General features: G+C 70.9%; 102 protein-coding genes, 1 tRNA gene and 1 pseudogene (2 of these 104 running past the window's edge). 69 read left to right on the top strand and 35 right to left on the bottom strand.

The annotated features are described in order from the left end of the window. Both ACIG36_RS04105 and ACIG36_RS04110 read right to left on the bottom strand, forming a co-directional pair. Positions 1-443, bottom strand: partial view of a hypothetical protein gene (locus ACIG36_RS04105; protein ID WP_399921482.1) — the 5' portion only. Its footprint begins 190 nt before the window's first position; the window shows 443 of its 633 coding nt (coding positions 1-443); the start codon lies at positions 441-443; its stop codon lies beyond the left edge, outside the window. Between the two features lie 59 nt (positions 444-502). Next, the gene (locus tag ACIG36_RS04110; RefSeq protein ID WP_399921485.1) at positions 503-1828 is read right to left on the bottom strand and encodes a DUF2252 domain-containing protein; all 1326 of its coding nucleotides are present in this window, start codon (positions 1826-1828) and stop codon (positions 503-505) included. A gap of 181 nt (positions 1829-2009) precedes the next feature. On the opposite strand from ACIG36_RS04110, the gene dnaE reads away from it, so the two are divergent. Then, positions 2010-5552 carry a DNA polymerase III subunit alpha gene (gene dnaE / locus ACIG36_RS04115; protein WP_399921488.1) on the top strand — a complete coding sequence of 1181 codons (3543 nt, stop codon included), beginning with the start codon at positions 2010-2012 and terminating at the stop codon, positions 5550-5552. 81 nt (positions 5553-5633) lie between these two features. Here dnaE and ACIG36_RS04120 read toward each other — a convergent pair whose 3' ends face one another. Beyond that, positions 5634-5801, bottom strand: a complete 168-nt coding sequence (locus tag ACIG36_RS04120; RefSeq protein WP_399921491.1) for a hypothetical protein — start codon at positions 5799-5801, stop codon at positions 5634-5636. A gap of 264 nt (positions 5802-6065) precedes the next feature. Here ACIG36_RS04120 and ACIG36_RS04125 point away from each other — a divergent pair, with 264 nt between their 5' ends. From ACIG36_RS04125 to ACIG36_RS04140, 4 genes are all read left to right on the top strand, one after another. Continuing rightward, positions 6066-7352, top strand: a complete 1287-nt coding sequence (locus ACIG36_RS04125; protein WP_399921494.1) for an NYN domain-containing protein — start codon at positions 6066-6068, stop codon at positions 7350-7352. A 114-nt stretch (positions 7353-7466) separates the two neighbouring features. After that, the gene (locus ACIG36_RS04130; protein ID WP_399921497.1) at positions 7467-8438 is read left to right on the top strand and encodes an ABC transporter ATP-binding protein; all 972 of its coding nucleotides are present in this window, start codon (positions 7467-7469) and stop codon (positions 8436-8438) included. A 35-nt stretch (positions 8439-8473) separates the two neighbouring features. Next, positions 8474-9292 (top strand): ABC transporter permease, encoded by an 819-nt coding sequence (locus tag ACIG36_RS04135; RefSeq protein WP_399922194.1) that lies wholly within the window; start codon positions 8474-8476, stop codon positions 9290-9292. 59 nt (positions 9293-9351) lie between these two features. Continuing rightward, positions 9352-10029 carry an ABC transporter permease gene (locus ACIG36_RS04140; RefSeq protein ID WP_399921500.1) on the top strand — a complete coding sequence of 226 codons (678 nt, stop codon included), beginning with the start codon at positions 9352-9354 and terminating at the stop codon, positions 10027-10029. Positions 10030-10307: 278 nt separating this feature from the next. Here ACIG36_RS04140 and ybaK read toward each other — a convergent pair whose 3' ends face one another. The 3 genes from ybaK to ACIG36_RS04155 all read right to left on the bottom strand — a co-directional run bounded on the left by ybaK (position 10308) and on the right by ACIG36_RS04155 (position 13273). Beyond that, the gene (gene ybaK / locus ACIG36_RS04145; protein ID WP_399921503.1) at positions 10308-10811 is read right to left on the bottom strand and encodes a Cys-tRNA(Pro) deacylase; all 504 of its coding nucleotides are present in this window, start codon (positions 10809-10811) and stop codon (positions 10308-10310) included. Positions 10812-10830: 19 nt separating this feature from the next. Further along, a complete protein-coding gene (locus ACIG36_RS04150) occupies positions 10831-11568 on the bottom strand; it encodes an LON peptidase substrate-binding domain-containing protein (RefSeq protein WP_399921506.1) in 738 nt (245 codons plus the stop codon). A 97-nt stretch (positions 11569-11665) separates the two neighbouring features. Next, positions 11666-13273 (bottom strand): oxidoreductase, encoded by a 1608-nt coding sequence (locus ACIG36_RS04155; protein WP_399921509.1) that lies wholly within the window; start codon positions 13271-13273, stop codon positions 11666-11668. 169 nt (positions 13274-13442) lie between these two features. Here ACIG36_RS04155 and hisD point away from each other — a divergent pair, with 169 nt between their 5' ends. Genes hisD through hisF form a run of 8 tightly spaced genes read left to right on the top strand, consistent with a single transcriptional unit; the run spans position 13443 to position 19144 of the window. Next, entirely contained in the window at positions 13443-14768 is a 1326-nt protein-coding gene (gene hisD, locus ACIG36_RS04160; protein WP_399921512.1) for a histidinol dehydrogenase, read from the top strand. After that, complete coding sequence (locus tag ACIG36_RS04165; RefSeq protein ID WP_399921515.1) at positions 14765-15871, top strand: histidinol-phosphate transaminase; 1107 nt, start codon at positions 14765-14767, stop codon at positions 15869-15871. Before hisD ends, ACIG36_RS04165 begins: the two co-directional genes overlap by 4 nt. After that, positions 15868-16461 (top strand): imidazoleglycerol-phosphate dehydratase HisB, encoded by a 594-nt coding sequence (gene hisB, locus ACIG36_RS04170; RefSeq protein WP_399921518.1) that lies wholly within the window; start codon positions 15868-15870, stop codon positions 16459-16461. The genes ACIG36_RS04165 and hisB overlap by 4 nt, the downstream gene beginning before the upstream one ends. Further along, positions 16458-16625 carry a hypothetical protein gene (locus tag ACIG36_RS04175; RefSeq protein WP_399921520.1) on the top strand — a complete coding sequence of 56 codons (168 nt, stop codon included), beginning with the start codon at positions 16458-16460 and terminating at the stop codon, positions 16623-16625. Before hisB ends, ACIG36_RS04175 begins: the two co-directional genes overlap by 4 nt. Further along, on the top strand, positions 16622-17266 hold the full coding sequence (hisH, locus tag ACIG36_RS04180) for an imidazole glycerol phosphate synthase subunit HisH (protein WP_399921523.1): 645 nt from the start codon (positions 16622-16624) through the stop codon (positions 17264-17266). The genes ACIG36_RS04175 and hisH overlap by 4 nt, the downstream gene beginning before the upstream one ends. Then, positions 17266-17991, top strand: coding sequence for a bifunctional 1-(5-phosphoribosyl)-5-((5-phosphoribosylamino)methylideneamino)imidazole-4-carboxamide isomerase/phosphoribosylanthranilate isomerase PriA (gene priA / locus ACIG36_RS04185; RefSeq protein WP_399921526.1), 726 nt, complete (start codon positions 17266-17268; stop codon positions 17989-17991). The genes hisH and priA overlap by 1 nt, the downstream gene beginning before the upstream one ends. Next, a complete protein-coding gene (locus tag ACIG36_RS04190; protein ID WP_399921529.1) occupies positions 17988-18392 on the top strand; it encodes a RidA family protein in 405 nt (134 codons plus the stop codon). Before priA ends, ACIG36_RS04190 begins: the two co-directional genes overlap by 4 nt. Beyond that, on the top strand, positions 18389-19144 hold the full coding sequence (hisF, locus tag ACIG36_RS04195; protein WP_399921532.1) for an imidazole glycerol phosphate synthase subunit HisF: 756 nt from the start codon (positions 18389-18391) through the stop codon (positions 19142-19144). Before ACIG36_RS04190 ends, hisF begins: the two co-directional genes overlap by 4 nt. A gap of 69 nt (positions 19145-19213) precedes the next feature. On the opposite strand, the gene ACIG36_RS04200 is transcribed toward hisF, so the two are convergent. Further along, on the bottom strand, positions 19214-19750 hold the full coding sequence (locus tag ACIG36_RS04200) for a DoxX family protein (protein ID WP_399921535.1): 537 nt from the start codon (positions 19748-19750) through the stop codon (positions 19214-19216). Between the two features lie 73 nt (positions 19751-19823). After that, positions 19824-20456 (bottom strand): TIGR03085 family metal-binding protein, encoded by a 633-nt coding sequence (locus ACIG36_RS04205; protein ID WP_399921538.1) that lies wholly within the window; start codon positions 20454-20456, stop codon positions 19824-19826. A gap of 88 nt (positions 20457-20544) precedes the next feature. On the opposite strand from ACIG36_RS04205, the gene hisI reads away from it, so the two are divergent. The 13 genes from hisI to ACIG36_RS04270 all read left to right on the top strand — a co-directional run bounded on the left by hisI (position 20545) and on the right by ACIG36_RS04270 (position 34040). Beyond that, positions 20545-20910 (top strand): phosphoribosyl-AMP cyclohydrolase, encoded by a 366-nt coding sequence (gene hisI / locus ACIG36_RS04210; protein ID WP_399921540.1) that lies wholly within the window; start codon positions 20545-20547, stop codon positions 20908-20910. Between the two features lie 11 nt (positions 20911-20921). Next, entirely contained in the window at positions 20922-22433 is a 1512-nt protein-coding gene (locus tag ACIG36_RS04215) for an anthranilate synthase component I (RefSeq protein ID WP_399921543.1), read from the top strand. Positions 22434-22642: 209 nt separating this feature from the next. Beyond that, positions 22643-23227 (top strand): TIGR02234 family membrane protein, encoded by a 585-nt coding sequence (locus ACIG36_RS04220; RefSeq protein ID WP_399921547.1) that lies wholly within the window; start codon positions 22643-22645, stop codon positions 23225-23227. A gap of 102 nt (positions 23228-23329) precedes the next feature. Beyond that, the gene (locus tag ACIG36_RS04225; RefSeq protein ID WP_399921550.1) at positions 23330-23557 is read left to right on the top strand and encodes an HGxxPAAW family protein; all 228 of its coding nucleotides are present in this window, start codon (positions 23330-23332) and stop codon (positions 23555-23557) included. 106 nt (positions 23558-23663) lie between these two features. Beyond that, positions 23664-24107: a DUF2752 domain-containing protein gene (locus ACIG36_RS04230; RefSeq protein ID WP_399921553.1), complete on the top strand. Its 444-nt coding sequence runs from the start codon at positions 23664-23666 to the stop codon at positions 24105-24107. Positions 24108-24343: 236 nt separating this feature from the next. Next, a complete protein-coding gene (gene trpC, locus ACIG36_RS04235) occupies positions 24344-25153 on the top strand; it encodes an indole-3-glycerol phosphate synthase TrpC (RefSeq protein ID WP_399921556.1) in 810 nt (269 codons plus the stop codon). An 8-nt stretch (positions 25154-25161) separates the two neighbouring features. Next, on the top strand, positions 25162-25395 hold the full coding sequence (gene trpM / locus ACIG36_RS04240; RefSeq protein WP_399921559.1) for a tryptophan biosynthesis modulator TrpM: 234 nt from the start codon (positions 25162-25164) through the stop codon (positions 25393-25395). 45 nt (positions 25396-25440) lie between these two features. Next, on the top strand, positions 25441-26688 hold the full coding sequence (trpB, locus tag ACIG36_RS04245) for a tryptophan synthase subunit beta (RefSeq protein ID WP_399921562.1): 1248 nt from the start codon (positions 25441-25443) through the stop codon (positions 26686-26688). Beyond that, a complete protein-coding gene (trpA, locus tag ACIG36_RS04250; RefSeq protein WP_399921565.1) occupies positions 26688-27503 on the top strand; it encodes a tryptophan synthase subunit alpha in 816 nt (271 codons plus the stop codon). Before trpB ends, trpA begins: the two co-directional genes overlap by 1 nt. A 97-nt stretch (positions 27504-27600) precedes the next feature. After that, positions 27601-28383 carry a DsbA family protein gene (locus ACIG36_RS04255; RefSeq protein WP_399921568.1) on the top strand — a complete coding sequence of 261 codons (783 nt, stop codon included), beginning with the start codon at positions 27601-27603 and terminating at the stop codon, positions 28381-28383. Positions 28384-28628: 245 nt separating this feature from the next. Further along, a complete protein-coding gene (locus ACIG36_RS04260) occupies positions 28629-32891 on the top strand; it encodes a LamG domain-containing protein (RefSeq protein WP_399921571.1) in 4263 nt (1420 codons plus the stop codon). A 102-nt stretch (positions 32892-32993) separates the two neighbouring features. After that, complete coding sequence (locus ACIG36_RS04265) at positions 32994-33593, top strand: hypothetical protein (RefSeq protein WP_399921574.1); 600 nt, start codon at positions 32994-32996, stop codon at positions 33591-33593. Between the two features lie 27 nt (positions 33594-33620). Further along, positions 33621-34040 carry a hypothetical protein gene (locus tag ACIG36_RS04270; protein WP_399921577.1) on the top strand — a complete coding sequence of 140 codons (420 nt, stop codon included), beginning with the start codon at positions 33621-33623 and terminating at the stop codon, positions 34038-34040. A 588-nt stretch (positions 34041-34628) separates the two neighbouring features. Here the strand turns inward: ACIG36_RS04270 and ACIG36_RS04275 are convergent. Then, positions 34629-34892 (bottom strand): annotated as a pseudogene (locus tag ACIG36_RS04275) (tyrosine-type recombinase/integrase); the annotation flags it as partial. On the opposite strand from ACIG36_RS04275, the gene ACIG36_RS04280 reads away from it, so the two are divergent. The 3 genes from ACIG36_RS04280 to ACIG36_RS04290 are packed head-to-tail and all read left to right on the top strand — an operon-like array spanning position 34879 to position 36179. Further along, entirely contained in the window at positions 34879-35268 is a 390-nt protein-coding gene (locus ACIG36_RS04280) for a DUF5958 family protein (protein ID WP_399921580.1), read from the top strand. The pseudogene ACIG36_RS04275 and the gene ACIG36_RS04280 sit on opposite strands and share 14 nt — an antisense overlap. Before the next feature lie 49 nt (positions 35269-35317). Beyond that, positions 35318-35623 (top strand): polymorphic toxin-type HINT domain-containing protein, encoded by a 306-nt coding sequence (locus tag ACIG36_RS04285; RefSeq protein WP_399922196.1) that lies wholly within the window; start codon positions 35318-35320, stop codon positions 35621-35623. Continuing rightward, positions 35568-36179: an SMI1/KNR4 family protein gene (locus ACIG36_RS04290; protein WP_399921583.1), complete on the top strand. Its 612-nt coding sequence runs from the start codon at positions 35568-35570 to the stop codon at positions 36177-36179. Before ACIG36_RS04285 ends, ACIG36_RS04290 begins: the two co-directional genes overlap by 56 nt. Before the next feature lie 307 nt (positions 36180-36486). On the opposite strand, the gene ACIG36_RS04295 is transcribed toward ACIG36_RS04290, so the two are convergent. Together ACIG36_RS04295 and ACIG36_RS04300 are read right to left on the bottom strand one after the other, a co-directional pair. Further along, positions 36487-36714, bottom strand: coding sequence for a hypothetical protein (locus ACIG36_RS04295; protein WP_399921586.1), 228 nt, complete (start codon positions 36712-36714; stop codon positions 36487-36489). Beyond that, entirely contained in the window at positions 36711-36908 is a 198-nt protein-coding gene (locus tag ACIG36_RS04300) for a hypothetical protein (RefSeq protein ID WP_399921588.1), read from the bottom strand. The genes ACIG36_RS04295 and ACIG36_RS04300 overlap by 4 nt, the downstream gene beginning before the upstream one ends. Before the next feature lie 156 nt (positions 36909-37064). On the opposite strand from ACIG36_RS04300, the gene ACIG36_RS04305 reads away from it, so the two are divergent. The 6 genes from ACIG36_RS04305 to ACIG36_RS04330 all read left to right on the top strand — a co-directional run bounded on the left by ACIG36_RS04305 (position 37065) and on the right by ACIG36_RS04330 (position 47599). Beyond that, positions 37065-38033, top strand: coding sequence for a helix-turn-helix domain-containing protein (locus ACIG36_RS04305; RefSeq protein WP_399921591.1), 969 nt, complete (start codon positions 37065-37067; stop codon positions 38031-38033). Positions 38034-38151: 118 nt separating this feature from the next. Further along, entirely contained in the window at positions 38152-39321 is a 1170-nt protein-coding gene (locus ACIG36_RS04310; protein ID WP_399921594.1) for a hypothetical protein, read from the top strand. A gap of 82 nt (positions 39322-39403) precedes the next feature. After that, on the top strand, positions 39404-40297 hold the full coding sequence (gene lgt, locus ACIG36_RS04315; RefSeq protein ID WP_399921597.1) for a prolipoprotein diacylglyceryl transferase: 894 nt from the start codon (positions 39404-39406) through the stop codon (positions 40295-40297). A gap of 190 nt (positions 40298-40487) precedes the next feature. Continuing rightward, positions 40488-41219, top strand: coding sequence for a VIT1/CCC1 transporter family protein (locus ACIG36_RS04320; protein ID WP_399921600.1), 732 nt, complete (start codon positions 40488-40490; stop codon positions 41217-41219). Positions 41220-41550: 331 nt separating this feature from the next. Then, complete coding sequence (gene gltB, locus ACIG36_RS04325) at positions 41551-46146, top strand: glutamate synthase large subunit (RefSeq protein WP_399921603.1); 4596 nt, start codon at positions 41551-41553, stop codon at positions 46144-46146. Beyond that, a complete protein-coding gene (locus tag ACIG36_RS04330) occupies positions 46139-47599 on the top strand; it encodes a glutamate synthase subunit beta (protein WP_399921606.1) in 1461 nt (486 codons plus the stop codon). The genes gltB and ACIG36_RS04330 overlap by 8 nt, the downstream gene beginning before the upstream one ends. A gap of 87 nt (positions 47600-47686) precedes the next feature. Here ACIG36_RS04330 and ACIG36_RS04335 read toward each other — a convergent pair whose 3' ends face one another. The 3 genes from ACIG36_RS04335 to ACIG36_RS04345 all read right to left on the bottom strand — a co-directional run bounded on the left by ACIG36_RS04335 (position 47687) and on the right by ACIG36_RS04345 (position 50977). After that, the gene (locus tag ACIG36_RS04335) at positions 47687-48352 is read right to left on the bottom strand and encodes a calcium-binding protein (RefSeq protein ID WP_399921609.1); all 666 of its coding nucleotides are present in this window, start codon (positions 48350-48352) and stop codon (positions 47687-47689) included. Further along, on the bottom strand, positions 48349-49542 hold the full coding sequence (wecB, locus tag ACIG36_RS04340) for a non-hydrolyzing UDP-N-acetylglucosamine 2-epimerase (protein ID WP_399921612.1): 1194 nt from the start codon (positions 49540-49542) through the stop codon (positions 48349-48351). The genes ACIG36_RS04335 and wecB overlap by 4 nt, the downstream gene beginning before the upstream one ends. 172 nt (positions 49543-49714) lie before the next feature. Beyond that, a complete protein-coding gene (locus ACIG36_RS04345) occupies positions 49715-50977 on the bottom strand; it encodes a glycosyltransferase family 2 protein (protein ID WP_399921615.1) in 1263 nt (420 codons plus the stop codon). 571 nt (positions 50978-51548) lie between these two features. On the opposite strand from ACIG36_RS04345, the gene ACIG36_RS04350 reads away from it, so the two are divergent. Further along, complete coding sequence (locus tag ACIG36_RS04350) at positions 51549-53333, top strand: DUF2334 domain-containing protein (RefSeq protein WP_399921618.1); 1785 nt, start codon at positions 51549-51551, stop codon at positions 53331-53333. Between the two features lie 5 nt (positions 53334-53338). Next, complete coding sequence (locus ACIG36_RS04355; protein WP_399922199.1) at positions 53339-54391, top strand: glycoside hydrolase family 113; 1053 nt, start codon at positions 53339-53341, stop codon at positions 54389-54391. A 66-nt stretch (positions 54392-54457) separates the two neighbouring features. Here the strand turns inward: ACIG36_RS04355 and ACIG36_RS04360 are convergent, their stop codons facing one another. Then, on the bottom strand, positions 54458-55339 hold the full coding sequence (locus ACIG36_RS04360; protein WP_399921621.1) for a hypothetical protein: 882 nt from the start codon (positions 55337-55339) through the stop codon (positions 54458-54460). 227 nt (positions 55340-55566) lie between these two features. Here ACIG36_RS04360 and ACIG36_RS04365 point away from each other — a divergent pair, with 227 nt between their 5' ends. From ACIG36_RS04365 to ACIG36_RS04385, 5 genes are all read left to right on the top strand, one after another. Next, the gene (locus ACIG36_RS04365) at positions 55567-56373 is read left to right on the top strand and encodes a serine protease (RefSeq protein WP_399921624.1); all 807 of its coding nucleotides are present in this window, start codon (positions 55567-55569) and stop codon (positions 56371-56373) included. A gap of 303 nt (positions 56374-56676) precedes the next feature. After that, entirely contained in the window at positions 56677-57384 is a 708-nt protein-coding gene (locus ACIG36_RS04370) for a hypothetical protein (protein WP_399921627.1), read from the top strand. Between the two features lie 114 nt (positions 57385-57498). After that, positions 57499-58182, top strand: coding sequence for a response regulator (locus tag ACIG36_RS04375; RefSeq protein WP_399921629.1), 684 nt, complete (start codon positions 57499-57501; stop codon positions 58180-58182). Between the two features lie 13 nt (positions 58183-58195). Continuing rightward, entirely contained in the window at positions 58196-59353 is a 1158-nt protein-coding gene (locus tag ACIG36_RS04380; protein WP_399921632.1) for a sensor histidine kinase, read from the top strand. A gap of 128 nt (positions 59354-59481) precedes the next feature. Next, positions 59482-60201 carry an MBL fold metallo-hydrolase gene (locus ACIG36_RS04385; RefSeq protein ID WP_399921635.1) on the top strand — a complete coding sequence of 240 codons (720 nt, stop codon included), beginning with the start codon at positions 59482-59484 and terminating at the stop codon, positions 60199-60201. Positions 60202-60299: 98 nt separating this feature from the next. Here the strand turns inward: ACIG36_RS04385 and ACIG36_RS04390 are convergent, their stop codons facing one another. Then, entirely contained in the window at positions 60300-60683 is a 384-nt protein-coding gene (locus tag ACIG36_RS04390) for a VOC family protein (RefSeq protein WP_399921638.1), read from the bottom strand. A gap of 306 nt (positions 60684-60989) precedes the next feature. On the opposite strand from ACIG36_RS04390, the gene ACIG36_RS04395 reads away from it, so the two are divergent. Next, the gene (locus tag ACIG36_RS04395; protein WP_399921641.1) at positions 60990-61403 is read left to right on the top strand and encodes a hypothetical protein; all 414 of its coding nucleotides are present in this window, start codon (positions 60990-60992) and stop codon (positions 61401-61403) included. Between the two features lie 97 nt (positions 61404-61500). Further along, positions 61501-64590 (top strand): endo-alpha-N-acetylgalactosaminidase family protein, encoded by a 3090-nt coding sequence (locus ACIG36_RS04400; RefSeq protein ID WP_399921644.1) that lies wholly within the window; start codon positions 61501-61503, stop codon positions 64588-64590. A gap of 4 nt (positions 64591-64594) precedes the next feature. On the opposite strand, the gene ACIG36_RS04405 is transcribed toward ACIG36_RS04400, so the two are convergent. After that, positions 64595-66415 carry a beta-galactosidase family protein gene (locus ACIG36_RS04405; RefSeq protein WP_399921647.1) on the bottom strand — a complete coding sequence of 607 codons (1821 nt, stop codon included), beginning with the start codon at positions 66413-66415 and terminating at the stop codon, positions 64595-64597. 134 nt (positions 66416-66549) lie between these two features. On the opposite strand from ACIG36_RS04405, the gene ACIG36_RS04410 reads away from it, so the two are divergent. From ACIG36_RS04410 to pepN, 3 genes are all read left to right on the top strand, one after another. Next, positions 66550-67440, top strand: a complete 891-nt coding sequence (locus tag ACIG36_RS04410; protein WP_399922202.1) for a helix-turn-helix domain-containing protein — start codon at positions 66550-66552, stop codon at positions 67438-67440. A gap of 15 nt (positions 67441-67455) precedes the next feature. Further along, complete coding sequence (locus ACIG36_RS04415; protein ID WP_071964734.1) at positions 67456-67761, top strand: chorismate mutase; 306 nt, start codon at positions 67456-67458, stop codon at positions 67759-67761. A gap of 247 nt (positions 67762-68008) precedes the next feature. Beyond that, positions 68009-70537: an aminopeptidase N gene (gene pepN / locus ACIG36_RS04420; protein WP_399921650.1), complete on the top strand. Its 2529-nt coding sequence runs from the start codon at positions 68009-68011 to the stop codon at positions 70535-70537. 74 nt (positions 70538-70611) lie between these two features. Here pepN and ACIG36_RS04425 read toward each other — a convergent pair whose 3' ends face one another. After that, complete coding sequence (locus tag ACIG36_RS04425; RefSeq protein WP_399921653.1) at positions 70612-71151, bottom strand: F0F1 ATP synthase subunit B; 540 nt, start codon at positions 71149-71151, stop codon at positions 70612-70614. 287 nt (positions 71152-71438) lie between these two features. Between ACIG36_RS04425 and ACIG36_RS04430 the strand changes: the two genes are divergently transcribed. Both ACIG36_RS04430 and ACIG36_RS04435 read left to right on the top strand, forming a co-directional pair. After that, positions 71439-72887, top strand: a complete 1449-nt coding sequence (locus tag ACIG36_RS04430; RefSeq protein ID WP_399921656.1) for a pyridoxal phosphate-dependent decarboxylase family protein — start codon at positions 71439-71441, stop codon at positions 72885-72887. Further along, the gene (locus ACIG36_RS04435) at positions 72884-74314 is read left to right on the top strand and encodes a lysine N(6)-hydroxylase/L-ornithine N(5)-oxygenase family protein (RefSeq protein WP_399921659.1); all 1431 of its coding nucleotides are present in this window, start codon (positions 72884-72886) and stop codon (positions 74312-74314) included. Before ACIG36_RS04430 ends, ACIG36_RS04435 begins: the two co-directional genes overlap by 4 nt. Here ACIG36_RS04435 and ACIG36_RS04440 read toward each other — a convergent pair. After that, positions 74270-76081, bottom strand: a complete 1812-nt coding sequence (locus ACIG36_RS04440) for a bifunctional metallophosphatase/5'-nucleotidase (protein WP_399921662.1) — start codon at positions 76079-76081, stop codon at positions 74270-74272. The two genes, ACIG36_RS04435 and ACIG36_RS04440, sit on opposite strands and share 45 nt — an antisense overlap. A 170-nt stretch (positions 76082-76251) precedes the next feature. Here ACIG36_RS04440 and ACIG36_RS04445 point away from each other — a divergent pair, with 170 nt between their 5' ends. Continuing rightward, positions 76252-76974, top strand: coding sequence for an SIMPL domain-containing protein (locus ACIG36_RS04445; protein WP_399921665.1), 723 nt, complete (start codon positions 76252-76254; stop codon positions 76972-76974). A 146-nt stretch (positions 76975-77120) separates the two neighbouring features. Continuing rightward, on the top strand, positions 77121-78560 hold the full coding sequence (pyk, locus tag ACIG36_RS04450) for a pyruvate kinase (protein WP_399921668.1): 1440 nt from the start codon (positions 77121-77123) through the stop codon (positions 78558-78560). A gap of 122 nt (positions 78561-78682) precedes the next feature. Here the strand turns inward: pyk and ACIG36_RS04455 are convergent. Beyond that, positions 78683-78765: transfer RNA gene (locus ACIG36_RS04455), tRNA-Leu, on the bottom strand. 90 nt (positions 78766-78855) lie between these two features. Here ACIG36_RS04455 and ACIG36_RS04460 point away from each other — a divergent pair. After that, entirely contained in the window at positions 78856-79506 is a 651-nt protein-coding gene (locus ACIG36_RS04460) for an ANTAR domain-containing response regulator (protein ID WP_399921671.1), read from the top strand. 59 nt (positions 79507-79565) lie between these two features. On the opposite strand, the gene ACIG36_RS04465 is transcribed toward ACIG36_RS04460, so the two are convergent. The 7 genes from ACIG36_RS04465 to ACIG36_RS04495 all read right to left on the bottom strand — a co-directional run bounded on the left by ACIG36_RS04465 (position 79566) and on the right by ACIG36_RS04495 (position 88377). Further along, on the bottom strand, positions 79566-80282 hold the full coding sequence (locus ACIG36_RS04465; RefSeq protein WP_399921675.1) for an ABC transporter ATP-binding protein: 717 nt from the start codon (positions 80280-80282) through the stop codon (positions 79566-79568). Then, positions 80279-81082 (bottom strand): ABC transporter ATP-binding protein, encoded by an 804-nt coding sequence (locus ACIG36_RS04470; RefSeq protein WP_399921677.1) that lies wholly within the window; start codon positions 81080-81082, stop codon positions 80279-80281. Before ACIG36_RS04470 ends, ACIG36_RS04465 begins: the two co-directional genes overlap by 4 nt. A 5-nt stretch (positions 81083-81087) precedes the next feature. Beyond that, positions 81088-82890 (bottom strand): branched-chain amino acid ABC transporter permease, encoded by a 1803-nt coding sequence (locus ACIG36_RS04475; RefSeq protein ID WP_399921680.1) that lies wholly within the window; start codon positions 82888-82890, stop codon positions 81088-81090. 5 nt (positions 82891-82895) lie between these two features. Beyond that, the gene (locus ACIG36_RS04480) at positions 82896-83828 is read right to left on the bottom strand and encodes a branched-chain amino acid ABC transporter permease (protein WP_399921683.1); all 933 of its coding nucleotides are present in this window, start codon (positions 83826-83828) and stop codon (positions 82896-82898) included. 137 nt (positions 83829-83965) lie between these two features. Next, positions 83966-85198: a branched-chain amino acid ABC transporter substrate-binding protein gene (locus ACIG36_RS04485; protein WP_399921686.1), complete on the bottom strand. Its 1233-nt coding sequence runs from the start codon at positions 85196-85198 to the stop codon at positions 83966-83968. A gap of 298 nt (positions 85199-85496) precedes the next feature. Continuing rightward, positions 85497-85985, bottom strand: a complete 489-nt coding sequence (locus ACIG36_RS04490) for a PaaI family thioesterase (RefSeq protein ID WP_399921689.1) — start codon at positions 85983-85985, stop codon at positions 85497-85499. A 67-nt stretch (positions 85986-86052) separates the two neighbouring features. Continuing rightward, positions 86053-88377: an FdhF/YdeP family oxidoreductase gene (locus ACIG36_RS04495; RefSeq protein WP_399921692.1), complete on the bottom strand. Its 2325-nt coding sequence runs from the start codon at positions 88375-88377 to the stop codon at positions 86053-86055. A 213-nt stretch (positions 88378-88590) separates the two neighbouring features. Between ACIG36_RS04495 and polA the strand changes: the two genes are divergently transcribed. From polA to ACIG36_RS04515, 4 genes are all read left to right on the top strand, one after another. Further along, positions 88591-91248: a DNA polymerase I gene (gene polA / locus ACIG36_RS04500; RefSeq protein ID WP_399922205.1), complete on the top strand. Its 2658-nt coding sequence runs from the start codon at positions 88591-88593 to the stop codon at positions 91246-91248. 168 nt (positions 91249-91416) lie between these two features. Beyond that, entirely contained in the window at positions 91417-91551 is a 135-nt protein-coding gene (locus ACIG36_RS04505; RefSeq protein WP_399921694.1) for an SPW_0924 family protein, read from the top strand. Positions 91552-91567: 16 nt separating this feature from the next. Beyond that, a complete protein-coding gene (locus ACIG36_RS04510) occupies positions 91568-92560 on the top strand; it encodes a DUF3068 domain-containing protein (protein WP_399921697.1) in 993 nt (330 codons plus the stop codon). A gap of 27 nt (positions 92561-92587) precedes the next feature. Then, positions 92588-92779, top strand: a complete 192-nt coding sequence (locus ACIG36_RS04515) for a hypothetical protein (protein WP_399921700.1) — start codon at positions 92588-92590, stop codon at positions 92777-92779. A gap of 64 nt (positions 92780-92843) precedes the next feature. Here ACIG36_RS04515 and hrpB read toward each other — a convergent pair whose 3' ends face one another. Together hrpB and ACIG36_RS04525 are read right to left on the bottom strand one after the other, a co-directional pair. Next, entirely contained in the window at positions 92844-95396 is a 2553-nt protein-coding gene (gene hrpB, locus ACIG36_RS04520; RefSeq protein ID WP_399921703.1) for an ATP-dependent helicase HrpB, read from the bottom strand. 64 nt (positions 95397-95460) lie between these two features. Further along, complete coding sequence (locus ACIG36_RS04525; RefSeq protein WP_399921706.1) at positions 95461-96264, bottom strand: class I SAM-dependent methyltransferase; 804 nt, start codon at positions 96262-96264, stop codon at positions 95461-95463. A gap of 441 nt (positions 96265-96705) precedes the next feature. On the opposite strand from ACIG36_RS04525, the gene rpsA reads away from it, so the two are divergent. The 7 genes from rpsA (at position 96706) to ACIG36_RS04560 (ending at position 102199) form a co-directional block, all read left to right on the top strand. After that, positions 96706-98211 (top strand): 30S ribosomal protein S1, encoded by a 1506-nt coding sequence (gene rpsA / locus ACIG36_RS04530; protein WP_399921709.1) that lies wholly within the window; start codon positions 96706-96708, stop codon positions 98209-98211. A gap of 171 nt (positions 98212-98382) precedes the next feature. Continuing rightward, positions 98383-99327 carry a PAC2 family protein gene (locus ACIG36_RS04535; protein ID WP_399921712.1) on the top strand — a complete coding sequence of 315 codons (945 nt, stop codon included), beginning with the start codon at positions 98383-98385 and terminating at the stop codon, positions 99325-99327. Between the two features lie 25 nt (positions 99328-99352). Continuing rightward, on the top strand, positions 99353-99964 hold the full coding sequence (gene coaE / locus ACIG36_RS04540; protein WP_399921715.1) for a dephospho-CoA kinase: 612 nt from the start codon (positions 99353-99355) through the stop codon (positions 99962-99964). A 202-nt stretch (positions 99965-100166) separates the two neighbouring features. Then, positions 100167-100748: a hypothetical protein gene (locus tag ACIG36_RS04545; RefSeq protein WP_399921717.1), complete on the top strand. Its 582-nt coding sequence runs from the start codon at positions 100167-100169 to the stop codon at positions 100746-100748. A 62-nt stretch (positions 100749-100810) separates the two neighbouring features. Further along, positions 100811-101125, top strand: a complete 315-nt coding sequence (locus ACIG36_RS04550) for a hypothetical protein (protein WP_399921720.1) — start codon at positions 100811-100813, stop codon at positions 101123-101125. A 7-nt stretch (positions 101126-101132) separates the two neighbouring features. Further along, positions 101133-101900, top strand: a complete 768-nt coding sequence (locus ACIG36_RS04555; RefSeq protein WP_399921723.1) for a WXG100 family type VII secretion target — start codon at positions 101133-101135, stop codon at positions 101898-101900. Further along, entirely contained in the window at positions 101897-102199 is a 303-nt protein-coding gene (locus ACIG36_RS04560) for a hypothetical protein (RefSeq protein WP_399921726.1), read from the top strand. The genes ACIG36_RS04555 and ACIG36_RS04560 overlap by 4 nt, the downstream gene beginning before the upstream one ends. A gap of 5 nt (positions 102200-102204) precedes the next feature. On the opposite strand, the gene ACIG36_RS04565 is transcribed toward ACIG36_RS04560, so the two are convergent. The 4 genes from ACIG36_RS04565 to ACIG36_RS04580 all read right to left on the bottom strand — a co-directional run bounded on the left by ACIG36_RS04565 (position 102205) and on the right by ACIG36_RS04580 (position 105641). Next, positions 102205-102465 (bottom strand): DUF6343 family protein, encoded by a 261-nt coding sequence (locus tag ACIG36_RS04565; RefSeq protein WP_399921729.1) that lies wholly within the window; start codon positions 102463-102465, stop codon positions 102205-102207. A 57-nt stretch (positions 102466-102522) separates the two neighbouring features. Further along, a complete protein-coding gene (locus tag ACIG36_RS04570; protein WP_399921732.1) occupies positions 102523-103953 on the bottom strand; it encodes a WGR domain-containing protein in 1431 nt (476 codons plus the stop codon). Between the two features lie 79 nt (positions 103954-104032). After that, positions 104033-104626, bottom strand: a complete 594-nt coding sequence (locus tag ACIG36_RS04575) for a methylated-DNA--[protein]-cysteine S-methyltransferase (RefSeq protein WP_399921735.1) — start codon at positions 104624-104626, stop codon at positions 104033-104035. Between the two features lie 43 nt (positions 104627-104669). Next, positions 104670-105641 (bottom strand): glycerophosphodiester phosphodiesterase, encoded by a 972-nt coding sequence (locus tag ACIG36_RS04580; RefSeq protein ID WP_399921738.1) that lies wholly within the window; start codon positions 105639-105641, stop codon positions 104670-104672. Between the two features lie 242 nt (positions 105642-105883). Here ACIG36_RS04580 and uvrB point away from each other — a divergent pair, with 242 nt between their 5' ends. The 4 genes from uvrB to ACIG36_RS04600 all read left to right on the top strand — a co-directional run bounded on the left by uvrB (position 105884) and on the right by ACIG36_RS04600 (position 112024). Continuing rightward, entirely contained in the window at positions 105884-108025 is a 2142-nt protein-coding gene (gene uvrB, locus ACIG36_RS04585) for an excinuclease ABC subunit UvrB (RefSeq protein WP_399921741.1), read from the top strand. 181 nt (positions 108026-108206) lie between these two features. After that, the gene (locus ACIG36_RS04590; RefSeq protein ID WP_399921744.1) at positions 108207-108785 is read left to right on the top strand and encodes a TerD family protein; all 579 of its coding nucleotides are present in this window, start codon (positions 108207-108209) and stop codon (positions 108783-108785) included. A 115-nt stretch (positions 108786-108900) separates the two neighbouring features. Further along, positions 108901-110877, top strand: a complete 1977-nt coding sequence (locus ACIG36_RS04595) for a TerD family protein (protein ID WP_399921747.1) — start codon at positions 108901-108903, stop codon at positions 110875-110877. A gap of 121 nt (positions 110878-110998) precedes the next feature. Beyond that, a complete protein-coding gene (locus tag ACIG36_RS04600; protein ID WP_399921750.1) occupies positions 110999-112024 on the top strand; it encodes a TerC family protein in 1026 nt (341 codons plus the stop codon). A 25-nt stretch (positions 112025-112049) separates the two neighbouring features. Here the strand turns inward: ACIG36_RS04600 and ACIG36_RS04605 are convergent, their stop codons facing one another. Next, positions 112050-113357, bottom strand: coding sequence for an MFS transporter (locus tag ACIG36_RS04605; protein WP_399921753.1), 1308 nt, complete (start codon positions 113355-113357; stop codon positions 112050-112052). A 284-nt stretch (positions 113358-113641) separates the two neighbouring features. On the opposite strand from ACIG36_RS04605, the gene ACIG36_RS04610 reads away from it, so the two are divergent. Beyond that, positions 113642-114721: a hypothetical protein gene (locus ACIG36_RS04610; protein WP_399921756.1), complete on the top strand. Its 1080-nt coding sequence runs from the start codon at positions 113642-113644 to the stop codon at positions 114719-114721. Between the two features lie 86 nt (positions 114722-114807). Then, the gene (locus ACIG36_RS04615) at positions 114808-115077 is read left to right on the top strand and encodes a hypothetical protein (RefSeq protein ID WP_399921758.1); all 270 of its coding nucleotides are present in this window, start codon (positions 114808-114810) and stop codon (positions 115075-115077) included. Positions 115078-115162: 85 nt separating this feature from the next. Here ACIG36_RS04615 and ACIG36_RS04620 read toward each other — a convergent pair whose 3' ends face one another. Then, positions 115163-115343: the 3' portion of an ABC transporter permease gene (locus ACIG36_RS04620; protein WP_399921761.1), read on the bottom strand. The gene runs 578 nt beyond the window's last position; only the last 181 of its 759 coding nucleotides appear in the window; the start codon falls outside the window, past its right edge; its stop codon occupies positions 115163-115165.

The following is a 115343-nucleotide window of genomic DNA, read 5'->3' on the forward strand; positions in this document are numbered from 1 at the left end:
GCGCACAGCGCGGCCTCGCCGCGCCGCAGCCAGGCGGCGGCCAGCAGGCCGACGGCGATGTGCCCGGCGAGCAGCAGCCAGGGGGCCGCCTCGGGGGCGGCGTACCGGGCGAGGGGGGTGCCCATGCTGCCCTGGCACAGCCAGGTCAGGGCGCCGGGGGTGGGATGGCCGGACCGGCCGTAGCAGGTCTCCTGGCCGGCGGCGAAGAGCGCGCCGGCGGCCAGCTCGAGCGGGACGAGGAGGGCGGCGATGTGCCGGTAGCCGCGCTCGCGGCCCGCGAGGGCGTAGGCCAGCGCGAAGACGGCGGCGCCCGCCCCGGCGACCGCCGGCACGGGCAGGGCCCTGCCGGACAGCAGCACATGGGAGGCGGCGGACAGCAGCACGCACAGCGCCGAGAACAGCGCGGCGCGTAGTGCCCGCAGTCGTGCCGCCGATATGTCCATGGTGGCCGAGTGTGCCATGCCGTGCGGTAAGCCGGAACTAAAGCTCCCTGTTCACGGGGTCACAGCCCGGGGATCCGTCCGTTGCGGAAGAGGTCCACGAAGATCTGGTGGTCCGCGCGGGCGCGGGCGCCGTAGGTGTGCGCGAAGTCCACCAGCAGCTCGCCGAAGCCCTCCTCGTCGGCGGCGATGACGGCGTCGATGGCCCGCTCGGTGGAGAACGGCACCAGCGAGTGGCCGCTCTGGTCGTCGGCGGCGGCGTGCATGGTGGCGGTGGCGCGGCCCAGGTCGGCGACGACGGCCGCGATCTGCGCCGGGTCGTCGATGTCCGACCAGTCCAGGTCGACGGCGTACGGCGAGACCTCGGCGACCAGCTGCCCGGTGCCGTCCAGCTCCGTCCACCCCAGCCACGGGTCGGCGTGGTCCTGCAGGGCGCGCTGGGAGATCACCGTGCGGTGGCCCTCGTGGTGGAAGTAGCCGCGCACCCGGGGGTCGGTGATGTGCCGGGAGACGGCCGGGGTCTGGGCCTGCTTCATGTAGATGACGACGTCGTTCTCCAAGGCGTCGCTGTTGCCCTCGAGGAGGATGTTGTACGAGGGCAGCCCCGCGCTGCCGATGCCGATGCCGCGGCGCCCGACGACGTCCTTGACCCGGTAGGAGTCGGGACGGGCCAGGCTGGTGTCCGGCAGCGTCTCGAGGTAGCCGTCGAAGGCCGCGAGGATCTTGTAGCGGGTGGCGGCGTCCAGCTCGACGGAGCCGCCGTCGGCCAGGAAGCGCCGCTCGAACTCCCTGATCTCCGTCATCGTGGCCAGCAGCCCGAAGCGGGTCAGCGAGCGGGCCTCGCGCAGCGCGTCCAGCAGGGGGCCGTCGGCGGTGTCCAGGGTGAAGGGCGGCAGCTCCTCGTGGTGGACGCCGGTGGCCAGGGCGTGGATGCGCTCGCGGTAGGCGGCGGCGTAGATCCGCACCAGCTCGCCGATCTTCTCGTCGCTCAGCGCCTTGGTGTACCCCAGCAGGGCCACCGAGGCGGCGAAGCGCTTGAGGTCCCAGGTGAAGGGGCCGACGTAGGCCTCGTCGAAGTCGTTGACGTTGAAGACCAGGCGGCCGTTGGCGTCCATGTAGGTGCCGAAGTTCTCGGCGTGCAGGTCGCCGTGGATCCACACCCTGCTGGTGCGGTCGTCCAGGTACGGCCCGGCGTCCCGCCCGTGCTCGAGGTCGGAGTAGAAGAGGCAGGCCGTGCCCCGGTAGAAGGCGAAGGCGGAGGCGGCCATCTTCCGGAACTTGACGCGGAAGGCGGCCGGGTCGGCCGCGAGCAGCTCGCCGAAGGCGGTGTCGAAAACGGCGAGGATCTCCTCGCCGCGCTGCGTGGCCCGGTCGTGCTCGGTCGCCATCGTCGGTCTCTCCTTGCGGGCACCCCCGGCACCGGCCGGGGGAGGGTCATCGGGCGGACACATGTGCTGCCGTCCTCAACGCCCGAGGCTACCGGCGCGTGCCCACGGCTGTCGGTGGGGGCCGGTAACCTTCGAAACTGCCCCTTCCGACCCGCTGCCACCCCACCGGAGGTCGTCCACCGTGGCCAAGACGCCGTTCACGCACCTGCACGTCCACACCCAGTACTCGCTGCTGGACGGTGCTGCGCGGCTCAAGGACATGTTCAATGCCTGCAATGAGATGGGCATGACACACATCGCCATGTCCGACCACGGCAACCTCCACGGCGCCTACGACTTCTTCCACTCCGCCCAGAAGGCCGGGATCACCCCGATCATCGGCATCGAGGCGTACGTGGCCCCCGAGTCCCGGCGCAACAAGCGCAGGATCACCTGGGGCCAGCCGCACCAGAAGCGCGACGACGTCTCCGGTTCGGGTGGTTACACCCACAAGACCATCTGGGCGGCCAACGCCACCGGCCTGCACAACCTCTTCCGGCTGTCCTCCGACGCCTACAAGGAGGGCTGGCTGACCAAGTGGCCCCGGATGGACAAGGAGACCATCAGCCAGTGGTCCGAGGGGCTGATCGCCTCCACCGGCTGCCCCTCCGGCGAGCTGCAGACCAGGCTGCGCCTGGGCCAGTTCGACGAGGCCCTGAAGTCGGCCTCCGAGTACCAGGACATCTTCGGCAAGGACCGCTACTTCCTGGAGCTGATGGACCACGGCATCGAGATCGAGCGCCGGGTCCGCGACGGCCTGCTGGAGATCGGCAAGAAGCTCGGCATCCCGCCCCTGGTCACCAACGACTCGCACTACACCTACGCGCACGAGGCGACCGCCCACGACGCCCTGCTGTGCATCCAGACCGGCAAGAACCTCTCCGACCCCGACCGCTTCCGCTTCGACGGCTCGGGCTACTACCTGAAGTCCACGGACGAGATGTACGCCATCGACTCCTCGGACGCCTGGCAGGAGGGGTGCGCCAACACCCAGCTGGTCGCCGACCAGATCGACACCGAGGGCATGTTCCAGTTCCGGAACCTGATGCCCAAGTTCGACATCCCCGAGGGCTACACCGAGGTCACCTGGTTCCGCGAGGAGACCATGCGGGGCATGCACCGCCGCTTCCCCGGCGGCATCCCCGAGGACCGCATGAAGCAGGTCGAGTACGAGATGGACACCATCATCTCGATGGGCTTCCCGGGCTACTTCCTCGTGGTCGCCGACTTCATCATGTGGGCCAAGAACCAGGGCATCGCCGTCGGCCCCGGCCGAGGCTCCGCGGCCGGCTCGATCGTCGCCTACGCCATGGGCATCACCGACCTCGACCCGATCCCGCACGGCCTGATCTTCGAGCGCTTCCTCAACCCCGAGCGCATCTCCATGCCCGATGTCGACATCGACTTCGACGAGCGCCGGCGCGCCGAGGTGATCCGGTACGTCACCGAGAAGTACGGCGCCGACAAGGTCGCCATGATCGGCACCTACGGCACCATCAAGGCCAAGAACGCCATCAAGGACTCCGCCCGCGTCCTGGGCTACCCCTACGCGATGGGCGACCGCATCACCAAGGCGATGCCCGCCGACGTCCTCGGCAAGGGCATCCCCCTCTCCGGCATCACCGACCCCACGCACCCGCGCTACAGCGAGGCCGGCGAGGTCCGCGGGATGTACGAGAACGAGCCGGACGTGAAGAAGGTCATCGACACCGCCATGGGCGTCGAGGGCCTGGTCCGGCAGATGGGTGTGCACGCGGCCGGCGTGATCATGTCCAGCGAGACGATCACCGACCACGTCCCCGTCTGGGTGCGCCACTCCGACGGCGTGACCATCACCCAGTGGGACTACCCCAGCTGTGAGTCGCTGGGCCTGCTGAAGATGGACTTCCTGGGCCTGCGCAACCTCACGATCATGGACGACGCCGTCAAGATGGTGAAGGCCAACAAGGGGATCGACATCGATCTCCTGGCCCTGCCGCTCGACGACCCCACGACCTTCGACCTGCTCCAGCGCGGTGACACCCTCGGCGTCTTCCAGTTCGACGGCGGCCCCATGCGGTCCCTGCTGCGGCTGATGAAGCCCGACAACTTCGAAGACATCTCCGCCGTGTCCGCCCTGTACCGGCCGGGCCCGATGGGCATGAACTCGCACACCAACTACGCGCTGCGCAAGAACAAGCAGCAGGAGATCACCCCGATCCACCCGGATCTGGAGAAGCCCCTCGAAGAGGTCCTGGCCGTCACCTACGGTCTGATCGTCTACCAGGAGCAGGTCCAGAAGGCCGCCCAGATCATCGCCGGGTACTCGCTCGGCGAGGCCGACATCCTCCGCCGCGTCATGGGCAAGAAGAAGCCCGAGGAGCTGGCGAAGAACTTCACCATCTTCCAGGAGGGCGCCCGGAAGAACGGCTACACCGACGAGGCCATCCAGGCCCTGTGGGACGTGCTGGTCCCCTTCGCCGGCTACGCCTTCAACAAGGCCCACTCGGCCGCGTACGGCCTGGTCTCGTACTGGACGGCCTACCTCAAGGCCAACCACCCCGCCGAGTACATGGCGGCCCTGCTGACCTCGGTCAAGGACGACAAGGACAAGTCGGCGACCTACCTCAACGAGTGCCGCCGCATGGGCATCAAGGTGCTCCCGCCGAACGTCAACGAGTCCGAGGCGAACTTCGCCGCCCAGGGCGACGACGTGATCCTCTTCGGCCTCACCGCCGTGCGCAACGTCGGCGCCAACGTCGTCGACTCGATCATCCGCTGCCGCAAGTCGAAGGGGAAGTACACCTCCTTCCCCGACTTCCTCGACAAGGTCGAGGCCGTCGTCTGCAACAAGCGCACCGTCGAATCGCTGATCAAGGCCGGCGCCTTCGACGAGATGGGGCACACCCGCAAGGGCCTCACCGCGCACTACGAACCGATGATCGACAACGTGGTGCAGGTCAAGCGCAAGGAGGCCGAGGGACAGTTCGACCTGTTCGGCGGCATGGGCGACGAGGGCGGCGACGAGGGCCCCGGCTTCGGGCTGGACGTGGAGTTCTCCGACGTCGAGTGGGAGAAGGCCTACCTGCTGGCCCAGGAGCGCGAGATGCTCGGCCTCTATGTCTCCGACCACCCGCTCTTCGGCATCGAGCACGTCCTCAACGACAAGGCCGACGCCTCGATCTCCCAGCTCACCGGCGGTGAGCACGCCGACGGCGCGATCGTGACCATCGGCGGCATCATCTCCGGACTGCAGCGCAAGATGACCAAGCAGGGCAACGCCTGGGCCATCGCCACCGTGGAGGACCTGGCCGGCTCCATCGACTGCATGTTCTTCCCCGCCACCTACCAGCTGGTCTCCACCCAGCTCGTCGAGGACGCCGTCGTCTTCGTCAAGGGCCGGCTCGACAAGCGCGAGGACATCCCCCGCCTGGTCGCCATGGAGCTGATGGTCCCCGACCTGTCCAACGCCGGCACCAACGCGCCGGTGATCATCTCCATCCCCACGGTGAAGGTCACCCCGCCGCTCGTCGAGCGGCTGGGCCAGGTGCTCAGCCACCACCGGGGCTCGACCGAGGTGCGGATCAAGCTCCAGGGGGCCCGCAAGACGACCGTGCTCCGCCTGGACCGGCACCGGGTCACGCCCGACCCGGCCCTCTTCGGCGACCTCAAGCAGCTGCTCGGCCCGTCCTGCCTGGCGGGCTGAGCCCGCACCCGGACGGCACCACCGCGCGAGGGGCGTGCCCGCTACGAGCGGACGCGCCCCTCAAGCGCATCCAAGCGCCGGTCAGTTGTGACCGAAGCGCTTCTGCTTGCCCTTGCGCGCCACGTCGCCCGGGGTCACCTGGGAGGCCCGCTGCTCCGACTGGGACTCCATCGACGACTTCCGGGCCTGCTGCTGCCCGCGCTCGGCGGCGCTCGAGGACGGCTGCTTCCGGTTCTTGTTCTTGGCCATGCTGAAGTGCCTCCACATCGGGACGACCCCCTCGGCCCACCCTCCCACGGGGCGAACAAGCGCGCATTTCGGGTAATTACCGTGGGTGACAGGGGTACTTATCGGCCGCAGCCCGTATCCGCCACGCCGAAGATCCAGTTCGGACTGATAACCCCCGCGCGGTCGGGCAGACTCCTGGGAAAGCCAACGGAACCGGGGCACGCAGGTGCCGGGGGGCGACCGCACTTCTGACATCAGGGGAAACCCGAGAAAAGAGGGTGGAACGTGGACCGCTGCGTCGTCCTGGTGGACGCCGGATATCTACTGGGCGCCGCCGCGAGCCTGCTGGCCGGGGAACCCGCCCGGTCCCGTATCACCGTCGATCACGCCACCCTGATCCAAGGCCTGCGCGAACGCGCCGAGGCCGACACCCAGCGGCCGCTGCTGCGCATCTACTGGTTCGACGGCGCCCCCGACCGGGTGCCGCAGCCCGAGCACCGCCGGCTGCGGGTGATGTCCCGCGTCACCGTCCGGCTGGGCGCCCTGACCCGCAGCGACGGCCGCTGGGCACAGAAGGGCGTCGACGCCGCCATGCACGCCGAGCTCACCGAGCTCGCCCGCAACCGCGCCTGCTCCGACATCGTGCTCGTCACCGGCGACGGCGACCTGCTGCCGGGCCTGATGTCCGCCAAGGAACACGGCGTCGCCGTCCACCTGTGGGCCGTGCAAGCCGCCGACGGCGACTACAACCAGTCCGAGGACCTGGTCGCCGAGGCCGACGAGCGGCGCGTCCTGGACCGTACGTGGATCACCCGCGCGGTCCGCGCCAAGGAGCTCACCGGCATCTGCGCCCCGCCGCCCGCGCCCCGGCCCGAGATCGCCGCGATCCTCGCGGCCCCGCTGCCCGAGACCGCGGCGGCCGCCGCCGCTTCCGGCCGCCCGGCCGACGCCCCCGCCGCCGGGCGCAACGGCACCCGGCCGGGGCCCGCCGCCCCGCCGTGCCCCAACGGCGACCGCGGCGCGGACACCCCCGCCGGGCGGGGCGTGCCCACCCCGAAGGACCTCGCCGGACTCGGCCGGGGCCCGGCCGGCAAGGACCCCCAGCCGGCCGCCGCGCAGACCGGGACGCCCTCCGGCACCCCCAACGCCACTCTGCGCTGGTCCTCCGACAAGGGCTGGGTCGAGCGCGGCGCCGGCAGTGGCCTCGGAGAGCCCCCCGAAACCGCCGCCCTGCCCATGCTGGCCCAGCTCACCAGCGCCGAGCAGCGCTGGGCGGACCGCGAGGAGGACATCACCACCGTCGGCGGCGACCCCTTCGAGGTCGGCCAGGTCTTCGCCCGCCGCTGGACCGAGCGCATCACCGACGCCGTCCACCTGCAGCACCTGTCCACCGAGTACCCGCGCATCCCGCACCGCATCGACGGCGAGCTGCTGCGCTACGCCGCCCGCTTCGGGCTCCTCGCCCACAAGGACGACCAGATCGACGAACACGACCGCTACGCGATCCGCGCCGGCTTCTGGCGCGAAATCGACGCCCGCACCGCGGCGGAGCACGCGCCGGCGGGGGACTGACGCCTCGGCCGAACCCACCACGCACCCCAAAGCAAGCCGCAGGCGTCCGGGCGCGTACCCTCATAGCTCGTGAGAACGGGCGCGAAACAGGCAGAGCGAGCCGCAGGCGACACGGTGTGTGCCGTACGCGGCCTCGTCAAGACCTACCCCGCCGCGCGCGCCCGCCGCGGCGCGCCCGGCGCGGCCGCCGTCCGGGCCAGCGACGGCATCGACCTCGACGTCCGGCGCGGTGAGATCTTCGGACTGCTCGGCCCCAACGGCGCCGGCAAGACCACCCTCGTACGCCAGCTCACCGGCCTGCTGCGCCCGGACGAGGGCAGCGTCGAACTGCTCGGCCACGACCTCGTCCGCCACCCCGAGCGCGCCTCCCGCCTCATCGGCTACCTCGGCCAGGAGTCCACCGCCCTCGACGAGCTGACCGTCGCCCTGGCCGCCGAGACCACCGGCCGGCTGCGCGGCATGAGCCTGCGCGACGCCCGCGCCGAGCGCGACGCCGTCATCGACGAACTCGGCCTCGCCGAGATCTCCGGGCGCCCCCTGAAGAAGCTCTCCGGCGGCCAGCGCCGCCTCGCCTGCTTCGCCGCCGCCCTGGTCGGCGACCGGCCGCTGCTGGTGCTGGACGAGCCGACCACCGGCATGGACCCCGTGGCGCGCCGCGCCGTGTGGGCCGCCGTGGACCGGCGGCGCGCCGAGCGCGGGGCCACGGTGCTGCTGGTCACCCACAACGTCATCGAGGCCGAGACCGTGCTGGACCGCGTCGCGGTGCTCGAGCGCGGCCGGATCATCGCCTGCGACACCCCGGCCGGCCTCAAGGAGCTCGTCGGCGACGAGGTCCGGGTCGACCTCGTGTGGCGCGACGCGCCCCCGCTCGAGGTCCCCGAGGTGGCCGCGCTGCGCGACGGGGCCCGGGAGACCGGCCGCCGCTGGTCGCTGCGGCTCGGCCCGGCCGAGGCGCGCGCCGCCGTCGCCGCCGTGACCGGCGGCCCCGCCTTCGCCGCGCTCGACGATTTCACGCTCGCCACGCCCAGCCTGGAGGATGTCTACCTGGCCCTGGGCGGCCGCGAGAAAGGGCTGATGAAGGGGTGAGCGTGACTGCTGCTTCCGCTGCTTCCGCCGAGGCGGTGCCGGAACAGGCCCGTGCCGGGAGCCGGGCCCCGTCCCGGGCGGGCGAGGACGGCGCCGGCGCCGCCCCGCTCGCACCCCGCGCCCGGCTGCTGCCCGCGCTGGCGGCGGTCTACCGGGCGCAGCTCTCGCGGGCCCGCGTGGCGCGGATCCCGCTGCTGTTCGTGGCGACGTTCCAGTCCATCGGCATCATGATCCTCATGCGGGGCGTCGTCGACGGCGGCGCCGAGGCGCGGGCCGTCGTGGCCGGCTCCAGCGTGCTGGTCGTGGCGTTCGTCGCGCTGAACCTCCTCGCCCAGTACTTCGGCCAGCTGCGGGCCAGCGGCGGCCTGGACCACTACGCGACGCTGCCGGTGCCACCGGCCGCCGTCGTGCTGGGGGCGGCCGGGGCGTACGCGTCCTTCACCGCGCCCGGCACGGCCGTCACCGCCGTGGTGGGCAGCGTGCTGTTCGAGCTGCCGATGACGCACCTGTGGGTACTGGCCGCGGTGATCCCGCTGTCCGGCGCGGCCCTGGCCGGGCTGGGCGCGGCCCTGGGCCTGCTCGCGCCGCGCCAGGAACTGGCGACCCTGTGCGGCCAGTTGGGCATGTCGGCGGCGCTGCTGCTCGGCGTGCTGCCGGCCGAGCACATGCCGGCGCCCATCGCCTACGCGCGCGACCTGCTGCCGTCCACCTACGGCGTGGAGGCCCTGGCGCGCAGCTTCGACGCGCGCCCCGACTGGCTGCTGGTGGCGGCCGACCTGGGGGTGTGCGCCGCGGTCGGCGTGGTGTCGCTGGCGGTGGCCACCTGGGCCTACCGCAGGGCGGCCGTGCGGTGACGCGCCGCAGCGAGCGTCCTGACGCCGGGGGGCCCGCGGCCACCTGGCACGATGGCGGGGTGACCGCACCGCTGACGCCGCACGGCAACTCCTCCTCCGACCCGGACCCCGGCCCCGGGCCCACGCCGGGCACGCCGCCCGCCGGGCACGACCTCGGGGACCGCCCGGCCGGTCTCTCCGAGGAGACCCGCACCGAGCTGCGCCAGGCGGCCGTGATCCTCGCCGTCGTGACCGTCTCCGGTGTGCTGCTGGGACTGCTGTGGCTGTGGCTGGCGCCCCGGGTACCGCTGGTCTCGGACGGCAAGGCCGTCTACCTCAAGAACACCGAGGGCGAGCAGGCCATCGGCGCCGACGGCTGGTTCGCGCTGCTGGGTCTGGCGTTCGGCGCGGTCTTCGCGGCCCTGGTCTTCCTCTTCCACCGCAAGGGCGGCATCGCGATCGTCGTGGGGCTCGCGGCCGGGTCGCTGCTGGCCTCGGTGATCGGCTGGCGGGTGGGTGTCTGGCTCGGGCCGACGCCCGACGTGGCCGCGCACGCGCGGGCCGTGGGCAAGGGGGTGGTCTTCGAGGCGCCGCTGAAGTTGGCGGCCAAGGGGATGCTGCTGGCCTTTCCGCTGGCCGCTATGGCTGTGCACCTTGGGTTGACGGCTCTTTTCGGGCCCCGCGACCCGGAGCCCTCGCATCCGGAGTTCCGGCAGTGGGGGGAGCCGGCGCCGGGCTCCGGTGGTGCTGAGCGCTGACTGCCCGGTGCGGGCCGGTGGTCGGGTTGTGCCCACCCGTTCCGCCCCAGCGGAACGACTGCCCACAACCCGACTGTTGGCAACCCGACTGTCGGCCAGGCCTGTCCTAAGCCGGGCGGCGGCCGTGGTTGGCTCGGTTCTTTTTCAGGCGCCAGCGGCGTTTGCGGGTGCGCTTGGACATGGCGGTCCCTCCCTGCGCGGGGCCGCACGTGCGGCGGCCCGCCCCCCGTTCGTAGCGAAGGGCCGCACAACAGTCCAGCCCGCGCGTGGGCCAAGGCTCAGTCGCGGGCGATCGGCGCGAGGATCGCGTCCGTCAGAAGGGCCAGGTCGGCGGGGGAGAGCTCGACCTCGAGCCCGCGGCGCCCGGCCGAGACACAGATGGTGGTGTACGAGCGCGCGGAGGCGTCCAGCGCGGTCGGCAGCCGCTTGCGCTGCCCCAGCGGGGAGATCCCGCCCCGCACGTACCCCGTGGTGCGCTCGGCGGCCGCCGGGTCGGCCATCGCCGCCCGCTTGCCGCCGACCGCCGCCGCCAGCGCCTTGAGGTCGAGCGAGCCCGAGACGGGGACGACGGCCACGGTCAGGGTGCCGTCCACGTCGGCCACGAGCGTCTTGAAGACCCGGCCCGGCTCCATGCCCAGCGCCTGGGCGGCCTCCTCGCCGTAGGAGGGGGAGGCAGGGTCGTGCTCGTAGGCGTGCACGGAGAACGCCGTGCCCGCCCGCTCGAGGGCGACGATCGCCGGCGTGGATGCGGACGACTGGTTCCTCTTGGGCTTCCTGGCCAAGACCGGCGTCCCCCTTCGCCTAGTTCGGGCTGGTCGGCCGCCGGGTCAGATCGACGGCCGGCAGCGACGGGAGCTTACCTATCACCGCCGTCTCGGCACGCAGCAGCCGCAGCTCCTCCGACAGCCGGGACGCCGTGTCGGGTGCCTGCAGCAGCCGCTGCTTGGCCGGGGTGTCCAGCACCGCCGCCGCCGCGACCAGGTAGGACAGCACCCGCGGCTCACCGGGCAGCTCCGCCCGGCCCGCCAGCGACGCCTCGCTCGCCCCGGCCAGCCGCTTCTGGTACGCCCGGAAGGCCCGTACGACACCGGAGGCCAGGGCCCCCGCCTCGTCGCCCTGCCGCTCCTCGATCTCCTCCACCTCGCCCGTCAGGTACGGGCCCGAGGTGTCCACCGACAGCAGCCGGAAGCGCGTGGTGCCCGTCGCCAGCACCTCGTACGTGCCGTTCTGGCGCTCGCGGATCGTGGCGGCGTCGGCGACGCAGCCCACCGTGTGGAAGGCCTTCATCGGGTCGGGGCCGAAACCGGTCGCCGGGCCCGGCTCCGGGCGCGCCTCGTCGGGCAGGCCCGGCGCGCTGGGCGCCACCTCGTGCCCGTCGCGGATGGCGACCACCCCGAAACGGCGCGGCGCGTCCTCGGGGAGCTGCGCCAGGGCGCGCATCATCGTGCGGTACCGCTGCTCGAAGACGTTCAGCGGCAGCACGAGGCCGGGGAACAGCACCGAGTTCAGCGGGAAGATCGGAAGGCGCGCGGTGGTCACGGCGGGTAAGCCTAACGGCCGTGCGGCCGGTCGGGCCGGGGATTTCACCGGGGGCTGAGCGTGCCGTGGCCGCGCGGGCCCCCTCTCCCGGCCCGTCTCACTGCCGGCGCAGCAGGCGCGAGGCGCCCGCCGCTACCGTCGTGGCCAGGATCCAGCCCAGCAGGGTGAGCACCGCCACCACCCACTGCTGGCCGCCCGCCGGGCGCCAGGCGGTGCCCTGGCCGAGGTCGATGACCGGCAGCAGCAGGTCCAGGGTGTACAGCGCGGCGTTCCAGGCCGGGCCCTCGCCCTCCTTCAGCGCGGGCACCGGGCGGTAGGCGAAGTAGACGGCGCCCAGCGCCCACAGCACCGCCATCCACACCGCCGCCCGGCCGGGCCGGTAGCCGTAGGCCACCGTCCAGTCCTGCAGGTACCCCCAGGTCTTGCCGGCCAGCGGCAGCGTCTCGCGGCGGCGGCGCTGCTTGGCCAGCAGCACCGCCCGCGCGTCGGCGTCCTCGCCGCTGGTGCGCAGGGCGCCGGCCAGCCGCTCGTAGGGCTCCGGCGCGTACTCGGGTGTGGCCGCCGCCACCCAGTCCAGGCGGCGGGCCAGCGGGAAGGAGCCCAGCGGGATCAGGTTCTCGTAGGTGAAGCCGGCCATCACCAGCCCGCCCGGCCCCGGCCAGCTGTCGTACCGGTCGACGAGGTTGACCACCCGCGCCCCCGACAGCACCACCCGCCCGCGCTCCTGCCGCTCCCCCAGGAAGCGCAGCTCGGGTGTCTGGACGCGGCGCAGCGACAGCTCCTGGTCCGCCTCCATCACGAACCGGGCCTGGCTGAGGTCCACCGCGTCCCCGAACCGCCCGTCGTCCAGCCGGGCCCCGCCCAGGCACTCGAAGCGGCGCAGCCGGCCGGCGCGCTCGGGGGCGCCGGTGGTGGAGACGCCGTACGGGGGAGTGGTGACGCCCCCATGGCGCGAGCCGCCCAGGCCGGCAGAGGTGAGGTAGAGGGTGCGCTCGACGGTCAGCTGCGGGGCGTTGAGCGCGCGGCGGCCGTAGGGGTTGTTCAGGGTGGAGCCGCGCAGGCTGAGCGAGGCCCCTATCGTGGCGCCGCGCAGGCTCAGCTCGCCGTGCGAGCGCATCATCTCGGCCTGCAGGTCCTGTCCGACCGTCAGGCCGTCGGCGGCTATGGACAGCCCGCGCCGGTCGCGGCGCACCACCAGCTGGTTGAGCAGCAGGTCCGTGCCGATCTGGGCGTCGGTCAGGCGGATGCCGTGCTGGACGACGCAGCGGGGCAGGTGCAGGTCGCCCTCGGTGCGGATCCGGGCGGCCTCCACGCGCGGGATCGCGCAGCCGACCAGGCGCAGGGTGGTGAAGCTGGTCTCCGGCAGCAGCAGCTGCTGCTCGAAGCGGCAGTTGTGCAGCTCGACGTAGGGCACGACGGTGCCGCCGGACAGGTCGAGGGTGCCGGTGATCTGCACGCCGTTGAGCTTGAGCGCCGCCACCCGGCCGGGGCGGGCCGAGGGGCCGTCGAGCAGCAGCAGGGCGACGACGCGGGCACGCACGCTGCGCTCGGGGCCCCAGGTGTAGGGGGCGGCGGGATCGTTCTGTTCGGGGGAGGAGGTGCGCAGGTCGAGGGTGGTGCCGTTGCGGAACGCCTCCCACATCTCCCGCTCGACCGCGGTGGGCTCCAGTCCGGCGGGCGGCTCCCCGTCGCGTGGCTCGCTCACGCCCTTCCCCCTCCCGTTACCGGGCCTTTTCCCGCCCGGTGACCGGTTGAACACCGGCGGTGAGGGACGATTGTCCGTCCTCGGTCAGAAAAAGATCAACTCTTTGGCCCTGTATCACTGAGTGGTACGGGGAGCCGTGCGACAGGGCGGGTCTGAGACAATTGCACGTGTGATCTCCCGAATCGATCTGCGCGGCGACGCCTTCCCTGTGAACGGCATCGACCGCGACCTGCTGCCCCGTGCCGAGCTCGACGTCGAGGCCGCCCTGGAGAAGGTGCGGCCCATCTGCGACGACGTGCATCATCGCGGCACCGCGGCACTGATCGACTACGCGGAACGCTTCGACGGCGTGCGGATCGACCGGGTGCGGGTGCCGGCCGACGCCATCGCCCGTGCCCTCGAGGAGCTGGATCCGGCCGTCCGGGCTGCTCTCGAGGAGTCCATCCGCCGCGCCCGCATCGTCCACCGCGAGCAGCGCCGCACCGACACCACCGTCCAGGTCGTGCCCGGCGGCACGGTCACCGAGCGCTGGGTGCCCGTCGAGCGCGTCGGCCTCTACGTGCCGGGCGGCCGGTCCGTCTACCCCTCGTCCGTGATCATGAACGTGGTGCCGGCCCAGGAGGCGGGCGTCGCCTCCATGGCCGTGTCCTCCCCGCCCCAGGCCGACTTCGGCGGGCTGCCGCACCCCACGATCCTGGCCGCCTGCGCGCTGCTGGGCATCGACGAGGTGTACGCGGCCGGCGGCGCCCAGGCCGTCGCCATGTTCGCCTACGGCACCGACGAGTGCCGCCCCGTCAACATGGTCACCGGCCCCGGCAACATCTGGGTCGCCGCCGCCAAGCGCCTGCTCAAGGGCCGCATCGGCATCGACGCCGAGGCCGGCCCGACCGAGATCGCGGTCCTCGCCGACCGCACCGCCGACCCGGTGCACGTCGCCGCCGACCTGATCAGCCAGGCCGAGCACGACCCGCTGGCCGCCTCCGTGCTCGTCACCGACTCCGAGGAGCTCGCGAGCGCCGTCGAGAAGGAGCTCGAGGCCCAGGTCGCGGCCACCCGGCACGTCGAGGACCGCATCGTGCCCGCCCTGGGCGGGCGCCAGTCCGGCATCGTGCTGGTCGACGGCATCGAGCAGGGCCTCGCGGTCGTCGACGCCTACGCGGCCGAACACCTGGAGATCCAGACCGAGAACGCCGCCGCCGTCGCCGCCCGTGTGCGCAACGCGGGCGCGATCTTCGTCGGCCCGTACGCCCCTGTCTCGCTCGGCGACTACGCCGCCGGCTCCAACCACGTCCTGCCCACCGGCGGCTGTGCCTGCCACTCCTCGGGGCTCTCGGTCCAGTCCTTCCTGCGCGGCATCCACGTCGTGGACTACACCCGCGAGGCCCTGGCCGAGATCGCCGGGCACGTGGTGACGCTCGCCGAGGCGGAGGACCTGCCCGCGCACGGCGCGGCCATCAGGGCGAGGTTCGACTGGAAGGTTCCGGACAGCAAGTGACCGGTATTGACGACCTCCCGATCCGGGACGAACTGCGCGGCAAGTCCCCGTACGGCGCCCCCCAGCTCGACGTGCCCGTACGCCTGAACACCAACGAGAACCCCTACCCCCTGCCCGAGCCCCTCGTCGCCCGCATCGCCGAGCGCGTCGCCGAGGCCGCCCGGCACCTCAACCGCTACCCCGACCGGGACGCGGTCGAGCTGCGCACCGAGCTGGCCAAGTACCTCACCCGCACCACGGGCCACGAGGTCACCATGGCCGGCGTCTGGGCCGCCAACGGCTCCAACGAGGTCATCCAGCAGCTGCTGCAGACCTTCGGCGGACCCGGCCGCACCGCCATCGGCTTCGAGCCCTCGTACTCGATGCACGCGCTGATCTCGCGCGGCACCGGCACCGGCTGGATCTCCGGCCCGCGCCGCGAGGACTTCACCATCGACGTCGACGCCGCCGAGGCCGCCATCGCGGAGCACCGGCCCGAGGTCGTCTTCATCTGCTCGCCGAACAACCCCACGGGCACGGCCGTCGACGCCGAGACCGTCGTACGGCTCCACGAGGCCGCGCAGGCCGCGAAGCCCTCGCTGGTCGTCGTCGACGAGGCGTACGGCGAGTTCAGCCACCGCCCCTCGCTGCTCCCGCTCATCGAGGGCCGGCCCAACCTGGTCGTCTCGCGCACCATGTCCAAGGCGTTCGGCGCGGCCGGGCTGCGCCTGGGCTACCTCGCCGCGCACCCTGCGGTGGTCGACGCCGTGCAGCTGGTCCGCCTGCCGTACCACCTGTCGGCCGTCACCCAGGCCACGGCGCTCGCCGCCCTGGAGCACACCGACACCCTGCTCGGCTACGTCGAGCAGCTCAAGGCCGAGCGCGACCGCATCGTCACCGAGCTGCGCGCCATGGGCTGCGAAGTGACCGATTCCGACGCCAACTTCGTCCAGTTCGGGCGCTTCGACGACAGCCACGCCGCCTGGCAGGCCATCCTCGACCACGGAGTCCTGGTACGGGACAACGCCGTCCCCGGATGGCTGCGGGTCACCGCGGGCACCCCCGCCGAGAACGACGCGTTCCTGGACGCCGTACGCGCCATTCGCAAGGAGAGCAACTCATGAGCCGCGTTGGGCGCGTCGAGCGCACCACCAAGGAGACGTCCGTCCTGGTCGAGATCGACCTCGACGGCACCGGGCAGGTCGACGTGTCGACCGGGGTCGGCTTCTACGACCACATGCTGGACCAGCTCGGCCGCCACGGCCTCTTCGACCTCACCGTCAAGACCGACGGCGACCTGCACATCGACACCCACCACACCATCGAGGACACCGCCCTCGCGCTCGGCGCCGCCTTCCGGCAGGCGCTCGGCGACAAGGTGGGCATCTACCGGTTCGGCAACTGCACCGTGCCCCTGGACGAATCCCTCGCCCAGGTCACCGTGGACCTCTCCGGCCGCCCCTACCTCGTGCACACCGAGCCCGAGAACATGGCGCCGATGATCGGCAGCTACGACACGACGATGACCCGGCACATCCTGGAGTCCTTCGTCGCCCAGGCGCAGATCGCCCTGCACGTCCACGTCCCGTACGGGCGCAACGCCCACCACATCGTGGAGTGCCAGTTCAAGGCGCTGGCCCGCGCCCTGCGCTACGCGAGCGAGCGCGACCCGCGCGCCGCCGGAATCATCCCGTCCACGAAGGGTGCCCTGTGACCGGCCTGTCGACCGTACTCATAGTTGTCGGCCTGTTCCTCGTCGGCGGCATCGTCTCGTTCCTCAAGCAGGGCATGCCCAAGGGCGTGATCGTGCTGCTGGGGATCGCCGCGGCGATGTGCCTGACCGCCGGTGTGCTGCGTATCGAAGGGCTGTGGTCATGAGTTCCCCCGCCAAGAAGGTCGTCGTCTTCGACTACGGCTTCGGCAACGTCCGTTCCGCCGAGCGGGCCCTGGCCCACGCCGGCGCGGACGTCGAGATCACCCGTGACTACGACCGGGCGATGAACGCCGACGGGCTGCTCGTCCCCGGCGTCGGCGCGTTCGAGGCCTGCATGAAGGGGCTGCGCGCCGCGCGCGGCGACTGGATCATCGGGCGCCGGCTGTCCGGCGGCCGCCCCGTCATGGGCATCTGCGTCGGCATGCAGATCCTCTTCGAGCGCGGCATCGAGCACGGCGTCGAGACCGAGGGCCTCGACGAGTGGCCCGGCACCGTCGAGCCCCTCAAGGCCGACGTCGTGCCGCACATGGGCTGGAACACCGTCACCCCCGCCGAGGGCTCGCAGCTCTTCGCCGGCCTGGACGCCGCCACCCGCTACTACTTCGTGCACTCCTACGCCGTGCGCCAGTGGAGCCTCGAGGTCGGCAACCCCAACATCCGCGCCCCCAAGGTCTCCTGGGCCACCCACGGCGAGCCGTTCGTGGCCGCCGTGGAGAACGGGCCGCTGTGGGCCACCCAGTTCCACCCCGAGAAGTCCGGCGACGCCGGATCCCAGCTGCTGACCAACTGGATCGAGACGCTGTAATGCCGAAGCTTGAACTCCTGCCCGCCGTCGACGTACGCGACGGACAGGCCGTCCGCCTCGTCCACGGCGAGTCCGGCTCCGAGACCTCCTACGGCGACCCGCTCACCGCCGCGCGGGCCTGGCAGCGGGCCGGCGCCGAATGGCTGCACCTGGTCGACCTCGACGCCGCCTTCGGCACCGGCGACAACCGGGCGCAGGTCGCCGAGGTCGTCCGCGCCATGGACATCAAGGTAGAGCTGTCCGGCGGCATCCGGGACGACGCCTCGCTGGCCGCCGCCCTCGCCACCGGCTGCACCCGCGTCAACCTCGGCACCGCCGCCCTGGAGACCCCCGAGTGGGTCGCCAAGGTCATCGCCGAGCACGGCGACCGCATCGCCGTCGGCCTGGACGTCCGCGGCACCACCCTGCGCGGCCGCGGCTGGACCCGCGACGGCGGCGACCTCTACGAGACGCTCGCCCGCCTCGACTCCGAGGGCTGCGCCCGCTACGTCGTCACCGACATCGCCAAGGACGGCACGCTCCAGGGCCCCAACCTCGAGCTGCTGAAGAACGTCTGCGCCGCCACCGACAAGCCGGTCGTGGCCTCCGGCGGCGTCTCCTCCCTTGACGACCTGCGCGCGATCGCCACCCTGGTACCGGAGGGTGTCGAAGGCGCCATCGTCGGAAAGGCCCTCTACGCCAAGGCGTTCACCTTGGAAGAGGCCCTGGAGGCAGTGTCCGTATGAGCGAATCCCCGGTACCGCGGCGCGTGCAGACAGACAGCCCCTGGGAAGAGGCGATCGGCTTCGCACGTGCCGTCGCGGCCGGGGACCTGGTGCTCGTCGCCGGGACGATGCCGCTGGTCAAGGGCGTCCTCCACGGCGAGGGCGACCCGTACGAGCAGACGCTGGTGGCCTTCGGCAACGCCCTCGAGGCGCTGAAGCACTTCGGCCTCGGACCCGAGGCCGTCGTCCGCACCCGCATGTACCTCACCCACGCGCGCGACGTCGACGCTGTCGGCCGGGCCCACAAGGAGCTCTTCGAGGGCGTCCGGCCCGCCTCGACCATGGTCGTGGTCTCCGGCTTCGTCGACTCGCGCGTACTGGTGGAAGTAGAAGTAGAAGCATTCAGAGGAGAATCGGCGTGACCCTCGCCGTCCGAGTGATCCCCTGCCTGGACGTGGACAACGGCCGGGTCGTCAAGGGCGTCAACTTCCAGAACCTGCGCGACGCGGGCGACCCCGTCGAGATGGCCCGCCTCTACGGGCAGGAGGGCGCCGACGAGCTGACCTTCCTCGACATCACCGCCTCCTCCGGCAACCGCGAGACGACGTACGACGTCGTGCGCCGCACCGCCGAGGAGGTCTTCATCCCGCTGACCGTCGGCGGCGGCGTCCGCAGCGCCGAGGACGTCGACAAGCTGCTGCGCGCCGGTGCGGACAAGGTCGGCGTCAACACGGCGGCGATCGAGCGCCCCGAGCTGATCCGCGAGATCGCGGAGCGCTTCGGCCGCCAGGTGCTGGTGCTGTCCGTCGACGCCCGGCGGACCGCCTCCGGCTCGTTCGAGGTCACCACGCACGGCGGCCGGCGCGGCACCGGCATGGACGCCGTGGAGTGGGCCCACCGGGCCGCCGAGCTCGGCGCCGGCGAGATCCTGCTGAACTCCATGGACGCCGACGGCACCAAGGACGGCTACGACACCGAGATGATCACGGCCGTGCGCCGCCACGTCACGGTCCCCGTCATCGCCAGCGGCGGCGCGGGCCGCCTCGAGCACTTCGCCCCGGCCGTCGAAGCGGGCGCGGACGCGGTGCTGGCCGCGTCGGTCTTCCACTTCGGCGACCTGCGGATCGCCGACGTCAAGGACGCGCTGAAGGAGGCGGGCCACCCGGTCCGCTAGGGCGTACGGAGGCCCGGTCCGGGTCCGGGGCGGCGCGCCCCGGACCCGGACACCCCCTAGTCCTTGCCCTCAGTCCTTGATCAGCAGGAACACCGCCCCCACGACCACCGCCAGCGCGATCGCGGCCACCCCGTACGCCAGCCGGTGCGTCCGCAGGACCGGCAGGTAGCGGTCCACCGCGTACGCCCCGGGGCCGGTCAGCGCCAGCGCGGTCGCGCAGAGGGCCACCAGAAGGGTGAACTCGACGCCCTTGGGCAGGAAGAACTCTCCCCACGTCACCCCGAGCGCGTTGACCATCGTGCCCAGGATCGCGGCCGCCGCCAGCGGGGTCAGGAACCCCAGGATCAGCCCCAGCCCGCCCAGCGTCTCGCTCAGCCCGGCGATCAGCGCCATGGCCTTGCCCCGGGGGTAGCCCGCCTCGCTGAAGAACTTCCCCGTCGTCTCCAGACCGGGACCGCCGAACCAGCCGAAGAGCTTCTGCGTGCCGTGCCCCACCATGATGATCCCCACCATGAGGCGCAGCAGCAGGAGCCCCAGCGAGAGGCCGGTGTGCGACGAGGCCGCGTGCGGGCTGTCGCCGAACAGGGTTCTGCTACGGAAAGACATGGTCGACGCCTTCTTCCGGTTCTTCCGGGTCTTCCGGTTCTTCCGGGTCGGATATCCGTGCGGCCCCCGAGCCTCAGATACCCAGTTTCGCCCCACGGAGCTTCGTCAGCGCGTCCTGGTCACCCTCCGTGTCCACCCGTGCCGCGTCCTGGCGGCCGAAGGCGAACAGTGTCAGCTCGCCGGGCCCCGCGGTGACCGTCACCACCGGCACGCCCCGGTGCGCGACGGCGGTGCGCCCGTCCGGCCGTCTGAGCACCAGCCCCACCGGCGACCTGCGGCCGAGCAGCCTGGCCGAGCGCTCCAGCCGGCTCCACAGGGCGTCCTCGAAGACCGGGTCGAGCTCGCGCGGCGTCCAGTCCGGCTGGGCCCGGCGCACGTCCTCGGTGTGCACGAAGAACTCGACGGTGTTGGCCGCCTCGTCCACCGGCTTGAGCGCGTACGGCGACAGGCGCGGCGGCCCGGTGCGGATGAGCTGGATCAGCTCCTCGTACGGCTTGGCCGCGAACTCCGCCTGCACCCGTTCCAGGCGGGCGGCCAGTGGCTTGAACACGATGCCGGCGGCCGCGTCGGAGCGCCGCTCGCGCACCACGACGTGCGCGGCGAGGTCACGGGTGCGCCAGTCGGCACAGAGTGTGGGGGCGTCGGGGCCCGTCATCTCCAACAGATCGGCGAGGAGCAGACGTTCGCGCTGGGCATGAGTTGACATGCCGTCACCCTACGACCGGGTAACGCGCCGGGCCACGGTGCCGCGCCACACCCCGGCGGCACTCCGGTGACCAGGCACAATGGGAGGCATGACCGGCAACGCCCGACCCTCCGCACTCGATCCCGCCATCGCCGCGCGCCTCAAGCGCAGCGCCGACGGCCTGGTCCCCGCCATCGCCCAGCAGTACGACACCGGCGAGGTCCTCATGCTCGGCTGGATGGACGACGAGGCCCTGCACCGCACCCTGACCACCGGCCGCTGCACCTACTGGAGCCGCAGCCGCAACGAGTACTGGGTCAAGGGCGACACCTCCGGGCACGTCCAGCTGGTCAAGTCCGTGGCCCTCGACTGCGACGCGGACACCATCCTGGTGAAGGTCGACCAGACCGGCCCGGCCTGTCACACCGGGACGCGCACCTGTTTCGATTCCGGTTCGCTCCCTCTGGACCAGTAGGCTCCGCTGCCATGGCTGCCATCGTCCCCGACGCCCCCACCTTCCGGATGCTCGCGAAGGACCGCCGGGTCATCCCCGTCACCCGCCGCTTCCTCGCCGACGGCGACACGCCCGTGGGTCTGTACCGCAAGCTGGGGGCCGAGCGACCGGGCACCTTCCTGCTGGAGTCCGCCGAGAACGGCCGCACCTGGTCGCGCTACTCCTTCATCGGCGTGCGCAGCGCCGCCACCCTCACCGTGCGCGACGGGCAGGCCCACTGGCTGGGCACGCCGCCCGTGGGCGTCCCCACCGACGGCGACCCCCTGGCGGCCCTGCGGGCCACCGTCGAGGCCCTGCACACCCCGCGCGACCTCATAGAGGGTGCCGGGATGCCGCCGTTCACCGGCGGCATGGTGGGCTATCTGGGCTACGACATCGTCCGCCGGCTCGAGAAGATCGGCGAGCACCCCGGCGGCGCCGGGCCGGACGCCCTGGACCTGCCCGAGCTGACCATGCTCCTCACCTCGGACCTCGCCGTCCTCGACCACTGGAACGGCACGGTCCTGCTGATCGCCAACGCGATCAACCACAACGACCTCGAGACGGGCGTCGACGAGGCGTACGCGGACGCCGTCGCCCGCCTCGACGCGATGGCCGCTGACCTGCGCCGCCCGGTCCCCTCCGACCCCACCACCCTGCCGCCCTCCGAGCTGCCCGGGTACACCGCCCGCTGGGGCGGCGCCGACTACATGGAGGCCGTGGAGGACATCAAGGAGCGCATCCGCGCGGGCGAGGCCTTCCAGGTCGTCCCCTCGCAGCGGTTCGAGACCCCCTGCACCGCCTCGGCGCTCGACGTCTACCGGGTGCTGCGGGCCACCAACCCCAGCCCGTACATGTACCTGCTGCGGTTCGACGGGTTCGACGTGGTCGGCTCCAGCCCCGAGGCACTGGTCAAGGTCGAGGACGGGCACGCGATGCTGCACCCCATCGCCGGCACCCGCCCGCGCGGCGCCACCCCGCAGGCCGACGCGGCCCTCGCCGAGGAACTGCTGGCCGACCCCAAGGAACGCGCCGAGCACCTGATGCTCGTCGACCTCGGCCGCAACGACCTGGGCCGGGTCTGCGAGCCCGGCAGCGTCGAGGTCGTCGACTTCATGTCGATCGAGCGCTACAGCCATGTGATGCACATCGTCTCCACGGTGACCGGCCGCCTCGCCGAGGGCCGCACCGCCTTCGACGTGCTCACCGCCTGCTTCCCCGCCGGCACGCTCTCCGGCGCGCCCAAGCCGCGCGCCATGCAGATCATCGAGGAGCTGGAACCGGCCCCCCGGGGCCTGTACGGCGGCTGCGTCGGCTACCTCGACTTCGCCGGGGACTCCGACACCGCCATCGCCATCCGCACCGCCCTCCTCCGCGACGGCACCGCCTACGTCCAAGCGGGCGCGGGCGTCGTGGCCGACTCCGACCCGACAGCGGAAGACGCCGAATGCCGCAACAAGGCGGCAGCGGTCCTGAGGGCGGTACACACGGCGAACAGGCTGTAGCCGCCCGGTTGTGGGCAGTCGTCCGCCCGGTTGTGGGCAGTCGTTCCGCTGGGGCTGGGGGCACCTCCCAGCGGTAGCTGGGGGAGGGTGGGCACAACCGGACCACCGGCCGGCACCCCGCGGGTACCCCAGCAGACCCGCACCTCGGCCGACCAGCGATAGTGGTACACGTGACCGCAGCCGTACCTCGCCCCCACCCCCGAAGCCGCATGAGCCTCGCTGCCGCCCTCATCGGCGGAGCCGCCGGCGCCGCCCTCGTCCTCTTCGCAACGGGCCGCACCTGGGCGAACGGCACCGCCCCAGCGGCCCAGGGCACACTCCCCCAGCACGCCACCGGCCAGGACGTGACCGCCCTGCCCGGCGCCCTGGCCGTCGTCGGCCTCGCCGCGCTCGTCGCCGTCTTCGCCGTGCGCCGCGCCGGCCGCGTGATCGTGGCGGCGCTCCTGGCCCTCAGCGGCGCCGGAATCGTCGCAGGCGCAGCCCTCGGCGCCGGCGACACCTCGGCGCTGGAGGAGAAGGCCGCCAAGGTCGCCGGCAACACCCAGGCCGCGATCGACAACGTCACCCACACCGCCTGGCCCTGGGTCGCCGTCGCCGGCGGCGTGCTGCTCCTGCTCGCCGGGCTGCTCGCCCTGCGCTACGGACGCCACTGGCCCGCCATGTCCGGCCGGTACGAGCGCGACGGCACCCCGCGCCCGCGCCGCCCGCGCACCGCGCCCGACCCGGACCGGCCCGAGGAACTGTGGAAGGCCCTCGACCGCGGCGAGGACCCCACCGGCGAAGCCGGCCGGTGAGACACGGTCAACCCCGGCGCACGGCGGCCCGGGGCGTCGGGGACAATGGCCCCGAGCGATCTCTGCGCCCGCAGGCGCGTCACAGCAACGAGGAGTCAACTCATGTCGGCTAGCGACCACGGCCACACCCCTGCCGCCTGGACCGGCGTCACCATCGCCTTCATCGGCTTCTGCATCTCGGGCGCGTTCGTCGTGATGGCGAAGCCCGTCGGCTTCTGGGCCGGCATGGTCGTGGTCGCCCTCGGCGGCGTCGTCGGCCTGATCATGCGGGGCATGGGCATGGGCCAGGCCCCCAAGGGCTCCGCGAAGCCCCAGGTGCAGAAGGCCTGACCGGCCTTTCGCCCGCCCCGCCCAAGGCGCGGCCCCGGGCCCGTACGGACGTCACGAACCGGGCCCTGAGCTGCGCCTTCGTGCATTTCGGCGGACACTGCTCGATGTGAGCGCTCCATCACGCGGCCCCGCCCTCCGGCCCGCGGACCGGCCCCTGGCGCGGCGCCTGGTGGCGCCGCTCGGCGTGGCCGCCGGGCTGGGCGCCGCCGTCGGCTGGGTCGCGGCCGTCGACCCCAACCGTCCCGGTCGTTACCCCGCCTGCCCGCTGCTGCGTTGGACGGGCCTGTACTGCCCCGGCTGCGGCGGCCTGCGGGGCCTGCACGCCCTCGCCCACGGTGACCTGGTCACCGCGCTGGGTGCCAATGCCCTGGCGGTGGCCGGCTACGCCGCCTTCGCCGCGCTCTGGGCGGCGTGGCTGGTCCGGGCCGTCCGGGCGGAAGGGGGTATGCCGCCGGTGGTGCGGGCACGCCACTGGTGGGCGGCGGCCGTACTGGTGGTCGCCTTCACCCTCGTACGGAACCTGCCGGCGGGATCCGCGCTCGCACCCTGAAGCGCACACCGGAACGCACCCGGACGCACCCGGACGCCGCGCCGGACGGCTCCATGGAGGTCCGCCGGGCGTCCGTCAGCCGTCCGTCAGCCGTCCATTCGTAGGTCCGCCTGGTGGGACCTGCGTCAACCGGATGCGAAACCTTCGCCTTCCGGCAAGTACCATCGCAGTGCCTGGTGAGGTGATATCGGACCGCACCAGCCCAGACCATCCGAGTCCGGAAGGGGGCCGCTCGCGTGAGTGTGCTCGACGAGATCATCGACGGAGTCCGTGCCGACCTCGCGGAGCGGCAGGCGCGCGTCAGCCTCGACGAGCTCAAGGAGCGCGCGGCGAAGGCCCCGCAGGCCAGGGACGGGGCCGCCGCCCTGCGCGGCGAGAACGTCAGCGTGATCTGCGAGGTCAAGCGCTCCAGCCCGTCCAAGGGCGCGCTCGCCGCGATCGCCGACCCCGCCGGGCTCGCCGCCGACTACGAGGCGGGCGGCGCGGCCGTGATCAGCGTGCTGACCGAGCAGCGCCGCTTCGGCGGCTCGCTCGCCGACCTCGAGGCCGTCCGCGCCAAGGTCGACATCCCGATCCTGCGCAAGGACTTCATCGTCACCGCCTACCAGCTGTGGGAGGCGCGCGCGTACGGGGCCGACCTGGCCCTGCTGATCGTCGCCGCCCTCGAGCAGGAGGCCCTGGTCTCCCTGATCGAGCGGGCCGAGTCCATCGGGCTGACCCCGCTGGTCGAGGTGCACGACGAGGAGGAGGTCCAGCGCGCGGTGGACGCCGGCGCCCGCGTCATCGGCGTCAACGCCCGCAACCTCAAGACGCTCGAGGTCGACCGCGGCACGTTCGCCCGCGTCGCCCCCGAGATCCCCGACGGCATCATCAAGATCGCCGAGTCCGGGGTGCGCGGCCCGCACGACCTGATCGCCTACGCCAACGACGGCGCGGACGCCGTCCTGGTCGGCGAGTCCCTGGTCACCGGGCGCGACCCCAAGGGCGCCGTCGCCGATCTCGTCGCGGCCGGCGCGCACCCGGCCCTGCGGCACGGGCGGAGCTGACGCCTCGGATGACGAGCCGCCGCACCCGTCGCACGGGGCCGGGCCGCAGCCCGGCCCCCGCCGGTGTGCCCGCGGCCGGGCTGCCCGCCCACGACCCGTACGCGCGCCTGGCCCGGGGCTGCCGCCCGCGCGGCTGCCGCGCGCCCGCGCGCCGCGTGCGCGGCCGCCGGGTGAGGTACCACATCGGCTGTGAGCCGGGGCAGGTCAACGGGCGCCGATGGCGTACGACGGCTGCGCAGTAGCAGCCGGCCGTAGTCGTCCGCCCACATCTGCACAGGAGCCCGTCAGTGTCTTCTGACTTCTTCTTCGTTCCCGACCCCGAAGGCCAAGTACCCGACTCGCGCGGCTACTTCGGCGCCTTCGGCGGCAAGTTCATCCCCGAGGCCCTCGTCGCCGCCGTCGACGAGGTCGCCGCCGAGTACGAGAAGGCCAAGGCCGACCCCGCCTTCGCCGCCGAGCTCAACGAGCTCATGGTCAACTACACCGGGCGCCCCAGCGCGCTCACCGAGGTGCCGCGCTTCGCCGAACACGCGGGCGGCGCCCGGATCTTCCTCAAGCGCGAGGACCTCAACCACACCGGCTCGCACAAGATCAACAACGTGCTGGGCCAGGCGCTGCTCACCAAGCGGATGGGCAAGACCCGCGTCATCGCCGAGACCGGAGCCGGCCAGCACGGCGTGGCGACCGCCACCGCCTGCGCCCTCTTCGGCCTCGAGTGCACCATCTACATGGGCGAGGTCGACACCGAGCGCCAGGCGCTGAACGTCGCCCGGATGCGGATGCTCGGCGCCGAGGTCGTCGCTGTGAAGTCCGGCAGCCGCACCCTGAAGGACGCCATCAACGAGGCGTTCCGCGACTGGGTCGCCAACGTCGACCGCACCCACTACCTCTTCGGCACGGTCGCCGGCCCGCACCCCTTCCCGGCGCTGGTCCGCGACTTCCACCGGGTCATCGGCGTCGAGGCCCGCCGCCAGATCCTCGACCGCGCCGGCCGGCTGCCGGACGCGGCCGTGGCCTGCGTCGGCGGCGGCTCCAACGCCATCGGCCTCTTCCACGCCTTCCTGCCCGACGAGGGCGTCCGCCTCATCGGCTGCGAGCCGGGCGGCCACGGCGTCGAGACCGGCGAGCACGCGGCCACCCTCACCCAGGGCACGCCCGGCATCCTGCACGGCTCGCGGTCGTACGTTCTGCAGGACGAGGACGGCCAGATCACCGAGCCGTACTCGATCTCGGCCGGGCTGGACTACCCCGGCATCGGCCCGGAGCACTCCTACCTCAAGGACACCGGCCGCGCCGAGTACCGGGCCGTCACCGACGACGACGCCATGCAGGCGCTGCGTCTGCTCTCGCGCACCGAGGGCATCATCCCGGCCATCGAGAGCGCCCACGCGCTCGCCGGCGCCCTCGAGCTGGGGCGTGAACTCGGCAAGGACGGGCTGATCCTGGTCAACCTCTCCGGGCGCGGCGACAAGGACATGGACACGGCGGCCCGCTACTTCGGGCTGTACGACAACGACGCTGCGGGGGCCGAGTGATGGCGGGCAACATCGAACTGCTGGGCTCGGTCCTGGCCGCGGCCAAGGCGGAGAACCGCGCCGCGCTCGTCGGCTACCTGCCGGCCGGCTTCCCCACCGTCGACGACGGCGTACGGGCCGTCACCGCGATGCTCGACGGCGGCTGCGACGTCGTCGAGGTCGGCCTGCCGCACAGCGACCCGGTCCTGGACGGTCCGGTCATCCAGACCGCCGACGACATCGCCCTGCGCGGCGGCATCAAGATCAGCGACGTCATCCGCACGGTGCGGGAGGCGCACGAGATCACCGGCGCCCCGGTGCTGTGCATGACGTACTGGAACCCGGTCGACGCCTACGGCGTGGAGCGGTTCGCCGCCGACCTCGCCGCCGCCGGGGGAGCGGGCTGCATCCTGCCGGACCTGCCGGTCGAGGAGTCCGAGGTCTGGCGCAAGGCCGCCGAACAGCACGGCCTGGCCACCGTGTTCGTGGTCGCGCCCAGCAGCCGCGACGAACGCCTCGCCAAGATCACGGCGGCGGGCAGCGGCTTCGTCTACGCCGCCTCCCTGATGGGCGTCACCGGCACCCGGGAGTCGGTGGGCCGCGAGGCCGAGGAACTGGTGGCCCGCACCCGCGCGGTCACCTCGATGCCGGTCTGCGTCGGCCTCGGCGTCTCCAACGCCGAACAGGCCGCCGAGGTCGCCCAGTTCGCGGACGGCGTCATCGTCGGCTCGGCCTTCGTCAAGCGCCTGCTGGACGCCCCGGACCTGGAGTCCGGCCTGGCGGCGGTGCGCACCCTCGCGGGTGAACTGGCCGAAGGCGTACGCAAGCGCGGGTGACCCTTTGGGTGGGTAACTCTTTGAGCGGGTAACCCTTTGGAGGGAAACGACGACCGGGGGCGCGCTGCGGCGCGCCCCCGGTTCGTTGTAGGGGGATGTGAACCAGAAGAGCAACGACGCAAAGCGCAGCGCCCGCGAGCGGCTGCAGGAACAGCGCCAGCGGGAGGAGTCCCGCGCCAAACGCAAGCGGACCCTGATCGCGGGCGTCGTGGTGGTCGCCGTGCTCGGCGCGGGCGGCGGCATCGCGGCCCTGGTCGCCTCCTCCGGCGGCGGCAAGGACAACAAGCAGACCTCGGGCCCGCTCGTCGCCCCCCGCGGCGCCGCCGGCAAGGACAACCTCGCCATCCCCGTGGGCAATTCCGCCGCCAAGGCCTCGCTCGTCGTCTACGAGGACTTCCGCTGCCCGGCCTGCGCCCAGTTCGAGAACGGCTTCCGGGACACGATCCACGACCTGGAGGCGAAGGGGAAGCTGAAGTCCGAGTACCACCTGGTCACCCTGATCGACAAGAACATCCCCGGTTCGGGCTCCCTCCACGCCGCGAACGCGGCGGCGTGCGCGCAGGACGCCGGCAAGTTCACCGCCTACCACGACGAGCTCTACCGCAACCAGCCGCCGGAGACGGACGACGCCTTCGGCAAGAAGTCCCGCCTGCTGGAACTGGCGGACAAGGTGAGCGGCCTGAACACCCCGACCTTCCGCAAGTGCGTCGAGGACGGCACCCACAACAGCTGGGTCCAGAAGTCCCAGGACACCTTCAGCACATCGGGCCTCCCGGGCACCCCCACGGTCCTGCTCAACGGCAAGAGCATCTACGGCCCCACGACCCCGCTGACCCCGCAGAAGTTCCGGGAGATGGTGGAGGCGGCGCAGAAGGGGTGAGGGTGGGGCCCAGATGTCCCGCTGACCGCTGGGCGTGATGTACGACACAACTGTCATGTATCGCTTTTCCGCATGAATTTCCTGGAATCTCCCTATCTCTCTGACGTAGGCCCCGCACAACACGTGCCCCTATCGTCACACCTCGCGACCATGCGTCAGGCTCTGGGGAGGGCTGGGGGATGTTTCGTCATGCGCGCGTGCGCGCCTTGGGTGGTGCTGCCGTTTGGGGGCTCGGTCTCTCTCTGATGGCCGGGGCACTGCCGGACCAGGCGGTGGCGAGAGCCGCAGGCTCAGGCCCGCCCAGCAGGGCTTCATCCACCGTGTCCGATCAGGCCGGTGATGGGTCGGGCCCCTCGGAGGCCGAGGCGTTGGCTCTGGCGAAACGTTCGGGCAGGGATGTGGAAGTGGCGTCCCGACGCGGTGAGCGCTCTGACGTGGTGGCCAAGCCCGACGGAACGCTGGAGGCGCGAGAGTATCTGCGGCCGGTGAGGGCGCGGGTGGACGGCCAGTGGAAGCCGGTGGACGCCACTTTGGCGAAGACCGCCGAAGGCGGCGTCTCGCCTCGGGCGACGACTGTCGGGGTGACGTTCTCCGGAGGCGGCGACGGGGCCCTGGCCCAGCTGGACAGGGGCGGACGCAAGCTTGCTCTGAGCTGGCCGTCCAAGCTGCCGGACCCTCGTCTGGAAGGCGACACGGCCACCTACCCGGACGTGTTCCCGGACGTCGATCTGAGACTGGCCGCACAGGCGGACGGCTTCACCCAGCTCCTGGTGGTGAAGTCCGCGAAGGCGGCGGCGAACCCTGAACTGGCCCGGCTCCGTCTGCGCCTCAACAGCGATGGCCTCACCGTTCGGCAGACCGCACAGGGTGGGCTGACGGCCGTCGACCAGGCCGCCGGCGGCACCGTCTTCGAGGCACCGGCGCCGATGATGTGGGACTCCAGTCCGGGCCGGGCCTCGGCGAACAAGACGAACGTGGCCCGGCCCAAGGCGGGCACCGTGAACGTCGCCAGGAACGGCGGGGACGAGCCCGGGGCGGGGGAGTCCGGCAAGCAGGCCCGGGTGGGCGTGGACGTTGCCGACGGCGGACGCGAGCTGGTGCTGACGCCGGACAAGAGCGTTCTGAACGGATCCGGCACGGTGTACCCGGTGTTCATCGACCCGCAGTGGTACACACCGCAGTCGTCCGCCTGGACCATGGCGTCCAGCTACTTCGCGAACGAGCCGCAGTGGAAGTTCAACGGCAAGAGCGACGCGGGCATGGGCTATTGCGACTGGATGCATTGCCAGCCGGAGGACACAAAGCGTCTGTTCTACGAAATAGGTACCTCGAAGTTCGCGGGCAAGACCATCCTGTCGGCGGAGTTCGTGGTCCGGGAGACCTGGTCGGCCTCGTGCGAGAAGAAGGGGGTGCAGCTCTGGCGGACCAAGGGAATCGATTCCTCCACCACGTGGAACTCCCAGAAGGCCTCGGGATTCTGGATCAAGAAGCTGGCGGAGGAATCCTTCGCCCACGGCTTCGAGGGATGCGCGTCCGACGACGCCGAATTCAAGGTCCTGGACGCGGTGAAGGAAGCGGCGTCCAAGGGCTGGTCCTCGATGACGTTCGGGCTGCGGGCCTCGGACGAGTCCGACACCTACGCCTGGAAGCGCTTCTCCGACCGTGCGTACCTGCGGGTGCAGTACAACCAGACGCCACCGCAGATCACCATGGCGCAGCTGTCGATGGAGTACGGCGGCAAGTGCAGGATCCCCGAAGAGGCGGTGCACGTGCGCAGCCTGGGGAAGATCTACGCCGACAACGTCACCGATCCCGACGGCGACGACGTGGCGGTCGAGTTCCAGGCCGAGTGGGACGCGGGTGACGGCAAGGGCAACATCGCGCGCTGGAAGCCGGGACTGACCTCGTTCAAGAAATCGGGCTCGGACTTCGCGATCTCCCTGCCTGCCGACATCAGGGTGGGCACGCCCGTGAACTGGTATGTGCGTTCCTACGACCGGCACGGCTACTCCCCCTGGTCGTACGCGGGGTCGCCCAGCGGCTGCTACTTCGTCGTCGACCCCAAGGTTCTTCCTGCTCCAAAGGTCGAGTCCCGTGATTACCCGGAGTCCAAGCCCGGGTCCTCGCCGGACGGGGACGACCCCTGGTTCGACGGAGTCGGCCGGTACGGCTCCTTCACCGTCGGCCCAGCCCAGAAGGGCATTACCAAGTACATCTATGGAGTCAATGGCGACGCCTCGGAGAAGAACGCGCTGACCACGACGGACGGAGCGGCCAGGAACATCAGGGCCCTTCCAGGCCAGGCGGGGTTGAACTTCCTGACCGTCCAGGCACTGGATGCCGTGGGCAACATGAGCGAGCCGTACACCTATCGCTACAAGGTACGGGCCGGCCAACCGGAGCGTGCTGTGTGGTCGATGGACGACGGGCCGGAGGCCAAGGAGGCGCGGGGCACCGCTCCGGCACGTACCGTGCAGCTGCACGGGGGAGCGGCTACCGGAGCCGAGGGCGTGATGGGAACAGCGCTGACTCTCAGCGGTAAGGACGCCTACGCCGGCAGCGACATCCCGGTGGTGGATACCTCTGGGAGTTTCACGGTGTCCGCCTGGGCCAAGCTCTCGGCCATGCCCTCGGAGCCGGCGGCCGTCGTCACCCAGGCGGGTAACCACTCACCGGGCTTCGGGCTGTATTACTCCAAGGACTACGACCGTTGGGCGTTCAGCCAGTTCGCCTCGGACACCGACGGCGCGCTGCCGGTGCGAGTGATGCAGAAAAAGCCCGGTGGGGTCAAAACGGGGGAGTGGACCCACCTGGTGGGCGTCTACGACAGCGGTGCCGGTGAGCTGCGGCTGTTCGTCAACGGCCAGCAGGAGGCGGTCGTGCCGTACACGACACCGTGGGACGCTCGGCGCGGACTGCTGATCGGTGCGTCGTCGGCCAATGGCAAGCCGACCGCCTTCTTCCCGGGACAGATCGACGAAGTAGAGATCTTCAACAAGCCGGCTTCGACGAGCGAGATATCTCGGCTGTACGCGAAAGAGCACGTCCGGGGACCGGGTCGGCCCGCCCGTGCGATCTTCCCGCTGGACGAGGCACCGGGCGCGAAAGAGGTGAGCGGACGCGCCGACGTCATGCCGGCGGTTCTTCACGGCAGTCCCCACCCGGGCGCGGACGGCATCGACGGCAAGGCGCTGGCTCTGGATGGTGTGCGCGACTACGCGACAGTGGACGCGCCGCACTTCAACACCATGGGGGCATTCGCGATCTCCGCATGGGTCCGGCTCCCGAAGGACAAGCCGACGCACACCGCTGTGGTCCTGACACAGGCGGGCACGAACGCCAGCGGAGCCGAGCTGTACTACTCACCCACCTACGACAGGTGGGTTTTCAACCAACACTCCGGCGACGCTGCCGACGCCAAGCAGAACAAGGTCGTTCAGATTGCCGGAACACCTCCTCGAGGCGGTGAGTGGACGCACCTGACCGGGGTCCACGACATCGTGGCAAGAACGCTCACCCTGTACGTCAACGGCGTGGAAGCGGGGTCCGCCCCCATGCCCGACCCGTGGTACGCGGACCGGCAACTGCAGATCGGCGCAGGTTCCTACGCGGGCAAGCCCGACAACTTCTTTCCGGGCGAGATCGACGACGTACGTCTCTACGACCGCCCGGTGTCGGTCGACGAGATCAAGCAGCTGTTCAAACAGCGACCCCTGGTCAAGGGACGCTGGAAGCTGGAGACGGCCTCGGGCACACCGGCAGTCTCCCCGGACGCGCTCACGGACAGCGGGGCTTCGCGCCACGACCTGACGCTGTCGGGCGGGGCCGCCATCGGCACGGGCCATGTCGACAGAGGCAGTCTGCGCCTCGACGGCTCCGACGACGCGGCTGCCACCGACGGGATGCCCGTCGACACCAGCGGCAGCTTCACCATGACCGCCTGGGCGCAGCGAGTGGCGGACAAGCCGGGCCGCGCCATGACCGTGATGAGTGCGGAGGGCAAGGCCCGCAGTGCCTTCACCGTCCGTTACGTGCCGGGCCCGAAGGGGCCGGGGGACACGGATGCCGAGGGCCCCGGGCGCTGGCAGGTGACCTTGGCCGACAAGGATTCGGACAAGGCCGTCACCGTCACGACGGTGGAGAACAGTGCCTTCCAGGACGCGGGTACCTGGAATCACCTGGCTCTGGTCTACGACGGATTCGCCCACGAGCTCCGGTTGTACGTGAACGGCGCGCTGGAGGAGTTCTCCTGCCGCACGGACACGGACGGATCGTCGACTGCGGAATCCACTTGCAAGGACCGATCCTCCCGGACCGGCAACGCCGTGTCGTTCGGCGCCGGCAAGTCATTCCAGCTCGGCCGGTCCATGGGCGTGGGAACGGACGCGGAGTACTGGTCAGGGCAGCTCGACGACGTATGGGCCTTTCAAGGGGCTCTCACCAGGAACCAGATCGAGCGGCTCGCCGCCGGAATTCACGACTTCCCCACCCAGGTACCGAGCGACTGAACCGGCCGGGAGCGCGGCCGGTAAGAGAAGGTTCCGCCGCATGCTGCCGTGCGCAGGACACGCCGTGCCCTACTCAGCTACTCAGCGAGGGATGACGAGAAGATGAAACGCAAGGCCAAGGCGCACAGAGCGAGGTGGCGCAGACGTCTGTCACTGAGCGTGCCCACGCTCCTGGTGGCGTCACTGATGCAAGGCGTGGCCTTCCCGGCAGCGGCCAAGGGGCATGCCCTGCCCGGTGCCCCGGCGCCGGGGAAGCCGGTGATCGGTAAGTCTGCCACGGTCAAGCCGCGCAAGACCGACCCTGCGCCCAAGATGCCGCAGTCGAAACCGAAGGCCGCGTGGCCCAAGGGCGGGAAATCCACGGTTGACCTGTCCAAGGTGCACGGCGGAGCCGGGCGGGCCGTGAAGGCGAACGGCCTGCCCGTGAGCCTCCTCCCCGTAGCGCGGGGCCGGGGGACGAAGGGAGTGACGGCCGCGGCACCCTCGGGGAAGGCCGAGGTGAGTGTCGCCGAACGGAAGGTGAGCAAGCGGGCCGGTGTGGACGGCCCATTGATCGTCATCAAGGCCGAGGCGCCCAAGGCGGGTATGACGGCCCAGACGGTCGCGCCCACCGGGGTCCGCCTCGACTACTCCGGCTTCGCCCAGGCGTACGGAGGCGGCTACGCGTCCCGGCTCCGCCTGATGGAGCTCCCCGAGTGGTGATGCACTCACGACCTGACCGTCAGCGGAGTGCACACGTACCATGTGCTGGCGGGGCAGACTCCGCTACTCGTTCACAACAGCGGACCGTGCGGCCCGGCCAAGGGAGCGGTGGGCGAAGCAAGAGCTGTCCAGGAGCTTCAGGACCGTGGTTACACGATCATGGGGACGCACGTGAAGCTTGAAGCCAAAGACGGGACGATATCGTATGTTGATGTCGTCGCAACCAGGAACGGTCCCGGCATGGGTGCGCCCGAGTATTTTGAAGTGAAGAATGGCCCTTCAGCCAGACTGTCGCCCCAGCAGAAGACTGTGTATGGGCAGCTTGGGGACGGCGGGAATGTGATCCTGCGGTCTGACCAACTGAGTGGTTGGGGCTTGAAGAGTGGCGATTTACTCCCGCAGGCTGACGTCAACGTGATCCTTTATGGCGGGGCAAAGGCATGGTAGGAGGGGTCAGGAAGAGAGCATTCGCAAGCGCCGAGCTCTACTGCATGCGAGACGAGGTGAGTGAAAGGTGAGCTACGACCTGGCGGTTTGGCAAGGGGATGTGCCAGCCGGTGGTCGCGAAGCGGCTAGGGTGCATAGTCGCTTGTACGACGAGTATCTCGACGGTGATGAGCTGTTCCCGGTGGTAAGCGTCATCGCCGACTTCCTGGCCGCCCTTACTGAGCGTTGGCCTGATAGGGATACCGGAGACGAGACGCCCTGGGCTGCAACGCCACTTTCCAAAGGGGCAAGTGGGCCTTACGTTTACATCGCGCTTGCGTGGAGTAGAGCAGATGTGGCGTCTGCGTATGTGGCACAGGTTGCCAACAGGTTTGGATTGAACTGTTTTGACCCTCAGATGAAGGTGCTTCGGTCGGGGTAGCTTCGACTCTCTTGGGGAGTTTTCTGGGGCCCAGTCTCAGGGTTAACTCTCGGCCGCGTGAAATGTATCCCGCTTAAAGGGTCGATAGCGCCAGCACAGTTGAAGCCCCGTCAGGTGCGTCCTGGCGGGGCTTCTGCGTGGGGTGACGGCAGTAGTTGACGGCAACGTCAGTGGACGGTGGCTCCACACAGCGGCGGGTCGTCGCCGTCGTTGCGCGTCGACTTGTCGTTGGCAGGACCGTCAAGGGTGGTGCTGAGGGTGTTGATGGCACCGCGCTGGAGGCGGAGTCGTACGTGGGCGTAGGCGCCGGCGATGACGCCGATGTGGGCATGGCCGAGGAGTTCCTTGATCACGACGAGGTCGACGCCTTGCTCCAGGGGCAAGGTGGCGGTCGAGTGGGGGAGGTCGTGGAAGCGGATGCGGCGAGCATCAGAGCGGATAATCAACGAGTTTGCCCAAGGACTCCGGAGTCTGGAGGATGTTGTGGCCTGGTTCTCTTCGCTGGAGCAGGTTGATCAGAGAGCGGTACTGCGCGAGGTTGTTCGCTACGCCATGCAGGCCCACGCAACAGTGAACGACGCGCGTGAGGGGCTCCTGCGATCAGGCGTCAAGCCAACCATGACCCCGGCAGTGCTGATTGTTCGCGAACCGATTCTCGAACAAATGGGGAAGATTATAAGTCTGCCCCCGAGTGAGTATGTGAAGTCCTTTCGCGTCCTCTTGTTCACGTTTGCTGCGGCTGACACGCGACGAAGGGAAACGGAGTGCCGAGGGACTTGTAGCCACGCGTGGCACAACCTTTCGTAGGCGCCGACGTCATCGGCGCACCGAAGGGTAAATTAGGGACTTCACCGACCTGACAGTCGAAACCGAGTGCGGCGCGGCGAGCACCATCGCCACGAACACGCATCCGTTCTGGGAGGCCGACGAGAAGAAGTGGGTCGACGCGGGAGACCTCCGTCCGGGAGCCCAACTGCGCAGTGTGGAGGGTGAGGCCCTGCGGGTGACTGAGGTCCGCCACTTCGTCAAGCAGCAGCGCACTCACGACCTGACCGTCAGTGGAGTGCACACATACCAGTTTTTTCGGATTTCAAGGAGGAGTCGATATGTCAGGAATCGCCGAACTTCGCCATCTCGTGCCAACGCATACTGGCGCGGGTGAGACCGTCGACTGGATACGGGCGGCAGCGGTTTGGGGAACCCGGCTTCCGGACGACTACGTGGCGTTCATTACGGAGTATGGGGAGGGGCACATCAGTGAATTCCTCTACATTTTCAACCCGTTGTCGACCAAGGGTGACGAATCTCTGAGTCAAATGCTCATGGAGACGAAAACTGCACGTGCTCTGGCCGCCCAGCTACCAGGCCCCTGGGAGTTGCACGAACCGCCCTCTGCCCCACTGATTGCCTGGGGAGTCACTTCCGGTCCCGATATCTTGTGCTGGCTCACTACGGACAAGGATCCCGACCAATGGCCTGTCGTGGTCTTCGGGCGTCATACCGCGTCCCTGCCAACGATCTATAACTGCGGGATGGCGGAGTTTCTGCGGCGCGTGTTCCTTGCCGACTTCGACGAGTGCCCGATGAGTGGTCTTGACCTCTGGGATTTGGCATCGCCGAAGTTCCTGCATTGGCGAGAGGAGCAACGGCTCTGGGACTCCGGGATCAACCCGTGGACGGGGGAGGCCAGCCCCTATGCGGGGATGGAATGGGACTGACGTGGTCCCATCGTGTGTCCCGCTCCGGTGCCAACTGTCCTGCAGGAATCCAAGGACGGGCGTTGGGGCCTGCCTCTCCGCCAGAGGCGCCAACCGGTATGACCGACGGAGAGGCAGGGATCTGTGGGTGCTTACGGGTGAGCCACCCGCAAGTGAACGCCCATGGCCGTGGCCGTCCGGGCGGCGCCTTGGCGGTCACCGGTTCGCAGGGCCTGGGTCATCACACGCTTGATGCTCGCGCACTCCTCGCACCGGGGCGGCGGGGGTGCCGGCACGTGCGCCTCGCTGGCTGCCGTTCCGTTGCTGCTCACCGGCCCCACCTGCGCTCGCTGTGGTGGTTGGCCTTCGCGACCTTTGCGCGTAGTTCCTGTCGGCCGCCTGTGGCCACCGGGCGGACGTTGCCCGGCAGGGCGTCCCACTCGCTGCCGTCGACCCAGCCGCGCAGCCGCACTCGCCCGTCGGCCGTGGCGATCACTAGGCCGACGCGGTCGCGCCCGGCGTCGATGACCCAAGTTCCGGCGTCGTCGCTCATCATCGCCCCACCTTCGTTCCGGCCTGCCGACGGCGGAAGTCGAAGCCGTGTGCCGTTACCCAGAGGGTGACGTCGCTGTCGGGGGTCGCGGGCGGCGCGGGGGTTGTGGCCGGCTGTTCGGTGTGGGCATTGGCTTGGGTTCTGGGGGCGAACAAGGCCCTTACCCGCCCGAACCAGCGGGGGATATGGTCGGTCACGTCGACGCTCCTTCGTAGCGTTGGCCATGCCCCGGGGCCGTGACAGCGGTCGCCGGGGCCTTCGCATGGACCATCGTTGGATCGCGCAGTGCTCACTGGGGAGTTGACCGGCGTTGACTAAACTGGGAGGTACGAGTCAATGCCTAGGGGTTCACCGTGAGCGACTTCGCCGACCTCGCCCGTCGTGCGCTGCGGGACAGTGGCTATTCGATGAGTGCCGCAGCGCGCGCGATCAATTACGACCTGGCCTATCTGTCCCGGGTACTGAACGGGAAGCAGCAGCCGTCGGTGAAGCTGGCGGAGGCTTTGGACCGGCTTGTCGAGGCCGGTGGAGCCCTGGCCGGGACCGTGCTCAACGCTGACGATCAGTCGCGGGTCGCCCGCAGTGCCGGGCAGTCGTCCCGTGTTGATGCGGGAACCGTTGACGCTCTGAGCCGAGTACTGGTCGCCTACCGGCGCTTGGACGACGTCCTCGATCCCAGGTCGGTCATCCCGGCCACCCTCATGCATGTGGACGACATCACCCGCATGCTCAAGGGCGCTCGAGGGGCGCAGCGGGAGCGACTGACGGCGGTGGCGTCGGAGTTCGCCCAGTTCGCCGGATGGATGCTCGCTCAGGTGCGTCGTGACGACGAAGCCGTGTCGATGCTGACCCAGGCGCTGGAGCTCGCGGACGCGATCGAGGACGGCACGCTCGCCGCGCAGGCGTTGAACTTCCGGGGGTATCTCGCACGCCGGCAGGGGCGGCAACAGGGAGTCGCCCGGTGGTACGCCGCCGCCGCGCGCACACCGGGTGCGCACCCCGCGCAACGGCTGGGTGACCTGCTTCAGTCGGCGGCCGGATTGGCGGAGCTCGGGGAGACCGGCCAGGCGTTGCGAGTGGCCGACGAAGCCGAACGGTTGTCGGACCTCGCAGCCGCCGTGCCGCCTCCGGAGACCGCTTACTGGCTCACGCCGGAGTTCAACAGACTCAACATGGGGCTGTGCACCCTGGCCCTGGGTCGCTACGACGAGGCGGTCGATCATTTCTCCACCGGGCTCGCCGGGCTGCCGGACGAGCAGCAAGGCGCCGCCTGGACGCAGGAGCACCGCGATGCGCTGCGCCGTGCCGTGGCCTCCCGCTGATCCGCCATTGTTTGGCCAGCCACCCTTAAGAGGAGGACGGTCAACAGTCTGTGACCCGTCTCCGAGTGTGCCTCTACAGTGCCTCTGGCCTGATGATCTACAGACGAGAGAGCATGCGATGACAGTCGGCGACGGAAAGTCTCCTTCCCTGTCCGACGAGGACTGGGAGCACTTCGCCCGGGACTCTGAGCAGTCCATCCGCGAGTCCGCCCCCAAAGAACCGTCGGCGCGCGCCCGGATGGTCACCGAGCGGCTGCGGCAGCAGGACGAGGAAGCCGCGAAGGCCCGCCGGAAGGGGCTCGGTGGGCTCCTTGGACGGGGAGGCAGGAACGTTCCCCCGTCGCACCCCGAAGGCTGGCGCACCGGGCCCGCCTGGCAGGAGATGAACGGGAAGGCCGCCCGCAAGCGCCGGATTCTCGGTGGCATCGGGGTCGTCCTCGTCGTCGCCGTGGGTGCTGCGATCGTGGTCAATCCCGGTGACATCGCTTCCCGGATACCCGGCGGCTGGGGCAAGGACAAAGGAGCGCCCGAGTCGTCCGAGGGCGCCGCGACCCTCGGGCGGCCCTTCGCCGGGTCGCCGGCGGAGGAGTACGCGGACGGCGCGGCGGGGATCGTGCTGCCCGAGGCCGCTGCCGTGGGCGGGGCGTCGAAGGAGCAGGTCGCCTCGGCGCTGAAGCTGACCAAGGACTTCCTCGTCGCCGCCAACCTCGATCCCGCGACCCTGCGCGGCGAGCGTCCGGCCGCCGCGCTGGAACTGCTCGATCCGCAGCAAGAAGAGATGATCACCAAGGTCAACGCGGGGCTGCGCAAGCCCGATCGGGAGAACGACCCGCTGGCCCTCTTCAGCCGCTTCGACCCGAACGAGGTCCGCGTGGTGGGCGATGTCGTCAAGACGCGGGGCCGGATGACCTTCGCGGAGGGCAAGGACGGCGTCGTCACCATCCACGCCGACTACACCTTCGTCTACCCGCTGACGAAGAAGGAGAACGGTTCCCGGCAGGTCGCGCGCACCATCGTGCGCCGTGTCGTCGACACCGAGATCCTCGATCCCGCCCGCTTCAGCGTGACGCCCGGCAAGCTGGTCATCGCCCGCCACATGATGGACATAGGCAACACCACCTGCGACGTCCACGACGGTTTCATCCACCCGGGATTCCCCAGGCTCGCGGGCCATGGCGAGGAAGAGGGCGAGTCCGGTCCTTCCGTCGACCCCTACGACCGCAGCCGCGGCCTCGGCGCCGACGACGAGGACCGGCAGGGCCGGTGCGGAAAGGTCACTCGGACGTAGACCGTGCATGCCCCTGTTACGCAGCCGTTGTGCCGGGCGGGGTGCCACCTGTGCGTTCCGGCAAGGTAGCGTCGGGGGTGCCATGAATCTCGCATACATTCCCAGCCCCTCGACCGGTGTGATCCATCTCGGGCCGGTCCCGCTGCGCGGCTATGCCTTCTGCATCATCATCGGCGTCTTCGTCGCCGTCTGGCTCGGCAACAAGCGCTGGGTCGCGCGGGGCGGCAAGGCCGGGACGGTGGCGGACATCGCGGTGTGGGCGGTGCCCTTCGGGCTCGTCGGCGGGCGGCTGTACCACGTGATCACCGACTACGAGCTGTACTTCGGCTCGGGCCGGAACTGGGTCGACGCCTTCAAGATCTGGGAAGGCGGCCTCGGTATCTGGGGCGCCGTCGCGCTCGGCGCGGTCGGGGCGTGGATCGGTTGCCGGCGGCGCGGGATCCCGCTGCCCGCCTGGGCCGACGCCGTCGCGCCGGGGCTCGCCGTCGCGCAGGCCATCGGGCGCTGGGGCAACTGGTTCAACCAGGAGCTCTACGGCAAGGAGACCGACCTGCCCTGGGCGCTGAAGATCGACGCCGACCCGGGGATCGGGCGCATCGCCGGTACGTACCACCCGACGTTCCTGTACGAGTCCCTGTGGTGCCTCGGCGTCGCAGCCCTCGTGATCCTCGCCGACCGGAAGTTCAAGCTCGGCCACGGGCGCGCCTTCGCCCTGTACGTCGCCGCCTACACCGTCGGGCGCTTCTGGATCGAGTATCTCCGCGTCGACGAGGCCCACCACGTCCTGGGCCTGCGCCTCAACGGCTGGACCTCCATCCTCGTCTTCCTCGCCGCCGTCGCCTACATGGTGATCTCCGCCAGGAAGGCCCCCGGGCGCGAGCTCGTCGTCGAGCCCGCGGCCGAGGGCGGGGAGGGTGAGGGCGAGTCCGGTTCCGGGCCCGCGGCTCCCAAGGCCGCCAAGCCCAAGAAAATCTGACGCGCCCCAGCGCGTCCCCCGGCCCCCGCCGCCTCCCGCCGCGGGGGCCTTTCCGCGCCATCCCCCTGGCAGAAAGCCGCAGGTCAGGCAGGCCTTCCTTGCTAGCGGATCATGCCCCTTCGTGCGTACCTTCGACTCAGGAGGGGCGGCACAGCCGGGTTCGCCCCTGGGGAAGGGAGCACACGGAGCAATGGCTGTCCTCGACACGGCCGCGGAAACGCACATCGCCCACCGTGACAACCACACGCACCGCGATGTGAACGGCGGCTGGCTGCGTCCCGCCGTGTTCGGTGCGATGGACGGGCTGGTCTCCAATGTCGCCCTGATGTCCGGTGTCGCCGGAGGCACCGCGTCCGCCCACGCCATCGTCATCGCGGGCCTCGCCGGCCTTGCCGCCGGCGCGTTCTCGATGGCCGCCGGCGAGTACACCTCCGTCGCTTCGCAGCGTGAGCTGGTGCTCGCCGAGCTGGACGTCGAGCGGCGCGAGCTGCGCAAGCACCCCGCCGACGAGCAGCGGGAGCTGGCCGCGCTGTACGAGTCGCGGGGCGTGGAGCCCGAGCTGGCCCGCGAGGTGGCCCGGCAGCTGTCGAAGGACCCCGAGCAGGCGCTGGAGATCCACGCCCGCGAGGAGCTGGGCATAGACCCCTCCGACCTGCCCTCGCCGGCGGTCGCCGCCGTGTCCTCGTTCGCCTCCTTCGCGCTGGGCGCGCTGCTGCCCCTGCTGCCCTACCTCCTCGGCGCCACCGATCTGTGGCCCGCCGTGCTGCTCGCGCTGCTCGGGCTCTTCGCCTGCGGCGCCGTCGTGGCCCGGGTGACGGCCCGGTCGTGGTGGTTCAGCGGGCTGCGGCAGCTGCTGCTGGGCGGGGCCGCGGCCGGTGTGACTTACCTCCTCGGTATTGCCTTCGGCACCGCAGTCGGGTAATTCTTATGCGCGCTACCGCATAACGTGCGTGTTTCCTCGCGGTTTCGGTCCACCGGCCGCGGGGCACAATCCGGTAGCGCATGCGGGCAACGCCGCCCGTGCTGTGCTGAGTATCCGGCGCGGCCGGGCCTGGCGATCCCAGGGATCCGGAGCGCCCGCCCACACACCGGGCGTCCACATGATGGACCGACCCTTCCGCTTTTCGAGAAGCGCCGCATCATGTAATCTGCACGAACTTTTGAGCCGCACGAACCTTTTTCTTCGGCGAGGGCCAACGTCGTCCCTCGGCACATGCCTCTGACATGACTGCCAGACGACGACGGGAGCGCCGATGCGCCACGCATCCCACCCCGCCCCGCAGGGGATGTACGACCCGCGCAACGAACACGACGCCTGTGGCGTCGGCTTCGTCGCGACCCTCACCGGCGAGGCGAGCCACGAGCTCGTGGAACAGGCGCTCACCGTCCTGCGCAACATGGAGCACCGCGGCGCCACCGGCTCCGACCCCGACTCCGGCGACGGCGCGGGCATCCTGCTGCAGGTCCCCGACGCCTTCCTCCGCGAGAGCGTCACCTTCCGGCTCCCGCCCGCCGGCTCGTACGCCGTCGGCATCGGCTTCCTGCCCGCCGACGACCAGGAAGCGGCCGCCGCCGTCTCGCACATCGAGACGATCGCCGCCGAGGAGGGCCTGACCGTCCTCGGCTGGCGCGACGTCCCCGTCGCCCCCGACCTGCTCGGCGCCGGCGCCCGCGCCACCATGCCCGCCTTCCGGCAGCTGTTCGTCAGCGACGGCAGGAGCAGCGGACTCGCCCTCGACCGCAAGGCGTTCGTCCTGCGCAAGCGCGCCGAACGCGAGGCGGACACCTACTTCCCGTCCCTCTCCGCCCGCACCATCGTCTACAAGGGCATGCTCACCACCGGGCAGCTCGAGCCGTTCTTCCCGGACCTGTCCGACCGCCGCTGCGCCACCGCCATCGCACTGGTCCACTCCCGGTTCTCCACCAACACCTTCCCCTCCTGGCCGCTCGCCCACCCGTACCGCTTCGTCGCCCACAACGGCGAGATCAACACGGTCAAGGGCAACCGCAACTGGATGCGCGCACGCGAATCCCAGCTGGCCAGCGAGCTGTTCGGCTCTGCCGACCATGGGCACAGCGCCGGTGACGGCGGCGACGGCAGGAGCATCGAGCGCCTCTTCCCCGTCTGCACGCCCGACGCCTCCGACTCCGCCTCCTTCGACGAGGTCCTCGAGCTGCTGCACCTCGGCGGGCGTTCGCTGCCGCACAGCGTGCTGATGATGATCCCCGAGGCCTGGGAGAACCACGCCTCCATGGACCCGGCCCGGCGCGCCTTCTACCAGTACCACTCCACCCTGATGGAGCCCTGGGACGGCCCCGCCTGCGTCACCTTCACCGACGGCACCCTCGTCGGCGCCGTCCTCGACCGCAACGGCCTGCGCCCCGGCCGCTACTGGGTCACCGACGACGGCCTGGTCGTGCTCTCCTCCGAGGTCGGCGTCCTCGACATCGACCCCGCCAAGGTCGTCCGCAAGGGCCGCCTGCAGCCCGGCCGGATGTTCCTCGTCGACACCGAGCAGCACCGCATCATCGAGGACGACGAGATCAAGGCCGCCCTCGCCGCCGAACAGCCGTACAAGGAGTGGCTGGAGGCCGGGCTGATCGATCTGGCCGACCTCCCCGAGCGTGAGCACATCGTGCACACCCACGCCTCCGTCACCCGCCGCCAGCAGACCTTCGGCTACACCGAGGAGGAGCTGCGCGTCATCCTCGCGCCCATGGCCAAGTCGGGCGCCGAGCCGATCGGTTCGATGGGCACCGACTCGCCGATCGCGGCCCTCTCCGAGCGCCCCCGGCTGCTCTTCGACTACTTCACCCAGCTCTTCGCGCAGGTCACCAACCCGCCGCTGGACGCCATCCGCGAGGAACTGGTCACCTCGCTGATCTCCTCCCTCGGCCCGCAGCGCAACCTGCTCGACCCCACCGCCGCGTCCTGCCGCAGCGTCACCCTGCCGTTCCCCGTCATCGACAACGACGAGCTCGCCAAGCTCATCCACATCAACGCCGACGGCGACCTGCCGGGCCTGCAGGCCGCCACCCTCTCCGGCCTCTACCGGGTCTCCGGTGGCGGCGAGGCGCTGGCCGCCCGCCTGGAGGCGATGTGCGCGGAGGCCGACGCGGCCATCGCGGACGGCGCCCGCCTCATCGTGCTCTCCGACCGGCACTCCGACGCCGAGCACGCCCCCATCCCCTCCCTCCTGCTGACCTCCGCCATCCACCACCACCTCATCCGCACCAAGCAGCGCACCCAGGTGGGCCTGCTGATCGAGGCCGGTGACGTCCGCGAGGTCCACCACGTCGCGCTGCTCATCGGTTACGGCGCGGCGGCGGTCAACCCCTACCTGGCCATGGAGTCCGTCGAGGACCTCGTCCGCGCGGGCACGTTTTTTCGGGATCTTCCGGACCTCGCCCCCGAGGACGCCATCCGCAACCTCATCAAGGCGCTCGGCAAGGGCGTGCTGAAGGTGATGTCCAAGATGGGCATCTCCACCGTCGCCTCCTACCGCGGCGCCCAGGTCTTCGAGGCCGTCGGCCTGGACGAGTCCTTCGTCGACACCTACTTCCACGGCACCGCCACCAAGATCGGCGGCGCCGGCCTGGACGTCGTCGCCCGCGAGGTCGCCGCGCGGCACGCCAAGGCCTACCCCGCCACCGGCATCCCCGCCAGCCACCGCCGCCTCGACATCGGCGGCGAGTACCAGTGGCGCCGCGAGGGCGAACCGCACCTGTTCGACCCCGACACCGTCTTCCGGCTCCAGCACTCCACCCGCACCCGTCGGTACGACATCTTCAAGCAGTACACCCAGCGCGTGGACGAGCAGTCCGAACGGCTGATGACCCTGCGCGGCCTGTTCGCCTTCAAGAACGACCGCACCCCCGTCCCCCTCGACGAGGTCGAGCCCGTCAGCGCCATCGTGAGGCGCTTCTCCACCGGCGCCATGTCCTACGGCTCCATCTCCCAGGAGGCCCACGAGACCCTGGCCATCGCCATGAACCGGCTGGGCGCCAAGTCCAACACCGGCGAGGGCGGCGAGGACCCCGAGCGCCTCTACGACCCCGCGCGCCGCTCCAGCATCAAGCAGGTGGCGTCCGGACGCTTCGGCGTGACCAGCGAGTACCTGGTCAACTCCGACGACATCCAGATCAAGATGGCCCAGGGCGCCAAGCCCGGCGAGGGCGGCCAGCTGCCCGGCCACAAGGTCTACCCCTGGGTCGCGAAGACCCGCCACTCCACCCCCGGCGTCGGCCTGATCTCGCCGCCCCCGCACCACGACATCTACTCCATCGAGGACCTCGCCCAGCTCATCCACGACCTCAAGAACGCCAACCCCGCCGCCCGCATCCATGTGAAGCTGGTGTCCGAGGTCGGCGTCGGCACGGTCGCGGCGGGCGTCTCCAAGGCCCACGCCGACGTCGTCCTGATCTCCGGCCACGACGGCGGCACCGGCGCCTCGCCCCTGACCTCCCTCAAGCACGCCGGCGGCCCCTGGGAGCTCGGCCTCGCCGAGACCCAGCAGACCCTGCTGCTCAACGGTCTGCGTGACCGCATCGTCGTGCAGACCGACGGCCAGCTCAAGACCGGCCGCGACGTCGTCGTCGCCGCCCTGCTGGGCGCCGAGGAGTTCGGCTTCGCCACAGCCCCCCTCGTCGTCTCCGGCTGCGTCATGATGCGCGTCTGCCACCTGGACACCTGCCCCGTCGGCATCGCCACCCAGAACCCGGTGCTGCGCGAGCGGTTCACCGGCAAGGCCGAATTCGTCGTCAACTTCTTCGAGTTCATCGCCGAGGAGGTCCGCGAACTCCTCGCCGAGCTGGGCTTCCGCACCCTGGAGGAGGCCGTCGGCCACGCCGAACTCCTCGACACCTCCCGGGCCGTCACCCACTGGAAGGCTCAGGGCCTGGACCTCGAGCCCCTGCTGCACGTGCCGGACCTGCCCGCCGGGGCCGCCCGCCACCGCACCACCGAGCAGGACCACGGCCTGGCCAAGGCGCTCGACAACCAGCTGATCAAGCTCGCCGCCGACGCCCTGAACACCGTCGGCGACGAGGCCCCCCAGCCCGTCCGCGCCCAGCTGCCCATCCGCAACATCAACCGCACCGCCGGCACCATGCTCGGCCACGAGGTGACCAAGAAGTACGGCGGCGCCGGCCTGCCCGACGACACCGTCGACATCACCTTCACCGGCTCCGCCGGCCAGTCCTTCGGCGCGTTCCTGCCCCGCGGCGTCACCCTGCGCCTGGAGGGCGACGCCAACGACTACGTCGGCAAGGGCCTCTCCGGCGGCCGCATCGTCGTCCGCCCCGACCGCGGCGCCGACCACCTCGCCGAGTACTCCACCATCGCCGGCAACACCCTCGCCTACGGCGCCACCGGCGGCGAGCTGTTCCTGCGCGGCAGCGTCGGCGAACGGTTCTGCGTCCGCAACTCCGGCGCCACCGTCGTCTCCGAGGGCGTCGGCGACCACGGCTGCGAGTACATGACCGGCGGCCGGGCCGTCGTCCTCGGCGCCACCGGCCGCAACTTCGCGGCCGGCATGTCCGGCGGCGTCGCCTACGTGATCGACCTCGATCCCGACAACGTCAACAAGGAACTGGCCGACGCCGTCGACACCCTCGACGACGCCGACCGGCAGTGGCTGCACGACGTGGTGCGCCGCCACCACGAGGAGACCGCCTCCACCGTCGCGGCCGGCCTCCTCGCCGACTGGGACACGGCCGTGACCCGCTTCCGCAAGGTCATGCCGGCCACGTACAAGGCAGTGCTCGCCGCCAAGGACGCCGCCGAGCGAGCCGGTCTCACCGAGACCGAGACCCACCAGAAGATGATGGAGGCGGCGACCCATGGCTGACCCGAAGGGCTTTCTGACCACCGACCGCGAGGTCGCCCGCACCCGTCCCGTCGCCGACCGCGTCCGCGACTGGAACGAGGTCCACGTCCCCGGCTCCCTCCTGCCCGTCATCAGCAAGCAGGCGAGCCGCTGCATGGACTGCGGCATCCCGTTCTGCCACAACGGCTGTCCGCTGGGGAACCTCATCCCCGAGTGGAACGACTACGCCTACCGCGAGGACTGGCCCGCCGCGTCCGAGCGGCTGCACGCCACCAACAACTTCCCCGAGTTCACCGGCCGGCTGTGCCCCGCGCCGTGCGAGTCGGCGTGCGTGCTCGGCATCAACCAGCAGCCGGTGACCATCAAGAACGTCGAGGTCACCATCATCGACAAGGCCTGGGAGGCCGGCGGCGTCACCCCGCAGCCGCCCGAGCGGCTCTCCGGCAAGACCGTCGCCGTCATCGGCTCCGGCCCCGCCGGCCTCGCCGCCGCCCAGCAGCTCACCCGGGCCGGCCACACCGTCGCCGTCTACGAGCGCGCGGATCGTATCGGCGGCCTGCTGCGCTACGGCATCCCCGAGTTCAAGATGGAGAAGCGGCACATCAACCGCCGCATCGAGCAGATGCGTGCGGAGGGCACCAAGTTCCGCACCGAGGTGGAGATCGGCCGCGACATCGACGCCGCCAAGCTGCGCAAGCGCTACGACGCCGTGGTGATCGCCGCCGGCGCCACCACCTCCCGCGACCTGCCCGTCCCCGGCCGCGACCTCAAGGGCGTCCACTACGCCATGGAGTACCTGCCGCTCGCCAACAAGGTGCAGGAGGGCGACCTGACGGTCTCCCCGATCACCGCCGAGGGCAAGCACGTCGTCGTCATCGGCGGCGGCGACACCGGCGCCGACTGCGTCGGCACCGCCCACCGCCAGGGCGCGGCCTCCGTCACCCAGCTGGAGATCATGCCCCGGCCGGGCGAGGAGCGGAACGCGGGCCAGCCCTGGCCGACCTTCCCCATGCTCTACAAGGTCACCTCGGCCCACGAGGAGGGCGGCGAGCGGGTCTACTCCGTCTCCACCACCCACTTCGAGGGCGACGAGGACGGCAACGTCCAGTGGCTGCACCTCGTCGAGGTCGCGTTCGTCGACGGGAAGCTCGAGCAGAAGCCCGGCACCGAGCGGCGCATCCCCGCCCAGCTCGTCACCCTCGCCATGGGCTTCACCGGCACGGACGTCAAGAACGGCCTCGTCGAGCAGTTCGGCCTGGAGCTGGACGCGCGCGGCAACATCGCGCGCGACGCCGACTACGCCACCAACGTCCCCGGCGTCTTCGTCGCGGGCGACGCCGGCCGCGGCCAGTCGCTCATCGTCTGGGCCATCGCCGAGGGCCGCTCCGCCGCCCGCGGCGTGGACCGCTACCTGACCGGGACCAGCACCCTGCCGGCCCCCGTCCGGCCGACGGACCGGGCGCTGACCGTCTGACGACGACGCCCGGCCGGCTGCGGCCCCCGTGACTCGGCGCCTGCCTCACCCCGACCTCGAGGCAGGCGCCGCCACACTCCCTGACCCCTATTCCGCCTCGTGCGCCGAGACGTCGCTGAAGAGCACCCGCGCGTCCTCGGTGTACGCGCCGACGTTGCCCCGCAGGTAGGGGCGCTCCCGGTCCTCGTAGGCCACCAGCCCCCGCCCGTCGACGCTCACCTCCATCCGGGCGCCGCGCTGGCCCACCCGCACGTCCGACCACTGGCCGACCGGGAAGCGCTCGGGCCCGGTCGCCAGGAAGCGCTGGCCGCCGGGGTAGGCGGGGTCACGCTTGCCGAGCTCCCAGCCGTTGGGCTTGAGGGTGATGTAGTAGAAGTGCTCCGGATCCGTGTACGCCCACACCAGCCACGGCACCTCCCAGGGGTTGGGCTCGGGGGTGCGCAGCTGGGCGACGGTCCGCATCCTGGCCCGCAGGTCCACGTCCCCGTACGGCCGGGTGGAGACGATCAGCCCCGCGTGGGTCTCCTCCGGCCGGGAGGCCGGCTTGGGGGAGAGGGCCAGCCCGTCGTGCCGGCCGATGTTCTCGCCGTGCCCGTTGAACACCGACCGCCACGGGCCGTGCACCGAACCCTCGGCCCACGGCCGTTCCGGCTCCCCGCTGTCCTCCCAGACGGCGCTCACCGCGAGCACCAGGCCCGCCACCACGGCGGCGGCGAGCAGGGCGAGGGCGAGGAGCCGGCGAACTCTCGTCATGCGGTCGAGTATGACCCCGGGCCGTCGGGCTGGGGCACGATCACCGGATCCGCCGCGGCCGTGGCATCGGCGTCGGCTCCGAAGTCCTCCGCGAGCTGCGCCACGATGCGGTCCGTGGCGTGCCCGTCACCGAAGGGGTTGCCGGCCGTCGCCATCCGCTTGTACGCGGCCGGATCGTCCAGCAGGCGGACGGCCGCCTCCAGGATGACGTGCGGTTCGGTGCCCACCAGGCGGGCCGCGCCCGCCTCCACGGCCTCGGGCCGCTCGGTGGTCGTGCGCAGCACCAGCGCGGGCTTGCCCAGGGTCGGGGCCTCCTCCTGGATGCCGCCGGAGTCGGTCATCACCAGGTCGCAGCCGGCGAGCGTCGCGGAGAAGTCCACGTAGCCCAGCGGCTCGACGACGTGGATGTCCGGGTGGTCGCCCATCTCGGGCAGCAGGGCCTCGCGGACGGCCGGGCTTTTGTGGAGCGGCAGCACGATCTCCACGTCCCCGCGGTCGGCGAGCCGCCGCAGTGCCCTGCCCATGGCGCGCATCTTGTCGCCCTGGTTCTCGCGGCGGTGCAGGGTGACCAGGACGCGCCGCAGCCCGGTGCGGAAGTGGTTGCGCCCGGTGCCCTCCTCGAGCACCCACAGGAGGTTGTCGATGACGGTGTTGCCGGTGACGAAGACCTCGGCGTCCGGCACGCCCTCGGCGGTGAGGTGGCCGGCCGCGCGCGGGGTGGGCGCGAAGTGCCAGCGGGCCATGCGTCCGATGAGGCGGCGGTTGAGCTCCTCGGGGAAGGGGTTGTCCAGCACCCCGGTGCGCAGCCCGGCCTCGACGTGGGCGACCGGGATGTGTTCGTAGAAGGCGGCGAGGGCGCCGGTGAGGGCGGTGGTGGTGTCGCCCTGCACGATGACGACGTCGGGGCGCTCGGCGCGGACGACCTCGCCGAGCCCGTCCACCAGACGGGCCGTCAGCGTGGACAACTCCTGCCTGTCGCGCATCACATCGAGCTCGACGCTCGCGGGGACCTGGAGGAGTTCCAGCATCTGCTGCAGCATCTCGCGGTGCTGGCCGGTGCTGACGACGATGGGCTCGAAGAGCGGCGAGGCCGCCATGGCGCGCGCCACGGGCGCGAGCTTGATGGCCTCCGGTCGGGTGCCCAGTACGAGCATGGCGCGTACGGGCGTGGTGATGACGTTCGGGGACATGGGTCTCCCTCGGGGAATGACGTGCTCGGCCAGCGGACGGAGGCGCGGCGGCCTCGAGTGTCGATGGGGTCGCGCGAGCGAACCGGTCGGGTACGAGTGGTCTCGGGACGACCGGCCGGATACGACCGGTCGGGTGCGCGCTGTCTCGGGTACGACCGTGCGGATGGGACGGTCAGGTGCGCGCGGTCTTGAGCCAGGTCTGCTTGCCCGTGAGCATCCGCCACAGGCCCCACCATCCGGCGGCGAACCAGATGTAGCCGTAGAAGACGAAGACGTGGGAGAGCAGTACCGACCGCACGAGCCCGAGCCCGCGCTCGCGCCGGGAGTAGACCCAGCCGTAGGCGTACGCCGCGGTGAAGGACAGGACGTAGGGGCCGATGACCCACATCGGCGAGAACAGCGCGTGCCCGGCCTGCACCGAGCCGATGACGGTGCCGCCCGTGGCCACGACGAAGGACAGCGGCAGCAGCGAGGTGAGCAGGATCAGCACCGGGCTGGAGAGGTGGTAGAGCAGGTCCACCGCGGCCCGGGTGGGCACCTCGCGCAGGATCAGCGGGACCAGGCCCGCCGACTGCAGATGGCCCTGGAACCAGCGGGAGCGCTGGCGCACCAGGCGCTTGACGTCGAGCACGGCCTGCTGGGAGACCGCGGCGGTGGTGCAGTGGTGGTTGGTCCAGCCGCGGGCGATCAGGCGCACCCCGAGGTCGAGGTCCTCGGTCAGGGAGTCGCTCCAGGGGCCCTTGCCGCTCTCCTCCATGAGGGTGTCGAGCGCGGAGAGCCGCATGAACTGGCCGTTGCCGCCCATGCCGACGCTGCCGAAGTAGCGCCGGGCGGACTGGAAGATGTCGCCGTAGATGACGAATTCCATGTCCTGGAGCCGGGCGAGCATGCCCTTGTGCCGGTTGTACATCCGCACGCCGATCTGGGTGGCGCCGGTGCGCGGGTCGTCGAAGTAGGGGTCCACCGCCTGCACCACATGCGGGTCGAGGCGGCCGTCGGCGTCCACGACGCAGACGACGACGTCGCTCGGGTCGTGGCCGTTGAGGAGACCCGATTCGCGGAGGTGCCGGATGCCCGCGTTGAGGGCCGCGCCCTTGCCCTTGCGGGCGTTCGGCAGGTGCCGCTGGAGCAGCTGGACCCTGTTCGACGAGGAATGGGCGGCGAAGCGGGCGATTTCGGCCGTGCGGTCGTCGGACGCGTCGTCGATGACCAGGGCCATGAAGTTCCCGGCCGGCAGCGAGGTGATGCGGGCCAGGCTTTCCGCGAGCACCTTCTCCTCGTTCAGGCAGGCGAGGAGAAACACGTAGAGGCGCTCGGCGCGCGGTCCGCGGGCGTGGCGGACACGGCGTCTGGACAGGATGAAAAGGGTTGAGTTGTAGCAGCCGGCCATCACGATGATGGCGATGCTCGACCAGAGCATCACTTCGGTGATCATGAACGGTCACCGAGGTTTCGCAGGGCGAACCAGAATTTTGCCGAAAGAAGTACGGCGGCTATCGCGCAGTAGAGCAGGAATCCTGCCCCGGCCGCTTCCTGCAGTCCCCTGGCAAAGGGTATGCCCGGCAGAACTTCTGGGGCTGCCGTCAGCCCTGCCAAGGGCAGGACTGTCCCCAGAGCGGGTTTTCCGTACATGTAGATCCCCCCGGATTTCGCCTCGTCCTGAGGCGTGCGCAGGGAAGGTATCAGATGGAGCGGGGGGTTTAGGACCGCGTGGTGGGAGTTGTTGAATCGGAAGATTGAATTCTGCGGACCTACCGGTTGTTATGCCTGTTCGAGTGGGTGTTGTGACGCATGTGATCTGCGGTCTGTACCAATTCCGTTGTCCGTAATTGCCCGGTCGGGACCGTAGTTGTCTATTGACACCCTTCCCGGGGACCACAAGAATCAGCCAACTGTCGGGACCTGTCGGCTTCGCCGGCGGAATCGGCAGCAGCTTGTCGAACTGGGGGGAAACAAGAATGAAAAAATTGCGCGGGAGATCACGGATTTCCCGTTTTCCGGTCGTCATGGCCGTCGTCGCCGCCCTGCTGGGCGGCGTCACGCTTTCCGCGGGTGCCGAGGGCGCGATAGCCGGGGACGGCAGGCCGCATCCCTCGCACGGACTGCAGGGCGTCGGTTCCGCTTCGCTCGCCGGTACGAGCGCCAAGGAACTGAAGTCCTACGTCACCGACCGGCTGAGCAAGGACCGGCAGCGCCGCGCCGGCACCCTCACCGTCACGCCGGCGCCGGCCCCGAGGACCACGGTCACCGCCACCACGCTCGCCGCGCCGTCCGGCACCTCCGCCCTGGTCCTCTACGACAACACCGGCCCCTACGGCCACCTCGGCGAGCTCTACGCGATGGCGATCGCCAACCTCGTCGGCCACTTCGGCACCGCCACGGCCAAGCCGGTCTCCGCCTACACCGCGGGCATGGTCGAGCAGTACACCTCCACCGTCTACGTCGGCTCGACCTACTACGGGGGCACGGTCCCGGACGCCATCCCCGCCGCCTTCTACCAGGACGCGCTGAAGACCGCCAAGCCCGTCAACTGGATCGGCGACAACATCTGGGGCATGGCCAACGCCGTCGGCATCGAGAACTTCAAGAAGAAGTACGGCTGGGATCCCACCAACTCCTACTACGGAACCGGTGGCGGCGTCGGCAACATCAACCAGGTCACGTACAAGAACCAGCAGCTGACCCGGAAGATCCCGGCCGGCTTCGACGGCGGCGTGCTGCACCCGGCCCTCTCCGGCGCCGGATACCCGCAGGTCACCGAGCTCGCCCAGGCCAAGGACGCCAACAGCGGCGACACCAGCCCGTGGGCGATCCGCTCGTCCAACCTCACCTACGTCGGTGAGATCCCCTTCGCCTACGTCTCCGAGTCCGACCGCGTCATCGTCTTCGAGGACCTCCTCTTCGACGCGCTCGCCCCCGCCACCGCCGAGCGCCACCGGGCGTTCGTACGGCTGGAGGACATCAGCCCCAAGGCCGACCCGGCGCAGCTGCGGGCCATCGCCGACTACCTCTACTCGCAGCGGATCCCCTACGGGATCAACGTCATCCCGACCTACACCGACCCCAAGGGCGCCTACAACAACGGGGTGGCCGAAACCATCACCCTGGCACAGGCCCCGCAGGTCGTCAGCGCGCTGAAGTACATGCTCCAGCGCGGCGCGGTGCTGATGAACCACGGCTACACGCACCAGTACAAGAACGTCAACAACCCCTACACCGGCACCACCGGGGACGACTTCGAGTTCTTCCGCGCCCACGTCGACGCCTCCGACAACGTCGTCTACGACGGTCCGGTGGCCGAGGACTCCACCGTGTGGGCCCAGTCGCGGGTGACCTCGGGTCTGAACGGATTCACCCTGGCCGGCCTGCCCAGGCCCACGCTGTGGACCACCCCGCACTACGCGGCGTCCGCCACGGACTACAAGGTCTTCGGCCAGAACTTCACGGCCCGCCTGGAGCGTTCGCTGTACTTCGCCGGAACGCTCAGCGGCGGAACGGTGAACCCCGGTCGCTACATCGGCCAGTTCTTCCCGTACGCGGTGAAGGACGTCTACGGTACGACCGTGCTTCCCGAGAACATCGGAAACTACGAACCCGAGCCCTTCAACAACCACCCGGCCCGGCAGCCCGCCGACCTGATCAACTCGGCCAGGGCCAACCTGGCCGTCCGGGACGGAGTGGCGAGCTTCTTCTACCACCCGTACTACCCGGTGGAGCCGTTGAAGCAGACGATCGAGGGCATCCGCGCCCTCGGCTACACCTTCGTGGGCCCGATGGACCTGGCCCGGTGAACGCGATGAGGAGGGCGGCCGCCGCGCTCGCGGCGGCGGCCGCCCTCTTCGTCGCCGGCTGCTCCTCCTCCGGCGACACCGGAGACCCCGGACCGTCCCCCGACCGCGGCGGGCGGTCCGACGACAGGAAGGTGAGCGGGTTGCGGGGCATGACGCTCCCCTCGTGGAACGCCGACGACTACAGCAGCCCGCGGGCCGGAACGTATCTGCGCGAGATCGCCGCCACCGGCGCCCGGTGGGTGACCTTCACCCCCACCTGGTACCAGGACCGGGTCACCGACCCGGCCATGCGCGCCACCGGCGAGACGGCCGCCGACGACAGCCTGCGGCACATCATCCGCCTCGCCCACGAGGCGGGCCTGAAGACCATGGTCAAACCGCACGTCGACCTCACCGGGGGCGGCGACCGCGCCGACATCCGGCCACGCGACCGGGACGCCTGGTTCCGCGCGTACGAGCGCTTCATCACCCACTACGCGGAGCTCGCCCGGCGCGCCGGCGTCGAGCAGTTCGCGGTCGGCACCGAGCTGGCGGGCACCTCGCGGGACGGCGAGCGCTGGGGGCGGGTCATCGCCGCGGTGCGCGAGCGCTACAAGGGGCCGCTGACATACGCCGCCAACTACGACGAGTACCCGAGGATCCCGTTCTGGAAGGATCTCGACGTCATCGGCATCGACGCGTACTGGCCGCTCGCCGACCGGGCCACCACCGACCCGGCCCGTCTGCGTCAGGCCTGGCAGCCCATCGCCGAGGAGCTCGAGGCCTTCTCCGAGAGCCGGCACCGCAAGATCCTGTTCACCGAGGCCGGGTACGTCAGCCAGCGCGGTTCGACCACCGCCCCCTACTCGTGGACCGTCAGCAAACGCGACGGCGACGCCGAACAGGCCGCCGCCTACGAGGCGTTGCTCGCCGCCTTCGACGGCAAGCCGTGGTGGGCGGGCGTGTGCTGGTGGATGTGGGACGACTGGCCGGACAGCGGCGAGACCGCCCGCCGCCTGGCGTACACCCCGCACGGCAAGCCGGCGGAGAAGGTGCTGCGCAAGTGGTGGGCGAAGTGAGGCCCGGTCCGCGCCAGGGCCCGCGCCGGACCGTCGGACACGCCTCGCCGCCTTCGACGACACCCCCTAGGTGTCGCACTCCAGCTCGGAGCGGCACAGCGTGCACCGGGCCCGCAGGTGGCCGCGCACCGGCACCCGCAGCCGCTGGTGGCACGTCGGGCAGGGGAAGCTGACCCGCGCCGGGCCCGCCCCCTCGAACGCGTACCCGGCGTCCGCGGAGGCGGTGCCGGAGCGGCGGTCGCGTGCGTACCGGTGGCGCCCCAGCCGCCCGGCGGCGGCCAGCGGCGGGCGCCGGCCGTCGCGGCGCACCAGCTCGCGCCCGCGCACGTACGCGTCGTAGGCCTGCGCGCTGGTGAACCAGGGCGCGGGGTCCTCGCCGAAGGCGGCCGCCCGCTTGGCCAGCACGTACCCGAACTCCTCCGGCGTCAGATAACCCAGCTTCTGGGTGGAGGCGGAGGACTCCCGGTAGGCGTCGAGCAGCAGCCAGCCGGCCCCCAGGTAGGCGGCCGCGGTGTCGGTCAGGATCTCGTTGTCGCGCGTGCCGGGGAACTCCAGGCCCAGCCGGTGCAGGTAGACGTGCATGACCTCGTGCGAGAGGGCGGCGCCGATGTCCTTGCGGTGGGTCTTGAAGCGGGAGTTGAGCTCGATGAAGTACTCGGGCCCGGCGGCGAGTTCGACGCTGCCCGCGTGCCGCATGTCGCGGAAGCTGACGATCATCCGGGCGTCCGGCAGGCGCAGGTGCCGCACCATCTCCCCGGCGACGCGCTGCACACCCAGGTAGGGGTCCTCCTCGTCGGAGAAGGCCACGTCGAGGGGGACCATGCTCGCCGCGAAGGAGCGCACCCCGTCGTAGGAGAGCCGCCGGTAGAGCGCGGTGATGGCCGACCGCACGGTCTCCACGTGCGGGAATCCGTGCTGGATCGCGGTGTCCGGGCCCGAGCCGCCCACGCGTGACCACCCCCGTGCGGTGTGCCGCGGCCTTCCATGGGCCGCCGCCCTTCCCACTGTACGGGCGCGCGCCACCCCGCGGGCGTCGTCCACAGGTCGTCGCCGACTGGCCGAAAAGGCGGCTAGGTGTCACTGCCACACGGTCCGATAATCACAGCGCGCATCGTTGTCATGAGCTCAACAATCCCCACCGGCGATGCGCACAACCTCCCACGAAAGGAAGCACGTTGCGCAACTTCCTCAAGGTGCTCAGGAGAAGTGTTGCCGTCGGTGCGGTCGCCCTCGCCGCACTCAGCCTCCAGCCGGCCGGCGCCCAGGCCCGGCCCGCGCAGGACGACCCCCGCCCCACGCCGGGCGTCATCGGCGGCGTTCCGGCCGCGCAGGGCGAGTTCCCGTGGATGGTGCGGCTGTCCATGGGCTGCGGCGGCGCCCTCTACACCAAGCAGATCGTCCTCACCGCCGCCCACTGCGTCGGCGGCAGCGGCGCCAACACCTCCATCACCGTCACCGCGGGCGTCGTCGACCTGCAGTCCTCCCAGGCGGTCAAGGTCAAGTCCACCCGCGTCCTGCAGGCCCCCGGCTACAACGGCGTCGGCAAGGACTGGGCGCTGATCAAGCTCGCCCAGCCCATCGACCTGCCCACCCTCAAGATCGCCGACACCACCGCCTACAACGACGGCACCTTCACCGTCGCCGGCTGGGGCGCCACCCGCGAGGGCGGCGCGCAGTCGCGCGTCCTGCTCAAGGCCGACGTCCCCTACGTCGACGACGAGGCCTGCGGCGGCGCCTACGGCAGCAGCCTCACCCCCGCCGAGGAGATATGCGCCGGCTTCCTCGAGGAAGGCGGCGTCGACACCTGCCAGGGCGACTCCGGCGGCCCCATGTTCCGCAAGGACAACGCCGGCGCCTGGATCCAGGTCGGCATCGTCAGCTGGGGCCAGGGCTGTGCCCGGCCCGGCTACCCCGGCGTCTACACCGAGGTGAGCACCTTCGCCTCCGCCATCAAGTCCGCCGCCGCGAGCCTCGGCGGCTGAGCCCAGTCCCCCGCCCACCTGGCCCGTACCGGACCCCGGGCCGTCCGCTGACCCGGACGGCCCAGCCCGGTACGGGCCCTCCCGCACCCCTCCCGCGCCACCGCCCCGACCGGCCACAGGCGGTGTGACCCGGACTTCGGTATGACGCCGGGGGTACCCCGTCATCCTTTCGGCGGAGACCGGAATGGTCGGACAGTCGAGGTGTGGGGCGCATAAACGTCCGTAACGTAAGGGGAGTGCCACCGGAACCGGTCGGCCGCAGTCAGAGCAGTCCCAGCCGTCCGTTACGGAAAGGCACCCTCCGTGTCCCTCACGTCCCGCATCGCAGCCACCGCCGTCCTCACCGCCGCCGCCGCGGCCGTGGTGTACCCGACGGCCGGCGCCTTCGCCGCGGACCAGCGGGACCACGGCGGCCGCCCCGGCCGGGCGGAGACCACCACCGTGCGCCAGATCCTGCTCCCCGACGGCAGCCGCGCCCGCCTCAGCTCCGGCAGCTCCGGCACCAGCGCCACCGTCACCACGCATGGCAAGCCGCAGCGCACCATCGACACCGCGCGCCCCGCCGCCGACCTCGACCGGCTCCACCTGCGCATCCTCGACGGCGACACCACCCGCCCCACCCTGCGCGCCCAGCTCGACGGCACCCAGCTGACGCACTACTACGACTTCGCCACCGGCACCCTGCGCCACACCCCCGAGGCCGGTGCGCCCGAGGCCACCGCGAACGGCCGGCAGGCCACCACCGCGGCCACCGGCGCGACCGGCGCCGCCGGCGTCGCCTCCGTGACCCCGCCCCGCGACACCAAGCGCGCGGCGAACCGACCGCCCCACGACACCTCCGGCAACCCGGTCAAGCGCGTCGTCGAGGCCGGCCAGGTCATCAAGGCCAGCCACGACGTCGGCGACGTCCGCACCCCCGCCCTCGCCGGCGGCGTGGCCCTGCTGGCGATCGGCGGCGGCGCCTACGGCGTCCGCGTCGCACTGCGCCGCAACGGACGGACCGAGAGCTGACGACACCCGGACGGGCCCCCGCGGACGCCGCCCGCTGCGGTTGCGGCCCCGGCACGCCCCCGGTGACATGGAGGCACGCCCCGGCCGAGGCGCGTAAGGAGCGAAGGCACAGTTATGGCGATCACCGTGGTCATCGCTGACGACCAGGAGATGGTCCGCACGGGCTTCCGGATGATCCTGGAGAGCCAGCCCGACATCGAGGTCGTCGCCGACGTCGTCGACGGCGAGGCCGCACTCGAGGCCGTCGAGCAGTACCGGCCCGACGTCCTGCTCCTCGACATCCGCATGCCCAAACTGGACGGCCTCGAGGTCACCCGCCGCCTCTCCGAGCTCTCCGCCGCCCACCCCGAGCGCGCCCGGCGCCCCCGCATCGTCATCGTCACCACCTTCGACCTCGACGAATACGTCCACACCGCGCTGCGCAACGGCGCCTCCGGCTTCCTGCTGAAGGACGCCAGCCCCGCCATGCTCGTCGAGGCCGTGCACGCCGCCGCCGTCGGCGACTCCCTCATCTCACCCGCCATCACCGTCCGCCTCCTGCGCGACATGGCCCCCTCCGGCGCGAACCCGCCGGCCGGTGTCAGGCAGCCCACCGAACCCCTCACCGAGCGCGAGGCCGACGTCGTGCGCTGCCTGGCGCGCGGGGCGACCAACGCCGAGATCGCCTCCGAACTGTTCGTCTCCCTGTCCACGGTCAAGACCCACCTGGCCAATGTGCAGCTCAAGCTCGACGCCCGGAACCGGGTCGAGATCGCCGCCTGGGCCTGGGAGAGCGGGCTGGCCACGGGCACCACGTGAACAGCGCCGGCACATGACCAGCTGGGCCGGATGGGCCGTCCGCAACCCCCGGCGGGCGGGCTGCGGCAAGGCCGCCCTCGGGGCGGCCCTGCTCTTCCTCGTCGGCTTCGAGGGCTTCTCACTGGCCCGCCAGCCCAGCCAGCCGCACGCCCTCGTCCTCGCCTCCGGCGTCGCCGTCTGCCTGTGCGCCCTGCCCTGGAGCTGGATCCCGCTGGCCGTGAGGGCGAGCGTCGCCGTCGCCGTCTCCCTGACCGCCTCCCTCGTGCTGATGACCGGCCGGCACCCCACCGTCGTCTGGGGCGTCGGCGAGGACGTCGCCCTGCTCGTCCTGCTCACCGAGGTCGTCTCCCGCGCCCCCCACCGCGTCGCCCGCCTCCTGGGTCCGCTGCTCGCCACCGCCGCCGTCGTCGCCCCCGTGCGCGACCTCAACCCCGGGGGCTTCACCGCCCTGTTCGCCGTGCTGACCGCCGTCGTCGGCGCCTACTCCCTGATGCTGCGCGCCCACTACGCACAACGCGTGCGCGACATGGCCGCCGTACGCACCGCCGAACGCCTCGAACTCGCCCGCGAGCTCCACGACCTCGTCGCCCACCACGTCACCGGGATCGTCGTCCAGGCGCGGGCCGCCCGCTTCACCGCGCTCGAGGGAACCGCGGCCGCCGACACCTTCGAACGCATCGAGAACGCTGCCGGAGAGGCCCTGGGCGCCATGCGCCGCCTGGTCGGCGTCCTGCGCGAGGGCCAGGCCGAGACCGAGCCCGTCGCGGGCCTGCCCGAGGTGCGCGAACTGACCGAGCACTTCGCCCGCACGGGCCCGCCCGTCGCCCTCTACATCGAGAAGGGCATGGAGACCTGGCTGCCCGGCGAGGTCGCGGCCGGCGTCCACCGCGTGGTGCGCGAGGCCCTGACCAACATCCGCAAGCACGCCGCCGACGCCACGGCCGTACGGATCGGGGTGCGCGGCGTACCCGACGGCGTGGAACTGCGCATCGCGGACGACGGCAAGCGGGCGGCCGCCCTCTCGGAGAAGGCGCGCGGCGGGGGCTTCGGCCTGATCGGGCTCGCCGAACGGGCCAAGGCCATGGGCGGCCGGCTGGACGCGGGACCGGCACCGGAGGGCGGCTGGCAGGTCACGGCGCGCTTTCCGGTGGAGCGGGAGAGGAGGGGGTGAACGGGCGAGGCGGGGGAGGGCTGCGGGCGGGGTGTGAGCAGGCTGGGCGCGTGTGTTTCGCCGGGGGCTCAATCCGCCGAGGGCGCAAACGCTCGGAACGCCACCCAGCCGGTCCTTAGGGTTGCGGCATGGACATCAGAACGACTCAAGTGACGCCGGACATATGGATGTTGGAGTTCGCCGTGGGTCAGGCCTACGCGCTGCGCCTGCGCGGCGGCAGCGGCTGGGCGATGGTCGACGCCGGGCTGCCGGGCCACGCCGAGCGGATCCTCGACACGCTGGCGGGCCTGGGGGCGGCCCCCGGGGAACTGCGCGAGATCGTGATCACCCACGCCCACATGGACCACGTCGGCTCGGCGGCGGAGCTGGCGGCCGCCACGGGCGCACGGATCCTTGCGGGAGCGGGCGACGCCGCGGTGATCCGGGGCGAGGCGCCGGAGCCGCCGCCGGTGCTGCAGGAGTGGGAGGTGCCGATCTTCGAGTCGGTGGGCGAGTCGCTCGGCGACATCCCCAGGACGCTGCAGGCCCCCTGCCGGGTCGACCGGGAACTGGGGGAGGGGGACACCCTGGACTGGGGCGAGGAGGCCCGGGTCATCCACCTGCCGGGCCACACCGCCGGCAGCGTCGGAGTGCATCTGCCCTCGTCGGGCGTGCTGTTCACGGGCGACACCATCGCCAACGCCGGGCAGCTGACACCGGGCGTCTTCAACACCGACCGACAGGGCGTCCTCACGTCCTTCCGGCGCCAGGCGTCGCTGTCGGACGTGGACATCGCATGCTTCGGACACGGCACGCCGATCGTGGGCGGCGCGGGGGAGGCACTGCGGGGGGCGGCGGGCGAAGCGTAGGCGCGAAGGCGCGCTTGTACGGGTGATGCGTGGTCGGCGCGGCCCCTGTGCCCGGGGCCTGGCCGCGCCCCCGGCCTCTTCGCCCTGCCTGTCCGCGCCTATCCGCCCTGCCCGTAGCACAGGCAGAACGGGTGCCCGGCAGGGTCGGAGAAGACCCGGAATCCCGATTCCTGCCCTTCGCTGTCGTGCAGGAACGCGGCGCCGAGCGCGACCACTTCGTGGTGGGCGCGCTCGATGTCGTCGACGTCGAGGTCCAGGTGGAACTGCTGGGGGTGCGCCGGATCGGGCCAGCGAGGGGGGCGGTAGTCCCCCTCCACCCGCTGGAAGGCGAGCCGCTGGGTCTTGCCGGGGGCGTTGAGCCATACCCACGACGGGTCGGAGTCGTCGGTCTCGACCTCCCACCCCAGGACGGTGGCGTAGAAGTCGGCCAGGGCCAGGGGGTCGGGACAGTCGATGACGGTGCACTGCATGGTGGCGATCATGACTCGATGATGCCGCAGCGACCGTGCTGTTCCCTCTGCCGAAACGCCCGGCTCGGCACGCCCGGCCGCGAACGGCCCCTGCCCTCGGATGGCTTACATGGGATGGCACCTTCCGGTGAACGCCGGGACCGTCGTAGTGACGGCAGGTACAGCGCCTGCCACTGAAAGACAGGGCCTGGCATGACCGCTCGAAGCAAGCTGAGGACAACCGCGGCCGCAGCACTTTCCTCCGCTCTGGGGCTGGCTTGCCTGAGTGCCGGGCCTCCGGCTGTGGCCGCGGCACACCCCGGGCAGTGCGGGGCCGCAGTGGCCGACTACACCGAGGCGCCGGGTGCCGGCGGGTCGGTGGCCTTCGTCATGTCCGCCCCCATCACCCAAGCCGGCACCAAGGTGAAGTCCGTCCAGTTCAACGCGGACAACAAGCTCACCGTCATACCCGTCGACTCCACAGCCAAAGCGGACGGAGCATGGACTCTCGAAGAGCCCAACGGCCCCAACGTGCACAAGAAGGGCGTGGTCAACTTCCTCACGCGCGTAGCCACAACGGACGGTAAGACCTATGTGACCGTTTTTACCGTCAACGAACCCGTCTGCAACCCCGGCAATACCGCGAAGCCCACCAACGTATTCCAGATCAGGGGCGACCGCACACTCACCGTCTTCGAGGCCAACGGCCAAGGCGGCACCGCCGCGGACGGGGCCTACCAAGCCGACCGCTGATCCGGCTCCTCCCGACGCACCGCCTGGCCTCATTAATCCAATAGCACCCCCCGTTTGTCCATGGTCACCTCAGCCCCCACCGCCCCACGGTGTGGCTGTGACCGCACACCAGCCGGGCCCCGAAGGCCCAGGCCCCAGTCGCCGGGCCGTCGTCGTCACCACCGCGCTCGCCGGATTCGGACTCGGCACCGGCCCCGCGGCCGGCGCGACGGCGGCCGCCGTCCTGCGCTCCGCCGAGCTCGACGTACGCGTCGACACCGCCTTCCCCCGCATCGTGTCCTACACCGACCGTGCCACCGGTGCCGTGCTGCACGGCCAGGAGGACCCCGTCACCTCCCTGGTCGTCGACGGCACCGAGCACACCCCGCAGGTCACGCACTCCCTCTCCCCGGCGGGGGACAGCGCCCGGTACGTCCTCGCCCTCCCCGCCGGCACCCGCATCGAGGTCGAGATCCGCGTCGACGGCCGGCGCGTCGACTGGCGCGTCACCCGCATCGTCGAGGCCGCGGCCCTCCCCGTCGGCACCCTGAGCGTTCCGGGCCTGGCCCTGCTGAGCGTGCGCAGCGACCAGCCCGGCGCCGCCCTGCTCGCCGCCCGTATCCAGCTCGACGCCGCGAAGAGCGGTGACACCCTGGTGCGTCCCACGCCCACCACGCCACCGGAGGCCGCACCCACCGGATGCGCGTACGCCGTGGTCAGCACGGGCCGGCTCGCCGCGGCCATCGAGACGAACACCGTCCACGACAGGCCCGACTCCGCGAGCTCATGGGAGAACGGCCGCCTCCGCCGCCAGACGCTGCGGCGCGAGGGCTACACCAAGGTCCAGCTCACCTGCGGGCAGTGGACCCACCGTGCCGCCGGCGCCACCACCACCGACCCGCTGCCCCACGCCACCGTCATCGTCACCCGCGACCGCAACGGCGACGGCACGGCCGACTGGCAGGACGCGGCCATCGCGATGCGGGACATCATGGTGAACCCGCCCGGCGCCGACGAGCAGCATCTGCGCGTCGTCCCCCATATCCCGTTCAATTTCGCCAGCCAGGCGACCAACCCCTTCCTCGACACCCTCGACAACATCAAACGCATCCACCTCGCCACCGACGGGTTGCGGCAGCTCACCCTCCTCAAGGGCTATCAGTCCGAGGGACACGACTCCGCACATCCCGACTACGGCGGCAACTACAACGAGCGCGCGGGCGGCCTCGCGGACCTCAACACCCTCCTTCGGATCGGCAAGCGGTGGAACAGCGACTTCTCTGTTCACGTAAACACCACCGAGTCCTATCCGGTTGCGAACGCCTTCTCCGAGACCCTGGTCGACAAGAACAACCCGCAGTGGGACTGGCTCGACCAGTCCTACCGGATCGACGCCCGCCGCGATCTGGTCTCCGGCGACATCGCCCGCCGCTTCCGGCAGCTGCGCGAGGAGACCGACCCCGCCCTCGACACCCTCTACATCGACGTCTTCCGCGAGTCCGGCTGGAACTCCGACGCCCTCCAGCGCATCCTGCGCGACCAGGGCTGGCGCGTCATCACCGAATGGGGCCACGGCCTGGAGCGCTCCAGCCTGTGGTCCCACTGGGCCACCGAGACCGACTACGGGCCCGACACCTCCCGCGGCATCAACTCCCGCCTCATCCGCTTCATCCGCCACCACCAGAAGGACGTCTTCGCCGACAAATGGCCCCTGCTGCCCACCGCGCGCCTCGGCAGCTTCGAGGGCTGGCAGGGCAAGACCGACTGGCACGCCTTCCACCGCCTGATCTGGACGCACAACCTGCCCGCCAAATACCTGCAGGCCTTCCCCGTCCGCACCTGGGACGACCACGAGATCACCCTCGCCACCGGGCCGGCCGCGCCCGTCACCCGCGTCACCGACGGCGACGGCACCCGCCGCATCACCACCGACGGCCGCACCGTCTGCGCCGGCGGCACCTACCTGCTGCCCTGGGAACCCCGCCGGGCCACCGACCCCGACCGGCTCTACCACTACAACCCCCACGGCGGCCGCACCACCTGGACGCTGCCGCGCGGCTGGTCGGACCGGCGGACCGTCTTCCTGCACCGCCTCACCGACCGCGGCCGCACGGCCACCACCGAACTGCCCGTCCGCCGCCACGAGATCACCATCGACGCCCGGCCCGGCGTGCCCTACGTCGTCACCCGCCACCGCGGCCGCCCCCGCCCCGACCCCGCCTGGGGCGAGGGCACCCCCCTGCGCGACCCCGCCTTCAACTCCGGCACCCTCGACGCCTGGCGGGTCAGCGGCCCCGCCACCGTCCAGGCGAGCGAACTGGGCGACTGGGAGCTGGTCATCGCCCCCGGGCCCGCCGCCACCGTCAGCCAGCGGCTCCAGCGCCTCGCGCCCGGCACGTACGCCGCGTCCGTCCAGGTCGAGGTCGGCGCCGTCGCGGGGGAGCGGCGCCGGGCCGCACTCGAGGTCCGTACGGGCGACGGCGTGACGGCCGTCAACTGGACACACACCTCCACCGCCGTCAACCACGTGGCAGCCGACCGCAAGCACGACACCCGCTTCCAGCGGCTGTTCACCTGGTTCACCGTGCCGGACGGCGGCGGCCCGGTGACACTCTCGCTCACCACCGCCGCAGGCGACGCCCGGGTCAGGTTCGACAACGTACGGGTCGCCCGCGGCACCCGTCCACCGACCCCAGCCGCCACCGGGGTCCTGGTGTCCGAGGACTTCGAGCACGTGCCCCAGGGCTGGGGCCCGTTCGTCAAGGGCGACGCGGGCGGCAGCACCGACCCGCGCACCCACATCGCCCGACGGCACGCGCCCTACACCCAGCGCGGCTGGAACGGCAAGGCCGTCGACGACGTCATCGACGGCACCCAGTCGCTGAAGTCACGCGGCGAACGGCCCGGCCTGGTCTACCGCACCGTCCCCCACACCGTCCGCTTCGAGCCCGGCCGCCGCCACCGCGTCACCTTCCGCTACGAGAACGAGCGGGCCGGCCAGTACGCGTGGGTCACCGCCGTGGACGAGCCCACGGCACGCGAACTGGACCGCACGCCCCTGCCGGCCACCCACACGCCCACCACGCACACGTACGAGTTCACCGCCCCCGCAACGGGTGAGGTGTGGGTGGGGCTGCGGAAGGCCGGGGAAGACGGGACCGCTGAGTTCGCTCTGGACGGCTTCACCGTGCAGATAGTCGGGCAATAAACATTCACGGGGTTCCGTCCCGTTGGTCACCGTCATCGGCCGGTGACCAGCGGGACGGGAGAACCACCGGCCCGAACCGGGCCTCGGCCCCCGCCCCCTCGAACTCCAGCACCACCAGCTCGTTGCCGCCCTCGCGCAGCACCGGACCCGGCACGTACAGCGTCCGCTGCGGCCCCCGGTTCCAGTACCGGCCCAGACAGAAGCCGTTCACCCACACGAAGCCGCGCACCCATCCGGGCAGCTCCAGCACCGCGTCCCCCGCACCCGCCACCACGAACGACGCCCCGTACAGCCCCGCACCACCCGCGCCCGGCCCCACGCCCGCCGGCCGCCACGGCACCCTCTCCAGCGCCCCCGGCTCCTCCAGCGCGTCCAGCCGCAGCCCGCGCGCCCGCACCCCGTGCACGTACTGCCGCTCGTGCAGCAGCCCGCCCGTGACGCCCTTCGCCTCACCCAGCCGCGGACCGTAGTTCACCCTGCCCAGCGACTCCACCCACAGCTCCACCTCCGCACCCCCCGCCACCTCACCCGCCGGCGCCGGATCCACCGCGTCGCCGACCACAGCCGTGCGCACCCCGTCGACGTACACCACCGCCACATCGCGCAGCCCCGCCACCCACAGCGGATACGCCCCCCGCGGCCCCGGAACCCGCACGCGGTAGCGCACCACTCCCCGGTCGACCCCCAGCTCCTCGAACGACGGCGGCACAGCGCCGTGCGCCTCCGGCAGGCCCAGCACATCCATCACCGCCCCCAGCGGCGCCCACCGGCCCGGCTCCACCACCACCGCCTCACCCAGCACCGGCGGCACGGCCGGCAGCGCGGGCGGCGGACCGTCCGCGTAGGCGGACAGCACCTCGCGCAGCGCCCAGAACTTCCGCGTGGCACGCCCGTACTCGTCGACCGGAGCGTCGTAGTCGTAGGACGTCACCGTCGGCCGCAGCGCACCCCGGTGATCCTCACCCGCACGGTTGGCGCCCGCCCAGCCACCGAAGTTCGAACCGCCGTGCGCCATGTAGAGGTTCACCGACGCACCGCACTCGAGAATCTCCCGCAGCACCGCCGCCGCGTCCTCCGCCGCACGCGAGGCCACCGGGCCACCCCAGTGCGTGAACCAGCCGCACCAGAACTCCGTGCACATCAGCGGCCCCCGCGGCTGGTACCGCCGCAGCACCGCGAACGCCTCCCGCGCCCCCGACCCGAAGTTCACCGTCGCCAGCGCCCCCGGCACCGAACCCCCGGAGAGCATGTGCTCCTCCGCACCGTCCGAAGTGATCAGCGGAACCCGCACCCCCAGCGCCCTCCATCGCTCCACCAGGCGCCGCAGATACACCTGATCGCTGCCGTAGGACCCGTACTCGTTCTCCACCTGCACCAGCACCACCGGACCACCCCGGTCCACCTGCCGCCCCACCACCTCGCCCGCCACCAGCGCCAGCCACCGGTCCACCGCCCGCACGAACCCCTCGTCACAGGTACGCGCGCGTGCACCGAGCCCACGGGTGATCCACCACGGCAGTCCACCGTTCTCCCACTCCGCACAGATGTACGGACCCGGGCGCACGATCGCGTACAACCCCGCCCCCGCAGCGGCATCCAGAAAACGCCCCAGCGCGGCCACGTCCCGCGGCCGCCCCGGATACGGCTCGTGCAGATTCCACGGCACATAGGTCTCCACACAGTTGAGCCCCATCGCCGCCAGCATCCCCAGCCGGTGCGCCCACAGCCCCTCGTGCACCCGGAAGTAGTGCAGCGCCCCCGACGACAGCTGCACCGGCCGCCCACCGAGCTCGAAACCCTCGTCCCCCACCACGAATTCCGGCACGCCCACCACCCCGACTCCCACCGCCCGCCGGCGACCATCGTCGCCCTCTGGCGGGCACGAGGGCCATGGACAAAGATCGGCCCTGATTGGACGGAGCACACGGCCGCCGGCGCCACGGACGAAAGGCAGTGAGCGTGTACCACACCTGGATGCGGTACTTCACCCCCGGCCCGGTCCACCACCGGCTCGGCCTGGTCTGCCTCGGCGTGGGCCTGCAGTACGGCGCCCTGCCAGCCGTCGGCCCCCGCGTCCTCGACCACCACGTCGCCGTCGTCATCAGCGCCGGCAGCGGCTGGTACCGCACCCCCGACGGCCGCACCCGGCCCGTCACCGCCCCCGCCCTCCTCTGGCTCGTACCCGGCGTACCCCACCACTACGGGGCCGCACCCGGCCCCGGCTGGGACGAGAGCTTCGTCGACTTCACCGGCACCGCCGTCGCCGCCTACACCGAACTCGGCTGCATCGAACCCGAACGCCCCGTCGTGCCACTCGCCGACACCACCGCCGCCCGCGCCGCCGTCGGCCGCATCGCCCGCGCCGCCCGCCGCGGCAACCCCCTGCTCGAGATCGAGACCTCCGCCGCCGTCCACGAACTCCTCGTCGCCCTGCGCAGCGCCCGCGCCGACGCCGGCGGCGACACCGACCCCGTCCTCCTCGCCCTGGCCCGCGACGCCTTCCTGCCCCTGTCCGTCGCCCAGCACGCCGCCCGCCACGGCATGACCCCGGCCGAGCTGCGCACCGCCGTCCGGCGCGGCGCCGGATGCAGCCCCAAGGACTACCTGCTGGGCATCCGGCTGGGCCGCGCCAAGGAACTCCTGGCCGCCACCGAGCTGCCCGTCGCCGCCGTCGCCCGCCGCGTCGGCTACGACGACCCCGCCTACTTCAGCCGCCTCTTCACCCGCCGCGTGGGCACCGCCCCCATCCGCTTCCGGGAACGCTGCGGCAGGGCCGTACCCGGCGGGTGGAGCAACCGCGTCCCCGATCCGGAGCACCCGCCGGTCATCGAATCGCGTCCGTCCGCATAGGCTCGACGCGTGGACATGAACAACAGTGCCAACGACGAGTCCGTACGCGCCGAGCTCGGCCGCCTGCGCGACAGCATCGACAACATCGACGCCGCGGTGATCCACATGCTCGCCGAGCGCTTCAAATGCACCCAGCAGGTCGGCCACCTCAAGGCCGCCCACAAAATGCCCCCCGCCGACCCCGCCCGGGAGGCCCGCCAGATCGCACGCCTGCGCGAACTGGCGGAGAACGCCAAGCTGGACCCCGCGTTCGCGGAGAAGTTCCTGAACTTCATCATCGCGGAGGTCATCCGCCACCACGAGACGATCGCGCGGGCGTAGGGGGCGCGGGCGAGCCCGGACGGGAGGGGGCCGGGGGCGCAGGAGGGTGTTCCGGAATGCTGCCGGATATTTGTGGGCCCAAGTTCCGAGGACCCGACACAGGAGACGGCAACGGGCCCGTAAATATCCGATTCCGGAACACCCTCCGGAGCCCCCGGCCCCCGGCACCCACCACAACGGGCACCCGAAAAGCCCGGCACCCGAAATACCACTCGGCCAGCGCCCAGCGCTACGGCAGCATGACCCCATGCCCGTACTGACACGCGACGAAGCCCAGACCCGAGCCCGCCTCCTCGACGTCCACCACTACACGATCGATCTCGACCTCACCCGCGGCGACGCCACATTCGGCTCCACCACCGTCATCCGCTTCACCGCCCGCCAAGCCGCCACCACCTTCGTCGAACTCAAACCCGCCGTCCTCCACCACGCCACCCTCGACGGCCACCCCCTCGACCCCGCCGGCCTCGACGACAACCGGCTCCCGCTCACCCTGACCCCCGGCGAACACGAACTGCGCGTCGAAGCCGACATGCGCTACTCCCGCACCGGCGAAGGCATGCACCGCTTCACCGACCCCGCCGACGGCGAGACCTACCTCTACACCCAGGCCTTCCTCGACGACGTCCAGCGCGTCTTCGCCGCCTTCGACCAGCCCGACCTCAAGGCCGTCTTCGACGCCACCGTCACCGCACCACCCCAGTGGACCGTCCTCGGCAACGCCATCGCCACCCGCGTCGGACCACCGGCCGAAGGCCGCTGGCAGCTGGCCACCACCCAACCCCTGAGCACCTACCTCGTCGCCTTCGCCGCAGGCCCCTGGCACAGCGTGCGCACCCAGCACGCCGGCATCCCCTTCGCCCTGCACTGCCGCCGCTCCCTCGCCCCCCACCTCGACGCGGACGCCGACGAAATCCTCGACATCACCCGCCGCTGCTTCGACCGCTACCACGAGATCTTCGCCGAGCCCTACCCCTTCGACTCCTACGACCAGGCCTTCGTCCCCGAATTCAACGCCGGTGCCATGGAGAACCCGGGCCTGGTCACCTTCCGCGACGAATTCGTCTACCGCTCCGCCGTCACCGACACCGAACGCCAGACCCGCGGCATGGTCATCGCCCACGAAATGGCCCACATGTGGTTCGGCGACCTCGTCACCCTCCAATGGTGGGACGACATCTGGCTCAACGAGTCCTTCGCCGAATACATGGGCTACCAGGTCCTCTCCGAAGCCACCCGCTTCACCGGCACCTGGACCGAATTCGCCGTCACCCGCAAATCCTGGGGCTACGACGCCGACCAACGCCCCTCCACCCACCCCGTGGCCCCCGCCGCCGACGACGTCCACGACACCGCCTCCGCCCTCCTCAACTTCGACGGCATCTCCTACTCCAAGGGCGCCTCCGCCCTGCGCCAGCTCGTGGCCTGGCTCGGCGAGAAGGACTTCCTCGCCGGCATCAACGACCACTTCGCCCGCCACCGCTTCGCCAACGCCACCCTCGCCGACTTCATCGACTCCCTCGCCCGCCACTCCACCCGCGACGTCCCCGCCTGGGCCCACACCTGGCTGCGCACCACCGGCGTCGACACCCTCACCCCCCACATCACCGCCGGCACCGACAACCAGTGGCGACTCGACCTCCACCACCACGGCACCCGCCCCCACCACCTCCACGCCGCCCTCTACGACCACGCCCCCGACGACAGCGCCACCCTCGTCCTGCGCGACCGCCTCACCACCGACCTCCCCGCCGGCGGCGGCACCCGCACCCACACCCTCACCGGCCCCCGCCCCGCACTGATCCTCCTCAACGACGACGACCTCACCTACACCAAGATCCGCCTCGACCCCACCTCCCGCACCACCGCCCTCGCCACCCTCTCCGGCATCCCCGACCCCCTCGCCCGCGCCGTCGTGTGGAACGCCGCCCGCGACATGGTCCGCGATGGCGAGCTGCCCCCCACCACCTACCTCGACGCCGCCCGCACCCACCTGCCCCACGAACACGACATCGCCATCACCACCGGCGTCCTGACGTTCGCCCGCACCCACATCGCCGACCGCTACACCACCCCCACCCACCGCCCCCACGCCCTCGCCACCCTCACCGACCTCTGCCACGACCTCCTCGAACGCCACCGCCACCCCGGCACCGAAGGCCTCCGCCTGACCGCACTGCGCACCCTCATCGACAGCACCACCGACACCACCACCCTCCACACCTGGCTGCACGACGAAACCGTCCCCGGCGGCCCCGCCCTCGACCCCGAACTACGCTGGCGCACCCTCACCCGCCTCGCCGTCCTCGGCGCCCTCACCCACCACGACATCGACACCGAACTCACCCGCGACCCCAGCGCCACCGGCCAGGAAGGCGCCGCCCGCTGCCGCGCCGCCCTCCCCGACCCCACCGGCAAGGCCACCGCCTGGAACACCATGTACACCGGCGACAACCTGTCCAACTACCTCTTCACCGCCACCGCCCACGGCTTCTGGCAACCCGAACACCACGACCTCCTGCACCCCTACCGCGACCGCTACTACCCCGACGCCGTCGCCCTCGCCGCCCGCCGCGGCCCCGCCCTCGCCTCCGCCGCCGGCGGCCCCGGCTTCCCCCACACCCTCATCGACGAACACACCCTCACCCAGGGCGAAACCTGCCTGCGCGACGCCGACCCCACCCCCGCACTCCGCCGCAGGCTCACCGACCAGCTCGACGACCTGCGCCGCGCCCTGGCCGTCCGCGCCACCGCCGGCCGGCCCCCGCGCCCGTAGCGGTCAGCACACGACAAGGCGCCCGCACCCCCGACAAGGGGTGCGGGCGCCTGGGCCTATGGCTTCGCCGGTTGTCAGTCGCGCTTCGCCGCATCCGACGGCTGAGCCGTACGCAGCTCCTCCAGGAAACGGTCGACAACACCGCTCTCCCGCGCGTAGTCCGCCATCGACTCGCCGACGATCCTGCCCGCCAGCTCCGTCGCCAGCGCACCGACCTGCTCACGCAGCTCGGCCTCCGCGACCGCCCGCTCGGCGTCGATCACCGCGTGACCCGCCGAAATGATCTCCTCACGCTGACGCTGACCCTCGGCACGCAGCTCGGCGATGATCGCCGTACCCTGCTCGACCGACTCCTGACGCAGCCGCGCCGCCTCATGACGGGCCTCCGCCAGCAGCGCCTGGTACTCGGCGTGGACCCGCTCCGCCTCGGCGCGCGTCTCCTCCGCGTCCTCGAACGTACCGTCCGTGGCCTTCTCGCGCTCGACGAGGACCTTGTTGATCCGCGGCAGGATCAACTTCGCCATCACGGCGAAAACGATGAAGAAGAGCACCAGCCCGAGGACGAGCGGTGCGAGCTCGGGCTTCAGCGGCCCCACGTCGATAGCAAAAGTCATGGCCATGGTGTGCACATTACCTTGAAGCCCGCCCCCACCGACGACCCGCACCCCGCCCGGCAGCCCAACTCACCCCCGCCACAAGGCCGGGCCCGCCCCGTACAGCCAACGCATTCCGGGCCCGTACCACCATCGGGCGAAACCTCCCGCACTCCACGTCACGCAGCGTACACAGCCGGTAGCTTGGGCCGTCTGTGCCGACCCCGACCCACCACGGACCCAGGAACGGACCAGAAGTACCCCCCGACCCAACCCGGAAAACCCAACCCAAAAAGGGGCCCACCCGCATGCCCGCGCCGCCCGCAGCCCGCCACACCCCCGCGACAGCGCTCGCCGGCGGCACCCAAGGCGCCCGCGCCCTGCGCCCCCTCATCGACACCACCCTGCGCGCCCTCGCCCGCGGCGCCACCGCCCGCGGCGGCCCCCTCCCCGCCGGCGGCCCCGACGCCGTCGCGGCCCGCATACGAGCCGCCGTCACCCCCGCCCTCCCCGAACACGGCACCGGCCCCGACGAAGCCCTCCACACCCTCGTCCAAGCCCTCGCCGAAGGCGCCGCCGACCCCGCCGACCCCCACTGCGCCGCCCACCTGCACAGCCCACCCCTCGCCGTGGCCACCGCCGCCGACCTCGCCGCCGGCGCCCTGAACCCCTCCCTCGACTCCTGGGACCAGGCCCCCTCGGCCACCACCCTCGAAACCCTCGTCACCCACGCCCTGGCCCGCCTCGCCTACCCCCACCGCCCCACCCCCGACGCCCTCGTCACCACCGGCGGCACCGAGTCCAACCAGCTCGCCCTCCTCCTCGCCCGCGAAACCGCCCACCGGGCCGATGACGAGGAGGCCCACCCGGCACGACGCCCCGCCCCCCTGCGGATCATCTGCGGCGCCAACGCCCACCACAGCATCCACCGCTCCGCCTGGCTTCTCGGCCTCCCCGCCCCCCACGTCCTCCCCACCCCCACCGGCACCCTCGACCCCCACGACCTCCACACCGCCCTCACCGGCACACCCCAGCCACCCCCCACCCTCGTCGTCGCCACCGCCGGCACCACCGACACCGGACAGATCGACCCCCTGCCCCACATCGCCGACCTGTGCGACACCCACGGCGCCCGGCTCCACATCGACGCCGCCTACGGCGGACCACTGCTCTTCAGCGACACCCTCAAAACCCACCTCACCGGCCTCGAACGCGCCCACACCATCACCCTCGACCTGCACAAACTCGGCTGGCAGCCCATCGCCGCCGGCCTCCTCGCCGTCCCCGACACCACCGCCCTGCACCCCCTCGCCCACCAGGCCGACTACCTCAACGCCCCCGACGACACCGAAGCCGGCCTCCCCGACCTCCTGCACCGCTCACTGCGCACCACCCGACGCCCCGACATCCTCAAGATCGCCGTCACCCTCCGCGCCCTCGGCCGCCGCGGCATCGCCGACCTCGTCGAACGCGTCTGCGCCACCGCCCACCACCTCGCCGACCTCATCGACGCCCACCCCGCCTTCGAGCTCCACTCCCGCCCCACCATCAGCACCGTCCTCTTCCGCCCCGACGGCGCCGATCACCACACCACCGCCCGCACCAGACGACACCTCCTCCACAACGGCCACGCCGTCCTCGGCCGAGCCACCACCCCCCAAGGCCTCTGGCTCAAAGCCACCCTCCTCAACCCCCACACCCGCCCCGACGACCTCCAACACCTCCTGAAACTCGTGGAAGGCCACACCACCCGATGACCACCCCCCAGCCCCCCGCCTCCGCCCCCGACCAACCCCTCGACCTCGCCGGCATCGGCATCGGCCCGTTCAACCTCTCCCTCGCCGCCCTCGCCCACCCCCTCCACGACCTCCGCACCGCCTTCTACGACCAGAACCCCACCTTCCAGTGGCACCCCGGCCTCCTCATCGACGGCACCACCCTCCAAGTCCCCTACCTCGCCGACCTCGTCACCCTCGCCGACCCCACCAGCCCCTGGACCTTCCTCAACTACCTCAAAACCCGCGAACGCCTCTACCCCTTCTACTTCGCCGAGCGCCACCACATCCACCGCGCCGAATACGACGCCTACTGCCGCTGGGTCAGCCAAAACCTCCCCCAACTCCACTTCAACCACCACATCGACGCCGTCCGCTGGAACCCCGAACGCGTCCTCTTCGAAATCGACTACACCCAACTCGACCCCGAAGGAGAAGCCGACGCCCTCGGCCGCGCCTACACCCGCAACCTCGTCCTCGGCGTCGGCACCGCCCCCTACATCCCCGAACCCCTACGCCCCCTCGCCGAAGCCCCCGGCGTCCCCGTCATCCACTCCGCCGACTACCTCGACAACCGCGACAAAATCCTCGCCGCCGAACACATCACCGTCATCGGCTCCGGACAATCAGGCGCCGAAGTCTTCCTCGACCTCCTCCGCAACCGCCCCACCGGCCGCGAAAAACTCCACTGGCTCGCCCGCAGCCCGGCATTCGCCCCCATGGAATACAGCAAACTCGGCCTCGAACACTTCACCCCCGACTACACCCACTACTTCCGCACCCTCCCCGAAGCCGTCCGCGACCAGGTCCTGCCCCAGCAATGGCAGCTCCACCAAGGCATCGACACCCACACCATCGCCGACATCCACGACGAGCTCTACCGCCGTAGCCTCAACGGCGGCTGGCCCGACACCGTCCTCACCCCAGGAGTCTTCGTCCGCACCGCAGGACGCGTCGGCGCCACCCGCGTCGAACTCCACCTCGAACACACCCAGCAAAGCACCCGCTCCCGCCTCACCACCGACGCCGTCGTCCTCGCCACCGGCTACCGCGAACGCCGCGTCGACACCCTCCTCGCCGCCCTCGACCCGTACATCCGCCGCGACTCCAACGGCCGCCCCCGCATCGACGAACACCACCGCCTCGTCCTCGACCCCTCCGTCAAGGGCGCCATCCACGTCCAGAACGCCGAAACCCACACCCACGGCATCGGCACCCCCGACCTCGGCCTCGCCGCCTGGCGCAGCGCCGTCATCCTCAACGCCATCACCGGCAAAACCGCCTACCCCCTGCCCCAGCGCACCGCCTTCACCACGTTCGGCCTGGAGCCGCGGACCGCACCACGACTCCAGAACCACCACACCTCAGAAAACCGGCACACCATCCCGCGTCAACTTCCAGTCCACTGACGCGAACCGCCCCACATCCACGGTCCCCCGAGCCTTCACCCAACCGATGATCGTGTTACGAATCTCATCCGAATTCGCCCACAACTGCTTCGCCCCCGCAACGTGCGGGAAGTTCCCCCCACCACTCGCACGATAGTTGTTCACCGCCAGAACAAACTCAGCGGAATCATCCAGCGGCTTCCCGTCGAACGACAGATTCATAATCCGCGAACCAGGCGCCTTCGCGATGTCGATCTCGTACGAGAGGCCGCTCACCGCGTCATAGTTGTAATCCGGAATCGCATCCGCATTCGTCAGCTTCGCCGGATCCACCGGAGCACCCGCCGGCGTCCGCACGTAATAGCGGGCCGAGAACTCCAGATACGCACGCAACTGCGCACCCGTCAACAGCCGCGCCTCCAGCGTGTTCTCGAACGGATAAAGACCCGCCACCTCGCGTATCGTCACCTTTCCCGCCGGAACACCCGCCGTACGCGAGAAACACGACGCCTGCGACAGCACCGGCAACTTCGCGTACGCCGTACCCGCAAGAGCCGCCCGCACCGTCTCCGCCTGCACATGATTGATGAAATCAATCACCGGCGTGTCCTTGAACGGCGCCTCCGCCGCACCCATCGCCGCCGTCGACGTACCGATCACCTGATTCACATACGCCACCACCTTGCGATGCTCCGCACTCAACAGGCGAGTGATCTTCCGGTCCTCGGCCACCGTATTCGAGTTCAACACCTTCGCCGAAACCGACTCCACCTGCCACGCACCCCGATCCCACACCAGATCGAAGTCGAACAGCGTCAGCCGCTGCCCCCACTTCAACGGCTCGGACAACACCACCTGCTTGCCCGTCTTCTTGTTCACCACCCGGTACTCGGGAATCTCCGTGTGGGCATGACCCACCAGAATCGCATCGATCCCCGGCACCTGCTCCGCCACCAAAGCCGCCGCATTCTCGATGTGCGGAAGCTGATCCCCGTACGACGACGTACCACTCGAACCCGAATGCGCCGACACGATCACCACGTCCGCACCCAGCGAACGCAGCCTCGGCACCCACTTCGCCGCCTGCTCCTCAAGACCCGGGAAAACCATCTTCCCCTGCACATTCGCCTTGTCCCAGATCGCGATCCCCGGATTCGTCAGACCCAGAACCGCCACCCGCACATCGCGACCGGACGGCGTACACACCTTCTTGATCACATACGGACGGAACGCCGGCTTCAACGACTTCGCGTCCAGCGCGTTCGCACCCAGCAGCGGGAAGTCGCACTGCTCCTCGAACTTCCGCAGTGTCGGTATCCCGTAATTGAACTCGTGATTCCCCAGCGCCGCCGCGTCATAACCGATCGCGTTCATCGCCCGCGCCATCGGATGCACCGGGCCGTTCGCCCCAGTGATCGGATCCACCTTGGCGTAGTAATACGACAGCTGAGTGCCCTGAATCGTGTCACCCGCATCGATCAGCAGGGTGTTCCGGCGGCCCTTCTCCGCCCGGACCTGATCCACCAGAGTCGAAATCTTCGCCAGACCGACGTCGTTGTGCGCCTTGTCGTCGAACTCGGCATCCGTGAAGTAGTCCCAGTTGAAGACATGACCGTGCAGATCCGTCGTCCCCATCACGGTGAACGAGTACCGCTTCTTCCGGCGCCCCGACGACTCGGCCCCCGACGACGCAGCCTCCGCCGGCACCGTCCCCACAGCGCCCGCGAGAGCCACACCCGCACCCGTCACAGCCGTACGCCCCAGAAAATTCCTACGGTTGAGCGGCATATGTTCTGTTCTCCCCATTCATATCCAGAACCAGAACCGGAATCCCGCCTGCCGAAGACGAAGCACGACAACGCGCGTAGATTCCGGGCGCGTAGATTCTGGCCCACCACCCACCCCCACCGACACCCTCACAAGGTTGCGATCCCGTCACCACCTGGGACGCTGACCCCATGACCACACCACAACCCGACCCCCAACCCACCCCCCAGCCCTACGGAACCCCCGAACACCCCCGCATAGCCGTCCGCGGCGAAGCCCGCCTCGAAGTCGACCCCGAAATCGCCCGCCTCGGCATCAGCGTCAACGCCCGCGGCACCGACCGCCGCACCACCCTCGGCGACCTCACCCACCGCAACAACAAAGTCCTCGATCTCCTCAAGTCCTACGGCGACGCCGTCGAAAAACTCGAAACCGGCACCTTCACCATCACCCCCCAACTCACCGACAAAGGCCGCCACGAACGCATCCGCGCCTACCACGGCCACGTCCACGTCACCGCCACCCTCACCGACTTCACCACCCTCGGCGAACTCGCCACCCGCCTCGCCGAACTCGAACTCACCCGCGTCGACGGACCCTGGTGGAGCCTCCGCCCCGACTCACCCGCCCACGCCGAAGCCCGCCGCCAAGCCGTCCACGAAGCCGTCCAACGCGCCCGCGAATACGCCGCCGCACTCGGCGCCCAACTCACCGCCGTCGTTGAACTCGCCGACACCGGCGCCGACAACACCGCAAACCTCCCCGGCCTCCCACCCAGCCCCGGCGGCTTCCTGCGCACCGCCGCCTACGGCGGAGCCCCCGACCACGCCCCCGCACTCGACCTCGAACCCCAACGACAGACCGTCTACGCCAACGTCAACGCCCGCTTCACCATGACCCGCCCCATCCTGTGAACCGCCCCCGCTGAACCGCTCCGGGGGTGCTCATCAGAGCACCCCCGTGCACGTTCCACGCAACGTCAACAAGCTTTTACCGAAAGGACGTTGGCCCGACACGGCAGTCCAATTCACTACCCACGAGTAGGTCATAAGGTCGTGCCATGCGCCGAGCAAAAATCGTCTGCACCCTTGGACCCGCCACCGACTCCTACGAGCAGATCAAGGCACTCGTCGAAGCCGGCATGGACGTCGCCCGCTTCAACCTCAGCCACGGCACCTACGCCGACCACGAAGCGCGCTACGAACGGGTACGCAAGGCGGCAGAGGAATCCGGCCGCACCATCGGCGTCCTCGCCGACCTCCAAGGCCCCAAAATCCGCCTCGGCCGCTTCCGCGAAGGCCCCGTACTCCTCGAACGCGGCGACGAATTCACCATCACCGTCGAACCCGACACCCAGGGGGACCGCCACCACTGCGGAACCACCTACGACGGCCTTGCCACCGACGTCACCAAAGGCGAACGCATCCTCGTCGACGACGGCCGCGTCACCCTCGAAGTCGTCGAAGTCCGCGGCCCCCGCGTCAAGACCATCGTCATCGAAGGCGGCATGGTCTCCGACCACAAAGGCCTCAACCTCCCCGGCGTCGCCGTCTCCGTCCCCGCCCTCTCCGACAAGGACGTCGAAGACCTCCGCTGGGCACTCGGTATCGGCGCCGACATCATCGCCCTCTCCTTCGTCCGCACCGGACACGACATCCACGACGTCCACCGCGTCATGGACGAAGAAGGCCACCGCCTCCCCGTCATCGCCAAAATCGAAAAACCCCAGGCCGTCGACAACCTCGACGACATCGTCGCCGCCTTCGACGGCATCATGGTCGCCCGCGGCGACCTGGGCGTCGAAATGCCACTCGAAACGGTCCCGATCGTCCAGAAGCGAGCGATCAAGCTCGCCAAGCGCAACGCCAAGCCGGTCATCGTCGCCACCCAGATGCTCGACTCCATGATCGACGCCTCCCGCCCCACCAGGGCCGAGGCCTCCGACGTCGCCAACGCCGTCATCGACGGCACGGATGCCGTGATGCTCAGCGGCGAGACCAGCGTCGGCAAGTACCCCGTCGAAACGGTCAAGACCATGGGCCGCATCGTCGCGGCAGCAGAGGAGGACGTCCTCGCCAAGGGACTGCCGCCCCTCACCGAGCGGAGCAAGCCCCGCACCCAGGGCGGCTCCGTCGCACGCGCCGCAGCCGAAATGGGCGACTTCCTGGGCGCCAAGTACCTCGTCGCCTTCACACAATCCGGTGACACCGTGCGCCGACTGTCGCGGTACCGGTCGCCGATCCCCCTGCTGGCGTTCACGCCGGAGCCGGCGACGCGGTCGCAGCTGAACCTGACATGGGGGGTGGAGACCTTCCTCGGCCCGATGGTGCAGACGACGGACGAAATGGTCGAGCAGGTGGACGAGTACCTGCTGCGGATCGGCCGCTGCCGCAAGGGCGACATGGTCATCATCACGGCGGGCTCGCCTCCGGGGACTCCGGGCACGACCAACCTGGTGCGGGTGCACCACATCGGGGAGGACGACGGGCCGGGGCGCTGACCGCGCTGACCTTGGAGGTCAGTACTTGGGGCATGCCATCACTGTGCGTGATGGATGCTTTACTGTGTGGCGGAATCGTAAAGGTTCACGCGATGGGGAAAGTCCGCTTTGCGGACGTAGTGTGCCGGGTGCGGGATTCGAACCCGCACGCCCTCTCGGGCAGATGTGTTTGAGACATCAGCGTCTGCCGTTCCGCCAACCCGGCCAGGTGTAGCGCGGTCAGCTTACCTTGTGAGGGTCTTCGACGTCGCGCAGGTAGGCTCATATGGCACCACCTGCCTGAGCGAGGAGACCCGTGAGCGCCGCCGAGCCCCAGCCGCCTGTCGACGACGAGCCGCAGCACACCCCTCCGCACGTCACCCGTGTCGTGATCGCCGAGGACGAGGCCCTGATCCGTCTCGACCTGAAGGAGATGCTCGAGGAGGAGGGCTACTCCGTCGTGGGCGAGGCCGGCGATGGTGAGACGGCTGTGGCGCTGGCGCGGGAGCACAAGCCGGATCTGGTGATCCTCGATGTGAAGATGCCGGTGCTGGACGGGATCTCCGCCGCCGAGCGGATCGCGGCCGAGTCGATCGCGCCTGTGCTGATGCTGACCGCGTTCTCGCAGCGCGACCTGGTGGAGCGGGCCCGGGATGCCGGGGCCATGGCGTACCTGGTGAAGCCGTTCAGCAAGAGCGACGTGGTGCCGGCGATCGAGATGGCCGTGTCGCGCTTCACCGAGCTGAGGGCGCTGGAGAAGGAGGTCGCGGATCTTTCCCAGCGGCTGGAGACGCGGAAGCTGGTGGACCGGGCGAAGAGCGTGCTGCAGACGCAGTACGGGCTGACCGAGCCGGCGGCGTTCCGGTGGATTCAGAAGACGTCGATGGATCGGCGGCTGTCCATGCAGCAGGTGGCCGAGGCGGTCATCGAGGATGCCAAGGAGAAGAAGGCCGGTAAGGAGCAGTAACTCTTTCCGGTCGATGTGGGGCCCGTGTTCTTTGGGACGCGGGCCCTTTTTGTGTGCTCTCAGTCCTCGCCGAGGTAGGCCTTGCGGACGGATTCGTCGTGCAGGAGGTCGGTGCCCGTTCCGGAGAGGACGATTTTGCCGGTTTCCATGACGTGGGCGCGGTCGGCCAGGCTGAGGGCGGCCTGTGCGTTCTGTTCGACGAGCAGGATGGTGGTGCCGGTGGCTTTGAGTTCGACGATGGTGCTGGTGATTTTCTGCATCATGATCGGTGAGAGGCCCATGGAGGGTTCGTCGAGCATGAGGAGTTTGGGGCGGGACATGAGTGCTCTGCCCATGGCGAGCATTTGTTGTTCGCCGCCGGAGAGGGTGCCTGCCGCCTGCCCGGCTCGTTCGCCGAGGATGGGGAAGAGGTCGTAGGCCCGTTGGATGTCGTGGGCTATGCCGTCGGTGTCCTTGCGGAGGAACGCTCCGAGCTGCAGGTTTTCGGTGATGGTGAGGCGGGGGAAGATGTGGCGGCCTTCGGGGGAGTGGGCAAGACCGAGGGCGACGATCCGGTGTGCGGGGGTGCCGGTGAGGGGGTGTCCGTTGAAGCGGATGGTGCCGGCGGTGGGGGTGAGGAGGCCGGAGAGGGTGCGCAGGGTGGTGGTTTTGCCGGCGCCGTTGGTGCCGATGAGGGTGACGATTTCGCCTGCCTCGACGGTGAAGGTGATGCCTTTGACGGCTTCGATTTTTCCGTAGGCGACGCGGAGGTTGTGGACTTCGAGGAGGGCGGTCACTGCTGTGTCTCCTGGGGTCCGGGCGTTGTTCCGAGGTAGGCGGCGATGACGCGTTCGTCGCTCTGGACGGTGTGGGGTGTGCCTTCGACGAGTTTTTGGCCTTGGACGAGTACGGCGACGTGGTCGCAGAGGTTGAAGATGAAGCGCATGTCGTGCTCGATGACGAGGACGGCGGTTCCTTGGTCGCGGATGGCGCGGACGAGTTGTTCGGTGGTGCGGGTTTCCTGGGGGTTCATTCCGGCGGTGGGTTCGTCGAGGAGGAGGAGTCCGGGGTCGCTGGCGAGGGCGCGGGCGATTTCGAGCTTGCGTTGTTCGCCGTAGGGGAGGTTGCGGGCGAGGTGGTCGCGTTTGGGGGTGAGGCCGGTGAAGTCCAGGAGTTCCATGGCGCGTTGTTCGGAGGCTTTTTCAGCGCGGCGGAATGCGGGGCCGCGGAGGAGGGCGGAGAAGAGGCCTTCTTTGGTGCGGGTGTGGCGGCCGACGAGGACGTTTTCGAGGACGGTCATGTTGGCGAAGAGGCGGATGTTCTGGAAGGTGCGGGCGATGCCGGCTTGGGTGACAAGGTGGGGTTTGGGGGGTAGGGCGGTGCCTTGGTAGGTGACGGTGCCTTGGGTGGGTGTGTAGAGGCCGGTGAGGCAGTTGAAGAAGGTGGTCTTGCCTGCGCCGTTGGGGCCGATGAGGCCGACGATGGAGTTGGGGTTGACGGTGAGGTCGACGTTGCGTACGGCAGTGAGTCCGCCGAAGCGCATGGTGACGCCGGTGGCGGTGAGGACGGGGGTGGGGTCGGGGGCGGTGGTCGTCATGGGGTTTACGCCTCCGCCTTGGTGAGGGGGACGCCGGGTGGGGTTCCGGGGGTGGTGTCGTGGAATTCGAGTTGTTGTCGGCGGTTGGGGATGATTCCTTCGGGGCGGAATCGCATGAGGAGGATGAGTGCGGTGCCGAATGCGAGGAGTTGGTAGTCCTGGAGGAATTGGAGTTTGGCGGGGATGAGGTAGAGGAGGGCTGCACCGAGGAGGGGGCCGGTGATGGTGCCCATGCCGCCGAGGATGACGGCGGCGAGGAGGAAGGCGGAGTTGGGGGGTACGGGGCCGGCGAATACGTATTGCTCGGGGACGACGGTGTAGGCGACGTGGGCCTGTACGGTGCCGGCGAGTCCGGCGAGGGTGGCGCCGAGGGCGAAGGCGATGAGTTTGACGCGGAATCCGTTGATGCCCATGGCGGTGGCGGCGGTTTCGTCCTCGCGGATGGCGATCCAGGCGCGGCCGATGCGGGAGTTTCCGGCGCGGCGGAAGACGAGGACGACGATGACGGTGAAGAGGAGCATGAGGAGGTAGTAGTTGGCGAAGGGGTTGAGGGTGAAGCCGGCGATGGTGTGTTTGTCGCCGAAGTTGTAGCCGAGGATGGCGAGGTCGGGGATGTTGGGGATTCCGTTGGGGCCGTTGGTGAGTGAGGGGCCGGATTCGCCGTTGAGGTTGCCGACGGCGATGCGGAAGATTTCGCCGAAGCCGAGGGTGACGATGGCGAGGTAGTCGCCGCGGAGGCGGAGGGTGGGGGCGCCGATGACGACGCCGAAGAGGAGGGAGGCGGCGGCGCCGGTGAGGACGGCTGCCCAGAAGGGGAAGTGGATGTGGAGGGTGGAGGCGGTGGAGCCGGAGACGAGGGCGGCGGTGTAGGCGCCGACGCCGAGGAAGGCGACGTAGCCGAGGTCGAGGAGGCCGGCGAGGCCGACGACGACGTTGAGGCCGAGGGCGACGGTGGAGAAGATCAGGATGTTGACGACGATGAGGGTGTATTCGTCGGTTTCCTGGGTGAGGGGGAAGAGGGCGGCGGCGATGAAGGCCGCGGTGATGGTGACGTGGCGGTGTTTGGTGGTGAGTGCGGAGAGGCGGGCGATGAGGCCGGCTTTGTGGAGTGCGGGGGTGGTGAGGCCGGTGAGGAGGAGGAAGCCGGTGAAGAGTTCTCCGTAGGCGGTGCCGATGCCGTAGGTGAGGATGTGGAGGGCGAGTCCGAACACGGCGGCGATGATGAGGATTTCGGCCCAGGCGGGCAGGGGTTTGGCGGGTGGCAGGGGGCGTTCGGTGGCGCCAGTGCTCTTCGTGGCTTCGGTGTTGTCGGTGCGTTCGGCGTTCTCGATGTTGCCGGTGTTGCCCGTGCGTTCGGTGGGCAGTGCGAGGGTGCCGATGAGGGTGGCGAGGGTGGCGGCGCCGGCGAGGTAGCCGCCGGGTTCGAGGTTGACGGTGCCGCCGAGTTGTACGGCGATGGTGATGAGGGTGTACCAGGTGGTGGCGAGGGTGGCGGCTGCGAGGTAGCGGGTGGCGGTGTTGCTGCGGGTGGGGCTGAGCCAGCGAAGGCCGGGGGTGCCGGTGGTGGCGAGGGTGTGGGCGATGGTGAGGGCGGCGCCGGTGAGGGTGAGGACCTGGAGGCCGCCGGGGTAGCCGGTGACGGTGAGGTTGCCGGGGAAGGCTCGGGTCCAGGTCCAGGCGAGGAAGGTGGACAGGGCGGTGAGGGCGGCGCCGCCGAGGGTGAGGGCGTGGGCGGCGGCCGGGGGGAGGGGCAGGGGGAGGAGCGTCCTGCGGGGTTTGTGGGTGGTGCGGCGGTTGTGTGGGGTCATGACTTTCACGCCCGATCCGCGACGCGTTCGCCGAGCAGGCCCTGGGGCCTGATGAGGAGGACGAGGATGAGGAGGACGAAGGCCCAGACGTCCTTCCAGCCTCCGCCGCCGAGTTGTTGCATTCCGGGGATGTGCTGGATGTAGGTGGTGGAGGCGGCTTCGGCGATGCCGAGGACGACGCCGCCGAGCATGGCGCCGTAGATGTTGCCGATGCCGCCGAGGACGGCGGCGGTGAAGGCTTTGAGTCCGAGGACGAAGCCCATTTCGAAGTTGATCTGTCCTGCGCGCAGTCCTTGGGCGACGGCGGCGACGGCGGCGAAGGCGCCGCCGATGGCGAAGGCGAGGACGATGATGCGGTCGGTGTTGACGCCCATGAGTTTTGCGGTGTCGGGGTCCTGGGCGGTGGCCTGCATGGCCCGTCCGGTGCGGCTTTTGGCGACGAAGAAGCCGAGGGCGAGCATGCACAGGGGCGCGGCGAGGAGGACGAAGAGGTCGTCGCGCTGGAGTTGGACGGTGTCGGTGATGTGGAAGGCGTCGCCTTGGAACTGGGGGAAGCCGCGGGATTTCTTGGCGTCGGGGTAGAAGGCCCAGACGATTTGCTGGAGGGCGATGGACAGGCCGATGGCGGTGATGAGGGGGGCGAGGCGGGGGGCGTCGCGCAGCGGTCGGTAGGCGAAGCGTTCGGCGGCGGTGGCGACGGCTACGGAGGCGAGGGCGCCGCCGAGGAGCATGAGGGGGAGGGCGGCGGTGAGGGGGACGGTGTCGGGGAGCCAGAGGCGGATGGTGAGGGCGCCGAAGCCTCCGATCATGACGATCTCGCCGTGGGCGAAGTTGATGAGCTGGACGATGCCGTAGACCATGGTGTAGCCGATGGCGATGAGGCCGTAGAGGGCGCCGAGGGCGAGTCCGCTGACCAGCGTTTGCGGCAGTTCGTGCACCGCGTGCCTCCCCGTTGGGTGTGGGCGGTCCTGCCCGCGCGGGGGTGTGTGGGGCGTGGGTCCGGCGCGGGGTGTCGGGTGGGTGCCGGGGCGTGGTTCTGGCGGGTGTGCCCCGGGGGCCGGGCGGGGTGGTGTGGTCAGTCCTGGAAGGTGGCGCTCTTCAGGGACTTCCATTCGCCGTCGGTGACGCGGTAGACGGTGAGTTGTTTGTTGGTGGTGTCGCCGTACTGGTCGAAGGAGACTTTTCCGGTGACGCCGTCGAAGGAGACCTGGCTCATGGCGGCGAGTACTTTGGGACGGGCGTTGGCGGGGAGTTTGCCCTTGTTGTCCTCGACGGTCTTTTTCACGGCCTGGATGATGGCCCAGGCGGCGTCGTAGGAGTAGCCGCCGTAGGTGGCGTAGGGGTCTTTGTAGCCGCCTGCCTTGTAGTTGGTGACGAAGGTCTTGGCGGAGTCGAGTTCTTCGACGGGGTAGCCGACGGAGGTGGCGAGGTCGCCGTCGTTGTTCTCGCCGGAGGCGGTGATGAAGCCGGGGTTGTACATTCCGTCGCCGCCCATGAGGGGGATGCGGGCTCCGGCTTTTTTGACCTGGTCGGAGAGGAGGCCGGCTTCGGGGAACTGGCCGCCGAAGTAGACGGAGTCGGCTCCGGAGTTCTTGATCTTGTTGGCGATGGCGGTGAAGTCGGTTTCCTTGACGGTGAGGTGGTCGGTGCCGGCTATCTCGCCGCCGAGGCGTTTGAATTCCTGGATGAAGATGGCGGCGAGTCCGGCGCCGTAGGTCTGTTTGTCGTCGACGACGAAGACCTTTTTCTTCCTGGCGTCCTTGAAGAAGTACTGGGCGGCGAAGCGGCCTTGGATGATGTCGGTGGTGGCGGTGCGGAAGTAGGTTTTGAAGGGGCGTGCCTTGGTGCCCTTTGCCCAGTTGTCGCCCTGGCTGAGGGCGGGGTTGGTGTTGGCGGGGGAGACCTGGGTGAGGTCGGCTTTGGCGAAGACGCCTTGCATGGACTGGGCGACGCCGGAGTTCATGGGTCCGACCATGCCGAGGACGCTGGTGTCGGCGACGAGTTTGGCGGCGTTCTGCTGGCCGGTGCCGGGGACGGCCTGGTCGTCGAGGGCGACGGTTTTGAAGGTGACGCCCTTGACTTCCTTGTTCTTGTTGGCGGTTTTGACGGCGAGGTCGACGGAGTTCTTGATGCCCTGGCCGAAGGGGGAGAGCGAGCCGGTGAGGGGGACGTCGATGCCTATGGTCACGGTGGACTGGCTGCCGCCGCTGTCGTCGTTTCCTTTGTCGTCGCGTGATCCGCAGGCGGTGAGCAGGAGGGCCGCGGAGGTGAGGGTGGTGGTGAGGGCGAGGAGGGAACGGTGTCGCACGGTGAGTCCTTTCCCTGGCGCGGCGGCCTCTGCCGAGGTGCCGGTTCGCTCGCCGGGCGTGCGGAAAGGTGCTGTGCTGGCTGGTGTGATGCGCCCGGCGGGGTCGTGATGGGCCGTGACTCTAGGGGGTGGGTGGCGCGCTCGGGCAGAGGTGCTGACGATGATGTGACTGTCTTGTTATGACGCAGATCACGTTCCGCTTTGCTGTGGGTGGGGAGGGTCCGGCGTCGGCCCGGAAGCGCGCCGGCGCCGGCCGCGGGTGGTGCGGCCGGCGCCGGGGGTGGTGCTGTGGCGTGGGTCAGGCGGCGTTGTTCTCGGGACTGCCGGGGTTGTCGGGGTTGTCGCGCAGCAGGCAGGTGAGGCGGGCGGAGCAGACGCGCTTGTCCTGTTCGTCGGTGATGACGATCTCGTACGTGGCGGTGGTGCGGCCGCGGTGGACGGGGGTGGCGGTGCCGGTGACCAGGCCGGAGCGGACGCCGCGGTGGTGGGTGCAGTTGAGGTCGACGCCGACGGCGATGCGGCCGGGACCGCCGTGGAGCATGGCTCCGACGGAGCCGAGGGTTTCGGCGAGGACGGCGGAGGCGCCGCCGTGCAGGAGGCCGTAGGGCTGGGTGTTGCCCTCGACGGGCATGGTGCCGACGACGCGTTCGGGGGAGGCCTCGACGACGTGGACGCTCATGCGTTCGCCGAGGTGTCCGGCGGAGAACAGGGTGGTGAGGTCGAGGCCGCTGCCGGCCCACTGGTCGAGGATCTCCTGGGGGAAGGTGGTCCTGCTCTGCTCGCCCATGTGTCGTGGCTCCGCTCGTCGTCGGTCGTTGTGGTGTGAACGTCTTTTCAGTTCAACGGTGTTCTCGTCAACCGTCGGCCTGCTGCTCCGCTTGGTCCTGCGGCTGCGGGGCGGGGTGGGCGGCGGCTTCGAGCCTGATGACGACGGACTTGCTGGCGGGGGTGTTGCTGGTGTCGGCGGTGTGGTCGAGGGGGATCAGGACGTTGGTCTCGGGGTAGTAGGCGGCGGCGCAGCCGCGGGCGGTGGGGTAGTGGACGACGCGGAAGCCGGGGGCGCGGCGTTCGGTGCCGTCGGTCCATTCGCTGACGAGGTCGGCGTAGGAGCCGTCGGGGAGGTGGTGGGTGCGGGCGTCGTCGGGGTGGACGAGGACGACGCGGCGGCCGTTCTTGATGCCGCGGTAGCGGTCGTCGAGGCCGTAGATGGTGGTGTTGTACTGGTCGTGCGAGCGCAGGGTCTGCAGGAGCAGGCGGCCTTCGGGTGCGTGGGGGTATTCGACGTCGGCGGCGGTGAAGTTGGCTTTGCCGGTGGTGGTGGGGAAGGTGCGGCTGTCGCGGGGGCCGTGGGGGAGGGTGAATCCGCCGGGGCGGGCGACGCGGGCGTTGAAGTTGTCGAAGCCGGGGATGACGCGGGCGATGCGGTCGCGCACGCGCGCGTAGTCGGCTTCGAATTCTTCCCAGGGTGTGGTGCTGTCGGTGCCGAGGACGCGGCGGGCGAGGCGGCAGATGATGGCGGGCTCGGAGAGCAGGTGGGGGCTTGCGGGCTTCAGGCGGCCGCGGGAGGCGTGGACCATGCCCATGGAGTCCTCGACGGTGACGAATTGGTCGCCGGTGGCCTGGTGGTCGCGTTCGGTGCGGCCGAGGGTGGGGAGGATCATGGCGCGGGCGCCGGTGATCACGTGTGAGCGGTTGAGCTTGGTGGAGACGTGGACGGTCAGGCGTGCGCGGCGGATGGCGGCTTCGGTGACGTGGGTGTCGGGGGTGGCGGCGACGAAGTTGCCGCCCATGGCGAAGAAGACCTTGGCCTGGCCGTCGCGCAGGGCGCGGATGGCGCGGACGACGTCGAGGCCGTGTTCGCGGGGTGGTGCGAAGCCGAATTCCTTCTGCAGGGCGTCGAGGAAGGCGGTGGAGGGGCGTTCGAAGATGCCCATGGTGCGGTCGCCCTGGACATTGCTGTGGCCGCGGACGGGGCAGACGCCGGCGCCGGGTCGGCCGATGTTGCCGCGCAGCAGGAGGAAGTTGACGACTTCGCGGATGGTGGGGACGGCGTGTTTGTGCTGGGTGAGGCCCATGGCCCAGCACACGACGGTGCGCCGGGAGTCGAGGACCATGCGCAGTGCCTTTTCGATCTCGGCGCGTTGCAGGCCGGTGGCGCGCAGGGTCTCGTCCCAGTCGGCGGCGCGGGCGGCGCGGGCGAAGTCCTCGAAGCCGTGGGTGTGCTCGTTGATGAAGGCGGTGTCGACGGCGCCTTCGGTCTCGAGGATCAGTTTGTTGAGGAGGCGGAAGAGGGCCTGGTCGCCGCCGAGGCGGATCTGGAGGAAGAGGTCGGTCAGGCGGGTGCCGCAGCCGGCGAGGCCGCGGGCGTTCTGCGGGTTGTTGAAGCGTTCGAGGCCGGCTTCGGGCAGCGGATTGACCGTGATGATCTTCGCGCCGTTGTTCTTGGCTTTTTCCAGGGCGCTGAGCATGCGGGGGTGGTTGGTGCCGGGGTTCTGTCCGGCGACGATGATCAGGTCGGCCTGGTGGAGGTCTTCCAGGTGGACGCTGCCCTTGCCGATGCCGATGGTCTCGGTGAGTGCGGAGCCGGAGGACTCGTGGCACATGTTGGAGCAGTCGGGCAGGTTGTTGGTGCCGAATTCGCGGGCGAGGAGCTGGTAGAGGAAGGCTGCTTCGTTGCTGGTGCGCCCGGAGGTGTAGAAGACGGCTTCGTCGGGGCCGGCGAGGGCGTGGAGTTCTTCGGCGATGATGTCGAAGGCGCGGTCCCAGGTGACGGGTTCGTAGTGGTCGGCGCCCTCGGCGAGGTACATGGGGTGGGTGAGGCGGCCCTGCTGGCCGAGCCAGTAGCCGCTGCGTGCGGCGAGGGCGGTGACGGGGTGGGTGGCGAAGAAGGCGGGGGTGACGCGGCGCAGGGTGGCTTCCTCGGCGACGGCCTTGGCGCCGTTCTCGCAGAATTCGGCGGTGTGGCGCTTGTCGGGTTCGGGCCAGGCGCAGCCGGGGCAGTCGAAGCCGTCCTTCTGGTTGACCTTGAGGAGGGTGAGGGCGGTGCGTCGTACGCCCATCTGTTCGTTGGCCACGCGCAGTGAGTGGGCGATGGCGGGGAGCCCGGCGGCGGCGTGCTGCGGGGCGGTGACGTCGGGTGCGTCCTGTACGGGATCGCCGGTGGGCGGCTTGCCTGCCATCTCGCTCCCCCTTGAGCGGGTCGGTGGTGCGCGGGTCGTGTGCGTACGGTGCCGATCCTGTCACGGGGGCCTGCCGGGGTGGGGGCGAGGGCGGTGTGGCCGGGATTGTCAGTGGGCCGTGGCAGGATCGGGGGCGTGGCAGCAAAGGCATCGAAGACGAACGAAGCGACCGGCACCGAGGCAGCGGGGGGAGGCCGCCCCCGTCTGCTGTTGATGGACGGGCACTCGATGGCGTACCGGGCGTTCTTCGCGCTGCCCGCGGAGAACTTCACGACCTCCTCCGGCCAGACGACGAACGCGGTGTACGGCTTCGCGTCGATGCTGGCCAATACGCTGCGTGACGAGCAGCCCACGCACTTCGCGGTGGCGTTCGACGTCTCGCGCAAGACGTGGCGCTCGGAGGAGTTCCCCGAGTACAAGGCGACGCGTTCGAAGACGCCGGACGACTTCAAGGGTCAGGTGGCGCTGATCGGTGAGCTGCTGGACGCGATGAGTGTGCGGCGGTTCGCGGTCGACGGTTTCGAGGCCGACGATGTGATCGCGACGCTGGCGACGGAGGCGGAGGCGGAGGGCTTCGAGGTCTCGATCGTCACCGGTGACCGGGATTCCTTCCAGTTGATCACCGATGCGGTGACGGTGCTGTATCCGACGAAGGGCGTCTCGGAGCTGACGCGTTTCACGCCGGAGAAGGTGGTGGAGAAGTACGGCCTGTCTCCCCGGCAGTACCCGGACTTCGCGGCGCTGCGCGGTGACCCGTCGGACAACCTGCCGGGCATTCCGGGTGTGGGGGAGAAGACGGCCGCGAAGTGGATCAACCAGTTCGGTTCGTTCGCGGAGCTGGTGGAGCGCGTGGAGGAGGTCAAGGGCAAGGCCGGGCAGAACCTGCGCGAGCACCTGGAGGCGGTCAAGCTCAACCGCCGGCTGACGGAGATGGTGCGGGATGTGAAGCTGTCCACGCATCCGGACGACCTGGAGCGCCAGGCGTACGACCGGCTGGCGCTGGTGTCGTTCCTGGAGCGGCTGGAGATCCGTAACCAGGGTCTGCGGGACCGGCTGCTGGCGGCCGATCCGGGCGGGGAGTCGTCCGAGGAGGCGGCGCCGGAGGCGGGTGCCGAGGTGGACGGTGCGGTGCTGGGCACGGGTGAGCTGGCGCCGTGGCTGGCGGAGCACGGTGCGGGCCCGCTGGGTGTGGCGATCACCGACACCTGGGCGCAGGGCGCGGGCCGGGTCGCGGAGATCGCGCTGGCGACGGGCGGGGGCCCGGCGGCCTGGTTCGATCCGGCGGAGCTGGACGAGGCCGATGAGCGGGCGTTCGCCGCGTGGGTGGCCGATCGGGCGCGGCCGAAGGTGATGCACGACGCGAAGGCCGCGATGCGGGTGTTCGCCGATCACGGCTGGCCGGTCGAGGGCGTGACGATGGACACGGCGCTGGCCGCCTATCTGGTCAAGCCGGGCCGCCGCTCGTTCGCCCTGGACACGCTGTCGGTGGAGTACCTGGGCCGGGAGCTGGCCACGGCGGCCGCCGGTGACGGGCAGCTGGCCTTCGGCGCGGACGAGCAGGCCGAGGCGGACGCGCTGATGGGCCGGGCCCGTACGGTGCTGGACCTGGGCGAGGCGTTCGCCGGCCGGGTGCGGGAGGTGGGCGCGGCGGATCTGCTGACCGACGTGGAGCTGCCGACCAGTGCGGTGCTCTCCGATCTGGAGCGTTCGGGTATCGCGGCGGACCGCGGCTGGCTCGAGCGGATGGAGCAGCAGTTCGCGGCAGCCGTGCAGCAGGCGGTGCAGGAGGCGCACGCGGCGGCGGGCCGTGAGTTCAACCTGGGCTCGCCCAAGCAGTTGCAGGAGGTCCTCTTCGGTGAGCTGGGTCTGCCGAAGACGAAGAAGACGAAGACCGGTTACACCACCGACGCCGATGCCCTGGCGTGGCTGGCCGCTCAGACGGAGAACGAGCTGCCGGTGATCATGCTGCGGCACCGTGAGCAGTCCAAGCTGCGTTCCACGGTCGAGGGCCTGATCAAGGCCATTGCTCCCGACGGGCGGATCCACACCACCTTCAACCAGACGGTGGCGGCCACGGGCCGGCTGTCCTCCACGGACCCCAACCTGCAGAACATCCCCGTGCGCACGGACGAGGGCCGGGCGATCCGGCGCGGCTTCGTGGTCGGCGAGGGCTTCGAGTCCCTGATGACCGCCGACTACAGCCAGATCGAGCTGCGGGTGATGGCGCACCTGTCCGAGGACGAGGGCCTGATCGAGGCGTTCGCCTCCGGCGAGGACCTGCACACCACGGTCGCCTCGCAGGTGTTCGGCGTCGCCAAGAGCGAGGTCGACCCCGAGATGCGCCGCAAGATCAAGGCGATGTCGTACGGCCTGGCCTACGGTCTGTCGGCGTTCGGCCTCTCGCAGCAGCTGAACATCATGCCTGATGAGGCGCGGCGCCTGATGGACACGTTCTTCGAGCGGTTCGGCGGGGTGCGCGACTATCTGCAGCGTGTGGTGGAGGAGGCCCGTGCCACGGGCTACACCGAGACGATGCTGGGCCGCCGCCGCTATCTGCCGGACCTCAACAGCGACAACCGCCAGCGCCGTGAGATGGCCGAGCGGATGGCGCTGAACGCCCCGATCCAGGGCACGGCCGCCGACATCGTCAAGATCGCGATGCTGCGGGTGGCGGAGGGCCTGGAGAGCGAGCGGCTGTCCTCCCGGATGCTGCTGCAGGTGCACGACGAAATCGTGCTCGAGATCGCTCCGGGGGAGCGCGAGCGCGTGGAGGAGCTGGTGCGCCGGGAGATGGCCAAGGCCGTCGAGCTGCGGGCGCCGCTGGACGTCTCGGTGGGCGTGGGCGCCGACTGGGAGTCCGCCGCGCACTGATCCATCGCGCGGTGATCCGCCGCGTGCCGCATCCCGCCACGGCCCTTCCTCTCGCCGCTCGTGCCCGAGAGGGAGGGCCGTCGTGGTTCTCATCCGCGGCGGGCGTTGCTACCGTGCCCCACTCCTGACGCCTCGTCAGGCCAAGGGATCCCGCCCGGGAGGCTTCGCATGCGCGCACTGGCCGCCGCGGCCGTCGGACTCGCCGCGGCCCTCGCCCTCGTCCTGGCCGTCACCGCCATCGGCCCGCCCGGCGGCGAGACCTCACCGAGGCCCCTGCTGACCTCCGCGCCCGCCGGCCCCTGAGCGGGGCGCCGCCGTCGTGCGCCGCAGAGCGAGCCTGGTCCTGCTGGCCCTCGCCGTCTTCTGCGCGGCCCTGTCACCGCTGCTGCGCTGGTACGCCTTCCCCCGGCTGGCCAAGGTCCCCGCCCACCGCTACCAGGCGGTCGTCCTCGAGGCGAAGGACGCCACCCTCATCGACTACGCCACCCTCGAGCCCCGGCGCGTCCCCCGCCTGACCATGATCCAGACCCTCAAGGGCAACGTGGAACAGGCCCGCGAGGTCAAGAAGACCACCGGCCGCGACGTCGTCGTCTGGGACACCCTCACCTACGCCGCCGGACCCGACGGGCGGATGGTCACCCGCATCCCCGAGCGCTACGTCTTCGACGCCCACAGCCAGCAGCCCGTCCACGCGGCCGGCGAACACGTCGACGGCACCCCGGTGCGCCGCGACGGCATCGAGTACAAGTGGCCCTTCCTCGTCGAGAAGCGCGACTACCGCTACTTCGACATGACCACCCGCACCTCCGCCCCCATCCACTACAAGGGCACCCGCACCTTCCACGGCCTCGGCGTCTACTACTTCGAGCAGACGATCCCCTGGACCAAGGTGCCCCTGCCCCGGCAGCTGCCGCTCGGCATCACCCCCGACACCGTGCGGCAGCTCGGCCTGGAGCGCTGGTACACCACCCGGCGCATGTTCTGGGTCGACCCCGTCACCGGCGCCCCCGTCAACGGCGAGGAGATCCACCACGAGGAGATGCGCTGGACCGGCAAACCGGAGAAGAAGCCGATCACCGCCTTCGCCGGGCGTGTGAGGATGCGGGCCGACCACGTCGCCGACACCGTCGCGCTCGTCAAGTCGCAGCGGCAGCTCGTCCTCCTGCTGACCTCCTACCTCCCCTGGGGCCTGCTCCTCCTCGGCTGCGCCCTGCTGGCCGTGGCGCTCGTCCTCGAGGCACGAGATCGTCGTGCGCCCGCCACGGACGTGGCACACGATGGAGGGAAACCCGGACGGCCGACCCCCGGATGAGGGGGCGCCGAGCAGAGGAGGCCCGCCGTGAAGGAGAGTCCCGAGGACCGATCCACCACGTCCCGGCCGAGCCGGCTGTACACCGGCGGCGAACGGCCCTTCGACCCCGAGGACCTGGTCATGGCCTCGGGCCATGACGTGACGCCCGAACGGGTCGAGCAAGCCAAGCGCCTCATGGAGGAGAAGGGGGCCGCGGCGATCGAGCGCTACCTCCCCTGACACCGCACCGGGCCCCGGACGCCCCCAGGGCGCCTGCGACGGGCCCGTACCCCGGCAGCCGGCTCTACGGGCGGCGGCGCGCGTTGGTGCGGCGCGTCGCCGTGGCCGTCGAAGGATCCTCCGGCCAGGGATGACGGGGATAACGGCCGCGCAGCTCCGCCCGCACCGACCGGTAGGCGTCCTGCCAGAACGAGGCCAGGTCCGCGGTGACGGCCGCCGGGCGGCCCGCCGGGGACAGCAGGTGGACGAGCACGGGCACCCGCCCGTCCGCCACGCGCGGCGTCTGCCCCAGCCCGAACATCTCCTGCAGCTTCACCGCCAGCACCGGCCGCTCACCGCCGTAGTCCACCCGGATCCGCGAGCCGCTGGGCACCTCGATGCGCTCCGGCGCCAGCTCCTCCAGCCGCGCCGCCTCGCCGCCCGCCCACGGCAGCAGCCGCTGCAGGGCCGCGCCCGCGTCCACCCGCTCCAGGTCCGCGCGGCGCCGCGCCCGGTCCAGCTCCACGCCCAGCCACTCCTGCGTACGCTCCAGCAGCGCGGCCTCCGACACGTCCGGCCAGGGCCCGCCCAGCTCACGGTGGAGGAAGGCCAGCCGCTGCCGCAGCCCCGTCGCCTCCGCGCTCCAGCGCAGCAGCCCCGTCCCCTCGGCGCGCAGGCCCTCCAGCAGCGCCGACCGCACCAGCGCCGGGTCGGGCGCGACCAGCGGCCGCGAGGCGAGCTCCACGGCACCCAGCCGCACCACGCTGCGGGCCACCACCTCACGCCGCTCCGCCGACCAGTGCACCTCCTCGCCCTCGGCGAACAGCGCACCGGCCGCCGCCCTGGCCGTCTCCTCGTCGATCACCGCGCCCAGCCGCACCCGCGCCGAAGCGGACGCCACGGGCCGGTCGGCGACCGCCACCGCCAGCCAGGGCGCGCTGCGCAGCCGCGACCCGTCACCCAGGTCGGCACCCGTCCCCGACACCATCAGGTACGCGCCCTCGCCGCGCGCCCGCGCCACCCGCTCGGGGAACGCCAGGGCGGCGACCAGGCCGGCCGCCGCGTCATCGGTGAGGCGCTCCGCCCCGGCGGCCGGCGCGTCCGCGACGCCACGCACGGCGCCCTCCAGCCGGCGCGCCTCCGCCCGCCAACGCGCGCCGTACCCGTCGTTCCCCCGGCGCGCGGCGCGCCAGGCGGCGGCCAGGTCGTCGCCGTACTCCCGGGGCGGCTCCTCGCTCAGCAGCGCCACGATCTCCGCCGCACGGCGCGCGCCGACCTCGTGTGCGCCGTCCAGCAGGGCGCGCGCGAGCCGAGGATGCACCCCCAGCCGGGCCATGCGCCGCCCCCGGTCCGTGGGGCGGCCGTCGGCGTCGACGGCGCCCGTGGCCGTCAGTACGGCGCGTGCGGCGGCCAGCGCGCCGACCGGCGGCGGGTCCAGCAGCGCCAGCCCGGAGGCGAGGGGGTCACCCCAGCAGGCGGCCTGCAGGGCGAACGCCGTCAGGTCCGCCACCGTGATCTCCGCGGCCGGGAAGGCCGGCAGCCGCGCCTCGTCGGCCTCCGCCCAGCACCGGTAGACCGTCCCCGGCGCCTCACGCCCCGCCCGGCCCGCACGCTGGCGGGCCGACGCGCGCGACGCCCGTACGGTCGTCAGCGCGCTCAGGCCCCGGGCGTGGTCCGTGCGCGGCTCCCGCGCCAGGCCCGCGTCCACCACCACCCGGACCCCCGGCACGGTCAGGCTCGACTCGGCCACCGCCGTCGCCAGCACCACCCGCCGCGTCCCCGAGCCGCCCGCCAGCACCGCGTCCTGCACGGCGGCCGGCGCCCGGCCGTGCACCTGCAGCACCTCCGCGCCCGAGAGGTCCGTCCCCGCCAGCAGGCCCGCGACACGCCCGATCTCGCCGACGCCGGGCAGGAAGCACAGCACGTCGCCCTCCCGCTCGCCCAGCGCCCGCCGCACCACGGCCGCGACGTGCTCCAGCAGGGCGGGATCCACCCGCATCCCGTGCGGCGGCCGCACCGGTCGCCGCGGCGGCGCCCACACCGTCTCCACCGGGTGCGAGATTCCCGGCGCCTCGATCACGGGAGCGTCGCCGAGCAGCCGGGCCCAGCCCTCGGCGTCGGTCGTGGCCGACGCCGCGACCAGGCGCAGCTCCGGGCGCAGGGCGGCTCGTACGTCCAGCAGGAACGCGGCGGCGGTGTCGGCGTCCAGGTGCCGCTCGTGGCACTCGTCGAGCACCACGACGTCCACCCCGGACAGCTCGGGGTCGCGCTGCAGGCGCTGCAGCAGCACGCCGGTGGTGACGACCTCGACGACGGTGTCCGGCCCGGCACGGCGCTCGCCGCGCACGGTGAAGCCCACCCGGCCGCCGGTCTCCTCGCCCAGCAGCCACGCCATGCGGCGGGCGGCGGCGCGCGCGGCGATACGGCGCGGTTCGGCGACGGCGACGTGGCGCGGCGGACCGGCGGCGTCCCGGCCGTCGGCCGCCACCAGGCCGGCCAGGATCAGGGGCACCAGCGTGGTCTTGCCCGTGCCGGGCGGGGCGCACAGGACGGCCGCGCCGTGGTCGTCGAGGGCCTGCTCCAGGGCGGGCAGGGCGGTGCGTACGGGCAGTCGGCGGAGGGCGTCGGCGCGGGTCACCGCTCCAGTCTCGCCGAGGCCGGGCGCCACGCCGCCCCCGGCCGGGCTGCGGACGGGCTTCCGGCTAGTCGCGCTCGCAGACGAAGATCGCGGTGCCGGGGATGAGGTGGCCGCGCAAGGGGGACCAGCCGCCCCACTCCTGCTGGTTCCAGGCGGGCCACTCCGGCTCGACCAGGTCCACCAGCCGGAAGCCGCCCGCCACCACGTCGCGCACCCGGTCGCCGATCGTGCGGTGGTGTTCGACGTAGACGGCCCGGCCCCTCTCGTCCTGCTCCACGTAGGGGGTGCGGTCGAAGTAGGAGGCCGCGACGGACAGGCCCTCGGGGCCCGGCTCGTCGGGGAAGGCCCAGCGGATGGGGTGGGTGACCGAGAAGACCCAGCGGCCGCCCGGCCGCAGCACCCTGCGCACCTCGCGCATCACGCGCACCGGGTCGGCCACGAAGGGGATCGCCCCGTAGGCCGAGCAGGCCATGTCGAAGGAGCCGTCCGCGAAGGGCAGCGCCGAGGCGTCCGCCTCGACCAGCGGGAAGCCGTCGCCGATGCGCAGGGCGTGCTGCAGCTGCCGGTGGGAGAGGTCGAGGGCGACGGGGCGGGCGCCCTGGGCGGCCAGCCAGCGCGAGCACTGGGCCGCGCCGGCGCCGATCTCCAGGACGTCCAGGCCCGCGAGGGCGCTCGCCGGGCCCAGCAGGCCGGCCTCCGCCTCGTCCAGGCCCTCCGGGCCCCAGACGAAGCGGTCGTCGCCGAGGAACCCGCCGTGCTCGCTCTGGTACTCGTCGGCGTTGCGGTCCCACCAGCCGCGGCTGGCCCGGCTGCTCTCCGCCTCGCCGCTGTCACGGCGGGTGGCTTCCGGTTCGTACTCTTGGATCATCTCGACGGTCGCGCCCTCGGCCTCGGCGGTGCAGGCGCGGTACGGCGGTGCCGCGCTGCCTGGAGTTCAGTGGTTGATCTTCGCAGGTTCCCGCACGGGCATGACGGCGGGGCGTCGCGGGGCGCTCGTGGCCTCGCACAACCTGAGTTGTGCCGGTTTTGGGAGGATTCGTCCCGGGTGTGCGCCTTCGCGCATTGACCGTGTCCGGCTGCCCCCGTATGCTACAAGTTGCGCTGCGGGCCTGCGCGCCTCAGACGGAGCAGGTCGCGCTCGCACTTGTTGTATGTCCCCTCGGTTGTCGAGGCGCTCTCGGTTTCCCCGGGCTTTCGGGCCCATCACGGAGAGTGCGCCTCCAAGGCTGTCCGGCTTCGGCGGTGCGATACGGGCTCTCGGCGTAGCAGTACCTACGACTTCAATGTCCGTACCGGAGCCCTTTCCCACATGACGAGCAGCACCGAGACCACCGCCACCACCCCGCAGGTTGCGGTCAACGACATCGGTAACGAGGAAGCCTTCCTCGCCGCGATCGACGAGACGATCAAGTACTTCAACGACGGCGACATCGTCGACGGCGTCATCGTGAAGGTCGACCGGGACGAGGTCCTGCTCGACATCGGTTACAAGACCGAGGGTGTCATCCCCTCCCGCGAGCTCTCGATCAAGCACGACGTCGACCCGAACGAGGTCGTCAAGGTCGGCGACGAGATCGAGGCCCTGGTTCTCCAGAAGGAGGACAAGGAAGGCCGCCTGATCCTCTCGAAGAAGCGCGCCCAGTACGAGCGTGCCTGGGGCACCATCGAGAAGATCAAGGAAGAGGACGGCATCGTCACCGGTACCGTCATCGAGGTCGTCAAGGGTGGTCTCATCCTCGACATCGGCCTCCGTGGCTTCCTGCCGGCCTCCCTGGTCGAGATGCGTCGTGTCCGCGACCTCCAGCCCTACGTGGGCAAGGAGCTCGAGGCCAAGATCATCGAGCTGGACAAGAACCGCAACAACGTGGTCCTGTCCCGCCGCGCCTGGCTGGAGCAGACCCAGAGCGAGGTCCGCCAGACCTTCCTCACCACCCTCCAGAAGGGTCAGGTGCGCTCCGGCGTCGTCTCCTCCATCGTCAACTTCGGTGCCTTCGTGGACCTGGGCGGCGTCGACGGTCTCGTCCACGTCTCCGAGCTGTCCTGGAAGCACATCGACCACCCGTCCGAGGTCGTCGAGGTCGGCCAGGAGGTCACGGTCGAGGTCCTGGACGTCGACATGGACCGCGAGCGCGTCTCCCTGTCGCTCAAGGCCACCCAGGAAGACCCGTGGCAGCAGTTCGCCCGGACCCACCAGATCGGTCAGGTCGTCCCGGGTAAGGTCACCAAGCTCGTTCCCTTCGGTGCGTTCGTGCGCGTCGACGAGGGCATCGAGGGCCTGGTCCACATCTCCGAGCTGGCCGAGCGCCACGTGGAGATCCCGGAGCAGGTCGTCCAGGTCAACGACGAGATCTTCGTCAAGGTCATCGACATCGACCTCGAGCGCCGTCGCATCAGCCTCTCGCTGAAGCAGGCCAACGAGTCCTTCGGTGCCGACCCGTCCGTGGTCGAGTTCGACCCGACCCTGTACGGCATGGCCGCGTCCTACGACGACCAGGGCAACTACATCTACCCCGAGGGCTTCGACCCCGAGGCCAACGACTGGCTGCCGGGTTACGAGAAGCAGCGCGAGGAGTGGGAGCGCCAGTACGCCGAGGCGCAGCAGCGCTTCGAGCAGCACCAGGCGCAGGTCATCAAGTCCCGCGAGGCCGACGAGCAGGCCGCTGCCGAGGGTGCTGCCGCCCCGGCCGCCGGTGGCAACGCCGGTGCCGCGTCCGGTGGCTCGTACTCCTCGGAGTCCGCGGACACCTCCGGCGCCCTGGCGTCGGACGAGGCCCTCGCCGCCCTGCGCGAGAAGCTCGCCGGCGGCCAGAGCTGAGGCTCTGACCGGCAGCAGCTGACGGCTGACTGATGTAAGGCCCGCTCTCCTGGAGAGCGGGCCTTACTCATGCCCTGGATCCATGTCGGCCGCCTGGGAATGGACCGCCCGGGAATGGGCCGGGCCTCCAAGAACGTTCCCCCGTACGGAACATGAGGAGGAACGGTCACCGTGTTGGATCCGCAGGGATTGTACGAATGGGAGCCCAAGGGGCTCGCCGTGGCCGACCTGGCCCTGGCTCAGGACACCGCTGGTCTGGTCATGCTCTACCACTTCGACGGCTACATCGACGCCGGTGAGACGGGCGACCTGATCGTCAAAAGGCTGCTCGACAGCCTGCCGCACCAGGTCGTCGCCCGCTTCGATCACGACAGGCTCATCGACTACCGGGCCCGCCGGCCGCTGCTGACGTTCCAGCGCGACCACTGGAGCTCCTACGAGACGCCGGCGATCGAACTGCGCATAGCGCAGGACGCCACCGGCGCCCCCTTCCTCCTGCTCACCGGCCCCGAGCCGGACGTGGAGTGGGAGCGGTTCGCGGCCGCCGTGCGCCAGATGGTCGAGCGGCTGGGCGTGCGGCTGTCCGTCACCTTCCACGGCATCCCCATGGGCGTCCCCCACACCCGCCCCGTCGGCATCACCCCGCACGGCAACCGCACCGACCTCATGCCCGGCCACCGCGGCTACTTCGACGAGGCCCAGGTGCCCGGCAGCGCCGAGTCCCTGATCGAGTACCGGCTGGCCGAGGCCGGGCACGACGTCCTCGGCGTCGCCGCCCACGTCCCGCACTACGTCGCCCGCTCGCCCTACCCCGACGCCGCCCTCACCGCCCTGGAGGCGGTCACCGCCGCGACGGGCCTGGTCCTGCCCAACGCCGCGCACTCCCTGCGCAACGCCGCCCTGCGCACGCAGGAGGAGATCGAGCGGCAGATCGCCGAGGGCGACGAGGAACTGGTCTCGCTCGTCAGGGGACTTGAGCACCAGTACGACGCCGTGGCGGGCGCCGAGACCCGCGGCAACCTCGTCGCCGAGCCCGTCGACCTGCCCTCCGCCGACGAACTGGGCGCCGAATTCGAGCGCTTCCTCGCCGACAGGGAGGGCGACGGCGGCCGCTGACCGCCCGCCCTATAGCGTGGGTCCCATGCTGAAGGTGGGACTCACGGGCGGAATCGGCGCGGGCAAGAGCGAGGTCTCGCGGCTCCTGGCGTCGTACGGAGCGGTCCTCGTCGACTCCGACAGGATCGCGCGGGAAGTGGTCGAGCCGGGCACCCCCGGACTCGCGGCGGTCGTCGCCGAGTTCGGGCCCGGCATCCTCACCGAGCAGGGGACGCTCGACCGGCCCAAGCTGGGCGCCGTCGTCTTCACCGACCCCGCACGGCTGGCCGCCCTCAACGCCATCGTGCACCCCCTCGTCCGCGCCCGCGCCGCCGAACTCGAGGCGGCGGCGGGCGCCGCGGCGGTCGTCGTCCACGACGTCCCCCTCCTCGCAGAGAACGGTCTCGCCCCGCTCTACGACCTCGTCGTGGTCGTCGACGCCGCCACCGAGACCCGCCTGGACCGCCTGGTGCGCCTGCGCGGCATGACTCCCGACGAGGCCCGCGCCCGCATGGCGGCGCAGGCCACGCGCGAGGAGCGGCTGGCGGTCGCCGACATCGTCATCGACAACGACGGGCCGCTCGAGACGCTCCAGCCGCGGGTCCGCGCCGTGTGGGAGGACCTGCGGCGGCGGGCGGAACAGGGCTCCGGCGCCTGAACCGTTCGCCCTATCGGGTGAGGCCCGTCCCGCCTTCCGGACGGGCACGGGCCGCGCACCGGCGGCCCCCTACCGGCCTCCCGGGGCACCCGGGGCACGCCGGAGGCCGTTCCGTGCCCGTCGTGTCGCTCCTGCGCGCCCGCCGATGTGAGTAGCGTTGCGCCCCCGACAGCGTCGGTGAGCTGGTGTGAGGAGTGCACTCATGGCCATGCCGGAACTGCTCGGCGCGAGCCCGCTCGCGCCACCGCCCGGCCGCAGGTACAAGGCGCGCATCGGCGGGTTCTGCGTGGTCCTCGCCGGACTGGCCCTGATGGAGGTCTCGGTCACGCACGCCGTCAAGGCCGCCGGCTACGTCGCGGACAAGGGCACGGTGACGGTCGCCCACTGCCGGCTCCACCGGGGGCACAGCAGCGGCAGCGAGGAGAGCGTGTGCGACGGCGTCTACCGCCCGGCCGACGGCGGCGCCGTGCGCGACGACGCCCGGCTGGACGGCTGGTACGTGCCCGGCGAGCAGGTGGACGTCTACCGCGAGGCCTCCGCGTACTTCCTGGTCAGCCTGCGGGCCTTCTGGGGCTGGCTGATCCTCTTCTTCCTCGGCATGCTCTGCGCCGCGCACGGCATGGTGACGATCGTCGTCGGATTCCCCCGCAGGACCATCGCCCAGTTCACCGTCGCCCGCCAGATGATCGCCCAGTCGATCGTTGCGGAGCCGGTGAAATGGCTGCGGCGCGTGGGCGGCGCGGGCGCGCTGCTGTGCTTCCTGCTGGCGTGCGTCTCGCCCTAGCCGTCACTGTTCGATCCCTGGGAAGAGAAGCCGGCTCTACGGAAAAAAGGGGGGGCGTCGTCATGGCACTCGAGGTGGACACCGGTCAGCTGGAGCAGTTCTCCCGGCAGGTCGGCAGGGGCGCGGAGGACGCGGGGGAGATGCTGGAGTACGCCCGGCGCCGCACCCGGCTCACCCTCTGGCAGACCGGTCTGATGGCCGACGTGATCGGGCAGCACACAGCCGTACGCGGCGACGTGCTGCGCGCCCTGGAGCGGCTCACCGGAATTCTGCGGAACTCCTCTGCGGAGTTACGTGCCTCCGCGTCCTATTACCGGCACACGGACAGGGCCGTCGCCGCCGAATTCGACGCGGCCCGGCCGCGGGTGAGGCGCTGAGCGGCACATGGACTTCGCCGACGTCGCGGATCCCGCGTCGCATCTCGTACCGCCGGTGAAACCGGCGGAGTTCATCGATCCCATGGACCCCATCAACGCCGTGGGCGATGTGCTCGGCCCGGGAACGTGGCTGATGAAACTGGCCGAACTGATGCTGCCGAGGAACCCCGTGGAATTCGCGCAGAACGTGTTCGCCGGGGACTGGGAGGCCTACGCGGAGTGCGCCGAGGCCTGGCGGAACCTGGGGCGCTCCTGCGAGGCCCTGGCCCGCAACCTCGAGGCCGGCAACGGCCGCATCGACGCCACCTGGCACGGGAACGCCGCCGACGCGGCGTTCCGCTACTTCGACACCCTGCGTCGCGACCTCGAGGAATTCCGCGATTCCCTGGACGCGATGAGCGGCGAGTACCTGGCGATCGCCCAGTCGGTCTCCGTCAGCGCCGAGGCCGTCGGCCAGTGCATCGGCGCGATGATCGACGCGGCGGTCACCGCCGTCATCGCGGCCGCCGCCTCCACCGCCGCCGGGTGGACCGGCTGGGCCGCCGCGATGGGGTACGCGCTGGGCGCCGCGGAGGCCCAGATCATCCTCAAGCAATGGGCGCGCATGACCGACCTCGTCAACGCCGCCCAGGTGAGCGTGAACACCGGCTACGCCTCCATCGAGCGCGTCGGCGGCGAGATCACCGCCCGGCTCAACGCCTTCCCCCTGCCCCGCACGAGCTACGACCACCCCGCCGTTCGAGCCGGCAGCGACACCATGGGAGCGACACCGTGAGCGAGAAGGAAGTCCGCTACCAGGAGTTCCTGGCCCCCGGCCGCGACGAGACGCAGGCGCGGGTCGTCCACCAGGCCCTGCGGCACCTGGCCGGCGGCTCCGCCGGGGGCGTCCTGGGGGAGATGGCCCGCGAGGTCCTGTCCGGGCGGCTTGGCCTCGACCAGGCCGTACGGGTCGGGGCGTACGCCGACGCGCTGGGCGAGTGCGCCGGCCCGCTGCGCGAACGCTGGGAGCGGGGCGGGAGCGGGGGCGACGGGGACGCCGGGCCGGGCGGCGGCACGCCGCCCGGCGTCAGGTAGCGGGCTCAGGGCTCGTCCGGCGGCTCGTAGGGCGGCACGTCGCGGCCCGGCTGGTAGTGCGGGCCCTGGCGGATGTGCCGCACGACCACGACGAGGTCGACGACGGTCACCACCAGGAGCACTCCGCAGGCCACAGCCCATCCCGTGCGCCCCGCGACCGTGAACGCCGCCGTGCCGGCCGCGGCGCACACGAACCCGAACGCGGCGAGCGTGCAGCGCAGCCGCAGGGGGCTGCGCGCGGTGATCGGTTCGTTGCCCGTACGCATGGCGCACCATCTCCCGCTACCAGCATCCCTCGGCGCCCGCGAGGCCGCCGCCGCGGCTCACAGCAGGCGCTGGATCTCGCCGCGGACCCGGTAGAAGCCGGACGCGGCCGGGGCGAGCCCCTCGACGACGTAGCGGGCGCCGACCTGCCGTATGTGGCGGGGGAACTGGACGTTCCAGGAGCGGTCGTAGCCGTCGGAGACGACGTGGACGCGGAGCCGGCCGCCCTCCTGGACACATTCGACGACGATGCCGGAGGCGGGCGGCGCGGAGACCGTGGCGACCGTGGTGGCGGGGGCGTAGGTGGGCAGCGCGGCGGCCGACTTGATGTCCAGCGGCACGGGGACGCTGCCGGTCTGCGCGGCGGCGATGGCGCTCTCCGAGGCGTCGACGCAGACCAGGGAGCCGTCGGTGGTGACCATGTAGAGCTTGTCGTCCAGGTACTGCATGGACAGGGCCGAGCCGCCGCCCGTGCCGAGCTTCCACAGCCGGGTGCCGTCCGCGGCGAAGCAGTACACGGACGAGGAGGAGTCGCCCGCGAAGACGTAGCGGCCGCCCGGGGCGGTGGCGCAGGAGTAGACCGCGGAGTCGCACCGGTAGTCGGCCTCGACGGCGCCGGTGGCCTTGGACAGGCGCTGGACGACGCTGCGGTTGGTGCCTGCGTACACCGCATGCGCCTCCTGCCAGCCGAAGAGCACGGACCCCGTGGTGCGCGTGTGCCACAGCTCGGCGCCGCCGTCCTGCGCGTAGGCGGTCACGCCGCCGCTGTGCCCGTGGTAGACGGCGCGCTCGTCGCGGCGCACCATCCACGCGCCCGTGCCGTTGCTGCGGCGCGACCACTGGTACTCGTCCTCGTGGTCGATGACGGTCAGTCCGCCGTTGCGGTCGGCGACGTTCAGGACGCCCTCGTGGATGTCGAGCCAGAAGATGTCGACGTCGGAGGCGATCTCGTAGGCGGCGAACGGCAGCTTGGCGGAGAGGTCGTACACCGTGCCGTCGTCGCAGCCGGCGTAGATCCAGAAGTCGTCCGCCACCAGGCACTTGACGCCGTCCGGCAGCTGGTAGCGGGCCAGGACCTCGCCGTCGTGGCCGAGCGTGTAGACGTCACCGGCCTGGTTGCCCACCCAGCAGCGGTCCTCCCCGATGTGGATGCCGAACGCGGCGGAGCCGGTGCGGAAGCGCCACAGGACCGGGGCGACCGCCCGTGCCGTCGACGGGGCGGAGGTGACCTGGCGGCGCGTCACCGGCCGGGCCGCGCGGCCGCCCCGCACTGCGGGCGCGTACCCCTTGCGCACCTTCTCGCCGATCTTCTTCGCCGCCGCGGCCTGTGCCTTCGCGGCGGTCGGGAAGACCGAGCTCTGCAACTGGCCCGCCGCGCCGATCCGCCCGTAGCGCACCTCGACCGTGGTGCCGTCGACCGTCACCTCGTAGAACTTGTGCGCCCCGCCGCCGTCCTGGGACAGCTCCAGGTACGTGGTGTTCCCCGCCATGGCAAAGCCCTTCTCCCGGCCGGCCACGACGGCCGGTCATCGACTGACGGGAACGTTAGGGCGTGCCACTGACAATCGGTCACGGGAGGCGGGCGGCCGTCTGGAACAACGGCTCCGGAAGGACTCCTTCGAGGGTCAGCAGGATCCGCTTGGACTCCAGGCCCGGACCGAAGCCGCCCAGGCCGCCGTCGCTGGCTATGACGCGGTGACAGGGCACGACGACCGGCAGCGGATTGCTGCCCATCGCCACGCCAACGGCCCGTGCGGCGCCGCTCTCGCCCGTGCGGTCGGCCAGGTCCTGGTAGGCGACCACGGTGCCGTAGGGGACGTGGGCGAGGAGTTCGCGCAGGACACGGCGGTTGAAGCCGGAGGTCAGCGACCAGTCCAGCGGGAGGGAGAAGGCCCGCAGCCGGCCCGCGAAGTAGGCCCGGAGCTGGTCCACCGCCTCGGCCAGCAGGTCGTGGCAGGCGGAGGGCGGTGCGCCGGGGGCGGAGCCCAGGTGGCGGGAGAGCCGGGCGACGGCCTCGGCGGACGTCCGCTCGCCGGCGTGGAAGACCACACTGATCAGGCCGGTTCGCGTCGCCGCCAGCCCCAGCGGGCCGACGGGCGTGTCCGTGGTCGTCCAGGCCCAGGCCACGGGCCCGTCCGGCAGGGGGCGCTCGGAGTCCGTCACGGCATCCAGCCTAGAGCGTCCCCCCGCCGGGCTCACCGGCGGTTCACAGCGAGCTGTTCAGGACCGCCTCCGCACCGGCGACGTAGGGCAGTCCCTCCAGGAACGACGGGTCCTCCGCGTCCTCGGCCAGCGCCTCCGCGATGACGTCCGGCGCGTTGGTGATGATGCCGTCCACGCCCATGCGGGCGAGCCGCACCGCCTCGTCGGCGTCGTCCACGGTCCACGCCGAGATCTCCAGCTGCCTGGCGTGCGGGCCCTTGAGCGCGTGCACCGCGCGCACCCACGCGGGCGTGACGTTCTTGTGGCCCGGGTTGATCTGGTCGGCGAACGCCGCGTACGAGCGCAGGTCCGCCGCCTTCGGGGCGCCCAGGAAGCCCTTCTTGATGTCGGGGCGCAGCCGGTGCAGCGTCTTCAGCGACTGGGCGCTGAAGCTCTGCACGACCAGCTTCCCTCTGACGTGTGAACGCTCGAGCCAGCCGGTGCGGCGCAGTTCGGCCACCAGCTGCCGCTCGATGCCGGGGTAGAGCTCCGGCGCCTTCACCTCCAGCAGCAGCTTCTGCCGGTTGTGGTCCACCCGCCGCAGGTAGCGCTCCAGCGTAGGCACCCGCTCGCCCTTGAAGCGCCGGTCGTACCAGCTGCCGGCGTCCAGCTTGCGGATCTCGGCGAGCGTGAAGTCCGAGACCTTCCACGGGGCGCGCCGGGGATGGCGCTGCTCCACGTCGGTCGTCCGGGCCAGGGTGGTGTCGTGCATGACGACCAGGACGCCGTCCTTGGTGCGCTGGACGTCGTTCTCCACCCACACGGTCCCCAGCCGGGCCGCCCGGTCGATGGACGCCAGAGTGTTCTCCGGCGCCTGCGACGGCACCCCGCGGTGGCCGATGACCACGGGCGGGGCCGGGCGGGCGGTGGCGTTCGCGGGGGCGGCGACGAGGCCCACTGTGGAGAGGGAGGCGAGCGTCGTCAGGGACAGACCGAGAAGTGCGCTGGTGACGGTGGAGACGGGGCGGATGCGCATGGCGGCTCCTCGCGGCGTCCGGGCCGGGGCCGTGCGGCGACCCGGCCGTCGTGTACGGAAAGTCGTACCCGGTGCACGGAAAGTCGTACACGAAACACCTACGCGATCGCGACGGGCAGGGCAGCCGGACACAGGACCGTTCGCCGGCTCTTCGCCGCCCGTTCGCCCGCTACAGGCCCGGAAAACAGGGGCCGAACGGGCGGGGCGAGGCCTTTGTCAGTGGTGGGCCGTACGGTGGTCCCATGCGGCCCGTATCGAAGATCGAACGCAAGGTGGCACCTTTCGAGGTCGTCAGCCCCTACCAGCCCAGCGGTGACCAGCCCACGGCCATCGCCGATCTGGAGCGGCGCATCCGCGCAGGTGAGAAGGATGTCGTCCTGCTGGGTGCGACCGGTACCGGAAAGTCGGCGACCACCGCGTGGATGATCGAGAAGCTGCAGCGGCCGACGCTCGTCATGGCGCCGAACAAGACCCTGGCGGCCCAGCTCGCCAACGAGTTCCGCGAGCTGCTGCCCAACAACGCCGTCGAGTACTTCGTGTCGTACTACGACTACTACCAGCCCGAGGCGTACGTCCCGCAGTCGGACACCTACATCGAGAAGGACTCCTCGATCAACGAGGAGGTCGAGCGGCTGCGTCACTCCGCGACGAACTCGCTGCTCACCCGGCGTGACGTCGTCGTGGTGGCGTCGGTGTCCTGCATCTACGGCCTGGGTACGCCGCAGGAGTACGTCGACCGCATGGTGCCCCTCAAGGTCGGCCAGGAGATCGACCGGGACCAGCTGCTGCGCCGCTTCGTGGAGATCCAGTACACGCGCAACGACCTCGCCTTCACGCGCGGCACGTTCCGGGTGCGCGGCGACACCATTGAGATCTTCCCGGTCTACGAGGAACTGGCCGTGCGGATCGAGATGTTCGGCGACGAGATCGAGGCCCTCTCCACGCTCCACCCGCTCACCGGCGAGGTCATCTCTGACGACCAGGAGCTGTACGTCTTCCCCGCCAGCCACTACATCGCGGGCGCGGAGCGGATGGAGAAGGCCATCGCGGGCATCGAGGCCGAGCTGGAGGAGACCCTGGCCCGCATGGAGAAGCAGGGCAAGCTCCTCGAGGCCCAGCGGCTGCGCATGCGCACCACCTACGACATCGAGATGATGCGCCAGGTCGGTTCCTGCTCCGGCATCGAGAACTACTCGCTGCACATGGACGACCGCGAGCCCGGCTCCCCGCCGAACACCCTGCTCGACTACTTCCCCGAGGACTTCCTGCTCGTCATCGACGAGTCGCACGTCACCGTCCCCCAGATCGGGGCGATGTACGAGGGGGACGCCTCCCGCAAGCGCACCCTCGTCGAGCACGGCTTCCGGCTGCCGTCGGCCATGGACAACCGCCCGCTGAAGTGGGAGGAGTTCACCGAGCGCATCGGCCAGACCGTCTACCTGTCCGCGACACCCGGCAAGTACGAGCTCTCGCGCGGCAAGGGCTTCGTGGAGCAGATCATCCGCCCCACCGGCCTGGTCGACCCGCAGGTCGTCGTCAAGCCCACCGAGGGGCAGATCGACGACCTGGTGCACGAGATCCGCACCCGCACCGAGCGGGACGAGCGGGTGCTGGTGACCACCCTCACCAAGAAGATGGCCGAGGACCTGACGGACTACTTCCTGGAGCTGGGCATCCAGGTCCGCTACCTGCACAGCGACGTCGACACCCTGCGCCGCGTCGAGCTGCTGCGCGAGCTGCGGGCCGGCGAGTTCGACGTCCTGGTCGGCATCAACCTGCTGCGCGAGGGCCTCGACCTGCCGGAGGTGTCGCTGGTGGCGATCCTCGACGCCGACAAGGAGGGCTTCCTGCGGTCCGGGACGTCCCTGATCCAGACCATCGGGCGCGCGGCGCGCAACGTCTCCGGCCAGGTCCACATGTACGCCGACAAGATCACCCCGGCCATGGAGAAGGCCATCGAGGAGACCAACCGCCGCCGCGAGAAGCAGATCGCCTACAACAAGGAGCGGGGCATCGACCCCCAGCCCCTGCGCAAGAAGATCGGCGACATCGTCGCCACGCTCGCCCGCGAGGAGCTGGACACCGAGGAGCTGCTGGGTACCGGCTACCGCCAGGCAGACAAGGGCAAGGGCAAGGCCCCGGTGCCCGTGGCGGCCTCCGCCGCGGGGGCCAAGGGCAAGGGGAAGGGCCGGGGCAGGGCCAAGGCCGAGGCCGTGCCCACGGACCGTCCGGCGACGGAGCTGGCGCAGCTCATCGAGGAGATGACCGACCGCATGCGGGCGGCCGCGGCGGAGCTGCAGTTCGAGGTCGCCGCCCGGCTGCGCGACGAGGTGGGGGAGTTGAAGAAGGAGCTGCGGCAGATGCGCGAGGCCGGTCTGGCCTGACGGCCGTGACGGGTCGTCCGGGCCGGGTGGGGCAGGGTACGCGAAAGGGGACGGTCCATGTTGCAAGACCGCCACAAACCCCCCTCGGGTGCGTACCCCGTCGCCGGCTGTGCATAGGGTCGTTCATGAAGACCGCGCGGACGGCGTGGTCACGGGGATGAATGAACGAGAGGGACAGCGCGTGACGGTCAACTTGTCCAAGGGTCAGGGCATCAGCCTGCAGAAGGCCGACGGGGGCACCCTGACCGCGGTGCGGATGGGGCTGGGCTGGCAGGCGGCCCCCCGCCGCGGACTGTTCGGTTCGCGCACCAGGGAGATCGACCTGGACGCCTCGGCGGTGCTCTTCGCCGACAAGCAGCCGGTCGACGTGGCCTTCTTCCAGCAGCTGGTCAGCAAGGACGGCTCGGTGCGCCACACGGGCGACAACCTGGTCGGCGGCGCGGGCCAGGGCGGTGACGACGAGGCGATCCTCGTCGACCTGCAGCGCGTCCCCGTGCACGTGAACAACATCGTCTTCACGGTGAACTCCTTCACCGGCCAGACGTTCGCCGAGGTGCAGAACGCGTTCTGCCGCCTGGTCGACGAGAACACCGGCCAGGAGCTGGCGCGCTACACCCTGGACGGCGGCGGCCCGTACACCGCCCAGATCATGGCCAAGGTGCACCGGGTGGGCAACGGCTGGCAGATGACGGCCATCGGCACCCCGGCCAACGGCCGGACCTTCCAGGACCTGCTGGCGGAGATCCAGGGCGTCCTGTAACCGGCGCCGGGCCTCGGTGGAGGCGATGATCACCTGCGGGAACACGGGCCCGGCGGAGCGCCATCCGCCGGGCCCGCGGCACAGCGAGCGACAACACGACGAGGGGGAAGCGGCGATGACGGCCGAGCTGGTGCGGGGGCAGAACCACCCGCTGTCCGAGAGCCGACTGCAGATCAGGGTCTCGGCGGGCCAACCGGTGGTGGTGGCGGCGACGCTCGGTGACGCGGACGGCAGGGTGCGGGGCGCCGACTGGGTCGCGCACCCCGCGTCGCCGCGGCTCGCGGGCCTGGAGGTGTCCCGGCAGGCCGCCGCCGAGCACCGGCTGGCGGTCGACCTGGACGCCCTGCCGGAGGCCGCCCACCGCGTCCATGTGCTGCTCGCGCTCCCCTCCGCCTCGGGCCCCGCCCGCTTCGGGGGGCTGGCCGCCCCGTTCCTCGCGGTCACCGGGACCGACGGCACGGAGGTCGTCAGCTACACCGTCACCGGCCTGGAAGCCGAGTCGGCCGTCGTCGCCCTGGAGCTCTACCGCAGGCAGGGCGCCTGGAAGGTGCGGGCGGTCGGCCAGGGGTACGCGGACGGCCTGGCCGCGCTGCTGGGCGACCACGGCCTGGACCGGGCGGCCGAGCTGGCGGCCGCCGTCGACGAGGCCGTCGCCCAGGGCGCGGCCCGCGCGGTCGCGCCACCGCCGGCGCGGGTCACCGGCGGCGACTCCGCCCGGCGCGTCGCACAGGCGGGCGGTGGCGGCCCCGCGGACGACCGTACGGACAACCGGGCGGGCGACCGGACCGGCGACCGGGCGGCGGACGGACTGGCCGGCCACGACCCGGTGCCCGGCAACGGAGGCACCGCCCCCGCCCCGGCCTCCGGCCCCATCAGCTACCGGCACCCCGGGCGCCGCACGTCCGCGCCCCCGGAGCCGGCGCCCGCGCCCCCGGCCGCCCAACCCGGGCAGCCGCACCAGCCGGTGGCGGGGGACGCCACGGGCTGGACCATGGACGAGCGGCTCTACAACCAGATCTGGGGCATGTTCGAGGACCTGGCCCGCGCCACCGCCGCCTACCGCAGCGCGGTCGACTTCGCGGAGTCGCGCCTGGAGCAGGAGCTGGACCGGGTGCTCTCCGACCCGCGCACCCGGGTCGGCCCGGCCGCCGACGCGGCACGGGAGGAGGCCCGCGCCAAGCAGGCCGAGCTCGTCGACCAGGCGCGCGGCGTCCTCGACCGCGACCTCGACCGGCTCGTCGCCGAGGCCGAGGTCGTCGAGCACGCCCTGCCGCCCGCCTTCGCGCGCTGGGACAACCCGGTCTGGCAGGGCTACCAGGTGCCCCTCGAGACGCCGATGGCGCTGCGCCTGGGCGACCTGCACCTGCCCGAGCGCAGGGAGCTGCGCATCCCCATGCTGGTGCGGCTGCCGCTGGAGCGCGGCCTTTGGATCGACAGCGGCCGCGGCGGCGGGGGCGTCGACGCGAGCCTGGTGGACTCCGCCGAGCGGCGCCGGCTCGCCCTGGACTGCGCGGTCGCCCACGCCGTGCGGCTGCTGGCCGTCCATCCCGTCGGCGACTACTCGGTCCACATCATCGACCCGGGCGGCACGGCGGGGGCCGCGCTGGCCCCGCTGCTGGAGCACGGCGCGCTGAAGGAGCCCCCGGCGGCCGGGGCGCGCGGGGTGACCCAGGTGCTGGAGCGGCTGACGCAGCGCGTGGACCTGGTGCAGATGGCCGTCCGCAGCGGGGCCGTGGACTCGCTGCCACCGGACCTCGACACCGCCGAGCAGCTGCTGGTCGTCCACGACTTCCCGCACGGCTTCGACGACCGTGCCGTCACCCAGCTGCGCTACCTCGCGGACGAGGGGCCCTCGGTCGGGGTGCACCTGATGATGGTCGCCGACCGGGAGGACGCGCGGGGGTACGGTCCGGTGCTGGATCCGCTGTGGCGCTCCCTGCTGCGCGTCACGCCGGTGCCCGACGACCACCTCGCCGACCCCTGGGTGGGTCACGCCTGGACGTACGAGCCGTCGCTGCCGCCCGCCCGCAGCGAGGTCGTGCGGCAGGTGCTGTGGCAGGTCGGACAGGCCAGGAGGGCGTACGGCATGTGAGGGGCCATGGCTTGGCAAAGCCGCACTGAGCTGGGGATTTGGTGCTTTCTTTACCTTCTCTTGGGTCTTCCTGTACCCTGCTGAGAACTGCCGTACGCCCGTACGACGTACCGGAGGAACAGTGGACGTCTCCCTGACCCTGTGGGTCCTGACCATCCTCGGTCTGTGTGCCCTCATCGCCGCCGACTTCTTCATCGGGGGCCGCAAGCCACATGAGGTCTCCATCAAGGAAGCCGGTGTGTGGACGGTGGTCTGGGTGGCCCTGGCCGGGCTCTTCGGGCTGGGGCTGTTCCTCTTCGGCGGCGGTCAGCCGGCCGGCGAGTTCTTCGCCGGCTTCATCACCGAGAAGTCGCTGAGCGTCGACAACCTCTTCGTCTTCGTCCTGATCATGGCGAAGTTCGCGGTCCCCTCGATCTACCAGCAGCGGGTGCTGATGGTGGGCGTACTGATCGCCCTGGTCCTGCGGGCCGTGTTCATCGGCGCCGGCGCGGCGATCATCGCCAACTTCGCCTGGGTCTTCTACATCTTCGGCGCCTTCCTGATCTGGACCGCCTGGAAGCTCATCCAGGAGGCGCGCGCGGACGAGGAGGAAGAGGAATTCGAGGAGAACCGCTTCCTGAAGCTGGTCGAGCGGCGCTTCCCCTCCACCGACCGGTACCACGGCACCAAGCTGTTCATCACCGAGAACGGCAAGCGGCTGATGACCCCGATGCTGATCGTCATGCTGGCGATCGGCACCACCGATGTGCTCTTCGCCCTGGACTCCATACCCGCGATCTTCGGTCTCACCCAGGACCCGTACATCGTCTTCACCGCCAACGCCTTCGCCCTGATGGGCCTGCGCCAGCTGTACTTCCTGATCGGCGGCCTGCTGAAGAAGCTGGTCCACCTCTCCTACGGCCTGTCGGTCATCCTCGGCTTCATCGGCGTCAAGCTCGTCCTCCACGCCCTGCACGAGAACGGCGTCGCCGTCCCCGAGATCAGCATCCCGGTCTCGCTCGGCGTCATCTGCGCCGTGCTGGCCATCACGACCGTCACCAGCCTGCGGGCCTCGGCCCGGCAGGCCCGGGAGGAGGCCGCGGAGGCCGCGGTCGAGGCGGCCGGCGGCGTGGAGCCGGGCTCGGACCGCGAGGGCGCCCGCACCTGACGGCCGGGCGCCGGGCCGCGGCGGCTCAGGCCGCGGCCGCGCCCGTGGCCGCGAGGGCCGCGGTCCTGGGCCGGGTCTCGGGGAGCAGCAGGAAGCAGACCAGGCTGAACAGGGCGACGCCGGTCAGATAGACGGCGACGCCCCAGGGCGTCCCCTCGCCCCGGGCGACCGTCGTCGAGACCAGCGGGGTGACCGCACCCCCCAGCAGCCCCGCCAGGTTGTAGCCGACGGCCGCGCCCGTGCAGCGCACCCTGGCCTCGAAGAGCTCGGGAAGGTACGCGCCCACGACACCGAAGGCGATGCCGAACGAGAGCATCGCGACGACGAAGCCCAGCACCATCAGCGCGGGCCTGCCCGTGCGCAACAGGCCGATCAGCGGAAACATCCACAGCGTCACGGCCGCGCAGCCGGCCAGACACAGGGGCCGGCGCCCGTAGCGATCGCCCAGCAGCGCGATCAGCGGGGTGGCCGCGCCCGAGACGGCGACGGACGTCATGATGCAGCCGAGCATGACCGTACGGTCGACGCCGAGCTGCTCCGTGCCGTACGCCAGCGACCAGGTGGTGACGGTGTAGAACACGGCGTAGCCCATCGAGAGCCCACCGGCGGCGAGCAGGACGAGCCGCCAGTGGCCGCGTACGACCTCGGCGATGGGCACCGCAGCACGGGTCTCGTTCGCGGCCAGCTCGCGGAAGTCCGGTGTCTCGGTCAGCCGGGCGCGCAGCAGCAGTCCCACCGCGGCGAGGACGCCCGCCGCCCAGAAGGGCACGCGCCAGCCCCAGGCAAGGAACCGCTCCTCGCTCAGGGTGGCCGACAGCCCCAGGGTGAGGCCGTTGGCGAGCAGGAAGCCCACGGCCGGGCCCATCTGGGGGAAGCTCGCCCACAGGGCGCGCCGGTGGGCGGGGGCGTGTTCGGTGGTGAGCAGGACGGCGCCGCCCCATTCGCCGCCGAGCCCCAGGCCCTGGGCGAAGCGCAGCAGGAGCAGCAGCACGGGCGCGCTGACGCCGATGTCGCGGTAGGTGGGCACGCAGCCGACCGCGACCGTCGCGAGGCCGGTCAGCAGGAGCGAGAAGACGAGCACCGGACGGCGGCCGAGCCGGTCACCGACATGGCCGAAGAGGACGGAGCCCAGGGGGCGGGCGATGAAGCCGACGCCGAAGGTGCCGAAGGCGGCGAGGGTGCCGACGAGGGGGGAGACGGTGGGGAAGAAAAGGGGGCCCAGGACGAGGGCCGCCGCCGTGCCGTAGGCGAAGAAGTCGTAGAACTCAATGGCGGTGCCGGCCATGGAGGCGGCCGCCAGCCGGAACATGGCCGGGGAACGGTCACGATTCATGTACTGACCAACTTCTGTCGGCCGCAGGGGAAACGGGGCGCACGGAGGCAGAGCCGGGGGCGCGATGGAATCACGCGGTCCGCCTGCCGTGCGGACGGTGCGCCACCGCTGCGCCGGCACAAACCCGGAAGCCCTGCACGGCCACCTCGAGCCGCGTCAATCGCCCATCGAAGCTTTCCTATTCGAGCGGTAATCCGCGAAACGCTCCGACGGCTCCCTGAGTATTGCGGGCCGGAGCCGAGGATGGAGAGGACTCGTCGTCTCCCGAGACAGGGGCCCGCGCCATGGGGATTTCCGCCACCGAGACCGACCTTCCCACCCTCTACTGTCCGCTGGAATCGGCTGTTCATCGTCGTGCCCGCCAGGTCGAGTCGCAGGCCGTGCGATGGATCCGGGAGAGCGGCATGTGTGCTTCCGAGCATGAACAGTCATGGGTCGTGGCAACGCACAGCACCGATTTCTTCGCGCGGTTCGCTCCGATCGCCGACGACGACCGCTTGCTCGCGACGTCGCTATGGGTCTACTGGGGGTTCGCCTTCGACGACGCGAAATGCGACAACGGTCCTCTGAGCAACAACCCCGCCCGGTTCAATGCCCTGGCCGGTATGGTTCAGCGCGCGGCCGAGTCGCCCGCCGCACTGGATTCGGCAGAGCGGTTCATCGGTCCCTTGCAGAATATTGTCGGCCGCTTCCGGTCGTTCGGTACGCCGGCACAGGTCCGTCGCTTCACCGATGCGCATCGTGCCTGGTTGTCGGGTGTCTGCTGGCAGATCGGCAATCAGGCCGCGGAACGCATGCCGGCGCTGGACGAATACCTGGCCATGCGGCTGCTGGCAGCCGGAGGCGAACCGACCTTCGCCATGCTCGAGTTGGCCACCGGTCATGAGGTGCCGGATCAGGATCTGCGGCGGCCCGCGGTGCGTGCTCTGACGGAAATGGCCATCATGGTGGCCGCTCTGGACAACGACCGACATTCCCTGCGCAAGGAAGTGTCCCGGGGGCAGACCGATCAGAACATCTACAACGTGCTCATGCGCCACCAGCACATGTCGCTGCCGGAGGCGGTGGAGGCGGCCACCCGTATCAGGGACCGGGTCCTGATCAGATTCATGCGGGTGCACGACCGGTTCAGGCCCCGCGCCGGCACCGAACTGGCCTGCTATCTGCAGGGGCTGCGGTACGGGATCAGAGGAAATGCCGAGTGGGGACTGCGAGTTCCCCGCTACCTGAGCCTGGGACATGTCCCGGACGCCATGGACGAAGCACCTCTCGACTGGGCCGAGGCGCCTGCCGACAGTAGTGACGTACCGATTCCCATGGCCCCCACCGTGGCCTGGTGGTGGGACGACCAACTGCTGTATTGATGACCTGTAGTTGATCGCACCGCCCCTTTTGAGGGAATCGGCCGGTACGCCGGACTGCATGGCGCCGGAGACGGATATGTTGGCAAATGTTCCTGATCCCTTCGCATTCCCGGGAGTTGCCGATGTCATTCCTTCGTCGCGCTGCGATCGTTTCTCTCATGATGGCCGGACTGGCCACCGGCGCCGGCGCTTCCTCGGCTTTCGCCGCGCCGCCGCCGTCATCGGCGTCGGCCGTCGCCGCCGATCCGGGTGATCACGAGCGGCCGATTATTTTCGGCCCGTTCAAATTTCCCCGCAACGGCAATTTCGGCGGCGGCTTCCAGTGGGAGACGTCCAGGGGTGGCGGCTGGTACTGAGACACGGTCGCCGGTCGATCGGACAGCACAGCACGTGGGGTACGGACGATGCCGTACCCCACGTGCTGTTGCCCGGCACCGGCTCTCAGCGCTTGAGCGTGGCGGCGCTTGCCACGAGAACACCGATGACGCAGAGCAGGACCAGTGCCGCGTCCCGGACGAAGATGCCGGTGACGCCCTCGTGCGTGGCGGCCTCGGCGGCCGCCTGCACCGCGTAGGTCATCGGCATCATCTGTGCCAGGGCGTCGAGGACGCCGTGCATCTCG

The sequence above is a fragment of the Streptomyces sp. NPDC053048 genome, from assembly GCF_044547045.1.
Lineage (GTDB): Bacteria > Actinomycetota > Actinomycetes > Streptomycetales > Streptomycetaceae > Streptomyces.

Coding starts and splice junctions, on each gene's coding strand:
- ACIG36_RS04425 (WP_399921653.1), bottom strand. CDS start 71,151: ATGACTTTTGCTATCGACGTGGGGCCGCTGAAGCCCGAGCTCGCACCG.
- ACIG36_RS04280 (WP_399921580.1), top strand. CDS start 34,879: ATGCGGCGAGCATCAGAGCGGATAATCAACGAGTTTGCCCAAGGACTC.
- ACIG36_RS04120 (WP_399921491.1), bottom strand. CDS start 5,801: ATGGCCAAGAACAAGAACCGGAAGCAGCCGTCCTCGAGCGCCGCCGAG.
- ACIG36_RS04580 (WP_399921738.1), bottom strand. CDS start 105,641: ATGCGCATCCGCCCCGTCTCCACCGTCACCAGCGCACTTCTCGGTCTG.
- ACIG36_RS04390 (WP_399921638.1), bottom strand. CDS start 60,683: ATGATCGCCACCATGCAGTGCACCGTCATCGACTGTCCCGACCCCCTG.
- ACIG36_RS04265 (WP_399921574.1), top strand. CDS start 32,994: ATGAAACGCAAGGCCAAGGCGCACAGAGCGAGGTGGCGCAGACGTCTG.
- ACIG36_RS04320 (WP_399921600.1), top strand. CDS start 40,488: ATGGCTGTCCTCGACACGGCCGCGGAAACGCACATCGCCCACCGTGAC.
- ACIG36_RS04350 (WP_399921618.1), top strand. CDS start 51,549: ATGGCCGTCGTCGCCGCCCTGCTGGGCGGCGTCACGCTTTCCGCGGGT.
- coaE (WP_399921715.1), top strand. CDS start 99,353: ATGCTGAAGGTGGGACTCACGGGCGGAATCGGCGCGGGCAAGAGCGAG.
- gltB (WP_399921603.1), top strand. CDS start 41,551: ATGCGCCACGCATCCCACCCCGCCCCGCAGGGGATGTACGACCCGCGC.
- ACIG36_RS04295 (WP_399921586.1), bottom strand. CDS start 36,714: ATGATGAGCGACGACGCCGGAACTTGGGTCATCGACGCCGGGCGCGAC.
- ACIG36_RS04355 (WP_399922199.1), top strand. CDS start 53,339: ATGAGGAGGGCGGCCGCCGCGCTCGCGGCGGCGGCCGCCCTCTTCGTC.
- ACIG36_RS04110 (WP_399921485.1), bottom strand. CDS start 1,828: ATGGCGACCGAGCACGACCGGGCCACGCAGCGCGGCGAGGAGATCCTC.
- ACIG36_RS04415 (WP_071964734.1), top strand. CDS start 67,456: ATGAACAACAGTGCCAACGACGAGTCCGTACGCGCCGAGCTCGGCCGC.
- trpA (WP_399921565.1), top strand. CDS start 26,688: ATGGCGGGCAACATCGAACTGCTGGGCTCGGTCCTGGCCGCGGCCAAG.
- wecB (WP_399921612.1), bottom strand. CDS start 49,542: ATGTCCCCGAACGTCATCACCACGCCCGTACGCGCCATGCTCGTACTG.
- ACIG36_RS04220 (WP_399921547.1), top strand. CDS start 22,643: ATGAGCCTCGCTGCCGCCCTCATCGGCGGAGCCGCCGGCGCCGCCCTC.
- ACIG36_RS04190 (WP_399921529.1), top strand. CDS start 17,988: ATGAGCGAATCCCCGGTACCGCGGCGCGTGCAGACAGACAGCCCCTGG.
- ACIG36_RS04430 (WP_399921656.1), top strand. CDS start 71,439: ATGCCCGCGCCGCCCGCAGCCCGCCACACCCCCGCGACAGCGCTCGCC.
- ACIG36_RS04205 (WP_399921538.1), bottom strand. CDS start 20,456: ATGTCAACTCATGCCCAGCGCGAACGTCTGCTCCTCGCCGATCTGTTG.
- rpsA (WP_399921709.1), top strand. CDS start 96,706: ATGACGAGCAGCACCGAGACCACCGCCACCACCCCGCAGGTTGCGGTC.
- ACIG36_RS04345 (WP_399921615.1), bottom strand. CDS start 50,977: ATGATCACCGAAGTGATGCTCTGGTCGAGCATCGCCATCATCGTGATG.
- ACIG36_RS04490 (WP_399921689.1), bottom strand. CDS start 85,985: ATGGGCGAGCAGAGCAGGACCACCTTCCCCCAGGAGATCCTCGACCAG.
- ACIG36_RS04260 (WP_399921571.1), top strand. CDS start 28,629: ATGGCCGGGGCACTGCCGGACCAGGCGGTGGCGAGAGCCGCAGGCTCA.
- ACIG36_RS04570 (WP_399921732.1), bottom strand. CDS start 103,953: ATGGCGGGGAACACCACGTACCTGGAGCTGTCCCAGGACGGCGGCGGG.
- hisI (WP_399921540.1), top strand. CDS start 20,545: ATGACCGGCAACGCCCGACCCTCCGCACTCGATCCCGCCATCGCCGCG.
- ACIG36_RS04200 (WP_399921535.1), bottom strand. CDS start 19,750: ATGTCTTTCCGTAGCAGAACCCTGTTCGGCGACAGCCCGCACGCGGCC.
- ACIG36_RS04605 (WP_399921753.1), bottom strand. CDS start 113,357: ATGAATCGTGACCGTTCCCCGGCCATGTTCCGGCTGGCGGCCGCCTCC.
- ACIG36_RS04595 (WP_399921747.1), top strand. CDS start 108,901: ATGACGGCCGAGCTGGTGCGGGGGCAGAACCACCCGCTGTCCGAGAGC.
- ACIG36_RS04445 (WP_399921665.1), top strand. CDS start 76,252: ATGACCACACCACAACCCGACCCCCAACCCACCCCCCAGCCCTACGGA.
- pepN (WP_399921650.1), top strand. CDS start 68,009: ATGCCCGTACTGACACGCGACGAAGCCCAGACCCGAGCCCGCCTCCTC.
- trpM (WP_399921559.1), top strand. CDS start 25,162: ATGACGAGCCGCCGCACCCGTCGCACGGGGCCGGGCCGCAGCCCGGCC.
- ACIG36_RS04525 (WP_399921706.1), bottom strand. CDS start 96,264: ATGATCCAAGAGTACGAACCGGAAGCCACCCGCCGTGACAGCGGCGAG.
- ACIG36_RS04375 (WP_399921629.1), top strand. CDS start 57,499: ATGGCGATCACCGTGGTCATCGCTGACGACCAGGAGATGGTCCGCACG.
- ACIG36_RS04225 (WP_399921550.1), top strand. CDS start 23,330: ATGTCGGCTAGCGACCACGGCCACACCCCTGCCGCCTGGACCGGCGTC.
- ACIG36_RS04550 (WP_399921720.1), top strand. CDS start 100,811: ATGGCACTCGAGGTGGACACCGGTCAGCTGGAGCAGTTCTCCCGGCAG.
- ACIG36_RS04545 (WP_399921717.1), top strand. CDS start 100,167: ATGGCCATGCCGGAACTGCTCGGCGCGAGCCCGCTCGCGCCACCGCCC.
- ACIG36_RS04505 (WP_399921694.1), top strand. CDS start 91,417: ATGCGCGCACTGGCCGCCGCGGCCGTCGGACTCGCCGCGGCCCTCGCC.
- ACIG36_RS04475 (WP_399921680.1), bottom strand. CDS start 82,890: ATGACCCCACACAACCGCCGCACCACCCACAAACCCCGCAGGACGCTC.
- hisB (WP_399921518.1), top strand. CDS start 15,868: ATGAGCCGCGTTGGGCGCGTCGAGCGCACCACCAAGGAGACGTCCGTC.
- priA (WP_399921526.1), top strand. CDS start 17,266: ATGCCGAAGCTTGAACTCCTGCCCGCCGTCGACGTACGCGACGGACAG.
- pyk (WP_399921668.1), top strand. CDS start 77,121: ATGCGCCGAGCAAAAATCGTCTGCACCCTTGGACCCGCCACCGACTCC.
- ACIG36_RS04335 (WP_399921609.1), bottom strand. CDS start 48,352: ATGACGAGAGTTCGCCGGCTCCTCGCCCTCGCCCTGCTCGCCGCCGCC.
- hisH (WP_399921523.1), top strand. CDS start 16,622: ATGAGTTCCCCCGCCAAGAAGGTCGTCGTCTTCGACTACGGCTTCGGC.
- ACIG36_RS04435 (WP_399921659.1), top strand. CDS start 72,884: ATGACCACCCCCCAGCCCCCCGCCTCCGCCCCCGACCAACCCCTCGAC.
- ACIG36_RS04610 (WP_399921756.1), top strand. CDS start 113,642: ATGGGGATTTCCGCCACCGAGACCGACCTTCCCACCCTCTACTGTCCG.
- ACIG36_RS04330 (WP_399921606.1), top strand. CDS start 46,139: ATGGCTGACCCGAAGGGCTTTCTGACCACCGACCGCGAGGTCGCCCGC.
- lgt (WP_399921597.1), top strand. CDS start 39,404: ATGAATCTCGCATACATTCCCAGCCCCTCGACCGGTGTGATCCATCTC.
- ACIG36_RS04555 (WP_399921723.1), top strand. CDS start 101,133: ATGGACTTCGCCGACGTCGCGGATCCCGCGTCGCATCTCGTACCGCCG.
- ACIG36_RS04215 (WP_399921543.1), top strand. CDS start 20,922: ATGGCTGCCATCGTCCCCGACGCCCCCACCTTCCGGATGCTCGCGAAG.
- ACIG36_RS04440 (WP_399921662.1), bottom strand. CDS start 76,081: ATGCCGCTCAACCGTAGGAATTTTCTGGGGCGTACGGCTGTGACGGGT.
- ACIG36_RS04615 (WP_399921758.1), top strand. CDS start 114,808: ATGTTCCTGATCCCTTCGCATTCCCGGGAGTTGCCGATGTCATTCCTT.
- polA (WP_399922205.1), top strand. CDS start 88,591: ATGGACGGGCACTCGATGGCGTACCGGGCGTTCTTCGCGCTGCCCGCG.
- ACIG36_RS04310 (WP_399921594.1), top strand. CDS start 38,152: ATGACAGTCGGCGACGGAAAGTCTCCTTCCCTGTCCGACGAGGACTGG.
- ACIG36_RS04565 (WP_399921729.1), bottom strand. CDS start 102,465: ATGCGTACGGGCAACGAACCGATCACCGCGCGCAGCCCCCTGCGGCTG.
- ACIG36_RS04385 (WP_399921635.1), top strand. CDS start 59,482: ATGGACATCAGAACGACTCAAGTGACGCCGGACATATGGATGTTGGAG.
- ACIG36_RS04290 (WP_399921583.1), top strand. CDS start 35,568: ATGTCAGGAATCGCCGAACTTCGCCATCTCGTGCCAACGCATACTGGC.
- uvrB (WP_399921741.1), top strand. CDS start 105,884: ATGCGGCCCGTATCGAAGATCGAACGCAAGGTGGCACCTTTCGAGGTC.
- ACIG36_RS04470 (WP_399921677.1), bottom strand. CDS start 81,082: ATGACGACCACCGCCCCCGACCCCACCCCCGTCCTCACCGCCACCGGC.
- ACIG36_RS04380 (WP_399921632.1), top strand. CDS start 58,196: ATGACCAGCTGGGCCGGATGGGCCGTCCGCAACCCCCGGCGGGCGGGC.
- ACIG36_RS04495 (WP_399921692.1), bottom strand. CDS start 88,377: ATGGCAGGCAAGCCGCCCACCGGCGATCCCGTACAGGACGCACCCGAC.